Source organism: Gordonia neofelifaecis NRRL B-59395, assembly GCF_000192435.1.
Classification (GTDB): Bacteria; Actinomycetota; Actinomycetes; order Mycobacteriales; family Mycobacteriaceae; genus Gordonia; species Gordonia neofelifaecis.
Genome location: NZ_AEUD01000014.1, coordinates 1 through 115,343 on the forward strand (window position 1 = coordinate 1; position 115,343 = coordinate 115,343).

General features: G+C 68.2%; 101 protein-coding genes and 1 pseudogene (1 of these 102 running past the window's edge). 44 read left to right on the forward strand and 58 right to left on the reverse strand.

Annotated features, from left to right (window positions below; genetic code table 11):
• Positions 1 to 120: 120 nt before the first annotated feature.
• A complete protein-coding gene (locus SCNU_RS14925; protein ID WP_009680224.1) occupies positions 121 to 999 on the forward strand; it encodes a TIGR03619 family F420-dependent LLM class oxidoreductase in 879 nt (292 codons plus the stop codon).
• A gap of 87 nt (positions 1,000 to 1,086) precedes the next feature.
• Positions 1,087 to 2,109: a fused (3R)-hydroxyacyl-ACP dehydratase subunits HadA/HadB gene (locus SCNU_RS14930; protein WP_009680225.1), complete on the forward strand. Its 1,023-nt coding sequence runs from the start codon at positions 1,087 to 1,089 to the stop codon at positions 2,107 to 2,109.
• Between the two features lie 83 nt (positions 2,110 to 2,192).
• Here SCNU_RS14930 and SCNU_RS14935 read toward each other — a convergent pair whose 3' ends face one another.
• Positions 2,193 to 2,711 carry a GtrA family protein gene (locus tag SCNU_RS14935; RefSeq protein ID WP_420795025.1) on the reverse strand — a complete coding sequence of 173 codons (519 nt, stop codon included), beginning with the start codon at positions 2,709 to 2,711 and terminating at the stop codon, positions 2,193 to 2,195.
• Between the two features lie 117 nt (positions 2,712 to 2,828).
• On the opposite strand from SCNU_RS14935, the gene SCNU_RS14940 reads away from it, so the two are divergent.
• On the forward strand, positions 2,829 to 4,049 hold the full coding sequence (locus tag SCNU_RS14940; RefSeq protein WP_009680227.1) for a lipase family protein: 1,221 nt from the start codon (positions 2,829 to 2,831) through the stop codon (positions 4,047 to 4,049).
• Positions 4,050 to 4,101: 52 nt separating this feature from the next.
• Here SCNU_RS14940 and SCNU_RS14945 read toward each other — a convergent pair whose 3' ends face one another.
• The gene (locus SCNU_RS14945) at positions 4,102 to 4,494 is read right to left on the reverse strand and encodes a universal stress protein (RefSeq protein ID WP_009680228.1); all 393 of its coding nucleotides are present in this window, start codon (positions 4,492 to 4,494) and stop codon (positions 4,102 to 4,104) included.
• A gap of 206 nt (positions 4,495 to 4,700) precedes the next feature.
• Between SCNU_RS14945 and SCNU_RS14950 the strand changes: the two genes are divergently transcribed.
• The 4 genes from SCNU_RS14950 to SCNU_RS14965 are packed head-to-tail and all read left to right on the forward strand — an operon-like array spanning position 4,701 to position 9,650.
• Positions 4,701 to 6,119, forward strand: a complete 1,419-nt coding sequence (locus SCNU_RS14950) for a decaprenylphosphoryl-beta-D-ribose oxidase (RefSeq protein WP_009680229.1) — start codon at positions 4,701 to 4,703, stop codon at positions 6,117 to 6,119.
• 50 nt (positions 6,120 to 6,169) lie between these two features.
• Positions 6,170 to 6,931: a decaprenylphospho-beta-D-erythro-pentofuranosid-2-ulose 2-reductase gene (locus tag SCNU_RS14955; protein WP_009680230.1), complete on the forward strand. Its 762-nt coding sequence runs from the start codon at positions 6,170 to 6,172 to the stop codon at positions 6,929 to 6,931.
• Positions 6,932 to 6,937: 6 nt separating this feature from the next.
• Positions 6,938 to 8,893: an arabinofuranosyltransferase gene (locus SCNU_RS14960; protein WP_009680231.1), complete on the forward strand. Its 1,956-nt coding sequence runs from the start codon at positions 6,938 to 6,940 to the stop codon at positions 8,891 to 8,893.
• Positions 8,894 to 8,897: 4 nt separating this feature from the next.
• Positions 8,898 to 9,650, forward strand: coding sequence for an MBL fold metallo-hydrolase (locus SCNU_RS14965; RefSeq protein ID WP_009680232.1), 753 nt, complete (start codon positions 8,898 to 8,900; stop codon positions 9,648 to 9,650).
• Between the two features lie 88 nt (positions 9,651 to 9,738).
• Here the strand turns inward: SCNU_RS14965 and SCNU_RS14970 are convergent, their stop codons facing one another.
• The 3 genes from SCNU_RS14970 to SCNU_RS14980 all read right to left on the reverse strand — a co-directional run bounded on the left by SCNU_RS14970 (position 9,739) and on the right by SCNU_RS14980 (position 12,392).
• On the reverse strand, positions 9,739 to 11,238 hold the full coding sequence (locus SCNU_RS14970) for a DEAD/DEAH box helicase (RefSeq protein ID WP_009680233.1): 1,500 nt from the start codon (positions 11,236 to 11,238) through the stop codon (positions 9,739 to 9,741).
• Positions 11,239 to 11,495: 257 nt separating this feature from the next.
• Positions 11,496 to 11,948, reverse strand: a complete 453-nt coding sequence (gene aroQ, locus SCNU_RS14975) for a type II 3-dehydroquinate dehydratase (protein WP_009680234.1) — start codon at positions 11,946 to 11,948, stop codon at positions 11,496 to 11,498.
• Between the two features lie 9 nt (positions 11,949 to 11,957).
• Positions 11,958 to 12,392, reverse strand: coding sequence for an acyl-CoA thioesterase (locus tag SCNU_RS14980; RefSeq protein ID WP_009680235.1), 435 nt, complete (start codon positions 12,390 to 12,392; stop codon positions 11,958 to 11,960).
• Positions 12,393 to 12,528: 136 nt separating this feature from the next.
• On the opposite strand from SCNU_RS14980, the gene thpD reads away from it, so the two are divergent.
• From thpD to SCNU_RS15000, 4 genes are all read left to right on the forward strand, one after another.
• Positions 12,529 to 13,470 carry an ectoine hydroxylase gene (gene thpD, locus SCNU_RS14985; RefSeq protein ID WP_009680236.1) on the forward strand — a complete coding sequence of 314 codons (942 nt, stop codon included), beginning with the start codon at positions 12,529 to 12,531 and terminating at the stop codon, positions 13,468 to 13,470.
• A 143-nt stretch (positions 13,471 to 13,613) separates the two neighbouring features.
• Positions 13,614 to 16,943, forward strand: coding sequence for an arabinosyltransferase domain-containing protein (locus SCNU_RS14990; protein ID WP_009680237.1), 3,330 nt, complete (start codon positions 13,614 to 13,616; stop codon positions 16,941 to 16,943).
• 75 nt (positions 16,944 to 17,018) lie between these two features.
• A complete protein-coding gene (locus SCNU_RS14995; RefSeq protein WP_139026043.1) occupies positions 17,019 to 20,351 on the forward strand; it encodes an arabinosyltransferase domain-containing protein in 3,333 nt (1,110 codons plus the stop codon).
• Positions 20,348 to 23,728, forward strand: coding sequence for an arabinosyltransferase domain-containing protein (locus SCNU_RS15000; protein WP_009680239.1), 3,381 nt, complete (start codon positions 20,348 to 20,350; stop codon positions 23,726 to 23,728). Before SCNU_RS14995 ends, SCNU_RS15000 begins: the two co-directional genes overlap by 4 nt.
• 78 nt (positions 23,729 to 23,806) lie before the next feature.
• Here SCNU_RS15000 and SCNU_RS15005 read toward each other — a convergent pair whose 3' ends face one another.
• The gene (locus SCNU_RS15005; RefSeq protein ID WP_009680240.1) at positions 23,807 to 24,127 is read right to left on the reverse strand and encodes a putative quinol monooxygenase; all 321 of its coding nucleotides are present in this window, start codon (positions 24,125 to 24,127) and stop codon (positions 23,807 to 23,809) included.
• Positions 24,128 to 24,163: 36 nt separating this feature from the next.
• Complete coding sequence (locus tag SCNU_RS15010) at positions 24,164 to 24,898, reverse strand: VIT1/CCC1 transporter family protein (RefSeq protein ID WP_009680241.1); 735 nt, start codon at positions 24,896 to 24,898, stop codon at positions 24,164 to 24,166.
• Between the two features lie 123 nt (positions 24,899 to 25,021).
• Between SCNU_RS15010 and SCNU_RS15015 the strand changes: the two genes are divergently transcribed.
• Positions 25,022 to 25,489, forward strand: a complete 468-nt coding sequence (locus SCNU_RS15015; RefSeq protein ID WP_009680242.1) for a DUF2231 domain-containing protein — start codon at positions 25,022 to 25,024, stop codon at positions 25,487 to 25,489.
• A gap of 18 nt (positions 25,490 to 25,507) precedes the next feature.
• Here SCNU_RS15015 and SCNU_RS15020 read toward each other — a convergent pair whose 3' ends face one another.
• The 19 genes from SCNU_RS15020 to SCNU_RS15110 all read right to left on the reverse strand — a co-directional run bounded on the left by SCNU_RS15020 (position 25,508) and on the right by SCNU_RS15110 (position 54,227).
• Positions 25,508 to 26,839: a hypothetical protein gene (locus SCNU_RS15020; RefSeq protein WP_009680243.1), complete on the reverse strand. Its 1,332-nt coding sequence runs from the start codon at positions 26,837 to 26,839 to the stop codon at positions 25,508 to 25,510.
• 225 nt (positions 26,840 to 27,064) lie between these two features.
• Positions 27,065 to 28,615, reverse strand: coding sequence for an acyl-CoA carboxylase subunit beta (locus SCNU_RS15025; protein ID WP_009680244.1), 1,551 nt, complete (start codon positions 28,613 to 28,615; stop codon positions 27,065 to 27,067).
• 17 nt (positions 28,616 to 28,632) lie between these two features.
• Entirely contained in the window at positions 28,633 to 33,969 is a 5,337-nt protein-coding gene (gene pks13 / locus SCNU_RS15030; RefSeq protein ID WP_040518592.1) for a polyketide synthase Pks13, read from the reverse strand.
• A gap of 97 nt (positions 33,970 to 34,066) precedes the next feature.
• The gene (gene fadD32 / locus SCNU_RS15035; RefSeq protein ID WP_009680246.1) at positions 34,067 to 35,968 is read right to left on the reverse strand and encodes a long-chain-fatty-acid--AMP ligase FadD32; all 1,902 of its coding nucleotides are present in this window, start codon (positions 35,966 to 35,968) and stop codon (positions 34,067 to 34,069) included.
• A 115-nt stretch (positions 35,969 to 36,083) separates the two neighbouring features.
• Positions 36,084 to 37,094, reverse strand: coding sequence for an LLM class F420-dependent oxidoreductase (locus SCNU_RS15040; protein ID WP_009680247.1), 1,011 nt, complete (start codon positions 37,092 to 37,094; stop codon positions 36,084 to 36,086).
• A gap of 130 nt (positions 37,095 to 37,224) precedes the next feature.
• Complete coding sequence (locus SCNU_RS15045; protein ID WP_009680248.1) at positions 37,225 to 38,208, reverse strand: cutinase family protein; 984 nt, start codon at positions 38,206 to 38,208, stop codon at positions 37,225 to 37,227.
• Positions 38,202 to 38,750, reverse strand: a complete 549-nt coding sequence (locus SCNU_RS15050) for a DUF732 domain-containing protein (RefSeq protein ID WP_009680249.1) — start codon at positions 38,748 to 38,750, stop codon at positions 38,202 to 38,204. The genes SCNU_RS15045 and SCNU_RS15050 overlap by 7 nt, the downstream gene beginning before the upstream one ends.
• 117 nt (positions 38,751 to 38,867) lie before the next feature.
• On the reverse strand, positions 38,868 to 40,292 hold the full coding sequence (locus SCNU_RS15055; RefSeq protein WP_009680250.1) for an alpha/beta hydrolase-fold protein: 1,425 nt from the start codon (positions 40,290 to 40,292) through the stop codon (positions 38,868 to 38,870).
• A gap of 248 nt (positions 40,293 to 40,540) precedes the next feature.
• Positions 40,541 to 41,539 carry an alpha/beta hydrolase gene (locus tag SCNU_RS15060; RefSeq protein WP_009680251.1) on the reverse strand — a complete coding sequence of 333 codons (999 nt, stop codon included), beginning with the start codon at positions 41,537 to 41,539 and terminating at the stop codon, positions 40,541 to 40,543.
• A gap of 347 nt (positions 41,540 to 41,886) precedes the next feature.
• Positions 41,887 to 43,971 carry an arabinofuranosyltransferase AftB family protein gene (locus SCNU_RS15065; protein WP_238526457.1) on the reverse strand — a complete coding sequence of 695 codons (2,085 nt, stop codon included), beginning with the start codon at positions 43,969 to 43,971 and terminating at the stop codon, positions 41,887 to 41,889.
• On the reverse strand, positions 43,958 to 44,875 hold the full coding sequence (locus SCNU_RS15070; RefSeq protein WP_009680253.1) for a decaprenyl-phosphate phosphoribosyltransferase: 918 nt from the start codon (positions 44,873 to 44,875) through the stop codon (positions 43,958 to 43,960). The genes SCNU_RS15065 and SCNU_RS15070 overlap by 14 nt, the downstream gene beginning before the upstream one ends.
• Before the next feature lie 10 nt (positions 44,876 to 44,885).
• Positions 44,886 to 45,479, reverse strand: a complete 594-nt coding sequence (locus tag SCNU_RS15075) for a phosphatase PAP2 family protein (RefSeq protein ID WP_040518567.1) — start codon at positions 45,477 to 45,479, stop codon at positions 44,886 to 44,888.
• Positions 45,460 to 47,385: a glycosyltransferase gene (locus tag SCNU_RS15080; RefSeq protein WP_009680255.1), complete on the reverse strand. Its 1,926-nt coding sequence runs from the start codon at positions 47,383 to 47,385 to the stop codon at positions 45,460 to 45,462. Before SCNU_RS15080 ends, SCNU_RS15075 begins: the two co-directional genes overlap by 20 nt.
• Positions 47,382 to 48,584 carry a UDP-galactopyranose mutase gene (gene glf / locus SCNU_RS15085; RefSeq protein WP_009680256.1) on the reverse strand — a complete coding sequence of 401 codons (1,203 nt, stop codon included), beginning with the start codon at positions 48,582 to 48,584 and terminating at the stop codon, positions 47,382 to 47,384. Before glf ends, SCNU_RS15080 begins: the two co-directional genes overlap by 4 nt.
• 179 nt (positions 48,585 to 48,763) lie before the next feature.
• Positions 48,764 to 50,371, reverse strand: coding sequence for a SpoIID/LytB domain-containing protein (locus tag SCNU_RS15090; RefSeq protein ID WP_009680257.1), 1,608 nt, complete (start codon positions 50,369 to 50,371; stop codon positions 48,764 to 48,766).
• Positions 50,372 to 50,495: 124 nt separating this feature from the next.
• Positions 50,496 to 51,332 (reverse strand): HAD family hydrolase, encoded by an 837-nt coding sequence (locus SCNU_RS15095; RefSeq protein WP_009680258.1) that lies wholly within the window; start codon positions 51,330 to 51,332, stop codon positions 50,496 to 50,498.
• Entirely contained in the window at positions 51,329 to 52,099 is a 771-nt protein-coding gene (locus tag SCNU_RS15100) for a lysophospholipid acyltransferase family protein (protein WP_009680259.1), read from the reverse strand. The genes SCNU_RS15095 and SCNU_RS15100 overlap by 4 nt, the downstream gene beginning before the upstream one ends.
• A gap of 2 nt (positions 52,100 to 52,101) precedes the next feature.
• Entirely contained in the window at positions 52,102 to 52,875 is a 774-nt protein-coding gene (locus tag SCNU_RS15105) for a lysophospholipid acyltransferase family protein (RefSeq protein ID WP_040518569.1), read from the reverse strand.
• 215 nt (positions 52,876 to 53,090) lie between these two features.
• The gene (locus SCNU_RS15110) at positions 53,091 to 54,227 is read right to left on the reverse strand and encodes an acyl-CoA dehydrogenase family protein (protein ID WP_009680261.1); all 1,137 of its coding nucleotides are present in this window, start codon (positions 54,225 to 54,227) and stop codon (positions 53,091 to 53,093) included.
• 130 nt (positions 54,228 to 54,357) lie between these two features.
• On the opposite strand from SCNU_RS15110, the gene SCNU_RS15115 reads away from it, so the two are divergent.
• Entirely contained in the window at positions 54,358 to 54,942 is a 585-nt protein-coding gene (locus SCNU_RS15115) for a TetR/AcrR family transcriptional regulator (protein WP_040518571.1), read from the forward strand.
• 33 nt (positions 54,943 to 54,975) lie between these two features.
• On the opposite strand, the gene SCNU_RS15120 is transcribed toward SCNU_RS15115, so the two are convergent.
• On the reverse strand, positions 54,976 to 55,824 hold the full coding sequence (locus SCNU_RS15120) for an SDR family oxidoreductase (protein ID WP_009680263.1): 849 nt from the start codon (positions 55,822 to 55,824) through the stop codon (positions 54,976 to 54,978).
• A gap of 170 nt (positions 55,825 to 55,994) precedes the next feature.
• Between SCNU_RS15120 and SCNU_RS15125 the strand changes: the two genes are divergently transcribed.
• The 3 genes from SCNU_RS15125 to SCNU_RS15135 all read left to right on the forward strand — a co-directional run bounded on the left by SCNU_RS15125 (position 55,995) and on the right by SCNU_RS15135 (position 59,198).
• Complete coding sequence (locus SCNU_RS15125) at positions 55,995 to 56,870, forward strand: TetR-type transcription factor C-terminal domain-containing protein (protein ID WP_009680264.1); 876 nt, start codon at positions 55,995 to 55,997, stop codon at positions 56,868 to 56,870.
• 92 nt (positions 56,871 to 56,962) lie between these two features.
• Positions 56,963 to 58,540, forward strand: a complete 1,578-nt coding sequence (locus SCNU_RS15130) for a Rieske 2Fe-2S domain-containing protein (protein ID WP_009680265.1) — start codon at positions 56,963 to 56,965, stop codon at positions 58,538 to 58,540.
• Positions 58,527 to 59,198 (forward strand): TetR/AcrR family transcriptional regulator, encoded by a 672-nt coding sequence (locus SCNU_RS15135; RefSeq protein WP_009680266.1) that lies wholly within the window; start codon positions 58,527 to 58,529, stop codon positions 59,196 to 59,198. Before SCNU_RS15130 ends, SCNU_RS15135 begins: the two co-directional genes overlap by 14 nt.
• Before the next feature lie 194 nt (positions 59,199 to 59,392).
• On the opposite strand, the gene SCNU_RS15140 is transcribed toward SCNU_RS15135, so the two are convergent.
• Positions 59,393 to 60,220 carry a CPBP family intramembrane glutamic endopeptidase gene (locus SCNU_RS15140; RefSeq protein ID WP_009680267.1) on the reverse strand — a complete coding sequence of 276 codons (828 nt, stop codon included), beginning with the start codon at positions 60,218 to 60,220 and terminating at the stop codon, positions 59,393 to 59,395.
• Positions 60,221 to 60,259: 39 nt separating this feature from the next.
• A complete protein-coding gene (locus SCNU_RS15145) occupies positions 60,260 to 61,024 on the reverse strand; it encodes a DUF2470 domain-containing protein (RefSeq protein WP_009680268.1) in 765 nt (254 codons plus the stop codon).
• Positions 61,025 to 61,168: 144 nt separating this feature from the next.
• On the opposite strand from SCNU_RS15145, the gene pheA reads away from it, so the two are divergent.
• Together pheA and SCNU_RS15155 are read left to right on the forward strand one after the other, a co-directional pair.
• Complete coding sequence (gene pheA, locus SCNU_RS15150) at positions 61,169 to 62,122, forward strand: prephenate dehydratase (RefSeq protein ID WP_009680269.1); 954 nt, start codon at positions 61,169 to 61,171, stop codon at positions 62,120 to 62,122.
• Between the two features lies 1 nt (position 62,123).
• Positions 62,124 to 62,789 carry a histidine phosphatase family protein gene (locus SCNU_RS15155; RefSeq protein ID WP_009680270.1) on the forward strand — a complete coding sequence of 222 codons (666 nt, stop codon included), beginning with the start codon at positions 62,124 to 62,126 and terminating at the stop codon, positions 62,787 to 62,789.
• Between the two features lie 24 nt (positions 62,790 to 62,813).
• Here SCNU_RS15155 and SCNU_RS15160 read toward each other — a convergent pair whose 3' ends face one another.
• The gene (locus SCNU_RS15160; protein WP_040518573.1) at positions 62,814 to 63,164 is read right to left on the reverse strand and encodes a metallopeptidase family protein; all 351 of its coding nucleotides are present in this window, start codon (positions 63,162 to 63,164) and stop codon (positions 62,814 to 62,816) included.
• 1 nt (position 63,165) lies between these two features.
• Positions 63,166 to 64,587 carry a septum formation family protein gene (locus SCNU_RS15165; protein WP_009680272.1) on the reverse strand — a complete coding sequence of 474 codons (1,422 nt, stop codon included), beginning with the start codon at positions 64,585 to 64,587 and terminating at the stop codon, positions 63,166 to 63,168.
• A 56-nt stretch (positions 64,588 to 64,643) separates the two neighbouring features.
• On the opposite strand from SCNU_RS15165, the gene serS reads away from it, so the two are divergent.
• The 6 genes from serS (at position 64,644) to SCNU_RS15195 (ending at position 70,449) form a co-directional block, all read left to right on the forward strand.
• Positions 64,644 to 65,897 (forward strand): serine--tRNA ligase, encoded by a 1,254-nt coding sequence (gene serS, locus SCNU_RS15170; protein WP_009680273.1) that lies wholly within the window; start codon positions 64,644 to 64,646, stop codon positions 65,895 to 65,897.
• 141 nt (positions 65,898 to 66,038) lie between these two features.
• The gene (locus SCNU_RS15175; RefSeq protein ID WP_040518575.1) at positions 66,039 to 67,526 is read left to right on the forward strand and encodes an HNH endonuclease signature motif containing protein; all 1,488 of its coding nucleotides are present in this window, start codon (positions 66,039 to 66,041) and stop codon (positions 67,524 to 67,526) included.
• Positions 67,527 to 67,650: 124 nt separating this feature from the next.
• Positions 67,651 to 68,115: a MerR family transcriptional regulator gene (locus tag SCNU_RS15180; RefSeq protein ID WP_009680275.1), complete on the forward strand. Its 465-nt coding sequence runs from the start codon at positions 67,651 to 67,653 to the stop codon at positions 68,113 to 68,115.
• Positions 68,116 to 68,128: 13 nt separating this feature from the next.
• Positions 68,129 to 69,136 (forward strand): aldo/keto reductase, encoded by a 1,008-nt coding sequence (locus SCNU_RS15185; RefSeq protein WP_009680276.1) that lies wholly within the window; start codon positions 68,129 to 68,131, stop codon positions 69,134 to 69,136.
• Between the two features lie 33 nt (positions 69,137 to 69,169).
• Complete coding sequence (locus SCNU_RS15190) at positions 69,170 to 69,559, forward strand: PPOX class F420-dependent oxidoreductase (protein ID WP_009680277.1); 390 nt, start codon at positions 69,170 to 69,172, stop codon at positions 69,557 to 69,559.
• A 62-nt stretch (positions 69,560 to 69,621) separates the two neighbouring features.
• Entirely contained in the window at positions 69,622 to 70,449 is an 828-nt protein-coding gene (locus SCNU_RS15195; RefSeq protein ID WP_009680278.1) for a hypothetical protein, read from the forward strand.
• Between the two features lie 119 nt (positions 70,450 to 70,568).
• On the opposite strand, the gene SCNU_RS15200 is transcribed toward SCNU_RS15195, so the two are convergent.
• The 3 genes and pseudogenes from SCNU_RS15200 to SCNU_RS15210 all read right to left on the reverse strand — a co-directional run bounded on the left by SCNU_RS15200 (position 70,569) and on the right by SCNU_RS15210 (position 72,319).
• Entirely contained in the window at positions 70,569 to 70,931 is a 363-nt protein-coding gene (locus tag SCNU_RS15200; RefSeq protein WP_009680279.1) for a VOC family protein, read from the reverse strand.
• A 120-nt stretch (positions 70,932 to 71,051) separates the two neighbouring features.
• Positions 71,052 to 71,381 (reverse strand): ectoine synthase, encoded by a 330-nt coding sequence (locus SCNU_RS15205; protein ID WP_420795026.1) that lies wholly within the window; start codon positions 71,379 to 71,381, stop codon positions 71,052 to 71,054.
• Positions 71,278 to 72,319, reverse strand: a pseudogene (locus SCNU_RS15210) (alpha/beta hydrolase fold domain-containing protein). Before SCNU_RS15210 ends, SCNU_RS15205 begins: the two are co-directional and overlap by 104 nt.
• 381 nt (positions 72,320 to 72,700) lie before the next feature.
• Between SCNU_RS15210 and SCNU_RS15215 the strand changes: the two are divergent.
• The 4 genes from SCNU_RS15215 to SCNU_RS15230 all read left to right on the forward strand — a co-directional run bounded on the left by SCNU_RS15215 (position 72,701) and on the right by SCNU_RS15230 (position 75,884).
• Positions 72,701 to 73,570, forward strand: a complete 870-nt coding sequence (locus SCNU_RS15215; protein ID WP_040518577.1) for an SDR family oxidoreductase — start codon at positions 72,701 to 72,703, stop codon at positions 73,568 to 73,570.
• 22 nt (positions 73,571 to 73,592) lie between these two features.
• Complete coding sequence (locus tag SCNU_RS15220) at positions 73,593 to 74,021, forward strand: ChaB family protein (protein WP_009680283.1); 429 nt, start codon at positions 73,593 to 73,595, stop codon at positions 74,019 to 74,021.
• Positions 74,022 to 74,111: 90 nt separating this feature from the next.
• Positions 74,112 to 74,969 carry a SigB/SigF/SigG family RNA polymerase sigma factor gene (locus tag SCNU_RS15225; RefSeq protein ID WP_238526462.1) on the forward strand — a complete coding sequence of 286 codons (858 nt, stop codon included), beginning with the start codon at positions 74,112 to 74,114 and terminating at the stop codon, positions 74,967 to 74,969.
• 291 nt (positions 74,970 to 75,260) lie between these two features.
• Positions 75,261 to 75,884, forward strand: a complete 624-nt coding sequence (locus tag SCNU_RS15230; protein ID WP_009680285.1) for a PAS and ANTAR domain-containing protein — start codon at positions 75,261 to 75,263, stop codon at positions 75,882 to 75,884.
• Positions 75,885 to 75,982: 98 nt separating this feature from the next.
• Here SCNU_RS15230 and SCNU_RS15235 read toward each other — a convergent pair whose 3' ends face one another.
• Both SCNU_RS15235 and SCNU_RS15240 read right to left on the reverse strand, forming a co-directional pair.
• A complete protein-coding gene (locus SCNU_RS15235) occupies positions 75,983 to 76,240 on the reverse strand; it encodes a hypothetical protein (RefSeq protein ID WP_009680286.1) in 258 nt (85 codons plus the stop codon).
• Positions 76,241 to 76,339: 99 nt separating this feature from the next.
• Positions 76,340 to 76,552, reverse strand: a complete 213-nt coding sequence (locus SCNU_RS15240; protein WP_009680287.1) for a hypothetical protein — start codon at positions 76,550 to 76,552, stop codon at positions 76,340 to 76,342.
• A gap of 229 nt (positions 76,553 to 76,781) precedes the next feature.
• Between SCNU_RS15240 and SCNU_RS15245 the strand changes: the two genes are divergently transcribed.
• Complete coding sequence (locus tag SCNU_RS15245) at positions 76,782 to 77,012, forward strand: hypothetical protein (protein WP_009680288.1); 231 nt, start codon at positions 76,782 to 76,784, stop codon at positions 77,010 to 77,012.
• A 100-nt stretch (positions 77,013 to 77,112) separates the two neighbouring features.
• Here the strand turns inward: SCNU_RS15245 and dps are convergent, their stop codons facing one another.
• From dps to SCNU_RS15260, 3 genes are read right to left on the reverse strand one after another with little or no spacing between them, the layout of a single operon-like run.
• Positions 77,113 to 77,667 carry a DNA starvation/stationary phase protection protein Dps gene (dps, locus tag SCNU_RS15250; protein ID WP_009680289.1) on the reverse strand — a complete coding sequence of 185 codons (555 nt, stop codon included), beginning with the start codon at positions 77,665 to 77,667 and terminating at the stop codon, positions 77,113 to 77,115.
• Positions 77,668 to 77,708: 41 nt separating this feature from the next.
• On the reverse strand, positions 77,709 to 78,035 hold the full coding sequence (locus SCNU_RS15255; RefSeq protein WP_009680290.1) for a hypothetical protein: 327 nt from the start codon (positions 78,033 to 78,035) through the stop codon (positions 77,709 to 77,711).
• A 60-nt stretch (positions 78,036 to 78,095) separates the two neighbouring features.
• Complete coding sequence (locus SCNU_RS15260) at positions 78,096 to 78,740, reverse strand: type 1 glutamine amidotransferase domain-containing protein (protein WP_009680291.1); 645 nt, start codon at positions 78,738 to 78,740, stop codon at positions 78,096 to 78,098.
• 677 nt (positions 78,741 to 79,417) lie between these two features.
• Between SCNU_RS15260 and SCNU_RS15265 the strand changes: the two genes are divergently transcribed.
• The gene (locus SCNU_RS15265; protein WP_238526459.1) at positions 79,418 to 79,804 is read left to right on the forward strand and encodes a hypothetical protein; all 387 of its coding nucleotides are present in this window, start codon (positions 79,418 to 79,420) and stop codon (positions 79,802 to 79,804) included.
• 1 nt (position 79,805) lies between these two features.
• On the opposite strand, the gene SCNU_RS15270 is transcribed toward SCNU_RS15265, so the two are convergent.
• Entirely contained in the window at positions 79,806 to 81,458 is a 1,653-nt protein-coding gene (locus SCNU_RS15270) for an MFS transporter (RefSeq protein WP_009680293.1), read from the reverse strand.
• A gap of 433 nt (positions 81,459 to 81,891) precedes the next feature.
• Here SCNU_RS15270 and SCNU_RS15275 point away from each other — a divergent pair, with 433 nt between their 5' ends.
• A complete protein-coding gene (locus SCNU_RS15275) occupies positions 81,892 to 82,995 on the forward strand; it encodes an LCP family protein (protein ID WP_238526460.1) in 1,104 nt (367 codons plus the stop codon).
• Positions 82,996 to 83,016: 21 nt separating this feature from the next.
• Positions 83,017 to 83,562 (forward strand): ferritin, encoded by a 546-nt coding sequence (locus tag SCNU_RS15280; RefSeq protein ID WP_009680295.1) that lies wholly within the window; start codon positions 83,017 to 83,019, stop codon positions 83,560 to 83,562.
• Positions 83,563 to 83,586: 24 nt separating this feature from the next.
• On the opposite strand, the gene SCNU_RS15285 is transcribed toward SCNU_RS15280, so the two are convergent.
• From SCNU_RS15285 to SCNU_RS15300, 4 genes are read right to left on the reverse strand one after another with little or no spacing between them, the layout of a single operon-like run.
• Positions 83,587 to 84,552 carry a DUF5926 family protein gene (locus SCNU_RS15285; protein ID WP_009680296.1) on the reverse strand — a complete coding sequence of 322 codons (966 nt, stop codon included), beginning with the start codon at positions 84,550 to 84,552 and terminating at the stop codon, positions 83,587 to 83,589.
• A 60-nt stretch (positions 84,553 to 84,612) separates the two neighbouring features.
• Positions 84,613 to 85,401 (reverse strand): glycerophosphodiester phosphodiesterase family protein, encoded by a 789-nt coding sequence (locus SCNU_RS15290; RefSeq protein ID WP_009680297.1) that lies wholly within the window; start codon positions 85,399 to 85,401, stop codon positions 84,613 to 84,615.
• Positions 85,398 to 86,351 (reverse strand): DUF4328 domain-containing protein, encoded by a 954-nt coding sequence (locus tag SCNU_RS15295; RefSeq protein WP_040518582.1) that lies wholly within the window; start codon positions 86,349 to 86,351, stop codon positions 85,398 to 85,400. Before SCNU_RS15295 ends, SCNU_RS15290 begins: the two co-directional genes overlap by 4 nt.
• A complete protein-coding gene (locus tag SCNU_RS15300; RefSeq protein WP_009680299.1) occupies positions 86,351 to 86,701 on the reverse strand; it encodes a rhodanese-like domain-containing protein in 351 nt (116 codons plus the stop codon). The genes SCNU_RS15295 and SCNU_RS15300 overlap by 1 nt, the downstream gene beginning before the upstream one ends.
• Positions 86,702 to 87,146: 445 nt before the next feature.
• On the opposite strand from SCNU_RS15300, the gene SCNU_RS15305 reads away from it, so the two are divergent.
• Positions 87,147 to 87,881 carry a VOC family protein gene (locus tag SCNU_RS15305; protein WP_009680300.1) on the forward strand — a complete coding sequence of 245 codons (735 nt, stop codon included), beginning with the start codon at positions 87,147 to 87,149 and terminating at the stop codon, positions 87,879 to 87,881.
• Here SCNU_RS15305 and SCNU_RS15310 read toward each other — a convergent pair.
• Together SCNU_RS15310 and msrA are read right to left on the reverse strand one after the other, a co-directional pair.
• Positions 87,876 to 88,943: a winged helix DNA-binding domain-containing protein gene (locus tag SCNU_RS15310; RefSeq protein WP_009680301.1), complete on the reverse strand. Its 1,068-nt coding sequence runs from the start codon at positions 88,941 to 88,943 to the stop codon at positions 87,876 to 87,878. The genes SCNU_RS15305 and SCNU_RS15310 overlap by 6 nt on opposite strands.
• Before the next feature lie 13 nt (positions 88,944 to 88,956).
• Positions 88,957 to 89,676: a peptide-methionine (S)-S-oxide reductase MsrA gene (gene msrA / locus SCNU_RS15315; protein ID WP_040518598.1), complete on the reverse strand. Its 720-nt coding sequence runs from the start codon at positions 89,674 to 89,676 to the stop codon at positions 88,957 to 88,959.
• 386 nt (positions 89,677 to 90,062) lie between these two features.
• Here msrA and SCNU_RS15320 point away from each other — a divergent pair, with 386 nt between their 5' ends.
• Positions 90,063 to 90,692 (forward strand): superoxide dismutase, encoded by a 630-nt coding sequence (locus tag SCNU_RS15320; protein WP_009680304.1) that lies wholly within the window; start codon positions 90,063 to 90,065, stop codon positions 90,690 to 90,692.
• Positions 90,693 to 90,797: 105 nt separating this feature from the next.
• Here SCNU_RS15320 and SCNU_RS15325 read toward each other — a convergent pair whose 3' ends face one another.
• From SCNU_RS15325 to SCNU_RS15345, 5 genes are all read right to left on the reverse strand, one after another.
• Positions 90,798 to 91,337, reverse strand: coding sequence for a dihydrofolate reductase family protein (locus tag SCNU_RS15325; RefSeq protein ID WP_009680305.1), 540 nt, complete (start codon positions 91,335 to 91,337; stop codon positions 90,798 to 90,800).
• Positions 91,334 to 92,320 carry a helix-turn-helix domain-containing protein gene (locus tag SCNU_RS15330; RefSeq protein WP_009680306.1) on the reverse strand — a complete coding sequence of 329 codons (987 nt, stop codon included), beginning with the start codon at positions 92,318 to 92,320 and terminating at the stop codon, positions 91,334 to 91,336. Before SCNU_RS15330 ends, SCNU_RS15325 begins: the two co-directional genes overlap by 4 nt.
• Before the next feature lie 61 nt (positions 92,321 to 92,381).
• Complete coding sequence (locus SCNU_RS15335; protein WP_009680307.1) at positions 92,382 to 93,185, reverse strand: CPBP family intramembrane glutamic endopeptidase; 804 nt, start codon at positions 93,183 to 93,185, stop codon at positions 92,382 to 92,384.
• Positions 93,186 to 93,262: 77 nt separating this feature from the next.
• Positions 93,263 to 94,012, reverse strand: a complete 750-nt coding sequence (locus tag SCNU_RS15340) for an energy-coupling factor transporter transmembrane component T family protein (RefSeq protein ID WP_009680308.1) — start codon at positions 94,010 to 94,012, stop codon at positions 93,263 to 93,265.
• Entirely contained in the window at positions 94,012 to 96,039 is a 2,028-nt protein-coding gene (locus SCNU_RS15345) for an ABC transporter ATP-binding protein (RefSeq protein ID WP_009680309.1), read from the reverse strand. Before SCNU_RS15345 ends, SCNU_RS15340 begins: the two co-directional genes overlap by 1 nt.
• A 160-nt stretch (positions 96,040 to 96,199) precedes the next feature.
• Here SCNU_RS15345 and SCNU_RS15350 point away from each other — a divergent pair, with 160 nt between their 5' ends.
• Both SCNU_RS15350 and SCNU_RS15355 read left to right on the forward strand, forming a co-directional pair.
• On the forward strand, positions 96,200 to 96,919 hold the full coding sequence (locus SCNU_RS15350; protein ID WP_009680310.1) for a TMEM165/GDT1 family protein: 720 nt from the start codon (positions 96,200 to 96,202) through the stop codon (positions 96,917 to 96,919).
• Between the two features lie 86 nt (positions 96,920 to 97,005).
• A complete protein-coding gene (locus SCNU_RS15355; protein ID WP_009680311.1) occupies positions 97,006 to 97,767 on the forward strand; it encodes an SDR family oxidoreductase in 762 nt (253 codons plus the stop codon).
• 78 nt (positions 97,768 to 97,845) lie between these two features.
• Here the strand turns inward: SCNU_RS15355 and SCNU_RS15360 are convergent, their stop codons facing one another.
• A complete protein-coding gene (locus SCNU_RS15360; RefSeq protein ID WP_009680312.1) occupies positions 97,846 to 99,483 on the reverse strand; it encodes a TM0106 family RecB-like putative nuclease in 1,638 nt (545 codons plus the stop codon).
• Positions 99,484 to 99,614: 131 nt separating this feature from the next.
• On the opposite strand from SCNU_RS15360, the gene SCNU_RS15365 reads away from it, so the two are divergent.
• A complete protein-coding gene (locus SCNU_RS15365) occupies positions 99,615 to 100,340 on the forward strand; it encodes a DUF6474 family protein (RefSeq protein WP_009680313.1) in 726 nt (241 codons plus the stop codon).
• Positions 100,341 to 100,343: 3 nt separating this feature from the next.
• Positions 100,344 to 101,069, forward strand: coding sequence for a cutinase family protein (locus SCNU_RS15370; RefSeq protein WP_040518584.1), 726 nt, complete (start codon positions 100,344 to 100,346; stop codon positions 101,067 to 101,069).
• 11 nt (positions 101,070 to 101,080) lie between these two features.
• Here the strand turns inward: SCNU_RS15370 and SCNU_RS15375 are convergent, their stop codons facing one another.
• Genes SCNU_RS15375 through pdhA form a run of 3 tightly spaced genes read right to left on the reverse strand, consistent with a single transcriptional unit; the run spans position 101,081 to position 104,505 of the window.
• On the reverse strand, positions 101,081 to 102,409 hold the full coding sequence (locus SCNU_RS15375; protein ID WP_009680315.1) for a dihydrolipoamide acetyltransferase family protein: 1,329 nt from the start codon (positions 102,407 to 102,409) through the stop codon (positions 101,081 to 101,083).
• Positions 102,410 to 102,430: 21 nt separating this feature from the next.
• On the reverse strand, positions 102,431 to 103,429 hold the full coding sequence (locus SCNU_RS15380; RefSeq protein WP_009680316.1) for an alpha-ketoacid dehydrogenase subunit beta: 999 nt from the start codon (positions 103,427 to 103,429) through the stop codon (positions 102,431 to 102,433).
• Entirely contained in the window at positions 103,429 to 104,505 is a 1,077-nt protein-coding gene (pdhA, locus tag SCNU_RS15385; protein ID WP_009680317.1) for a pyruvate dehydrogenase (acetyl-transferring) E1 component subunit alpha, read from the reverse strand. The genes SCNU_RS15380 and pdhA overlap by 1 nt, the downstream gene beginning before the upstream one ends.
• Positions 104,506 to 104,655: 150 nt before the next feature.
• Between pdhA and SCNU_RS15390 the strand changes: the two genes are divergently transcribed.
• Together SCNU_RS15390 and SCNU_RS15395 are read left to right on the forward strand one after the other, a co-directional pair.
• Positions 104,656 to 105,180 carry an Lrp/AsnC family transcriptional regulator gene (locus SCNU_RS15390; protein ID WP_009680318.1) on the forward strand — a complete coding sequence of 175 codons (525 nt, stop codon included), beginning with the start codon at positions 104,656 to 104,658 and terminating at the stop codon, positions 105,178 to 105,180.
• 78 nt (positions 105,181 to 105,258) lie between these two features.
• Positions 105,259 to 106,455, forward strand: a complete 1,197-nt coding sequence (locus SCNU_RS15395) for an NAD(P)/FAD-dependent oxidoreductase (RefSeq protein WP_009680319.1) — start codon at positions 105,259 to 105,261, stop codon at positions 106,453 to 106,455.
• 599 nt (positions 106,456 to 107,054) lie between these two features.
• Here the strand turns inward: SCNU_RS15395 and SCNU_RS15400 are convergent.
• Positions 107,055 to 108,608, reverse strand: coding sequence for a succinic semialdehyde dehydrogenase (locus SCNU_RS15400; RefSeq protein ID WP_009680320.1), 1,554 nt, complete (start codon positions 108,606 to 108,608; stop codon positions 107,055 to 107,057).
• A gap of 71 nt (positions 108,609 to 108,679) precedes the next feature.
• Complete coding sequence (gene rraA / locus SCNU_RS15405) at positions 108,680 to 109,168, reverse strand: ribonuclease E activity regulator RraA (RefSeq protein ID WP_009680321.1); 489 nt, start codon at positions 109,166 to 109,168, stop codon at positions 108,680 to 108,682.
• A 172-nt stretch (positions 109,169 to 109,340) separates the two neighbouring features.
• Between rraA and SCNU_RS15410 the strand changes: the two genes are divergently transcribed.
• The 3 genes from SCNU_RS15410 to SCNU_RS15420 all read left to right on the forward strand — a co-directional run bounded on the left by SCNU_RS15410 (position 109,341) and on the right by SCNU_RS15420 (position 111,732).
• Positions 109,341 to 109,919, forward strand: coding sequence for a TetR/AcrR family transcriptional regulator (locus SCNU_RS15410; RefSeq protein WP_009680322.1), 579 nt, complete (start codon positions 109,341 to 109,343; stop codon positions 109,917 to 109,919).
• A 74-nt stretch (positions 109,920 to 109,993) separates the two neighbouring features.
• The gene (locus tag SCNU_RS15415; RefSeq protein WP_009680323.1) at positions 109,994 to 111,079 is read left to right on the forward strand and encodes an FtsX-like permease family protein; all 1,086 of its coding nucleotides are present in this window, start codon (positions 109,994 to 109,996) and stop codon (positions 111,077 to 111,079) included.
• Positions 111,076 to 111,732 carry an ABC transporter ATP-binding protein gene (locus SCNU_RS15420; RefSeq protein WP_009680324.1) on the forward strand — a complete coding sequence of 219 codons (657 nt, stop codon included), beginning with the start codon at positions 111,076 to 111,078 and terminating at the stop codon, positions 111,730 to 111,732. Before SCNU_RS15415 ends, SCNU_RS15420 begins: the two co-directional genes overlap by 4 nt.
• Positions 111,733 to 111,768: 36 nt before the next feature.
• On the opposite strand, the gene lysX is transcribed toward SCNU_RS15420, so the two are convergent.
• Positions 111,769 to 115,164: a bifunctional lysylphosphatidylglycerol synthetase/lysine--tRNA ligase LysX gene (gene lysX / locus SCNU_RS15425; RefSeq protein WP_009680325.1), complete on the reverse strand. Its 3,396-nt coding sequence runs from the start codon at positions 115,162 to 115,164 to the stop codon at positions 111,769 to 111,771.
• A gap of 59 nt (positions 115,165 to 115,223) precedes the next feature.
• Here lysX and SCNU_RS15430 point away from each other — a divergent pair, with 59 nt between their 5' ends.
• Positions 115,224 to 115,343: the 5' portion of an RNA-binding S4 domain-containing protein gene (locus SCNU_RS15430; RefSeq protein WP_139026047.1), read on the forward strand. It continues 93 nt past the right edge of the window; 120 of the gene's 213 nt are visible here — the first part of the coding sequence; the start codon lies at positions 115,224 to 115,226; its stop codon lies off the right edge, out of view.

Genomic DNA, 115,343 nt, shown 5'->3' on the forward strand with positions numbered 1-115,343 from the left:
AGGCCAACCACCCCAAACACTCACAGCGGAGCGAGTCGAAACCCCGCAGGACCTATTAGAAAGACAGCGGTCACGACCATCTCGCAGACAGGCACCTAGAACGTGTTCTAGTCTGTCGCCATGCGATTCACGTTCGCCGAAGCGATGACCGACTACACCTACTACCCGGCGCTCGCCCAGGCCGCCGAAGGCGCGGGATTCTCGGGGATGACGATCCCCGACTCCCTCGCGTACCCGAAGGAATCGGACTCGGTGTACCCGTACACCCCCGACGGCAAGCGGGAGTTCCTGGAGGACAAGGACTTCATCGAGACGTTCATCCAGGCCGCCGCGCTCGGCGCCGTCACCAGCACCCTGCGATTCCTGCCCTTCGTCCTGAAGCTCCCGGTACGACCGCCCGCTCTGGTCGCGAAGCAGGCGTCGTCGGTCGCCTGCCTGACCGGGAACCGCCTCGCCCTCGGCGTCGGCACCAGCCCCTGGCGTGAGGACTACGACCTCATGGGCGTCGATTACGCGCGCCGGGGCAAGCGGATGGACGAGTGCATGGACATCATCCGCGGCCTCACCTCGCCCGGGTACTTCGAGTTCCACGGCGAGTTCTACGACATCCCCGAGATCAAGATGAGCCCGGTGCCGTCGGAACCGATCCCGCTGCTGGTGGGCGGCCACGCGGACGTCGCCCTCAAGCGCGCGGTCATCCGCGGCGACGGCTGGATGCACGGCGGCGGCGCCCCCGAGGAACTCGATGCGCTGATCGACAAGCTGACCGCGATCCGCAAGGCCGAGGGCAAGGATAACGATCCGTTCGAGATCCATGTGATCTCGGTGGACGCCTACACGGTCGACGGCTGCAAGCGCCTCGAGGACAAGGGCGTGACCGACGTGATCGTCGGCTTCCGACTCCCGTACATCATCGGCCGCGACACCGAACCGCTGGAGACCAAGGTCGCGAACCTGGAGCGCTTCGGCGAGTCCGTGATCGCCAAGGTCAACGGGTGAGACGGTGATCCAGATGGCGCGAGGGAGCGGAGCCGTCCGAGAACCGGGCATTTTTCTGCTCCCTCGCACGTCAGGTACGTTGACTGAATGACCAGCGGTGAACTGACCCGTGCTGAGGCCATCGATCAGGCGATCGGAAAGGTCTACACGACAGCCGATTACTACGAGGTGGGTCGCGAGAAGATTCGCGAGTTCGCTCGCGCTCTGCACGACGACAACCCGATCCACTGGGACGACGCGAAGGCACGCGAAGGCGGACACGGCGGACTGCTCGCGCCGCTGACCATCGTCGCGATCATGGGTGCGAAAGCCCAGGCCCAGCTGCTCGAGAAGGCCGTTCCCGGCGATCTCCTCAAGTCCGGCGTGCTGCAGATCGACCAGCGCTTCGCCTTCCACCGGCCGATCGAAGCGGGCGACCAGCTGTACTGCGACGTCTCGCTGGAGTCGTACCGGACCGTCGCGGGTGCCGACCTGTTCACGGTGAAGACTCTGGTCCGGGACGTCGTGAAGGGTGTCCTGCAGGAGTCGTGGACGTCGCTCGCCGGCCCCGGCGAGGACGCAGACCGGCTGCCGGAGGACTTCGAGGACTTCGTCAACGAGGTGATGTTCACCGGCGGCGACTCCCACGTGCAGCCGCTCAGCCCGGCCGAGCCGCAGGCGATCCCGCCGGAGTCCGACCAGCGGTGGTCCACCGTGCCGTTCGAGTCGCTCAGCGAGGGCATGGACCTGCCGGTCCGCGCGCAGCGCTTCACCCGCGGCGATGTCATCAACTACATCGGAGTCTCGGGCGACCCGAACCCGATCCATCACAGCGCCAAGGTCGCGCAGGCCGCGGGCCTCGAGACCGTCGTCGCGCAGGCGATGCTGACGCTCGGCACCGCAGCCGGTTACCTGACCTCGTATGTCGGCGATCCGGCCGCGTTCCGCGACATGAGCGCGCGGTTCACCAGCCCGGTCTACGTCCCGGCCCACGAGCCGGCCATCGTCGAATACACCGCCAAGGTGAAGTCGCTGGACCCCGAGACCCGGCGCGGCCTCATCGTGTTCGGTGCGACGGTCAACGGCAAGCGTGTCTTCGGCCGCTGCACCGCCAACGTCCAGTTCGCCTGACTCTCCCCGTAAACGCTTATGCCGTTGTTCGTGACCACCTGGTGGTCACGAACAACGGCATAACTGCTTTCTGCGCGCGTCCGCTACCTGATCTTGAAGATCACTGCGCGCTGCACGACGAAGTTGATGACGGTCGCGACGCCCTGCGCGATGCAGAACGCGAGTGCGACGGCGAACAACTCGGTGCCCCATCGGTGCATCAGCCAGTTGTAGAGGCCGATGTTGACGAAGAAGGTCACGAAGTAGAGGGCGACCACCGCGATGAACCTGGCCGTGCTCGGCTCGGCGCGGAACGTCCACCGACGGTTGATCAGATAGGCGATCGTCGTGCCGAGGATGAAGCCGCAGCCCTTGGCCAGCCAGAACGGCGCGCCGAAGGCCTCCTGCAGCAGGTACGTGAGGCTGAAGTCGAAGACTGCCGAGAGGGCACCTGTCGCGATGAACCGGATGATCTGGGTCTTGATGTCGACGTCGGTCGAGGCTTCCTCGTCGTCGAACGGCAGCTCGATCGGCATCGGTGCGTGACGGGTGTGGAAGTCCTCGTGCTCCGGATGCTGTCCGGGCTGCGCGGGGTCCTCGTTCACTGGCGACGTATCTGACACCGTGCCAGCGTAGCCGCTGCCGGGATCGCATCCGATGAGCGAAAGCTGAGAGCCGACGCCCGTCGGGCGGGCGCCCGACTTCCCAACTGTGAGGCAGCTGGCTTAATGTCGTCCACTATGAGCAGTCCCTCCCTCCTCCGTTTCAAGCGATCGATCGTCGCCGTCGCGGTCGCCGCGACCGCGGCGACCGGAATGATCACCGCCGCCTCCCCGGCCCACGCCGACGACTCCGCCACCGGCGCACCCGTGTGGTCCGGACTCGACGCCCGCGCCTACAACGGCCCGATCGGCGCGCCCGGCACCCTGATTCAGAAGACCCCGCTGGATCCGTCGGTCAGCCTCACCGCGGCGTCCACCGCCTACCGGATCCTCTATGCGACGACCGACGTGCACGGCAAGCCCGCCGTCAGCACCGGCGCGGTCTTCCTCCCCAAGCGCCCGGCACCGAAGGGCGGCTACAAGGTCATCGCCTGGGCGCACGGCACCACCGGCCTCGGCGACGACTGCACGCCGTCTGCGCAGCCGCGCAGCGACCGCGATCAGGAGTACCTGAACCACTGGCTCGACCAGGGTTACGCGGTCGTCGCCACCGACTACGCGGGTCTCGGAACGCCGGGCCTGATGAACTACCTGAGCAGCAGGGTGCAGGCGCACTCGATCGTCGACTCGGTGAAGGCCGCGTCGAAGTCCGGACTGCCGCTGTCGAAGACGTGGGCGATCGTCGGGCAGTCGCAGGGCGCGAGCGCCGCACTGAACGGCGCGCGTCGCGCCACCGAGTACTCCCGCGGGTCGGGCCTGGACTACCGCGGCGTGGTCGCCACCGGCACCCCGGCCAACATCGAGCACATCGTCTGGCAGGCCGGCCCGGGCTTCCCGCCCGTCGCACTCCCGACCGGTCTGAACGTCTACGCCGCCTACATCTGGGCGGGCTTCGCCGACGCTCGTCCCGACCTGAAGCCCCTCTCGATCCTGACCCCCGAGGGCCGCCGGATCGTGAATGAGGCACGCACCCGCTGCTACCCCGAGATGCGCACCGTCGTCGAGGGCGCCAAGATCCGTGACTGGTTCAGCAAGCCCGTCTCGTCCATCCCCGGCGTGCAGGGCGCACTCGTCGACTACATGAGCACGCCGTACCGCGGCTACGACCGCCCGATCTTCCTCGGCCAGGGCCTCAAGGACATGGACGTCCCGGCACCGTCGGCACTGTCGCTGTACGCGCAGATGACCGCCGCGGGCCAGCCCGTGGAACTGCACGTGTACCCGACGCAGGACCACTCCGGCACGGTGCTCGCCTCCATGAAGGACTCGACGCCGTTCGTCGCGCGAATCATGCGCTGACTGCCCTCCACCCGTCGATCGAGCGACCACTCGACCGGCGGGTGGAGGCGGCTCAGCCGGCCACCTGTGACGGCTTCACGACCAGCACCGGCTTGCGGCATTCGACGAGCAGATACTGCGACGTGCTGCCGAGGAGCAGCTTGCCGACCTGCGTCCGACGACGCATGCCGATGATGAGCAGTTCCGCCTCCGGGTCGTCCATGGCGTTCAGCAGTTCCTCGGCCGGGGTGGCGCCGATCGGCTGCGTGATGCGGAACTTGACTCCGGACTCCGACAGCCGGTTCTCGATCTCCACGATCTCGTCCGCCTCTGCGTAGCGCTGTCCCCGGGCCTCCGACACCGCGTTGATCACCAGCAGTTCGGTCTCTCGCCGTCGCGCCTCGTCGATGCCGTGTTCCAGGCAGGCGCGGCCGAACGATCCTGCCGAATAGCCGACGACGATCACGGTGCGCTCCCTCCCCGGGCGGCGGCGCGCGTCCGACGAGCGCACCCGGTGAGAATCGGCCCGGTCTCGAAGAGAAATGTAGTCCACCCGGCCGACCACCACCGCTCGTACACCGCCCGGCACTCTCCTCGACGAAGAGTGCCGACCGACACAAGGCCGTCCGCAAGGATCCGTAACCAGCTGACCGACGAGTAGTCTCTACACCGATGACGAACACAGCAGTACTCCCGATCGAGACCCGCAAGCTCATGGGCTGGGGCCGGACCATGCCGACCGAAGGCCACGTCCTGTCGACGCCTTACCCGGAGCTCATCGCCGAGGCGGTGGCGCGCGTGGCCGACGACAACGCCGACAAGCCGAGCTACCTGCGCCGCGGGGTCATCGCGCGCGGACTGGGTCGTTCGTACGGTGAGAACGCCCAGAACTCCGGCGGTCTGACCATCGATATGACCCAGTTGACGCGGATCCACGAGATCGACGACGAGACCGGGATCATCGACCTCGACGCCGGCGTCGACCTCGACACCCTGATGCGCATCGCCCTACCGCACGGCCTGTGGGTTCCGGTGCTTCCGGGCACCCGCCAGGTCACCGTCGGCGGCGCCATCGGCTGCGACATCCACGGCAAGAACCACCACAGCGCGGGCAGCTTCGGCAATCACGTCGTCGAGATCCAATTGCTCACCGCGTCCGGCGAGATCCTGACCCTCACACCGACCGGCAGCACCGACGACCCCGACGCCTCGATCTTCTGGGCCACCGTCGGCGGCATCGGCCTCACCGGCATCATCCTGCGCGCCAAGATCCAGATGACCCGTACCGAGACGGCGTACTTCATCGCCGACGGCAGCGTCACCCGGAGCCTCGATGAGACCATCGCGCTGCACATGGACGGCTCGGAGGAGAACTACACGTACAGCTCGGGCTGGTTCGACGCGATCAGCAAGCCGCCGCGCCTCGGTCGCGGCACCTTCTCCCGCGGCAGCCTGGCCACGCTGGATCAGCTGCCCGACAAGCTGGCCAAGGACCCGCTGAAGTTCGACGCGCCCACGCTGGTCAACTTCCCCGACATCTTCCCGAACGGGCTGGCCAACAAGCTGAACTTCTCGATGGTCGGCGAGGCCTATTACCGAATGGGCGGCAACTACCAGGGCAAGATCCAGAATCTGACGCAGTTCTACCACCCGCTCGACCTGTTCGGGAACTGGAACCGCGCCTACGGTTCGAAGGGCTTCCTGCAGTACCAGTTCATCGTTCCGCCCGAGGCCGTCGAAGAGTTCAAGGGCATCATCTACGACATTCAGGCCTCCGGACACGTCAGCTTCCTCAACGTCTTCAAGCTCTTCGGCGAGGGCAACCAGGCGCCGCTGAGCTTCCCGATGCCCGGCTGGAACATCTGCGTCGACTTCCCGATCAAGCGCGGTCTCCACGAGTTCGTCTCCGAGCTCGACCGCCGCGTCATGTCGATCGGCGGCCGCCTGTACACCGCGAAGGACTCGCGCACCAGCGCGGAGACCTTCCACGCGATGTACCCGGAGATCGACAAGTGGATCGCCACGCGCAGGCGCATCGACCCGAACCACGTCTTCATGTCCGACATGGGCCGCAGGCTCGAACTCGTCTGACCGCACAGACCGCCCAGTGCACCGAACGCACCGTTAGAAAGCAGATACGCATGTTCAACGCCGTCGGCGTTCCCAAGTCCATCCTGATCCTGGGCGGCAGCTCGGAGATCGGCCTCGCCATCGCGTCCGAGTTCCTCACTCAGGGACCGATGCGCGTGGTGCTCGCGACCGTCCCGAACGATCCGGCCGCCGCAGCCGCCGCCGAGCAGATGACCGCCGCAGGCGCGTCGTCGGTGGAGCAGATCGATTTCGACGCGCTCGCCACCGACACCCATCGCGGTGTGCTCGACGCCGCGTTCGCGAACGGCGACATCGACGTCGCGATCGTCGCGTTCGGCATCCAGGGTGACGACGAGCAGGCCTGGCAGGACCAGAAGCTCGCCGTCCTGGAGGCGAACATCAACTACACCGCCGCCGTCTCCGTCGGCGTGCTGCTCGGCGAGAAGATGCGCGAGCAGGGCCACGGTCAGATCATCGCCATGAGCTCGGTGGCCGGCGAGCGCGTCCGTCGCTCCAACTTCGTGTACGGCTCCACTAAGGCCGGTCTCGACGGCTTCTACCTCGGATTGGGCGACGCGCTGCGCCCCGAGGGCATCCGCGTGCTGGTCATCCGACCCGGCCAGGTCCGCACTCGCCTGTCGGCGCACGTCGCCGAGGCGCCGCTGACGGTGAACAAGGAGGACGTCGCCCGGATGGCCGTCGCCGCGGTCGGCAAGGGCAAGGAAGTCATCTGGGTTCCGGGTCCGTTCCGCTACATCATGATGGTGTTGCGGCACATCCCGCGCCCGGTGTTCCGCAAGCTCCCCATCTGATCGCCGGTGGAGACCACCGCGGCCGCCGCGCCCCGACTCTCCGGTCGTGCCCGTGACGTCGTCGAGCTCGGCGGCGCCGTCGTCGGCGCGGCGGTCATCGCCTTCGCCGGACTCAAGATCATCGGGGCCGTGGGCTGGCCCGCGTTCAACACGTCGAACGTCGTCCGGTCGCTGACCACGCTCGGTCAGGCGGGGCTCCTGCTGGTGGCCGCGATCGCCGTCGTGTGGGCGCGCTACGGCCGGTCCCGCACGCTGCCGTCGCTGCTGTCGTCGTTCGTGTCGGCGGGCCTGGTCACGGTGACTCTCGGATTGCCCCTCGGCGCGACCAAGCTCTACCTGTTCGGCCTGAGCGTCGACCAGCAGTTCCGCACCGAGTACCTGACCCGGCTCACGTCGAGCCCGCACCTGGCGGACATGACGTACCCGGACCTGCCGCCGTATTACCCGGCGACGTGGTTCTGGCTCGGCGGACGCTACGCGCACACCCTCGGGCTGCCCGGCTGGGAGGCGTACAAGCCGTGGGCCATCCTCTCCCTCGCGGTGGCCGCGGCGCTCGGCGCGGCCCTGTGGAACCGGATGATCGGCGTCACGGCGGGGACCGCGGTCTCGGTCGCCGTCACGCTGGTGACCCTGCAGTACGCGTCACCGGAGCCGTACTCCGCGACGCTGATCCTGGTCGGCGTCCCGATGCTGGTGGTGATCGCGTACGCACTCCGCGGACGATCGCGACTGGCCGACGGCCCCACCCCGCTGAAACGGACCAGTTGGCTCGCGGTGTTCGCGGGCGGCGTGTTCATCGGTCTGTCGGCCACGGTGTACACGCTCTTCACCGCGCTGTTCGCAGGGACCGCCGTGCTCATCGCACTCGTCTACCTCGGGCAGTCGTGGTTGCTGCCCCGCAACGCGGCGGTCCGTGACGACGCGGTCAGCGCCGAGCGTCGCCCCCGCATGCTCGCCGTCCTGGTCCGGCTCGTCGTGATGGGAGTGCTGGCCGGCGCCATCGCCCTGGTCTCCTGGGGTCCGTATCTGCTCGAACGCTTCCGGACCGACGCCGCCGTCAGTGGCAGCGCCGAGCACTACCTGCCCGAGTCCGGCTCCATCATCGCACTGCCGATGTTCCAGCTCAGTCTGATCGGACTGCTCTGCCTCATCGGTTTCGTCTGGGTGCTGCTCCGCTTCCGGCAGCGCACCATCGCCATGGCGATGGCGTGCGCACTGGTCGGCGTCGTCGGGCTGACCCTGCTGTCGCTGGCGTTGACCGCGAAGGGGACGACGCTGCTGTCGTTCCGCCTGGAACCGATCAGCACCGCTGTGCTCGCCGCTGCGGGCGCGCTCGGCGTGGTCGCCCTCAGTCGCGTCGCGATCGCCCGGTACGGCGACGTCCGGCTCATCGTCGGGGTGGCGGCCGCCGCCGCGGCACTCGCCGTCGCCCAGCACATCCCGGCGGTCCTGTCGGCCGAGATCACCACCGCGTACACCGACACCGACGGCTACGGCGTCCGCGCCGACCAGCACGCACCGGGCGCCGAGTCGTACTACCCGAAGATCGACGAGGCCATCCGCGCACAGACCGGCAGGCCCGCCACCGACAACGTGGTGCTGACCGCTGATTTCGGTTTCCTGTCGCTGTACCCGTACTGGGGTTTCCAGGGTCTGACCTCGCACTACGCGAACCCGCTCGCCGAGTTCACCGAGCGTGCCACGACGATCGAGCGATGGTCGGAGGCCCAGACGCCGGAGCAGATGAAGGAGAACCTGCGGACCAGCCCGTGGCGGCCGCCCAACGTCTTCCTCTTCCGCTACAGTCCGGACGGTTACACACTGCGACTCGCGGAGGACGTCTATCCCAACGATCCGAACGTGAAGCGGTATACCGTCACGTTCAACCCGACGGCTTTCGACGACCCCGCGTTCACCGTCACCGAGGTCGGGCCGTTCGTACTCGTCGTGAAGAAGAGCTGAGCTGATGGCAGACCTCGACATCACCACCATCGACCACGGATCCACCAGGACCCACCTCGTGCACACCAGGTACGTGAACTGGGTGATCCTGCAATCCGACGACGGCGTCACCCTGGTGGACGGCGGCTATCCCGGCCACGCCGACGCCGTCGCCGAATCGCTGCGTCGCGTGGGCAGTGATCTGTCAGAGGTCCAGGCCGCGCTCCTCACGCATGCCCACGTCGACCACCTGGGCGGCCTCGCACAGATCGGCCGCACGCGGTCGTTCCCGGTGTACGCCGACCCGGCCGAGGTTGCGCATGCCCGACGAGACTTCCTCGAACAGGCCGACGCGTCGACCATCGCGCCGATCGCGTACCGGCCGCGCGTGATGCGCTGGCTGCCGGGGGTGGTCCGGCTCGGCGCCCTCGACAAGGCCGGCATCGGCGACACCCAGCCGCTGGGCGACCTGTCGTTCCTGCCCGGCGCACCCAAGGCGGTCCCGACGCCCGGACACACCCGCGGTCACAGCGCCTTCCTCGCGGGCGACGGGGAGGTCGTCATCACCGGCGATGCGCTGATCAGCGCCCATCCGACGACGAAGCGCCGCGGCCCGCAGTGTCTGGACCACGTCTTCACCCACGACGTCGCCGCCAATGAAGCCGCGGTCGCCTCACTCCGCGACCTCGACGCCGTCGTCGTGATGCCCGGCCACGGCCCGATGCTGTGCGGCCGTGTCGGCGCGTTCGTCGACCAGGCGCTGAGCCGCCGGGACTGAACGAGCAGAATCCGCGTAGCTCGCCGGTAGAAGCTGTGTTCTGGACACAGCTTCTACCGGCGGACTACGCGGATTCTCCAGGCGCGGATCAGCCGCGCGGTGCTCCTGCCGGACGACTGGCCCGACGGCGCCGACGCGGAGCCGCCGCACCGGTGTCGGCCTTGGCGCTCGACGAGCTGTAGACGGGCTTCGCCGCCGGACGCGAGGTCTGCTGCTCGCTCTGGCCCGACGCGGCCGCGGACCGACCGCGGCCCGAACCGGACCGTCCCGAGCCGGAGCCGCCGCGACGACCACCCGAACGACCGCCGGCCGAATGCCCGGCACTCGACCGCGCGCCGCCCTGCGACGACCGCCTGCGGCCCTGGCCGCCCTGCTTCTTGGCCTGCTGCTGCGGAGCGGCGACCACCGGAGCCTCTCGGTACGGTGCGCGCTCGCCGACCAGCTCGTCGACGACGTCGGACTGCGCGGTGACCTGCTGGCCCGGCACCTTGATCGCGGCCTTCTGCAGCAGCTTGCGCAGATCGCCCCACTGCTCGGGCAGACAGATCGTCACCACGTCGCCCGCCGAACCCGCGCGAGCGGTCCGGCCGGAACGGTGCAGGTAGGCCTTGTGCTCGGCGGGCGGATCCACGTGCACGACCAGCTCGACGCCGTCGACGTGGACGCCGCGCGCGGCCACGTCGGTCGCGACCAGAACCTTGGCGCCGTCGGGTGCCGCGAAGGAGGCGAGGTTACGGTCGCGCTGGGCCTGGGACAGATTGCCGTGGAGGTCGACGGCGGGGATGCCCTCGGCCGTCAGCTTCTTGGCGAGCTTCTTGGCCTGGTGCTTGGTCCGCGTGAACAGGATGCGACGTCCGGTGCCGGAGGCGAGCTCCTTGACCAGCGCAGTCTTCTCGGTGGTCGAGGCCACGCGGAAGACGTGATGGGTCATCTGCGCGACCGGTGAGGTCGCGTCCTCCAGCGAATGGGTGACCGGCTTGGTGAGGAAGCGCTTCACCAGCTTGTCGACGCCGTTGTCGAGCGTCGCCGAGAACAGCAGCCGCTGGCCGCCCGCCGGGGTGGCCGCGAGGATGCGGGTGACGACAGGGAGGAAACCGAGGTCGGCCATGTGGTCGGCCTCGTCGAGCACGGTGATCTGCACGTCGTCGAGGCTGACGATGCGCTGACGCATCAGATCCTCGAGTCGTCCCGGGCAGGCGACGACGATGTCTGCGCCCGCGCGCAGGGCGGATTCCTGACGGGTCTGCTTGACGCCGCCGAAGACGGTGGTCACACGCAGGCCGACGGCCGCGGCGAGCGGCTCCATCGCGGTCGCGATCTGAGTCGCGAGCTCGCGGGTCGGCGACAGCACCAGAGCAGTCGGGCGGCCCGGCTTGCGGCGGACGCAGGCCTGCGCGAGACGGGTAACGAGCGGGACCGAGAAGGCCAGGGTCTTGCCCGAGCCGGTCTTGCCGCGGCCGAGGACGTCGCGGCCGGAGAGGGTGTCGGGGAGGGTCTTCTCCTGAATCGGGAACGGCGACGCCTTGCCCTCTGCGGTCAGGGCGTCGGCGATGGGAGTGGGCACGCCGAGATCGGCGAACGTGGTCATGAGGAAGAGCAGCCTTTACATGCGGGCATCCGCGCATGACACAGCAGTGCCACAGGCGGATTCAGGTGGCGAACACGCGCGTTTCGCGTGCCGGTTCGCCGTATGAAAGATTCGACGCACCCGCGAGCTTTCCGGGGTCTGCGTGAAGGCGTTCTACGACGCACGGCGCATTTGCGCCGAATGGACGAGCATGCGTGCTGCACGCTCCGACCAGATCATCCTACGGCATGCGCCGAGAGAAGACGTGAACGTGCAGGTCAGCGCGCTGCCAGTGCGACGATCCGCCGTACCGCGAACTCGTATCCGGCGATTCCGCAGCCCGCGATCACGCCGGAGGCGATCGGTGAGACGTACGAGTGATGCCGGAACGGCTCGCGCGCGTGGACATTGCTGATGTGGACTTCGACGATCGGCACCTCAGGCACCACGAGGGCGTCGGCCAGCGCGACCGAAGTATGCGTCCAGCCGCCCGGGTTGATGACGATCCCGCTGATCTCCCCGCGCGCGGCTTGGATCGCGTCGATCATCTCGCCCTCGTGATTGGTCTGCATCGCCCGCACCGCGAGGCCGTAGTCGGCGGCCGTGCGGGTGGCGAGATCGACGACGTCGTCGAGGGTGTCGGCGCCGTAGACCTCCGGCTGCCGGACACCGAGCATGTTCAGGTTCGGGCCGTTGAGCAGCAGGATCGGGAGCGCGGCGGTCTCGGGCATGCCTGAACTCTACTTGCCGGAGTCGGCGGCGGACGGCTCCGACGCGGGCTTCGCCAGGCCACGGAGCGCCGCGCCGATCGACTCCGGCAGGGGCCGTGACTTCTCGGCGTCGGTGTCGACGTTCACGTACACGAGCAGTACCTCGTTGATCGGCTCGCCGTCGCGACTCATCGCGAACCGCAGGGTGAAGCTGCTGCGGCCGACGGAGACGCAGGTGACGTCGACGTCGAGGAGATCGTCGAACCTGGCCGGCCGCGAGAAGGTGATCTCGGCTTTGACCACCGACGGGTCGAGTCCTTCGTCGAGCAGGTCGGGATAGGGATGTCCGATCGCCCGGAAGTACTCGGTCATCGCCACATCGGCCATCTCGAGGTACCGCGCGTTGAACATGAACGCCTGGGTGTCGGTCTCGTGATACCGGACTCGATGCTGATAGACGATCACGTGCGCTCCTGACATCTGCGGGCCGATTCGTACCACCCGATACTGCCGGACGGGCCCGCGGTTTCCGATTCTGGTAGGGGTGGAGGCGGTCCAACACGCGGGCCGTCCGGCCCGCCGAAATCGGAGGGAGGATTCCTTGACCACCGCGCGGAGTACCTACGAGGCCGTCGACGATCGCTACCCATCGCGACTCGACGCCCGTCTCACCGACGCCAGTTCGACTGTGCCGCGACCCGATCCGACGGTGTGGGGACACAGATCGGGGCCGTTCTCGGCAGCGGACCTCACCGCATACGAGAAGAACGGATTCCATATAGAGGACGGCCTGCTGTCCTCTTCCCAGGTTCGCGAGTGCTGGTCCGAGTTCGATCGGATGGCCACCGATCCCGCGCTCGGAGACAGTGAGCTGTTGGTCCGCGAGCGGGGTTCGGGCGCCATCCGCTCCATCTTCCGGGTGCACCGGGTGAGCCCGCTGTTCGACGCACTGGCGCGGACCCCGCGGATCCTCGACCGCGCCCGCCAGATCCTCGGGTCGGAGGTCTACATCCATCAGTCCCGGATCAACGCGATGCCGGGCATGGCGGGCACCGGATTCTACTGGCATTCGGATTTCGAGACGTGGCACGCGGAGGACGGACTGCCTGCACCGAGGACGGTCAGCCTGTCGATCGCGCTCACCGACAACTATCCGTTCAACGGCGGCCTGATGCTCATGCCGGGTGCCCACCGCACGTTCGTGCCGTGCGTCGGCGCCACTCCCGACGGCAACTTCCGCGAGTCGCTGCAGGAGCAGCGGGTCGGAGTCCCGGCGGTCGATGTGATCACCGATCTCGGCTACGAGTTCGGCATCGATCAGTTCACCGGAGACGCGGGCGCCGGACTGTTCTTCGACGCGAACTCGATGCACGCCTCCGGGAACAACATCTCGCCGTTCCCGCGCGCGAATGTGTTCCTCGTGTTCAACAGTGTCGAGAACGCGCCGCGCGCCCCGTTCGGGGGAACTGCGCCTCGACCGGCCCACCTCGCGGAACCGGAGCCCGTCCCGTTGACACCGCTTCCCGACTCCCCGTTCGCCTGACACCGACCACATCGGACCCGTCCGACGTCGACGGGTCCGGTGTCCGTCGAGCCATCTGGGGCCCGCCGGGAGCCTGCGACGCACGAATCATGCGCCCGGCTGACCCCCGGTCACCACCGACCGCCCGGCTAGGATGACGACCTGTGCCAGCTTTCACCGTCCGCCGAGCTCAGATAATCGCAATCGTCACCGGCGTTCTGGGCGTCCTGCTGGCCCTGGCCACCCCGTTGCTGCCGGTGAAGCAGACCGTCGCGCAGGTGAGCTGGCCGCAGAACGGCACGGTCGAGTCCGTCGCGGTCCCGCTGTTCTCGTACTCCCCCGTCGAGCTGAGCGTCGATATCCCGTGCTCCGCGGTGAACTCGCTGCCCGCAGGCAAGTCCGTCCTGCTGTCGACCACGTCGCCGTCCGCCCCCAAGGCAGCCGACCGTGGACTGTTCGTCCGGGTGACGGGCACCGAGAAGCCCAGCGTCGAGGTCGTGACGCGCAACATCCCGATCCTGTCCGCACCGCTGAGCGACGTCCGGTCCGGTGCCTGCGATGAGATCCAGGTGCGCGCGGCGTCCGACGAGGTCAGCGCCGAGTTCACCGGCCTCACCAATGCGTCCGGCAAGCCGCTGAAGGGTGCCACCGGATCCGACGGCGTGCCCGGCGGCGACCAGCGCCCGCAGGTCACTGGACTGTTCACGCAGCTCACCGGCCCCGCGTCGGCCATGCCCGGCCTCGACGCCCACATGGTGATCGACTCGCGCTACAGCACCGCGCCGACCCTGACGAAGTGGCTGGCGATCGTGATCGGCGTGCTGTGCACCCTGATCTCCCTGATCGCGCTCGGCCGGCTCGACGCGACCGACCGGCGCGGGCACCGGCGGATCTTCCCGGCTCGCTGGTGGCGGCTGAACCCGCGCGACTACACGGTGATCGGACTGCTGATCGTGTGGCACATGATCGGCCCCAACACCTCCGACGACGGCTACCTGATGACGATGTCGCGGGTGGCGCAGAACAGCGACTACACCGCGAACTACTTCCGGTGGTTCGGCGCGCCCGAGTCACCGTTCGGCTGGTACTACGAGGTCTTCGGCCTACTCAGCCACGTCACCGTCGCCAGCCCGTGGATGCGATTGCCCGCTCTGGCCTGCGGAATCATCAGCTGGCTGATCATCAGCCACGAGGTGATCCCGCGGTTGGGCCGCGCCGCCCGGATCCGGCCCGCCGTTCCGTGGACGGCGGCCGCGGTCTTCCTGGTCGCCTGGTTCCCCTTCAACAACGGTCTTCGGCCCGAACCGATCATCTGTCTCGGCGCACTGCTGACCTGGTGCTCGGTGGAACGCGCCATCGCGACCGGGCGACTGCTGCCCGCCGCCGTGGCCTGCGCGGCCGGTGCCTTCAGCATCGCCGCCGGCCCGACCGGCGTGCTGGCGATCGCCGCGCTCGTGGCGGGCGCGCGACCGATGTTCCTGGCCCTGCGCAGGCGAGCCATCGACGTCGACGGGATCACCGGCCGCGGTCGCCTCCAGGCATATGCGAGCCTGCTCGCGCCGATCGCCGCGGCGGGCACCTTCGTGGTCTTCGTCGTCTTCTCGAACCTCACGCTGCGCTCCTTCAGCGAGGCGTCGACCATGAAGACGGCTCTCGGACCATCTCTGAACTGGTACAACGAGATCGATCGTTACTCATCGCTGTTCGCGTTCTCGGCCGACGGCAGCATCGCCCGCCGCTTCGCGGTGCTCGCCATGGTCCTCGGCATGACGGTCGCCGGGGCCGTGCTGATCCGGAAGTCGCGAATCCCGGGCACCGCGCTCGGCCCGGCTCGGCGCATCGTCGGCATCACCTTCGGCTCGCTGCTGTTCCTGATGTTCACCCCGACCAAGTGGACGCATCACTTCGGGGTGTTCGCCGGACTCGCCGCCGCCCTCGCCGCACTCGCCACGATCGCCGCGAGCGCCCAGGCCACCCACTCCCGTCGCAACCGGACGATCTTCGGCGCGCTGGTGCTGTTCGTCGCAGCGTTGGCGATGACCGCGCCCAACTCCTACTACTACGCATCGGCCTGGGGCATGCCCTGGGGCACCGCACAGGTGACGATAGGCAGCGTGCCGCTCGGGGACGCGCTTCTGTACGCCGCGCTGGCGCTGCTCTGCCTCGCGCTGTGGTTCCACTTCCGCGAGCCGTTCACCGGCACCGATCCCCATCCGGCGCCGCCCGCGCATCCGTCGCGGCTGCGACGGTCTGCCACCGGGACCACCCGTTTCATCGCGGCCGCACCGCTCGGGATCGTCGCGGGCGTGCTCGTCGTGTTCCTGATCGGGACCGCGGCGATGGCCGGCGTGCACCAGAGCGACTCCTTCTCGGTGCCGCGGTCCAACTTCGCCGCGCTGGCGGGCAAGCCCTGTGCGATGGCAGACAAGGTCCTGGTGGAGACCGATCCGAGCCGATTCCAGCTCAGCGCGGTCGACGCCACCCTCACCGACCCGCTGGCCGGATCGCCGACGCACTCGCGACCGGACTCCGACCGCGGCCCGACCAGCGGCTTCACTCCCGACGGCATCCCCGACGAGGTCGAGACCAAGGCCTCGTCCGGATCGCTGGGCGTCCTCGCCCGCGACGCCGCCTACGATCCCGACCTGCTGATCGCGAACAGCGGCGGCACCGGCGGCGGCACCACCGACACGGCAGGCGTCAACGGCAGCCACGCCCAGCTCCCGTTCGAGCTCGATCCGGCGCGGACACCGGTGATGGGCAGCTACAACGCGGACGAGCAGACGCCGTCGTCCCTGACGTCCGGCTGGTATCGCCTGCCCGCGGACTACAAGGACCATCCGCTGATCACCCTGTCGGCCGCAGGGATCTACGCGCCGCAGAATCTGAAGCTGGAATACACCGACCAGGTACTGACGCCGGGGGTCGAGGACGACGACATCGCCTCCAGCGGCTCGATCGGCCTGATCGACCCGGGACCGCGCCCGTCGTGGCGGAATGTGCGGATCGACACGGCGTCACTGCCGGATGATCTGACGGCGGTCCGCATCGCGGCGACCGACAACGACCTGGCGAAGGACCACTTCATCGTGGTCACTCCGCCACGACTGCCCGAGATGACGACCCTGCAGCAGACGGTCGGCAGCTCCGATCCGACGCATGTCGACTGGACCTCCGGTCTCGTGGCGCCGTGCCAGCGCCCGTTCAACTTCCACGCGGGCGTCGCTGAGATCCCGAAGTGGCGCGTACGCCCGGGCGCCGATCTGGCCGCCGCGGTGAGCGCGTGGCAGGGGTCGCTCGGCGGCGGGCCGCTCGGCTGGCTCGAAGTCTCCCAGCGTGCCGACACGATCGCGACTTATCTCAGCGACGACATCGGCCGCGACTGGGGCGCGCTCGAGCGGTACACCCCGTACGACGAGACGGTGCCCGCCCAGATCGACTACAGCGAGGTGGTCCGCAGCGGACTGTGGAGCCCGGCGCCGATCAGGTACTGACCGTATCGGCCGAATCCGGCATACCGCACTCTCCGTTTGGGTCGTTCCGCGCCGGGTCGACTAACGTCATAGGGCGTGCCAGACCCGACACCCACTCCGCCTGACGACGTGCCCGACCGCGCCTCGAGCCCGCTCAACGCTTCGACGGCCCGCGTCGTCGCGATGGTCGCCGGACTGATCGCGGTCCTGGCCGCGATCGCCACTCCGCTGCTGCCGGTGGCGACTACGTCCGCGACCATCACGTGGCCGCAGGGCCAGTCGCTGAACTCGGAGAACCCGTCGATCGTCGCGCCGCTGATCGCGCAGACCGCGCGGGACGTCGACATCACCGTCGACTGCCGGGTGCTGGCCGATCTGCCCGCCAAGGGCACGGTCCTCTCGACGATGCCGCCGGGCGCGAAGTCCGCGGCGAACAAGGCGCTGACGGTCACCGCCACCGACGCGAATGTGACGGTCCTGTTCCGCAGCAACGTGGCGGCCGTCGCCGCTCGCGCCGACATCGCGTCGGGCAAGTGCTCGGCGCTGCACATCTTCTCGTCCGCGGCGTCGACCGGCGCACAGTTCGTCGGGCTCGGACCGGCCAAGATCCTCGACGCCGACAAGCGCCCGCAGATCGACGGGCTCTTCACCCCGCTGACCGGGGACCAGATCAAGGCGGCAGGCGACGGCATCCGGGCGCGGGTCGTCATCGACGACCGCTACGAGAGCCATGCGTCGATCGTCAAGATCATCGCCATGGTGATCGCCGTGCTGGCCACCTTGATCGCCCTGTTCGCCCTCTGGTGCCTGGACCGCATCCACGGTCACACCGGTGCCCTGCTGGTGCGGGGCGGATCGTGGGCGTCGCGCCTTCGGCTGAAGGTCTCCGACCTCGCGGTCGGCGGCGTGCTGCTGCTCTGGACGTTCCTCGGTGCCGGAGCCCCCGACGACGGCTACATCCTGAACATGGGGCGGACCGCGGGCGAGGCCGGCTACATGTCGAACTACTACCGGTTCTACGGCATCGCCGAGGCCCCGTTCGACTGGTACTACAGCTTCCTGGCCCTGTGGGCGAAGGTCTCGCCGAGCATCCTGTGGATGCACATTCCGCAGCTCATCGCGGGCGTCGCCTCCTGGTTGATCCTCTCGCGCGTGGTCCTCCCCCACTTCGGGAAGGCCGTCGCGAAGAACGCGTGGGCCACCTGGACCGCGGGCGCGGTGTTCCTCGCCTTCTGGCTGCCGTTCTGCTCCGGACTGCGCGGTGAGGCGATCATCGTCCTCGGTTCGCTGCTGACCTGGTGGGCGACGGAACTCGCGATCACCCGACGGCGGATGCTGCCCGCCGCACTCGCCGCGACCACCGCGGCTCTGACGCTGGCGCTCGCGCCGCAGGGCGTCGTCGGGGTCGCCATCCTGCTCGTGGCGGCACGCCCGATGCTGCACATTCTCATCGACCGCCGCCGCGAGTCCGGACTGCTGCCCCTGCTGGCTCCGCTCGCCGCCGCGGCCACCGTCGGCGCCGTCGTGGTGTTCCGCGATCAGACGCTGATGACCGTGCTCGAAGCCATGAAGGTGCGGTATCAGACCGGGCCGATCGTGCCCTGGCACCAGGAGTTCCTCCGCTACTACTTCCTCTCCGTCGGCACGCCGGACGGTGCCCTGGCCCGTCGTATCCCGGTGCTGCTGACGTTCGTCGCCGGATTCCTGGTCGCGGCCGTGTTGCTGCGCCGCGGCGGTATCAAGGGCGTCTCGACGTCGCCGGCATGGCGGATGATCGGCGCCTTCGGCGTCACCCTCCTGCTGCTGTTCGCCACGCCGACGAAGTGGACCATCCAGTTCGGCGTCCTGGCCGGCCTCGGCTCGGCCCTCGCCGCCCTGGCCGCGATCGCGATCGCGCAGAGCGGTGCGCGGTCGCTCCGGAACCTTGCAGCACTGACCGCGGGCCTGCTCTTCGCGCTCGCCGCGGCGGCCGCGGGCACCAATGCCTGGCCCTACGCGTACAACTTCGGCATCCCCTGGTTCAACATCGCACCGGTGGTCGCGGGCTTCGAGGTCTCGTCGATCCTCCTCGCACTGGCGGTCGTGGCCGTGGCGCTGACCCTGTGGCTGCACCTGCGCGCCGACTACGTGACCAACAAGGGCCTGGCGCACCACGCCGAAGGCGTCGAGGACAGCCCCGGCGACCGCCGTCGCATCGCGGTCGCGTCGACTCCGCTGCTGGTGATCGCCGCGCTGATGGTCGTGGCGACGATCCTCGCGTTCGGCCGGGCGGTGGTCGTACGGGATCCGGCGATGACCGTCGCGAGCACCAACTTCGACGCCCTCCGCGGCAAGCCCTGCGGGATGGCCGACCAGGTGCTCGCGGAACCCGACCCGAACGCGAACCTGCTGACGCCGGCCGACGGGAAGTCCGCGACCGCCGCCCTCACCGGCAGCGACCCCGTCGGTTTCACCCCGGACGGCATCCCCGACGACCTGACCCCCGACGCCCGGAGCGCACGCGCCGGACAGATGCACGTCGGCGGATCGACCTCCAAGCCGTTCGCGATCATCGGCGGACTCGGTGCGGGCACCACCGGCGGCGTCGGCCCGGAGACCGTCAACGGCTCCACCGCGCTGCTCCCGTTCGGCCTGAACCCGAAGACGACGCCCGTGCTGGGCAGCTACGGGTACAACGCGAACGCGTACCTCACCACCGGCTGGTACCAGCTCCCGAACCGCGACGCGTCGCCGCTGATCGTGTTCGCGACCGCGGGCGCCGTCTCGACCATCGACGCCGACGGGCTGCCGACGTTCGGGCAGAAGCTGGTCGTCCAGTTCGGCAGGAAGGGCCCCGGCGGGGCGTTCACCCAGCTCGGCCCCGAGGTGATCCCGATCGATCCCGGACCCGTGATCCCGAACCGGCCATGGCGCAACCTTCGGGTGCCGATGACGCAGGTGCCGCCGCAGGCCGACGTGATGCGTCTGGTCCTGGCCGACACCAACCTCGGGCCGATGCAGTTCATCGGCATCACCCCGCCGCGGGCGCCGAAGCTGCAGACGCTGCAGGAGCTCGTCGGGTCGCAGGCGCCGGTGCTGATCGACTTCCCGGTGGCCGCGCACTTCCCGTGCCAGCGGCCGCTGGCCATCCGGCACGGCGTCGCCGAGGTGCCGCAGTGGCGGATCCTGCCCGACTACGTCACCGCCAACTCGCAGTCGAAGACCTGGATGGCCGCCAACTCCGGCGGTCTGCTGGCCGTGACCGAGGGGACCACCTCCCAGGTCACCGTCCCGACGTATCTGCGCGACGACTGGCACCGGGACTGGGGATCGCTCGAGCAGCAGTTCCCGCTCAGCCCGGGCGCGACGCCCGCCGCCGTCGCGACGGAGCCGGTGCGTACCTGGGGCTGGACCCGCACCCCGTCGATCCGGGTGGAGCCGAGTAAATGACCGACCGTGACGGGAATGAAGAACCGGTGACCGTGAACGAATCTCCGCATGTCGAGGGGTCGGCGGCCGCCGGCCGCTGGGGCTTTCTGAAGTCGAACGACTACCGGAACGCGAAGCTGATGGCGGCGGTCGCCGGTCTGCTCGGCTTCATCCTCGCCGTGCTGACGCCGATCCTTCCGATCAATCAGAAGACGTCGGAACTGCACTGGCCGCAGAACGACACGGTCGGCAACGTCACCGCGCCCATGGTCTCGTTCGTGCCGACGTCGATGGACGTCTCCGTACCGTGCTCGCTGGCCCGGAGTCTGCCCGCCGACGGCGGCGTGCTCATGTCGACCGTGCCGAAGGAGGGCAAGCAGGCCACCGCGCGCGGGCTGTTCGTCCGCGCCACCGACAAGTCGATCAGCATGATCGTCCGCGACGTCGTACTGCTCTCGACCGATCGCGCTGCCGCCCAGAGCAATCCGAACTGCCGTTTCGTGATGACCGGAGACGGCGGCGGGGTCACCGCGTCGATCGACGGCGTCGATCCCGGTGACAGCACGTCGTACAGCACTCCCGACCCGGACATGCGCCCGCAGATCATCGGCGTCTTCTCCGACCTGCCCGCCGACGTCTCGCGCGACGGGCTGTCGCTCAACGCGACCGTCGACACCCGCTTCATCAACTCGCCCACCCCGCTGAAGCTCGCCGCGATCATCGTCGGCATCATCGCGACCCTGCTGTCCCTGCTGGCCCTGGGCCTGTTGGACTCGCGCGACGGCCGCGGGAACAAGCGGTTCCTGCCCGCGGGCTGGTTCACCATCCGAGGCCCGGACGTGGCCGTGTTCGCCGTGCTCGCCGCGTGGTGGCTCATCGGCGGCAACACCTCCGACGACGGCTACAACATCACGGTCGCCCGCATCACCGATGAGGCGGGTTACGCCGACAACTACTTCCGGTACTTCGGGGTGCCGCAGGATCCGTTCGGCTGGCACTTCCAGGTGCTCTCGTGGATGACACACATCTCGGTCGCCACACCGTGGCTGCGTCTGCCCAGCTTCCTGCTCGGACTCCTCGGCTGGTGGCTGATCAGCCGCGAGGTGCTTCCGCGACTCGGCCGATCGGTCCGCAACAGCTCGGCCGCGGTGTGGACCGGTGCCATGGTGTTCCTCACCATCTGGATGCCGTACAACAACGGCATCCGCCCCGAGCCCGCCGAAGCGGTCGGCGCCCTGCTGACCTGGTGCTGCGTCGAGCGCGCCATCGCGACCAGACGCCTGCTGCCGTATGCGATCGCCGCGATCACCGCCGCCTTCACCCTCGCCCTCGCCCCCGGCGGGCTGATGGCCGCGGCCGCCCTGGTCGCGGGTCTGCGCGGAGTGGTCAAGGGCATCGTCGACCGTCGCGGGCGCGACGGTCTGCTGCCGATGATCGCGCCGCTGATGGCCGCAGGCACGGCGGTGCTGTACATGATCTTCTACTCGCAGGCCCTCGCTCCGCTGTTGGAGGGCAACAAGGTCGCCACCGAGGTCGGGCCCACCGAGCAGTGGTGGCAGGAGCCGGTCCGGTACTACTACCTGATCCTGCAGACGGGTGACGGCACGTTCCCCCGCCGCTTCGGCATCCTGATGATGATCCTCGCACTGGTGATCGCGATCTTCCGACTCGCGTCACGGCGGTCGCCGCAGGGCATCGCCCGGGCGCCGATGTGGCGGCTGATCGCCGTCATCATCGGCACGATGTTCTTCACCTCGTTCACCCCGACCAAGTGGACGCACCACTTCGGCATCTACGCGGGGATCGGCGCGGCTCTCTGCGCGGGTGTCGCCGCGATGATGGCGCCCGCGCTGCTGCGGTCGCGCCGCAACCGAGCATTCTTCGCCTCCGCGGTACTGCTCGTGACCGCGGTGTCGGCGGCGGGCACCAACATGTGGTGGTACGTCGGCAGTTATGGCGTGCCCTGGTGGGACCGTCCCGTCTCGCTCGGCGGCGTGAAGCTGAGCTGGATCGTGCTCTTCTTCGCCCTGCTCACCGCCGCGGTCGGACTCTGGTACCACTTCCGCGACGACTACGTCGACGAGGAGACCCGCACCGGCAGCACACGCACGGGCCTGTCACGACTCAAGTTCTCGCCGCTGCCGGTGATCGCCGGACTGCTCGTCGTGTTCATGCTCGCCTCCTTCGCCAAGGGCGCGTGGGTCCAGCGAGACAGTTGGTCGTGGACCAAGTCGAACTTCCGGGCCCTCACCGGCGACGAGTGCGGACTCGCCAACGACGTTCTCGTCGAAGATGATCCGAACGCCGCACTGCTCCGGCCCGCGGCGGTCGACGGCAAGCCCGCGCCGAGTCCGCGCGCCGCGCTCGCCGGCCAGAACGTCGGGTTCACCCGCGACGGGATCCCCGCGGGCACCTTCATCGATCCGCTGGAGGAGAAGAACGGCGCCGACGAGGACACCGATCCCGCGAGCGCGCCGCCCACCGCGGGCGGCGGCTCCGCGACACCCGGCACCGCCGACAACGGCACCGACGAGACCGAGCAGAACCCGACCGGCGCCGAGCCCACCGCACCGGCGAGCACCGTCCGCCTCCCGTACGGGCTCGATCCGTCGACCACGCCCGTGCTCGGCAGTTACGGTGCGGCAGGCGTCAATTCAGTGACCACCGACTGGTACGACCTCGGCTTCGAGGCGGGGAAGGCGCCGGCCGACAAGCCGCTCCTCACGGTCGCCGCCGCGGGCTCCATCGAGGCGGTCAACGGGCTGGGCGCGGTGACGCCCGGACGGCAGCTGACCGCCGAGTTCGGACGCCGCGAGGCCGATGGGCGGGTGACCCCGCTCGGCAGGCAGCTGATGCCGGTGGACGCCATGGAGCAGCAGTACTGGCGGAACCTGCGGTTCGCGTTCAAGGACGCACCGCCGCGCGCGAACACGGTGCGGCTCAACGTCGTCGACGACGCGGCCGCCGTCAACGAGTGGGTGGCGTTCACCCCGCCGCGGGTGCCGGCTCTGCGGACGCTGAACGACGTCGTCGGCACCACCGACCCGGTCTTCATCGACTGGATGCCCGGCCTGGTGTTCCCGTGCCAGCGGCCGATGGCTGTCAGTTACGGCATCCTCGAGATCCCGGACTGGCGCATCATGCCCGATGCGGACGCCACCAAGCGCAACAGCCAGACGTGGTCGGACGGCGTCAACGGCGGTCCGCTCGGCATCACCGACGGCCTGCTGCGCGGCACTCTGGTCCCGACCTACCTGCGGAACAACTGGGGTCGCGACTGGGGCGGTCTGGAGCGGTACACGATGGTGGTCGACGCGCAGCCTGCCGACATGGTCCACGGAACCCACCGCGTCAGCGGCATGTACAACCCCGCACCGATGCGCTCGAAGGGCTACTGACCGCCGGCAAACGCGCTTGTGCCGTTGATCGTGACCCGCTCGTGGTCACGATCAACGGCACAAGGTGTTTCCGGGGCCTCAGCCGATCTGCAGTTCGCCCATCGCATCCCAGCCGTCGCCGTCGACCTGCCGCGAGATGATCTTCGGTGTCGACACCAGGTGCGGACGCATCGACTCCAGGCCCTCGGCGAAGTGCGCACTGGAGACATGCGGTCCGGCACCGTCATCAGTGAAGGCTTCGACGAGGACGTACTCAGCCGGGTCCTCGAGGCTGCGCGACCACTCGAACCACAGGTTGCCGGGCTCGGCGCGGGTCGCCGCGGTGAACTCCGCGACGATGTCCGGGAACTGGTCGACGCTGTCGGGCTTCACTTGGAATTTGACGACGATGAAGTACATGCCGCCATTCTGCCCGACCTCCGTCGCACGGAGCGGTCAGCCGATCGCTGTACCCATCAGCGAGCCGATCCCGTAGGTGACCGCCATCGCGAGACCGCCACCGATTACCATCCGCAGGGTCGGCCGCCACGGCGACGACTGCCCGAGGTAGGCGCCCAACACTCCGGTCGCGGCGAGCGCGACGAGCACCGCGACCACTGCGACCGGAATGCGCCATGGCGCCGACGGCAACAGGATCGCGATGAGCGGCAGCAGCGCTCCGGCGGTGAACGCCACCGCTGACGAGGCGGCTGCCGCCCAGGGATTGGCGAGCTCGTGCGGGTCGATGCCGAGCTCGGCCTCCGCGTGCGCGCCGAAAGCGTCGTGCTCGGTCGCCTCGATCGCCGCCTGGCGCGCCGTCTCGGCCGACATCCCCTTCGCCACGTAGAGGCCCGTCAACTCGTCGAGCTCCTCTTCGGGCTGATGCTTGAGTTCCCACTTCTCCTTTGCGAGCAGAGCCGCCTCGGTGTCTCGCTGAGTGCTGACCGAGACGTACTCGCCGAGCGCCATCGACACGGCACCGGCCGCCAGTCCCGCGACACCCGCGGTGAAGATCGGCCCGCGCTCCGCGGTCGCCGCCGCGACGCCGACGACGATGCCCGCGGTGGAGACGATTCCGTCGTTGGCGCCGAGCACCCCGGCCCGCAGCCAGTTCAGCTTGCCGGCCAGCGCCCCGATGTGCGGCTCGTCCGGATGTCCGCCCAACGTCTCAGATGCGCTGTCACTGGTCATCTGTCCATCATCGTCACAGGTCAGCGATGCGGCAAGCAAGGTTTGGCGTAGCTGCCTTCACCGATCCTGTGAGCGTGGCCGACCGGGCTGCCCATGCCGTTCCCAGCCCGTACATTCTCTCCCATGGACACAATCAACGGATTGCCCGCGCACCCCCTCCTGGTGCATTTCGTGGTCGTCGCCGTTCCGGTCACCGCTCTGGTGGCCATCGCCATCGCGGTCTGGCCGAAGGCCCGCACCGCTCTCGGCGTCTTTCCCGCGATCCTCGCGCTGGTCACCCTGATCGCGGTGCCGATCACCACGACGGCGGGCGAATCCCTGGAGAAGAAGGTCGGTTCCACGCCGCAGCTCGAACATCACACCGAGTTGGGCGACGAGCTGATCTTGACCGTCGGACCGCTGTTCGGCCTGATGGCACTGCTCTACCTGCTTCAGCTGCCAGTCGTGACCGATCGACTTCCGTTGTCGGAAAAGGTGATCGGATGGATCGACATCGCCGCGCGAGTGGCGACGGTCGCCGCCGCGATCGCCGCGATCGTCATGGTGTTCCTCGTCGGTGAGAGCGGTGCTCGGGCGGTGTGGGGCGGCTGAGCCCCGACAGTCCGGCGATCAGTAGTTGCGCACATACATGGGCGCCAGGTACCAGCCCTGGTCACCATAGGCGGTGATCATGTAGGCGTAAGGCCGGATGTGGTCACCGCTGTACAAGGGCACTCGCCACCAGGTCACGGCCTGCGCGGGGACCCCCGCCTCCTTGCCGTGCACCACCCGACGCACCAGCTGTTCCAGGTCACGTCCGGTTCCGCTGTTGATCACGGCGAGCTCGGGCGACAGGAACTGCGGGAGATTTCCCGGGCACCCGACCGTCTTCGGGCAGAGATGTCCGCGGACGTACGCGGGTCGGCCGGGCTGACTCGACGTTCCGGGGAGCGGTTTGCCGCTGACCGTCGGACCGCCGAGCGCATCTCCGTCCTCGGTCAGGTGCGCCACCAGTGCGGTCTGCCTGCCGAGCGAGTCGAGCGGTCCGGCGAAGATTCGCGTGCTCCCGTGCACGACGACCACCGGAGCGCTGTTTCCGATCGCGTCGCCGAGTCCGGGCGTGTAGAGCTCGAAGCTCAGGCCCTGCGAGTTCGCCGCGGCGATGTCGGTCAGGGCCGGGCTCGTGATGGCCGACCACGCGTACGACAGTGCGGTCATCTGTTCCGGGCTCATACCCGGGCCGATCGCATTGGTCGGCGCCGGCGTCCAACGGAATGCGTTGGGACCGCTGGTGATCGAGTTCGGCAGCGTCGCGGGCTGCAGATTGCTCGGACCGTAGCTCTGCGCCGGGCTGTACGACTGCGCGCCGATCTCCTTCCCGAGCTGCGTGATCACCTGCGCCATCGGGGAGAGATCGACCGTCGGCTGTGCGGGTTTGGACACCGACGCGGTCGGCCCCGCCTGGGCGGCGGGTGGCGGTGCGGGCAACGTCGGTTTCGGCGCGGAGGGCGGAGTCGGAACTCTCGGGGCCGGGACCTGAGGTGCTGGAGCTTGAGGTGCTGGAGCTTGAGGTCCTGGAACCTGGGGTGCGGGGGCTTGAGGAGCCGGCGCCGAGGGCGCCTTCGGCGCCGGTCCGGATCCCTTGATGTCAGGGATCCTGACCGAGATGCCGCAGCTCACACCCTGCGCTTCGAGCGCGGCGATGGCCGCCATCAACGCTGACTTCTCCGCAGCGAGCTCCGCGGCATTCAGGTTGTACGCGATCTGAGCGGCCGTCCCGCCCGCCGCAGCGGCGGGCGCGGCCGCGTTGTGCGCGAGGATCCGGGCGTTGAGCTGTGTCACCTGTGCGGCGATCGCGGCCGCCTCGGCGTTCACGGCGGCGCACGTCACCGGATCCGCCGCAGCGACCGGCACCGCGCTGTGCACCAGTCCCGCAGCACTGAGGGTCACGGCGGCAGCCATGGCTGCCAGACGAATAGATTTGGGCCGCAAGGTGTTCCCCTTAGATCAACAGTCCGATATCGAATCGCAGCCATACTCCCAGCGCACCGGCGGACACGCCATCTGCCGTCCGCCGACCGAATGACCCGTCCGCCGCGACGCGCAGTCAGCGAAAAGACTTGTGCCGTATTCCGTTACCCGAATCGGGTAACGGAATACGGCACGAGTCGGTGCGGAGCCGGACTACTAGATCGGCATCAGGTAGTGCTTGCGCGGGTTCCGCAGCACCTGCTTGTCACGGAGCTGTGCGAGCGCCTTGCGGAGCTGCAGGCGGGTCTGCGCGGGTTCGATCACCGCGTCGACGTAGCCCTTCTCCGCCGCGAGGTACGGCGTGGCCATCATCGCGTTGTAGAACGAGATGAAGTCCTGGCGCACCTTGTCGGCGTCGTTGGCCGACAGGCCCTCGGTCTGTCGACGGGTGAGAATCGCCGCCGCAGACTCCGCGCCCATGACGGCGATCTTGGCCGTCGGCCACGCGAAGTTGATGTCGGCGCCGAGCTGCTTGGAGCCCATCACCGCGTACGCGCCACCGTAGGCCTTGCGCAGCACCACGGTGATCTTGGGGACGTCCGCCTCCACGTACGCGTACAGGAACTTGCCCGACCGCCGGATGGTGCCCTTCTGCTCCTCGACGAGTCCGGGCAGGATGCCCGGGGTGTCGACGAGGAAGATCAGCGGGATGTTGTACGCATTGCAGATGCGCACGAAGCGGGTCGCCTTCTCGGACGAGTCGGTGTCGATGGTGCCCGCCATCACGCTCGGCTGGTTGGCGACGATGCCGACGCTGCGACCGTCCACGCGGGCGAAACCGGTCAGGATGTTCGGCGCGAAGAGCTCGCCGACCTCGTGGAAGGCACCGTCGTCGAACAGACGGATGATGATGTCCCGCATGTCGTAGCCGGCGTTGTCATTGTCGGGCATGAACTCGTTGAGGCTCAGATCCGACTCGGTGATCTCCGGCTCGAGGCCCGGGTTGATGACCGGCGGCTGCTCGTGCGCGCTCGACGGCATGTACTGCAGGTACTCGCGCACCCACTCGAAGGCGGCGGCCTCGTCGGGGGCGATGTGGTGGATGTTGCCCCACCGTGCCTGATTGTGGGCGCTGCCGAGGTCCTCCGCCGAGATCTCCTCGCCGGTCGTCTGCTTGATGACGTCCGGACCGGTGACGAACATGTAGCTCTTGTCCTCGACCGCCACCAGGATGTCGGTGTTGGCCGGCGTGTAGACGGCACCGCCCGCGCACTTGCCCAGGATCACCGAGATCTGCGGCGCCAGACCCGAGAGCAGGTCGTTGCGGCGGCCCATCTCGGCGTACCAGGCGAGCGAGGTGACGGCGTCCTGGATGCGCGCACCCGCGGAGTCGTTGATGCCGACCATCGGGCAGCCGAGCTTGCCCGCCCATTCCATCAGCGCCGACACCTTGCGACCGAACATCTCGCCGACGGTGCCGCCCATCACGGTCTGGTCGTGGCTGAACGCCGCGACCGGACGACCGTGCACCAGGCCGTGGCCGGTGACCACACCGTCGCCGTAACCGGTCTCGCCGGCGCCCGGCATCTTGGCGAGCGCTCCGACCTCGACGAAGGTGCCGGGATCGAACAGCAGTTCCAGCCGGGCACGTGGCGAGAGGATGCCCTTCTTGGCGCGCTTGGCGATCGCCTTCTCGCCGCCGGGCTCCTTCGCCAGTTCCAGCTTCTCGCGCAGGTCGGCGAGCTTGGCAGCAGTCGTGTCACTCACTCCGTGCGCCCTTTCCGTCACTTCTCGGTCTTGAGGTCGGCCATGCGGCGAGTCAGGTCTGCTCCGACCTTCGCGACGTAGGGCTCATCGACGATAGCCAGATGGTCGCCGCCGATGTGGATGATCTCGAGATCGTCGACCACCTCGCCCCAGCGACCGTCCTCATCGATCTCGGCCCACTGCGGCTCCAGTTCGATCGCGCCGTCGTGCATCTTGTCGGCGCGGTAGAGGACCACCTTGCCGTCGTACTTCGACGGATTGATCTCGGTCAGCGCGCGGTTGTCGAGGAACGACGTCCGCTGATGCTCGATGATGCCGCCGGGGATCTTGGTGCCCGACATCGACATCATCTCGGTGATGATCGCGAACTGCTCGTTGTCGTCGGCGGCGACCAGCCGGTCCATCGGGATCGGCACGTCCTCGTCGAGTCCGTAGGTCTTGATCGCGAACGCCTTCCACCGCTCCAGACGCGCCCGCTTGTTCTCCGGCGTGTCGGGAACGTCCTGGCTCGGACGCACGACGTCGATCAGTCCGACGAACGCGATCTCCTCGCCCTGCTCGCGGAGCAGCTGCGCGGCGCCGTACGCCAGCGCACCGCCGAGGGACCAGCCGACCAGCACGTACGGACCGTGCGGCTGCACCTCGCGCAGGCGCGGCATGTACTCCCGGACCCGCTCCTCGATGGTGCCCTCGACGCGGTCGAAGCCGATCACCGGCTGATCCTCCGGCAGTCGCTTGAGCAGCGCCTCGTACGCCGAGGTGTTGCCGCCCGCCGGGTGGAACACGAGCATCGGCGTCGGGTCGCCCGCGGTGGTTTCGAAGGTGTGCTTCGACTTGCCGTCGGCGTCCTTCGGCACCTGCAGGAACCGGAGGAAGCCGTCGATGTCGGCCGAGGCCTCCATGTGCTGACGGACGTAGTTCGACAGCTCCTCGATGGTCTCCGAATCGAGCACGTCCTCGACGTCGATCTCGCCGCCGGTCCGCTCGTTCAGCCGTTCGGTGAGCTTCTCCGCAGTGTCCTCGTCGAGCACCGGGAGCTTGTTGAACACGCCGCCCGCCGACTTGCCCGTGACGACCGCGTAGACGCCGTACGCCAGGCGCTCGGCCGCATCACGCGGCGGGACGTCCGTCCCCGCGGCCTCCGCCACCGACGCCTGGTCGGTGATGGTGGGGGCCGGGGTGGCTGGGGTGATGTCGGCGTCTGGGGCTGGGGATCTCGATGCGCTCGGTCGCTCCGCTCCCTCGCTTACTCGATCAGCCTGAGGAAGGTCAGCATCCGCAGCCTGAGGAAGGTCAGCGTCCGCAGCCTGAGGAGTCTCAGCGACCTCAACCTGCTTTGAAGGCTCCGGCGCCTGGGGCGCCTCCGCTTTCAAAGCATCCTTCGCCAGTTCTTCGTCGATGTAGGCGTTCAGCGCGGCGGTGTCGAGCTCGCCGCCGTCGGCCGAGTTGTTCAACTCGTCGAGCTGATCGCGGTGCGTGACCGCGAAGGCGACGAACTTCTCGACGTCGGAGAGGTTGGCCTGACGCATCGCCTGCAGCTGGAGCTGCGGGATCTCGAACTCGTACTCGACGCGGTTCTTGATGCGGACCGCCATCAGCGAGTCCAGCCCCAGCTCGATCAGCGGGATCTCGCGCGGCAGGTCCTCCGGGTCGTAACCCATGGACTCACCGACGATCACTGCCAGACGGTCGCCGACGCTCTCACCCGAGTCCGGACTCCAGCGATTGCCGATGTCCTCGACCACCTCGTCCTCGACCACCAGCTTCTCGTCGACGAAGCCTGAGGCCTTCGCGGCATCCGCGGCGGTCTGTGTCCCCGCAGCATCGACCGCGGGCGCACCCGCGACCGGCGCACCGGTGACCGCCGCCTGGTAGACCAGCGCGAAACCACCCTGCGGTCCGGCGTGGACACTGATCGCGGCGCCGCCCGGATGGCGGGTGAGCGTGGTGGTCACGGTGCCGTCGGCGGGGAACTCACCGCTCGCCTCCACCGCGGCGATCGCCGCGTCGGAGCCGAGCACCTGCTTCGCCGCGGCGAGTACCAGCTCCCGCGGATCGACGACCGCGGACGAGTTGACCTCCCACGCGTGCCTGCCGTCGGGGAGTGCGACGTGCGCACCGGGAATCGAGCCCGCGCCCGAGCCGGAGGCGATCGTCGCGTCGATCCAGTACGGCTTGCGCTCGAAGCGCGTGCGCGGAATGTTCGCGAAACGCTGGTCCGGTCCGCTGCCGAACAGTGAGGCGACGTCGACCGGGTGGCCGTGCACGTAGAGCTTCATCAGCGCGTTGACCAGGCCGTAGCTCTCGTCCTCCTTGCGCCGGAGGGTCTCGATGAGCTCGGCGTCGTGAACGCCCGCGCCGAAGGTGGTCGCGGCGACCGAGATCAGCACCGCCGGGTTCGGCGACAGCTCGACGAACGTACGGTGACCGGCCTCCACGGACTTCGCGATGGCCTGGGCGAACCAGACGCTGTGCCGCAGTCCCTTCAGGTAGTACTCGATCGTGAAGACGTCGGGCGTGCCCGGGCGGTAGAAGGTCTCGCGATCCACCGAGCTGTAGACGCCGTACTTCAGTCGCTGCGGCTCGATGCCGGTGATCTCGTACGACAGCTCGCCGAGCAGCGGGTCCATCTGCGACGTGTGGCTGGCGCCCTTGGTCTGCAGCTTGCGGCCCAGCTTGCCCTCGGCCTCGGCGCGCGCGACGATCGCATCCACCTGCGGGCCCGGCCCACCGATGACGGTGTGCGTCGGGGCCGCATAGACGCAGATCTCCAGATCGGGGTAGTCGACCAGGACGTCGTTGATGTCGTCGGCGCTGTATTCGACCAGCGCCATGAACCGCACGGCGTCGCCGGTCAGCATCGCCTCGCCCTCGCCCATCAGGCGCGAGCGCTGGCAGATCACGCGGGTCGCGTCCTCCAACGACAGCCCGCCGCTGATGTACGCGGCCGAGGCCTCACCCATCGAGTGCGGCACCAGCACGCCGGGCTCGGCGCCATAATGACGCATGGTGTCGGCGAGCGCCACCTGGATGGTGTAGATGCCGATCTGCGCGGTCTCGATCTCGTAGGTCCGGGCGTCGTCGAGGAAGATCTCGACCATCGAGTAGCCCAGCTCGCGCTGGATGTACTCGTCGACGCGATCGGCGTACTTCGCGAACACCGGGTTCTCCGTGTACAGCTGCTTGGCCATCTTGCGGTGCTGCGAACCGAAGCCCGACAGCAGCCAGACGGCCGACGCCGCATCCGGCGAGTCGCAGGTGTAGACGAACGGGAGCGCCTTGCCGTCGGCGACGGCACGCATGCCCTTGACCGCGTCCTCGTGGGTCCGCGCCATCACGACGGATCGGGTACGACCGTGGTTGCGATGGGCCAGCGCGCGACCGATCTGGACCAGCGGCGTCTGCTTGCCCTCGTCCGACTCCAGCCATTCGACGAGGTCGGCCGCGGCCTTGCGCCGGCGCGAGGCCAGGAAGCCGGAGATCACCAGCGGCACCACGGCGCCCTCGACGGCGGCGGGCGCGAAACCGTCCGCCGGATCCACCGGAGGGGCCTCCGCGACGACCGGTGCCTTCTTCGCCTGCGCCGCGAGCACGGCCCGCTCGGCCTCGGTCAGGTAGTCGTCGTCATCGTCGAATTCATCGACGACAGGGGCCTGCGCCGCCACCTCGACCGGCGCCTGCGCGGCGTCGTCGTAGTCGGACGGCAGCACCTCGCGGACGACGATGTGCGCATTGGTTCCGCCGAAGCCGAAACCCGAGACACCGGAGATCGCGTGGCCGGAGTAGCGCGGCCAGTCGGTCGGTTCGGTGATCACGCGCAGGTTCGTGGCCTCGAACTGAATGTACGGGTTGGGTCCGACATAGTTCAGCGACGCGGGCAGCCGGTCGTTCTGCAACGACAGCACGACCTTCGCGAGCGCGCCCGCGCCGGCGGCCGACTCCATGTGGCCGAAGTTGGTCTTGGCCGAGCCGAGCAGCATCGGCGCGTCGCCGGTGCGGCCGCGGCCGACCACGCGGCCGAGGGCGTCGGCCTCGATCGGGTCGCCGAGCACGGTGCCCGTACCGTGCGCCTCGACGTAGTCGACGGTGCGCGGATCGATCGCGGCGTCGGTGTACGCCGAACGCAGCACCTCCACCTGCGCCTCCGGGTTGGGCGCGAAGATGCCGTTGGACCGGCCGTCGGAGTTCACCGCGGAACCGGCCACCACCGCGAGCACGGTGTCGCCGTCGCGGCGGGCGTCGGCCATGCGCTTGAGGACGAACACGCCGCCGCCCTCGGCGCGGATCATGCCGTTCGCGTCCGACGAGAAGGCCTTGATCCGGCCGTCCTCGGCCTGTGCGCCGATCTGGTCGAAGCCGAGCGTGGCGGCCGGTGTGATCAGCATGTTGACGCCGCCGGCGACGACGACGTCGGAGTCGCCGTTCCGCAGGCTCCGCACGCCCTCATGCACGGCCACCAGGGATGACGAGCACGCGGTGTCGATCGCGAGCGACGGTCCGTGGAAGTCGAAGAAGTACGACACCCGGTTGGCGATGATCGACGTCGCCGTGCCGGTGAGGGCGTACGCCGCCGTCTCCGACGCACCTTCGCCGAGGCCGAGTGTCGCCAGCATCTGGTAGTCGTTGGTGGAGGTGCCCATGAAGACGCCCACCTGTCCGCCGCGCAGGTCGCTCGGCGGGATGTGTGCGTGCTCGAGCGCCTCCCACGTCAGTTCCAGAGCGAGGCGCTGCTGCGGGTCGACGTTCTCGACCTCGCGGGGGCTCATCTGGAAGAAGTCGGCGTCGAAGCCCTTGACGTCGTCCAGATAGCCGCCGTGGACGTTGCCGTTCTCGATGGCCTCGGCCAACCGCGGATCGGCCTTGAACTCCAGCCAGCGGTCGTCGGGCAGATCGCTGATGCCGTCGGAACCGCCGATCAGCGCCTCCCACGTGGACTCCGGGGTGTTCCCCGCCTTCGGGAAGCGGGTCGCGAGACCCACGATCGCGATGTCGTCGTCGGCGGACCGTTCGCGTTCCCAGAACCGGTCGGCCTCGACGTCGAGACCGGCGTCCGGGTCGCCCTCGATCACGCGCTTGGCGAGCGACGCGATCGTCGGATGGGTGTAGACGACCGTCGCGGTGAGCACGACACCCGTCTTGTCCTCGACGTCCGCGGCCAGCGCCACGGCGTCGCGGGACGACAGTCCGAACTCCTCCATGGGCCGATCGACGGAGATGTTGTCCGCGGGCTGCCCGGTCGCCTCGGCGACCCAGGCTCGCAGCCAGTCGCGCAGATCTTCGACGGTCAGATCGCCGACGGTCTCGCCGTTCGAGCCGGCGTTCTCCGTCGATGCAGTGTTTTCAGTTTCAGACATCAGGTCCAGCCTACCGATCACGTTAATCGTTATAAGAGCGTGTCATAGCAAACAGGCCCGGTACGTCACGTCGTGACATACCGGGCCTGCCGCTGTCTCATGCGTCCGCGTCGGGGAATGCCGTCTGCTGGTAGCCACCGCGGAGGGTTCCGTCGATGTATGCCGCCTTGGTGGCGCGCCGGGCGATCTTGCCGCTCGACGTACGCGGGATCGACCCCGCGGGCACCAGGAGCAGGTCGCGGACCATCACTCCGTGCCGACCGGCGACCGCGGCGCGGACGATGTCCGCGATCTCCTGCGGATCGCTCCGGCGGCCCGGACCGCGCTCGGCGACGACCACCAGCTGCTCGGACGCGTCGTCGGCGTCGTATGTGAGACCGCTGTGACCGTTCTCGAAGACCTCACGCGGGAGTTGGTTCGACGGCACCGCGAATGCGGCGACGAAGCCCGGGCGCAGCGCGGGGCTGGCCTCCTGCGCGCTGAACTCGAGATCCTGCGGGTAGTGGTTGCGGCCGTCGACGATCACCAGGTCCTTGACGCGGCCGGTGATGTACAGCTCGCCGTCGTACCAGACGCCGAAGTCGCCGGTCCGCATCCAGCGGTTGTCGTCGGGTGCACCCTCGGCGTGGCTGCCGGTCGGGAGCATCTTGGCGACGGAGTTGTGGAACGTGGCGACGGTCTCCTCGTCCTTGTTCCAGTAGCCCTCGCCGATGTTCATGCCATTGAGCCAGATCTCGCCGACACGGCCGTCGGGCTGCTCCTCACCGGTCTCCGGGTCGACGATCACGGCCCACTGACTCAGCGCCACCTGACCGCACGAGACCTGCGCGACGGCGCCCTCGGCGTCGGCGTCGACGGGCACGAACTCACCCTGGTTCAGCTTGTCGCGGTCGACGTAGTTGATCAGCGCCTCGTTGTCGCGCTGGGTGGCCGACACGAACAGCGTGGCCTCGGCCATGCCGTAGCAGGGCTTGATCGCCTTCGGCGACAGTCCGTAGGGCGCGAACGCCTCGTTGAACTTGCGCATCGAACTGACGGTGACCGGCTCGGAGCCGTTGATCAGACCGATCACGTTCGACAGGTCGAGCGACTCGCCCTCGTGCGGCAGTCCGCGGGCGGCGGCGTGCTCGTAGGCGAAGTTGGGTGCCGCCGCGTAAGTCGGGGCGTGATCGTCGACCGCCGCGAGCTCACGGATCCATCGCCCGGGCCGGCGCACGAACGCCTGCGGGCTCATGATCGTCACGTACCGTCCGCCGAGCGCCGGGAGGATGACCGTCAGCAGGCCCATGTCGTGGAACATCGGCAGCCAGGTGACGCCGCGCGCGTTCCGGTCGATCTCGATGGTGTCGTAGATCTGCAGGCAGTTCGCGGCGACGGCCTCGTACGTGATCTCGACGCCCGCGGGCACGCGAGTGGAGCCCGAGGTGTACTGCAGGTACGCGACGGAGTCGAGGCTGTTGCGGTCGGCGACCGGCGGAACCCAGGTCGCCCCCACCGAGTCCGGCACTGCGTCGACGGCGATGACGCGCGGACGATCCTTGGCCGGGCGGTCGGAGAAGAAGTCGCGGACGGCCTCGGCCGACTTCGTCGAGGTCAGGATCGCCGACGGCTGACAGTCCGCGAGGACCGCGACCAGACGATCGGTGTGTCCCGGCTCGTCGGGGCTGAACAGCGGCACCGCGATGTTGCTCGCGTAGAGCGAGGCGAAGAAGCCGATCACGTACTCCAGCGACTGCGGAGCGAGGATCGCCACGCGATCGCCCGGCTGCGTCACCTGCTGCAGTCGTGCGGCGACGGCGCGCAGCCGCTTGCCGAACTGCGCCCAGGTGAGGTCGATCCGCTCACCGTCGCGCTCGCGGCTGAAATCGAGGAACCGGTAGGCCAGGGTGTCGGCCTGTTCCCGCACGTTGCGCTCGACGTAGTCGACCAGCGTCACGTCATCTTCGAAATGAAGGTTGCCGGTCTCGTCGAGGAACTGCTCGAACTCGGTATTCAGCATCCAATAACTCCTGTACCCGCGCTGTTATGCGCGGTCTCCATCACTTGATCCGCACGCGTCCACCCTCGGCACACCCCTGCCGCGTCCCCCCGAACGTACGAAAACCTCGGTTAGTTTACTCTCCCCGCAGAAGCGGGATGACGGGCGCGAAGGCGTCCATCTGCGTCGGGAATACTCCCACGTAACTCATCGTGGTCCGGCGTCGGACCTCGCGAATCTGCTCGGCGATCTCCTCGAAGCTGCCGAAGGCCAGGTACGGCGACGACAGGATGTCGTCGACGGACAGCTCCACGTCCCGCTCGATGTTCGGCGGGTACCCCTGCTCCAGGGCCTTGAGCGCCATCTCCGCGGTGGCCACGCGGTCGTCGGTGACGACGATGGTCGCGATGGTCCAGTTCAGCTCGATCTGGTCGAACCTCTCGCCCGCGGCCTGCCGGATCCGGTCGACGCGCTCGATCGTCTTCTCGATCGTCATGTCCGACAACCGGAGCTTGCCCTCGCGGGTGGTGCCGGTCGCCACCGAGATGATGTCGGCGTGCTTGGCCGCCAGCGCCAGCATCTTCGGCCCACCGCCGCCGACCGCGATCGGCGGTCGTGGCCCCTGACGCGGCCGCGGCGAGCCTTCGAGTCCCTTGATCTGGTAGAACTCGCCGTCGAAGTCGACTGTCTCGCCGCGCATCAGCCGGTCGAGGATCGTCAGCGCCTCGTCGAGCTTGCGGATGCGCTCACCGGGCGTGCCGAACTCGATGCCCGCCTTGTCGAACTCCTCCTTCATCCAGCCCGAGCCGATGCCCAGTTCCAGGCGGCCCTTCGACAGCACGTCGATGGTGGTGGCCTCCTTGGCCAGCACCGCCGGGTGACGGAAGCCGTTGGCCAGGACGGATGTCGCGAGCCGGATGGTGCTGGTGGCCTGGGAGAGTGCCCCGAGCGCCGCGAGCGGACCCACCTGGTTGCCCATGTGATCCGGGATCGCGAAAGTGTCGTACCCATACTCTTCGGCAGTCTGGGCGAGCTTGACGAACTTGCGGGCGCCGCCCTCGTCCTTGTTGCCCTCGCCACCCGCGCCGAACCGGAACTTCCGAAGTCCGTCGGCGTCATGCGTCGACGAGTCTTTGGCAGTCGTCACGAAGCGTTCTCCTCATAGGTCTGCGGTCCGCCACACGGACCCCAACCCGAGAAGGTTAACGCAGGCAGGCCCGTGACCCAAGCTGACCGGCACCGATACCGACCAAGGTCTGTGGCCGCCGTCTCGTCATTCACTCGTGGGACGGGTGCGGAGCACCCTCGATCAGCTTCGACGACCACGCGTACATCCACTGCGTCGCACTCTGTCCGCTGTCGGACTTCCAATAGCGAGTCGTCGCGTACATGGCGTGTACCGGGTTGTTCGCCGCGTTCGCCAGCTGGCTGATGGCGTTGAGCGGGTTGGTGACCGTCGGCGAGTCGCAGATGAGGTCGCCAGGGGCGCAGATCGAGTACGTCCGGTCGGTGAGGTCGCCGAACCCGCCGCTGCGGGCCCCCGACATCTCGATGCCCGGAACCAGGCTGCCGAAGCCGCCCAGGGCGACTTCTGCTCCGACGCCGGGCGGACTCGGCGGGACGTCGTGCTGGCCTCCCGGCTGACGACGGCCGTCGGCGATCAGACCGACGCCCAGAACCAGATCCTGGTCGGCTGCGGGGATCGGCCCGCGTCCGTTGCCGATATCGCCCGCGATGTCGCCCGCGATGACGGCACCCTGAGAGAAGCCCATCAGGACGTAACGCGTGAGCGGGCAGTGCTCATGGGTCTTCTGCAGCTTCGCGTTCGCCCGGCGAGTGCCCTGCGCACGCGAATCGTTGTACGTGGCTTGGCGATCGGCGAGATTCGTCGGATTGCGGAACTGCGCCTTGTACGGAACCGTGTAGACCTCGGTGCGGGCCGTCGGAAACTCGTTCTCGAGCTGCGAGGACACCTTCAGCATCAGCGACTTCGGGTTCGCGGTGGGGTTGTACGGATCGTCTTTCGCGCTCGACTCCCACGTCCCCGGGATGACCAGGGTCAGCACGTCCGGACAGTCGGCGGGCTGCGCCTGCGGCCGGTTCTCCGGCTGCGTCGTGGTGGCGGGTCCGGTGCCCGGACCGGGCGGCGGGGGCGGCGGCTTGAGCGACTGATAGATCAGGAATCCGATCAGCAGCGCAGCGATCAGCGCCAGCACCAGAACGATCAACAGCAGCCGCCCGATTCGGCGGCGCTTCAGCACAGGTTCTTCTCTGCCGCGGCGATGACCTTGTCGGACTTGGTATTGGCCTCGGCGTCACTCTTGGTCATCGGACCGATCGCGGCCCGCACATAGGCCTTCACCAGCATCGGGTCGGCCTTCTGCGTCTTGGCGTCGCACACGTAGTGCCCCATGGTCAACGCGACGTTGTTGTCGTCGTCGCCCATGAACGAGACGTTCTGCTTCTTCAGGTCCGAGAGGTAGGCCTTGTCCTTGTCGCTCAGCTTGATCCCGCTGGGCGGCGGCGAGCCGCCGGGGAAGTTGGCCGGAGGCGTGGTGGTGGCGTTCGGCTTGGTGTCCGGCGGCGACACCGCGGCCTTGGACGCGCCGTCCGCGGCCTGCTTGGAGGCTTCCGACGAGACCGACGCCTTGCTCGAGTCGGTACCGGGCATCGTGGTGGTCGTGACTGGCTCGGTGCCGATCGGAGCGCTGGCAGTCGACGAATCGCTGCACGCGGTGAGCGCTCCCACCGCTACGGCGAGGGCGCCCGCCGCGGCGGCGATCCGGATGTACTTGGCAGTCATGACGGCCAGCCTACCGCCGCCATTGCGGGCTTCCCGCCACGCAAAGGGGTTTACCTGCGAAGACATGGCAATTCCTCAGACGAAACTCAGACAGCGGCACTGGGACGGTCGGGCAGGTCACTCGACCCGCGCGCCGCCCTGCGGGGTCCAGGTGATCTTGCCGCGTTCGAAGGTGTTGAATTTGACCCCGTCGCGACCGGTCATCTCATCGCTGGTCGGCAGGCCGAGGCGGTCGGCGGCCGGAACGTAGGCGCCGCCGATGGCACCGCCGACGACCTTCGGTCCCTGCGGTCCGGTGAAGATCCGTCCGTTGCGGAAGTCCTGCGCCGCGCCGCCCGGAACCGGGTACTGCGGGGTGAGGCAACCGCCGAGGTCCTTGATCTGGGGCGCCTTCTTGAAGGCGTCACCGACCTGGCAGGCCACCTTGTCGCTGCCGAGGCCGAGGGCGCCGGCGGCCTGCGGCCACGCCTGAGCCATCTCGAACTCCCAGTACGGCCAGGTGTGGGTTCCGGACGGCCGGTACACGGCCTGCCCCGGGATGCCGAGCTTGTTCAGCCGGGCGGCGAACTGCTGACTGGTGATCCGGGAGAGCACCTCGAGGCCGACGCCGGAGTAGTTGGTGGCCAGCAGCGGGATGTCGGACGGCTTGTCGTGCGGGCCGACGACGCCGTTGCCCGACGAGACGTAGAGGCTGGTGCCGCGGAGCTTGTCGGCCAGCACGTACGGATCGTGTTCCTTCCACGCCGGGTCGGTCGGCGGTCCGAACATCTTCATCGAGTCGTAGCCGCCGCCGTCGCGCAGCGCGAACTGGACTGCCTGCGGCATTCCGTAGGACGACATCTGCAGGATGCCCGAGAACGACGCGGCGAACTTGTAGAAGCCGGGGTTCCGTGCGGCGAGCATCATCGCCGCGGAGCCACCCATCGACAGCCCCTCGATCCCGCGCACATCCGTCGAGCGCCACTGGCCCTCGAGAATCGGCGGCAACTCGTGGATGAGGAACGTCTCCCACTGGTAGTTCTTGCCGCGGTCGGGCTCCTTCCAGTCCGTGTAGAAGCTCGACTCACCGCCGACCGGCAGCGCCACGTTGACGTTCTTGTCCTGGTAGAACTGCTCGGCGTTCGTGTTGATCAGCCAGCCGTTCTGATCGTCCTGCGCGCGCAGGCCGTCGAGCATGGTCAATTGCGGGAACTTGGCTCCCGGGTTCGAGAACCAGTCGCGGGCCAGCAGCAACTGCACCTGGATGTCGGTGTTCATCGCGGGCGAATGCACCCACAGCGCCACGCGGTGCGCGCTGTACCAGTACGTCTTGGTCACGGTCGCCGGCGGAGCGGGCTTGGCCGGCGGCGTCTTGGCCGCAGGCTTCGCCGGTGCGGGCTTGTCGGTCTTCGGCTTGGGTGCGGGCTTGGCCGGCGCCTGCTGGGTCGGCTTGGGCGCAGGGTCGGCCAGCGCCGGGCCGGCTCCGGCCGCGACCAGGGAAACGGCCACCGCGACACTCGCCGCGCCACGCCTCGCGGCGGTCGTCTTGGTCCAGATCTTCACTGCGTGCTCCTCCACAAGTCCCGGCTGTAGCCGCTGGCTCCGCGGGTAGAAAACACGGAGCGCCTCCCGTGCTTTCTACACGGGAACCGCACCGAGTTGTGCGCGCCACGCTGTGACGCGTGTGAATTTTGTGACTGGAGTTTCTCATTGGAACCTGAGAAAAGACTGAGCCGCGACATCGTCGAAACGATGTCGCGGCTCAGATGTCGCGGCTCTGCAGGACGGCCTCGAGGAGGCCGGCCGTCAGATCAGTTGAAGAACCCGCGGGCCTTCGCGTTCCAGAGCATGTCGCTCCAGTAGCCCCAGGCATGGGTGCCGTTCGCGGAGTAGGACATCACCGGGACGCCCTGGACGAATGCGGCAGCCTCGAACGCCTTGGCCTGGGCGAACGCCAGAAGCTCCAGCGGGGTGCCCTTGAACAGGTCGTCGAAGGTGTTCTGCGGGTAGTTGTAGCGACCGAAGAATCCGTTACCCGAGCCGACGAAGACCTTCAGGCCATGCATGCGGTTGATGAGCATGAACGGATCGTTGGCCGTCCAGCGCGGGCTCCACGGCGGGCCCCACATCGCATCGACGTTCCACGGTGCGGGCTCGACGTCGAGCATCGCCAGACGCAGCGCGGTGCGCATGCCGGGCGCCGACAGGGTCAGGTAACCCGAGAGCGAGCCGGCCGCGTAGTAGAGATCACGTCGCTGAGCCGCGTGGGTCAGAGCGGCGCCGCCGCCCATCGACAGGCCCATGATCGCGTACTTGCCGCCCTTGCTGGCGAAGCCCTTGCTGCGCAGCGCGGGAACCAGACGCTTGTCGAGCACGCAGCCCCACTTGTAGGCCTTGCGCTGACCGTTGAAGTTCGACGGCGCGTCCCAGTCGGTGTAGAAGCTCGCCGGACCACCGACGGGCATGACGACGTTGACGCCGCGGTCGGCCATCGCGCGAGCGTTGGTCTCGATGTCCCAGCCGCTGCGGTCGTAGCGCGCACGCATACCGTCCAGCAGGATCACGGTGCGGGTGTTGCCCGGCTTGCGCCAAGCCTGAACCTTCACCTGACCGGGGGCCATCGACTTGTTGCCGAAGGCACCGTTGGTCGGCATGCCGCAGGCGTCGATCCAGAACCCCGCGTACGACGCGGCACTGGCCTGTCCGGCGCCGATCGCGGTGCCCATCAGGCCCATGGCAGTGAGCACTGCGACGAGGACCGCGGTGAACCGGCGATGGCCGGCCTGCGGTTTGCTCTTAGCTACGCGCATTGACTGCATTCTCCCTAACTCTGCTTCTGCGTTCACATACAACCCTCAGGCTGTGTGCGAACCTCTGCGGCACGCATGGGTGCCGTCCGTTGACGTCACATAAGTCACATCTGCAACCAGATAGAGCGAGCCTATTAGACTCACCTACCCTCACCAAACCCTGTGACCGCAATCACAAGCAGGTGCTGGCGCACCGTGCACGGCCTCCGCAAGAGCTCTCACCTTTGCTTCGACCACGACGTGTCTATCGTGCAACCGAAGCTGGACGTTACCGTTTCGATACCTGTGATGCCACTCGGTGAGACCGAACTGACACGTCGCCGTCTCAGGATTGCCCGAACAGAACCTCAGCCCTCACTCAGGCCCGGCGGCATCTGCAGTCCGCAGCGCTGAATCTCGTACTTGGGCTCACGAGCGATCCGGTAGCTGTTGAACTCAGCGGCCTCTCGGAGGTTGTGCCGGAACCGAGCGAACGACCACGTGCCCTTGTACGAGGCGAACCGCGCCTGTGTCATCGGACAGGTCAGTGCGACCTTCGCCATCTTCACGTCGTCGCGATCGATGAACGCCGGGAAGCCCGAGACACTGCCGCTCTCGGCGACCACCCACTCGGTCGGCAGATGCTTGTCGTGGCCGATGCGTCCATCGGTCAGTCGCGGCGTATGCGCGGCCAGCGGGTACGCGAGGCCCATCTGATCGACCACGCGGACGTTCAGAGGCGCGTTCATGCTCGTCATGCCCAGATTGAGGAAGTAGACCGTCGTCTCACGCGGAATGCCCGGCGCCAGATGCTTCGGCAACGGCGCGACGTACCACTCGTCGAAGTTCGCCGACGGCAGGATCACCCCGCCGCCTTCGGCCTCCGTCTCGTGGATCTTCTCGACCATCGCCCGCATGCGCGGGTACTCGAGGTAGTCCTCCGCGGTGACGGGATTCTCATTGCCCATGTTCGTGACGTAGAACCGCCGCTCGTCGACGATGCCGTCACGCCCGATGTCCATGCCGGCGTTCGGCAACACCGTCTGATTGACGGCCACTCCCCACCACACGGTGGTGATGAACCCACCGAGCAGGAGCAGACCGGCCACCAGCTGGTAGCGCGAGCGTCTGGTCGACAGCGTGGCCGGAACGGTCACCGGAATCACCATCACCGGAAGCAGCAGGATGAACAGCGGAGCCAGCAGCACGCGGCCGTGCATGAAGTCGCCGCCCTGACGGAGCCAGTAGAGGCCGAGAATCAGGCCGGCCACCACGACGGTGGCGACGACGGCGTTCTGCGACTGCACCCGGTCGACCATCGTCGACCACGCCCGGCGCGCGCGCGAGGAGAAGGAGTGCGGATCCGCGTCGATCACGTCGTGCGTTGCGGTCGACGCACCGGACTCGGTCCGGCGGTCGCGTCGGGTCAGGTACGAGCCGACGGCGAGCACGACCCCGATCACCACGGCGACGATCACCGGCAGCAGCAGGGTGTACGGGCTGAAGAGATTGTCGAGGTACGCGAAGCCCTGCTGCCACTTGGAGCCGCTCGCGTCCTTGGCGATCGCCGGGTTCGGGACCAGCACCGCGTAGTAACCCATCCGGAAGATCTGGTAGCCGACGGGCACTGCGCCCGCGACGACGACCATGGCCACGCGCATGCGCCAGCCGATCCGCGAGACGAACAGCACGAGCAGCACCAGGGCACCGAGGATGGTGATCTCGGGCCGGATCAGCGGTGCGATTCCCGCGGTGAAGGTCAGTGCGAGGAACGCGGCCCGAGACCGCGCGCTGCGATCGCCCGGATCACGACGGCCCCAGGCCAGGAACTGACACCACAGGGCAGCGATCCAGAAGATCACCATGCCGTTCTCGAGCCCGGAGGTGGCGAAGTCGCGCGCGGGCGGGATGACGATGTAGATGATCGAGCCCAGCGGCAGCAGCAGGGTGATACCGGGGCCGAGCACGCGGCGGCCGTACAGGCGGGCGGTGCCGTACATGGCCAGCGGCAGCGCGGCCACCGACAGCACCAGCGCGACCCACAGGGCGACGTACTCGGTGTGTTCCGCGCCGGTCACCCAGCTCCAGAACCAGATCAGGTAGGTCCACGCGGTCGAGGTGTTCGCCTCCACGCGCTCGCCCGCGTTGAAGACCGGTCCGTTGCCCGCGAGCAGGTTCCGCACGGTGCGCAGCACGATCAGGCCGTCGTCGGCGATCCAGCGGCGCTGCCAGGCGCCGATCGCGAACAGCACGGTGACCGCGATCGCGCCGATCGAGAAGCTCGCGATCGGCGCGATGAGGTGGCGGCGGCCTGGCCGCGAATCGGCGGGAGCCGGGTCCTCGGCCGGCGGTTCGGCGACGTGATCGTCGTCCGACTCGTCCGAGACGATCGGGATCAGCGCCGTCACATCGTCGGGGTGGGAGGTCGAAGAGCTCTCGTCAGACCGGGACATAGACCGCAACACCCACCAGGACGACCCACGCCACCGCCAGGAACTGCAGGACCCGATCGCCCAGGGCGATGTCCTCCGGCTCGCCCGCCTGGCCACCGTCGACGTCGACGGCGTAGCGGAGGATCGCGACGGTGAACGGCACCATCGAGATCGCGTAGTAGACGTTCTGCGAGTGAATGCCGTCGAAGGCCCACAGGCCGTAGCAGAGCACCACGGCGGTGGCCGAGAGCGTCCACACGAACCTCAGGTAGGTGGTGGTGTAGTACTCGAGAGACTTGCGGATCTTGGCGCCCGTGCGCTCGGCGAGCTGCAGTTCGGCGTACCGCTTGCCCGCCGCCATGAACAGCGAACCGAAGGCCATGACCAGCAGGAACCACTTCGACAGGTCGATCTCGGCGGCCACGCCACCGGCGATCGCGCGCAGCAGGAAGCCCGAGGAGACGATGCAGATGTCGACGACGGCCTGATGCTTCAGGCCGAAGCAGTAACCCAGCTGGACGGCCAGATACACGGCGATGGTGACGGCCGTCTGCCAGTTCGCGATGAACGAGACCCCGATCGATCCCGCGGCGAGGATCACCGCGAGCACGAATGCGAGGTTGCGCGGGACCACGCCCGCGGCGATCGGGCGGAAGCGCTTGGTCGGGTGCTGACGATCGGCCTCGACGTCGAGGGCGTCGTTGATCAGATAGATCGACGACGCGACCATGCAGAACGCGACGAAGGCGACGCCGACGTTGAGCATCCGCTCGGAGTCCTTGAGGACTTCGGTTCCGGCGGCCAGCGGTGCAGCCAGCACCAGGACGTTCTTCACCCACTGACGCGGGCGGAGCGCCTTGATCAGACCTGTCGCCAAGTTCTTCGGCGGACCGGGGACGCCGTGCTCGATCGGCTCCTCACTCATCGGTGGTTCCTCACTTGCTCGAGTCTCGTTTGCGGGCGTTTGCATCGGCGGCGATCACCGCTCCGGCGGTCACTGCACCGACGAGCGCGCCGGCGGCCACATCGGAAGGGTAGTGGACACCCAGGACGAGACGCGAAAGCAGCATCGGCGGCACGACCGCCGCGGGCACCAGAACCTGCGCCGCCGGGCTGCCCGTGGCACGCCCGAGCAGGATCGCGGCGGCGGTGGTCGACGTCGCGTGGCTCGATGGGAAGCTCAGCTTGCTGGGCGTTCCGACGCCGACGCGGATGTCCGGGTGACTCGGGCGCTTGCGACGGATCACGCGCTTGATCACCACGGACGCGGCGTGCGCGACGAAGGCGCCCGCACCGGCTTCGAGGTACCGGCGGCGCGCGGTCACGTCACCGCGACGATGCGCGGCGTAGGCGCCTGCGCCGGCGAGCGCGAGCCAGCCGAGCGAGTGCTCACCGAAGTGGGACAGTCCGCGGGCGCCTTCGAGCACGCCCGGGCGGTCCGCGATCGCGGACTGCACGGCGACCAGCACCGCGGCCTCGCCGGTCGCGGGTTCCGCCACCGCGGTCTGATCAATCGATTCCGAAGACACGGGCCCAGCTCTCCTTGCTCACCAGATCGTCATGCGCGGCGCGGTACTCGCGGCGCTTGGCGTCGAACTCGTCGCGCAGCTGCTTGAGAAGCGCCGCGGACTCGGCGCCGAGCGCCAGCATCTTGTCGCGGTCACGCTGGCGGTACACCACGCCACGACCGTCGGCGGTGGTCACCGTGACACCGTCGACCCGGCCCAGCGAGAACCAGCGGGCCTCGATCGGCGGGTAGTTCGCCTGCGGCACGCTGTGGTGACGGGGATCGGCCGGGCGGGCGTTGTTGACGACCGCGGCGGCGAGCGCCTTGACCTTGGCGATCGGCCCCTTCGGCGCGTTGACGCCGAGAGCGGTGGCCTCCCCCGTAGTGGTCGGCAGATCGGTGGCCGACGGCAGCACGACCGCGTCGGGGAATCCCTTGCGGATCTGCGCGACCTTCCCCAGCGCCGTCGGCAGCAGGGAGCGGATGTGGTCCGGGCCCGCGAGGAAGTCCCGGATCGCCTCGTTCTGGATCGCGACCGTGGAGTACTCCAGGCACAGCAGGTGCTTTGCGGTGGCCTTCGCCATCGACTTCAGGATGCCGTCGATGGAGCCGTCGGTGTAGATCGACGCGACTACCAGACGATTGCGCAGGTGGAAGTACGCCTGCCAGTCGATCGCGTCGTCCTTGTCGCTCCAGGCCATGTGCCAGATCGCGATGCCCGGGATGGTCGCGGTCGGGTAGCCCGCCCGCGCGGCGCGCAGGGCGTACTCCCAGTCGTCCCACTTGATGAACAGCGGCATCGGCAGGCCGATGGTCTCCGCGGCCTCGCGCGGGATCATGCACATCCACCAGCCGTTGCCCTCGACGTCGATGCGCCGGTGCAGGTTCTTGGAGTTCTCGCGGTCGCTGAGCGGGTACTCGGCGAAGTTGTGGTCGTACTCGACGAACGGGGCCGCGGTCCACATGAAGCGGTTGCGGTCGATGACCTCGCCCATGCAGTGCAGATGGCTGCGGTCCTGCAGATTCAGCATCTGGCCGCCGACGAGCATCGGCGTCTTCGCGAACCGCGACATCGCCAGCGCGCGCAGGATCGAGTCGGGCTCGATCATGATGTCGTCGTCCATGTACAGGACGTACGGGCTGTCGGTCAGGCGCAACGCCTCGTACATGATCCGGGCGTACCCGCCCGATCCGCCCAGGTTGCCCTGGTCGAAGATGTGCAGCCGGTCGCCGAGTCGCTCGGCGGCGAGGTCGTAGCCGTCCTCGTCGACGACCTTGCGGTTGCCCTGATCGGGCATCAGCACGGCGTCGATCACCGCGTCGACCATCGGGTCCGAGGTGAGCGCGGTCAGTGCGGCGACCGCGTCGCCCGGCCGGTTGAACGTCGGGATGCCGACGGTGACGTTGGCGCTCCCCCGCGTCGGCTCGATCGGCGCGTACCAGCCCGCCGACAGGACCTCGGTCTCGGTGTCGGTGGTGATGTCGAACCAGATCCAGCCGCCGTCCTCGAACGGCCCGAGGTCGGTCTCGTACTCGAACACGCGGACGTCGTTCGACTCACTCCCGGCAGCGAGACCCTCGACCAGACCGCCGCCGATCGCGATGCGCGCACCGTCGATCTTGGAGCGGTACAGGTCCACGCGGGCGGTGCCGCGCACCTCCACCCGCAGGACCACCGAGTCGAGCACGCTCCAGCGGCGCCAGTACGACGCGGCGAAGGCGTTGAAGTAGGTGGCGAAGCTGACCTCGGACTCGGCGCCGAGCTTCACACTGGTCCGCTCGGGCGCGTGGGCGCGCGAGGAGTTGCTCTCCGACTCGACGAGGTACAGCGACCGCACGTCGAGGGGCTCGCCCGGGCGCGGAAAGATCACGCGCTGCAGCAGGCTGACGGCCTTGGTCGGTGCGGCTTCTGCTGACGCAGCGGTCATTCAGTCTCTCCCTCGGCCAGCGGCGCACCGTCGCTCAGGTGCGGCGCCAGCGTGTTGTCGAACATGGTCAGCGCACTGGCGATGGCCATGTGCATGTCCAGGTACTGGTAGGTCCCGAGGCGACCGCCGAAGAGCACCTTCGACGACGCCGTCTCCGCCTTCGCGAGGTCGCGGTAGGTGGCGAGCATGTCGCGGTCGTCGGGGGTGTTGATCGGGTAGTAGGGCTCGTCGTCGTCCTTGGCGAACCGGCCGAACTCCCGCATGATGACGGTCTTGTCCGTCGGGTACGACTTCCGCTCCGGGTGGAAGTGGCGGAACTCGTGGATGCGCGTGAACGGCACGTCCGCGTCGTTGTAGTTCATCACCGGGGTGCCCTGGAAGTCGCCGGTCGGGAGCACCTCCACCTCGAAGTCGAGCGTGCGCCAGCCGAGCCGGCCCGCCGAGTAGTCGAAGTAGCGGTCGAGCGGGCCGGTGTACACCACCGGCGCATCGGGGTTCGCCGCACGCAGCTCGTCGCGGACGTCGAACCAGTCCGTGGACAGTCGGACCTCGATCTTCTCGTCGGCCGCCATCTTCTCGAGCCACGCAGTGTAGCCGTCCACCGGCAGACCCTCGTGAGTGTCGCTGAAGTACCGGTTGTCGAAGTTGTAGCGGACCGGCAGACGGGTGATGTTGCCCGCAGGCAGATTCTTCGGGTCCGTCTCCCACTGCTTGGCGGTGTAGTGCTTGATGAACGCCTCGTAGAGCGGCCGGCCGATCAGGCTGATGGCCTTCTCCTCGAAGTTCGCGGCCTCCCCGGTCTCGACCTCGGATGCCTGCTCCGCGATCAGCGCGCGCGCCTCGTCGGGGGTGAAGTACCGGCCGAAGAACTGCGAGACCAGGCCGAGTCCCATCGGGAACTGATAGGCCTGGCCGTCGTGCATCGCGAAGACGCGGTGCTGGTAACCGGTGAAGTCGGTGAACTGGTTGACGTACTCCCACACCCGCTCGTTGGAGGTGTGGAAGAGGTGGGCGCCGTACTTGTGGACCTCGATCCCGGTCTCCGGCTCCGCTTCCGAGTACGCGTTGCCACCGATGTGGTCACGGCGCTCGACGACGAGCACTCGCTTTCCCAGCTGCGTCGCTGCTCGTTCGGCAACGGTCAGGCCGTAGAAGCCCGAGCCGACCACGATCAAGTCGAAGGTGCTGTTGTTCGTCACGGCTGCCCAGCCTATCGGACGGTTCCTGAGTATTCCCGCATCGAGCAGGCCCGGCGGCACAGGTCACGCTGTGAGATTCGTCCGGACGGACGGACGTCCGCCGACGACTCGTGCCGTTCTGCGGAGCCCGATTCGGGGCCCGCAGAACGGCACAGGTCGTCAGATCTCCGGCAGACGGCTCAGCCGAGTCCGTCCTGGGTCGGGAAGCCCAGCTTCGCCAGTCCGCCTGCGTTCAAGAAGTCCGTGAGCGCCTGGCCCATCAGGGCGTGCGCGCCGGTCGCGGGGCTGAAGTAGAGGACGCCGTTCTCCAGCACCTGCACCAGACCCGGCATCCCCTTGCCATCGGTGAGCAGTTCGGGTTTCGCCACCGTTCCGGTGGAGCCCTGCGAGTTGTCGCTTCGCTCCATGCTCACCTGCTTGGTGCCGAGTTCCTTCATCCCCTCCGCGATCATCTGCTCGACGACGGGCGTCACCTGACCGATCAGGCCGGTCACGTCGGGCAACCCGACCACCGCCAGGCCCGGAGCCACCTGGCTGAGCAGAGCATTCAGCGGGCTCAGGTCGAGCAGTCCGCCGCCACCCGGTGCATCGGGACCCACCGGCGGCTTCACGATCTTGGGCATCGACTTCTGGCCCTTCACGGAGAACCAGTCCGACTTCAGCTGGAGCTTCACCCGCGCGTCGTTGCCGCTGGCCTCGACGGTGCCGCCGGTGCCGACGACCCGCACCTTGATGACGCGACCGCTGCCCTGACCCAGACCGTTGGCCTCGATGACCTCGAAGCTCTTGAGCGAGCCGACTCCGAAGGCCGACGCCACGCTCGACGCGCTGACCGTCGCGGTCCACGAGTGTGCGGGCGCGATCGCGTCGCCGTCGTCCCGGACCGCCGGGAAGAGCCCGCCCGCGGTGTAGCCGCCGGTCGACGCGGAGAACTCGGTCAGCGCGGGCTTGCCGTTGAGCATCCTGATCTGTCCGGCCGTCGCGTCGGCGGCGCGGTTGGTGCGCGGATCCTCCCCGGAGGCTCCGTGGTACATCTGAGACGCCTGAGTGTTGTCCATCTTGCGGCCCGCGGCCAGCCCCGCGAGCACGTACGAGCGCGCGGCGACTGCCTGTGCCTTGAGCGCCTCGAACCCGCCGGAGTCGCCCCACGACGGCATCGATTCCTTGGGGATGACGCCCTTGACGTAGTCGTCGACGTGCAACTTGTTGTAGACGCCGCCGGGGCCGACGCCGATGGAGCCGCGATACTTGTCGCCGCCGTTGCAGAAAGTCAGAAGTTCCTGGTCCGGCCGATTGGTGCCCGGAGTGATCGGGTCCACCTGGGTGGCCGGGACGGTGCTGACGACCGAGCCGCCGCAGCCGTTGGTGATGGTGGCCGTGCCCCCGGACAGGCTGACCGCCTGTCCGGGCGCGACCATCTGCGTGCCTACGCGCATTCCGGCAGCCGCATGAACACCGACCGACGCCTTCTCGCTGAGCGAGACGGTGACGTCGGGGGTGCTCACCTTCCCCGCGGCTGTATTGCCGTAATAGTGCTGCAGGATCCGGTCGGCCGACCATCCCTGCTTCGCGTAGCCGTACGCACCCCATTGGCCGAGGCCACGCCCGTGTCCGTGTCCATGCCCGTCCAGGACGATCGGCGTGTCCGCCGACAGGGACACCCGGTCGGCGGAGAACACGTCGGTGCCGCCGACGACCAGACCACCCGCGAGCAGCGCGGGCGCCAGCCCCAGTGCGGCGAAGGTCAGAGTTCGCTTCTTGGCTCGGCTCGGTCGAACATTCGGCACTGCATAACCCCTTATGGCATGACCACTGAACACATGTGGCCCGTGTGACTAATGGGACTTCTGTGACAGTAGTGACTCGATCGAGGGCACGACAAGTTCACACGGTCACAACCGAGTCACGCTTTTAGAACCAGCGTTCGAGGACGGCAGCGACGCCGTCGTCCAGATTCGACGTCGTCACCTCGTCGGCGGCGTCGATCGCCGCGCGGTCGCCGTGGCCCATCGCGACCCCGTGGGCGGCCCAGCGCAGCATCTCGCCGTCGTTGGGCATGTCGCCGAACGCGATCGGCGCCCGGCCATCGACATCGGTGTGCTCGACGAGCCAGGCCAGTCCCGCCGCCTTATGCGTTCCGGGGACGGAGAACTCGACCAGCCCGGTATCGATCGAGAAGGTGATCTCGGCCAGGTCGCCCACATGCGCGGAGACCGCATCGGCCATCGCCCGCGACGACATGCCCGGCATCCGGGCGAGCAGCTTCACCGCGGGCTCGGACGCCACCTCCGCCTGGCTGACGTACACGTGGTCGGGGTTGAGCCACGCATGCTGGTAGCCCGGAGTCGCGACGAACGGCGCGGTCGCGGCGTCGTAGGCCGACGCTCCGGCGCGCTCGGCGGCGAGCCCGCACCCCGGAAGCACCTCACCGCAGATATCGGCGAGCCGGGCGAGCGTCTCCGGGGCCAGCGCCGCGACGTGCAGCACCCGATCGGCCCGGACGTCGTAGACGATCGCGCCATTCGCGCACACCGCGTAGCGGATCGCCGCGGGGCCGTCCGCCAGCTGGTCGGTGATCTCGGGGATCCAGCGCGGCGGACGGCCCGTCGCCAGCACCAGTTCGACGCCGCGGCGGCGGGCCCGCTCGAGGACGGCCGTCGTGCGCGGCGTGATCCGGTCGCGGTCGTCGATCAACGTGCCGTCGACGTCGGACGCGATCATCGACGGCGGTCCGAACTGGGGCGTCATCCGGCCTTCTTCCGTTGCTTCTCCGCCCGTCGCCGGGCCTTCTCCGCCGCCTCGGCGTCCTCGATCACCAGCGCCTGCGCCGGTGTCGGCGCACTTCCGCCGAGTCGGGCGGGCAGCCAGTCGGCCCCCGCGGGCGCCTCCGGATAGCGATCCTGCACACGGTGGAGCAGATCCGTCATCACCGCTCTGAGCTGCTCGGTGCCGATCTCCGCATCGCCCGCCGGGGGAAACGTCATCGGCCGGCCGAACTCGATGTCGATCGGCACGCGATGCCTGCCGATCCGGCGCTTCGCGCCCTTGGTCCATTGCCGCTGCGCACCCCAGACGATCGTCGGGATCACCGGCACGCCGGCCTCCGCGGCCATCCGGACCGCGCCGGACTTGAACTCCTTGAGCTCGAAGCTCCGGCTGATGGTCGACTCCGGGTAGACGACGATCAACTCCCCGGCGCGCAGGGCCTGGACGGCGGCGCGGTAGGCCTCGCCTCCCGCGGAGCGGTCCACCGGAACGGCCTTCGCGTGGTGCACCAGGAATCGCATGATGCCGATGTCCATCACCTCGGACTTGATGAGATATCGACCGCGACGCCCCCGCCGATGCAGACCCAACCCGGCCGGAATGAAGTCGGCGTACCCGGTGTGGTTGACGACGACCACCCCGCCGCCCGACGTCGGCACGTGGTCGAGACCGAAGTAGCGACGTCGGACGCCCTGCGCCAGCATGATCGACCCGGCGATCGTCTCGAGGGTCCGATACACCGGCTCCATGGTCAGTCCGCGTCCCCGGACTGCTCGCGCTCGGCGCGCTTGGCGGCCTTCGCCGCGGCGTCGGCCACATCCATCGCGTTCGCCTCATCCAGCGTCGGCGCACCGCCGCCGCGGGCCGCGGGCACCCAGAACTCACCCGCCGGGTACTCGCCGTACGCATCCTGGAGTTCGGTCAGCTTGGCCCGCATCGAGTCGAAGAGCTGCTGGGTCAGCTGCTCGGGCGTGCCCTCGGGCGCGATCGGCTCGGCCACTCCGACCATGATCTTGTAGCCGGTGCGTCCGAGTGCTCGCGGATGTCCCTTGGTCCAGATCCGCTGGGCGCCCCAGATGATGGTCGGAAGCAGCGGCGCACCCGACTCGAGCGCCATCCGCGCGGCACCCGACTTGAACTCCTTGAGCTCGAAGCTGCGACTGATCGTCGCCTCCGGGTAGACGCCGACCAGTTCTCCGCGCTTCAGGTAGTCGACGGCGTCCTGGTAGCTCTGCGCCCCGTTCGCGCGATCGACCGGAATGTGCTTGAGCGAACGCATGATCGGTCCACCGATCGCATTGTCGAAGACCTCCTTCTTCGCCATGAAGCGGACGTAGCGCTTCGGCTTGTGAAGGAAAGCCGGGATGCCCGCGAAGGTGAAGTCGAGGTACCCGGTGTGGTTGATGGCGACCACGCCTGGACCGTCGGTCGGCATGTTCTCCACGCCGGAGATCTCGAACTTCAAGCCCTGGGCGAGCCAGAGCATACGGGCGGTGGACACGACTCCGGCGTACACGGGTTCCATGTCAGAAGAGCTTAGGCCGTGTTGGGAAAGTCCACTGCCTTGGATCGGTGGATCCGATGGACGGCTGGCAAGGCGGAGGAGGGAGGCATAGCGGCAGCTATGTCGACCGACGACAACGCTGCCAGGCGTTCATCGGGCCGCCGAGACAGGCAAAGGGACTTTCGCAACACGGCCCAGTCATCGGCCGTGACATCGCAGGACTCCGTCGACCCGCGTCAGGCGAGCGAGCGGCTGATCACCAGACGCTGGATCTGGTTGGTCCCCTCGAAGATCTGCGTGATCTTGGCTTCGCGCATGAAGCGCTCCACGCGGAAGTCGCGGGTGTACCCGTTGCCGCCGAACACCTGGACGGCGTCGGTGGTGACCTTCATCGCGGCGTCGGTCGCGACCAGCTTCGCGACGGACGCGTTCCGCGAGTACGGCAGGCCGGCGTCGCGCCGACGGGCGGCGTCCAGGTAGGTGGCGCGCGCCGAGTCGACCGCCGCGGCCATGTCGGCGAGCAGGAAGCCGAGCCCCTGGTGGTCGATGATCTTGCGGCCGAACGTCTCCCGTTCCTTTGCATAGGCGACGGCCTCGTCGAGGGCCGCCTGGGCGATGCCGGTCGCGACCGCCGCGATGCCCAGTCGTCCGGAGTCCAGGGCGCTGAACGCGATCTGCAGCCCCTGTCCCTCGGCGCCGATCCGCCGCTCGGCGGGCACCAGCGCGCCGTCGTAGCGCGCAGACGTCGTCGGGACGGCGGCCAGGCCCATCTTCTCCTCGGGCCGGCCGAAGCTGAGTCCTTCGGTGCCGTCCGGCACCAGGAAGCAGGAGATGCCCTTGGAGCCGTCACCGGTCCGGGCGAACAGGTTGTAGAAGTCGGCGATGCCGCCGTGGGTGATCCACGCCTTCTCCCCGGTGATCCGGTAGTCGTCGCCGACGGCCTCGGCCCGGCAGGCCAGTGCGGCGGCGTCCGATCCCGCCTGCGGCTCGGAAAGGCTGTAGGCGCCGACGGTCGCGCCGCCGAGCATCTCGGGCAGCCACTTCTCCTGCTGCTCACGCGTGCCGAACGCGAACAGCGGGTGACAGGCCAGACTATGCACGCTGACCGCGACGCCGACGGCCGCCCACCGGGCCGCGATCTCCTCGAGGACCTGCAGGTACACCTCGTACGGCTGACCGCCGCCGCCCCACTCCTCCGGATACGGGAGGCTGAGGAGCCCGGCCTCCCCCAACTTCGCGAAGACACCCTCTGGGTACTTCTCCGCCTTCTCATGCTCGTCGACGATGGGCGCCAGCACCTTGTCGGCGATGTCGCGGGTCAGGTCGATCAGATCGCGGGCTTCTTCGGTCGGCAGCAGGCGGTCAACGGGCACCGGGGTCTCCATCGTCGGATCGGTCATCGGGTCGGGCGCAGTCGTCGTATCGACGAGCAGTACTGGAATCAATGCCAGAGTACTGTCGACGGAGCAGTACTACAAGGGATCGACCAGTACTATGCGAGTCATGTCCGCGCCGACCGACTCCGACTTCGCCACCCGGCGCCGCTCGCAGCTCTTCGACGAACTCCTGGCGATGTTCTTGGCCGAGGGCTTCGCCCACTTCACGCTCGACGCCATCGCCGCGCGGCTGCGCTGCTCCAAGTCCACCCTGTACACCCTCGCCTCCAGCAAGGGCGAGCTCGTCCGTGCCACCACCATCCACTTCTTCCGCCGCGCCGCCGACGACGTCGAGGCCGCCGTCGCCGAAGCCGGAACCTCGCGCGCGAAGATCACCGCATACCTGGCCGCCGTCGGCGACACGCTCGCGAACGCATCACCCCGGTTCCTCTCCGACCTCGCGGCCTTCGCCCCGGCACGCGAGGCCTACGAACAGAACACCCGGATCGCGGCGGGCCGCGTGAAAGAGCTGATCGACGAGGGCGTCGCCGCCGGCGAGTTCCGCGACGTTCACGCCGCGTTCGCCGCCGACCTCGCCGCGACCACCATGGTCCGGATACAGCAGGGCGCGGTGCGCGGCGCCACCGGTCTCGACGACGCGGGCGCCTATCGCGAGCTGGCAGCGATCCTCACTCGCGGGATCAGCGCCTGACGCCGCTCGACCCGACCACTGTTTCGAACGAGATCAACGCTGCGGCCAGGTCATCCAGAAGTCGAGTTCCAGCGGGCCCTCGCCGGATGCGGCGCGATACTTCGCGAAGTCGGTGACGCCCTCCGCGGCGAGCACATCGTCGTCGATCAGGCTCTGGCCGGTGAAGTCACCGGCGGGCTTGGTCAGGATCGAGTACGCGGCGTCGGCCATGATCTCCGCCGTCCGCGCACCTTTGAGCATCTCGGCGCTGAGCAGATTCCGGACCGCCGCGGTCGCGATCGACGTCCGCGGCCACAGGGTGTTGGCGGCGACCCCGTCACCGCGGAGCTCACGTGCCAGACCCAGCGTCAAGATCGTCATGCCGAACTTCGACAGCGTGTAAGCGGCTCCCGTCCGATCGAACCATTCGGGCGCCAGATCGACCGGCGGCGAGAACGTGAGGATGTGCGGGTTCGCGGACTTCTTCAGGTGCGGAATCGCGGTCTTGGACAGCGCGAAGGTGCCACGCGAGTTGATGTCCTGCATCAGGTCGTACTTCTTCATCGAGATCTCGGCGGTGGGCGCCAGATCGATCGCGGACGCGTTGTTCACGACGATGTCGACGCCGCCGAACCGCTCGAGGGTCTGCGCGACCGCATCGGCGACAGCCACCTCATCCCGCACGTCTCCGACGATCGGCAGCGCGTGCCCGCCCGCCTGCTCGATCGCCGCGGCAGCCGTGTAGACCGTTCCGGGCAGCTTGGGATGCGGCTCGGCGGTCTTCGCCAGGAGTGCGACGTTCGCGCCGTCGCGAGCCGCGCGGACCGCGACGGCCTCGCCGATGCCCCGGCCGCCGCCGGAGATGATGAGCGTCTTGCCCTGCAATGAATTCGAGTTCGTCATTCCCAAACCTCTCTTTAGATCAATCGTTCGTTCCCCGTGAGCCGAACCTAGAAGACCTCGCGACATGCGTCAACCACCAGTTATACGAGGTCAACGCCAGTTTTAGAAGCTCTTAAATTCGACCGGTAATCGCCTGGAATCATCCTCTCGGTTCCAATATTCTTAAACTCATGGATGCAGTTCCGACTCCCGTCACCGACACCGATCTGGGCAGGCGAATCCGCGCCGCGCGGACGGCTCGGGGCCGGACCCTGCGTGAGATCGCCGCGGCGATCGGCGTCAGCACCGCGACGCTGAGCCTGATCGAGAACGGCCGGACCGGGCTGCGTGTCGCACGACTCGCCGAGATCGCCGACGCACTGGGACTGGAGATCACCGATCTGCTGACCGACGAGACTCCCACGCCGAAGCCACACCCGAGACCGGTCGCCGTCGGCATCCTCCCCGAGGACGGCGACTGGCGCAGGTACGACCCGCTCGTCCTCGACCCGGTGCTCGCCGCCGCACTCGATGAGATCGTCGAGGTCGGCTATCACGGCGCGACCATCCGGAGCATCGCTCGCCGGTGCGGAAGCACCGCCTCCGCGCTGTACGTGCGTTTCGACGGCAAGCAGCAGATTCTGATGACCCTGCAGGAGCTCGCCGTCGCTGCCGCAACCGATCGCGGCGCGATGGCCCGGGCCGACGGCCGAACCCCCGTCGAACGGTTCCGATTCCTCGTCGAGCACCTCGCTCTGCTCCACACCTACCGCCGGGACCTGGCGTTCATCGGGACCAGCGAGCTGCGCAGTCTGGAACCGGAGAACCGCCGCCGGATCGCCGGTCGCCGCACTGATCTGCAGCACATGGTCGACGACGAGGTCGCCGCCGCCGTGCGTGACGGCGTCTTCCGTCCCGATCATCCGCATGAGGCGTCGCGCGCCGTCGTGACGATGTGCACCGCCATCTCCGGCTGGTGGCGCCCCGGAGGGCAGCTCTCGCCCGAACAGGTGGCCCAGTTGTACGTCGGCTTCGCTCTCGACCTCATGCGCTCCGAACTGCGATAGCGACGACCGTCACGGACCATCTGCTCTCACCGGCGCCCCCGGTCGGCGATACCCTGAAACGACAGCTCCTGCGCTACCCGAAAGGCAGCACCGTGCAGATCACCAGCATCGGCCACGCCGGATTCCACATCCAGACCGCAGCCGGATCCATCCTCTGCGACCCCTGGGTCAACCCCGCGTACTTCGCGTCGTGGGTGCCGTTCCCGGACAACTCCGAACTGGACTGGAAGACACTCGGCGACTGCGACTACCTCTATGTCTCACATCTGCACCGCGACCACTACGACGAGCAGAATCTGCTCGACAACGTGAACAAGGACGCCACGGTGCTGCTGCCCGACTACCCGGTGCCGGACCTGCGCCGTGAGCTCGAACGACTCGGCTTCAGCAAGTTCGTCGAGACCGACGACTCGAAGAAGCACACCGTCTCCGGGCCCAAGGGCGACCTCGATGTCATGATCATCGCGCTGCGCGCCCCGGCCGACGGCCCCATCGGCGACTCCGGGCTCATCGTCGACGACGGCGAGACGGTCTGCTTCAACATGAACGACGCCCGCCCGATCGACCTCGACGTGGTCACCGAGGAGTTCGGCCGCGTGGACGTGCATCTGCTGCAGTACTCGGGCGCCATCTGGTACCCGATGGTCTACGACATCCCGCGCAAGTCGAAGGCGAACTTCGCGATGCAGAAGCGCCAGCGCGGCATGGACCGGGCGCGCTCGTACATCGAGCAGGTCGGCGCGACCTGGGTGGTGCCGTCGGCCGGACCGCCGATGTTCCTGGACGACGACCTGTTCGTTCTCAACGACTTCAACACCGGCAGCGACGCGGACAAGGCGAGCATCTTCCCCGACCAGGCCGAGTTCCTGGAGCAGATGCGCGTGCACGGCACCGACGACGGCGTGAAGCACCGCGGCCTGATGATGGTCTCCGGATCGGTGGCGGACTTCGCCGGCGCGGAGCTCCGCGAGATCGGGCACCCGTACCCGCCGGAGACCGTGTTCGGCGAGAACAAGAAGGCGTACCTGGAGTCGATGAAGGAGAAGTTCGCTCCGGTCATCGCCGCCCAGAAAGCCACGTGGGCGGCGCCGGACGGCCCGTCGCTGCTCGAGCCGCTCCGGGGGAAGTTCGAGCCGATCATGAAGCAGTCGGACCTGATCTGCGACGGCATCGGCTACCCGGTCGGGCTGGTGGTCGGAGACGACACCTACGTGCTCGACTTCCCGAAGCGGACCGTCCGGATGCGCGAAGAGGGCGACGGCAAGTACCGCTACGGCTTCCGCATCGCGCCGGAGCTGGTGCGGACGGTGCTGCGCGACGACGAGCCCGACTGGGTCAACACGATCTTCCTGTCGACCCGATTCACCACCTGGCGCATCGGCGGCTACAACGAGTACCTCTACACCTTCTTCAAATGCCTCACCGACGAGCGCATCGCGTACGCCGACGGCTGGTTCTCCGAGGCCCACGACGACTCGGCCTCGATCGAGCTGGACGGCTGGGAGATCCAGCGGCGGTGCCCGCACCTGAAGGCCGACCTGAGCAAGTTCGGCGTGATCGAGGGACAGAAACTCACCTGCAACCTGCACGGCTGGCAGTGGGACCTGGAGAGCGGGCGCTGCCTGACGTCGAAGGGCCACGAGCTGCGAGCACAGCGTGCCGAGCCCTAGCCTGAGCGCGGCGGGTACCGGCACCGCGGGTACCGGGGCCGGCGCCGGCGGCAGCAAACGGTCGTATGCCGGCCGCACCGTCGCCGAACGTCGAGCAGAGCGTCGCGAGCGATTCCGCACCGCCGGCCTCGAGCTGTTCGGCACGCTCGGTTTCTCGTCGGTGACGGTGACCGCCCTCTGCGCCGAAGCCGGCCTCTCGCGCAGGCAGTTCTACGAGGAGTACAGCGGCCGCGAAGAGCTCCTCACCGAGATCTACGACGAGATCCAGAACCGGGCGCGGACCACCGTCGTCGAAGCCGTCCTGGCGCTCGACTCCCCCACGCCGCGCGAGGCGGCGCGTGCGGCGGTCGACGCCTACATCGAGGCGATCGCGACCGATCCGAGGGCGATCCGATGCTCCTTCATCGAGGTCGGCGGCGTCTCCGCGGCGGTCGAGGCGCACCGGCTCGCCGGTCGTGTGACATGGGCCAAGTTCATCGCCGACACGATTTCGTTGGTCCCCGGGACCACCGGCCGCGACGTCGATTACGCCGCAACGGCATTCATCGGGGCTCTGACCTCGGTTGTTCATCGCTGGGGGACCTCGGATCCGCGTCCGGACCGCTCCGAGATCGCGGATCTGCTCTCTGACATCCTCATTCGGATAGCTATCGACTGATCGCATCCGTGCGGGGTTCGCACACCCGTGATAAATTCGTCTTAGGTTTTGAGACGCTGGCGTCTCACACCGCAACCTCGGTCCGGGTGGAATCGGGGCTCTTGGGAGGGAGCTGCTCGGATCGCTGGGGCGCGGCGCGGATTTGAGTTCTACATCCCCCCTCAAACCTGCGCCGCGCTTTCTCTAACGCCGCGTCAGGCGACCCCGATCAGTCCGGCCCTCACCAATACCGCGTAGCCGACGAAGGCGACCGTGTCGATCAGCGTATGCGCGAAGACGAGCGGCCAGATCCGGTTCGTCGCCTGGTACCACCGGCCGTACACCAGACCCATGATCAGGTTTCCGGCTCCCGCGCCCGCGCCCTGATACAGGTGGTATCCACCGCGCAAGAACGCCGACCACGCCAGCGCACCAGTCGGTCCGGACCCGAGCTGCCGCAGCCGCGTCATGAAGTAGCCGACGACGACCACTTCCTCGGCGAACCCGTTGCCGAACGACTTCAGAACGAGCACCGGGATTCGCCACCAGAGGTCGTCGGCCGGCGCGACCGCCAGGCCCGAGTTCCACCCCATCGCCTGCGACACGGCGACCAGCGCCAGTCCGGGCAGCCCGATCACGGCGGCCAGCCCGACGGACGGCGGCAGATCTGCCCGCGAAGGTCGGCCCAGTCCGATCCGCCGCAGACCGATTCCACTGCGCCACAACAGATAGGCACCCAATCCGCCGATCGCGAGCAGGCGGACCACACTCATCACCTGTCGGATCAGGTCGATCACCGCGACCGTCGACGCGGCCGGATTCAGCGCGACCGTGGTGCCGCTGACCCCCGTCGTCATGGCGTGTTCGAGCAACGACAGCGCCGCGTAGACGGCGGAGAAGCCGAAGGTCAGGACACCGACCAGCACCAGCTCGACGACGATCGCCCGTCGTTCCCGCGGGTCGTCGACCCGCGACACCGGCGCCGGCGGTGGATGGACGAACGCGCGGATCAGTCCGCGAACGCCGCCGGTCTCAGTGGTCACCGCCCCAACGGTAGCGGCAGCCGACTCCGGCGCGGGGGCTCAGTCCCGACCGAGGCAGGGGTGCAGCGCCAGCGAGTGGATCGCCGCCGACAGTTCCGGAATGCGCGAGACCGGACGCGCGAACGGCATCCGCACGTCCTCGTCCCGGTTCCCGATCTCCACGCGGAAGGTGATGCCGAAGCGGTCGAGCCCCAGAGGCCGCGCGCGGCCGCCGCGGACATGCTCGGGCAGCCGTTGTGCCAACTGATGGATCAAGTCCTGATGGTCGCAGTCCAGATGCACCAGCCAGTCGGTCTCGTACTCCCAGAACAGGTCCGGCTCGGCGGCGGCGATCGCGTCCACTTCCACTCCACCGGCGCCGGTCGAGGTCGCGATGACCGCCGATTCGAGCGCCAGGCGGATCAGCGTCCGACCGTGGCCGACGTCGAGGAGTTGTTCGTCGGGATGATCGCCCGCGATCTCGACCGCCAGCTCGCGCTCCAGCCGCGCGGGAACCTCGTGGAGGGTCCCCGACAGCCAGATCAAGGAGCGGACTCGCTCGCGCATCTGCACCGGCGCCACATCGATGACCTCGACCATCGCCGTCAGATCCGGCGCCTGTCGACGTAGCGTCTGAAGCGCAGGCGACTCGTCCGAGACCAGGAGGAAGGCGTCGTTGTCGAACAGATGAACCATCGCGACCGTGTCGCATCCGTGCGGCTCGGCCGCCGCGTCCAGCGCGCTGACCGACAGGGTGCCGGAGTGGGCGCGACGGCACGCCGTCTGAATCATCTCGGCGTCGCACGGTGCGAGGATCGTGTTCACAGCCACCTCCGGAAGCAATCTATTAGTGGACCCTAACTTAGACTCCCCTAACCTAACTTGGCGGTCGGTTTCCGTCAACGACTCGGGGCGCATGCCGCGGTCGTGCCGACGCCGACGCACGTCTGATCTCTCGTCTACTGTGAAATGGTGTCCGTCTACGCGTACTTCGGCCCGGCAGGCACGTTCACCGAGATGGCGCTCGACACTCTCTTGCGCCGCCGCGGCGCGGAGGCCGCGGCTACCAAACTCCCGGTGAGCAATCCGCCGGCCGTCATCGAATCGATTCGCTGCGGGGACGCCGACTTCGGCTGCGTCCCGATCGAGAGCTCCCTCGAGGGCGCAGTTCCCGCGACGATGGACGCGCTGGTGCCGCGCGGCGACCAGACCCGCGTCCAGGCCTACGCCGAGGTGGCGCTCGACATCGCCTTCACCGTCGCTGCGGCCGCCCCGCTCGACCCCGCCGACGTGCGGACCGTCGCGGCCTACCCGGTCGCCGCCGGGCAGGTGCGCCGCAGCATCGAAGAACGTTTCCCGAACGCCGAGATCGTCGTGTCCACCTCCAATTCCGGTGCCGCGCGGGATGTCTCGCAAGGCAACGCGGATGCCGCCGTGACCACGGCGGCCGCGGCCCGAATGTACGGACTCACCGCCCTCGCCGAGGGCGTGGCGGACTCCGACGACGCCGTCACCCGATTCCTGCTGCTCGGCCGTCCCGGAGTGCCGCCGGAACCCACCGGCGCCGACCGCACCTCGGTGGTGCTCGATCTGCCCAACGCTCCCGGCAGCCTGGTCGCGGCGATGAACGAGTTCGCGATGCGCGGCATCGACCTGACTCGGATCGAATCCCGTCCGCGCGCCGCGGATCCGGCGCACGGCGACCGCGGATCGGGCCAGTACCGCTTCTACCTCGACGCCCGGGGCCACGTCCGCGACGCCGCGGTCGGCGAGGCACTGCGCGCGCTGCACCGCACCGCGGAGCGCGTGGTGTTCCTCGGGTCGTGGGCGATCGACCCGCGCCTCACCGTCACCGCCGCGGCGACGCCCGACCACGAGTCGTCGCGTGAATGGTTCGAACACCTTCTGCTTGGAGACATCTGACATGGCACGGCTTCACCTGGTCCGGCACGGCGAGACGACGTCGAACGTGCTCAAGCGGCTCGACACCGCACTGCCCGGTGCCTCGCTGACCGATTTCGGCGCCCGCCAGGGCGTTCGTTTCGGGCTCGAGCATCCGCTCGACCGGTCGGCAGTGCTGGTGAACTCGGTCGCCAACCGCGCCCAGCAGACCGCTGAGCTGATCGGTTCGGTGTGGGACGCGTCCACCGAGACCGTCGAAGGCGTGCACGAGATCCAGGTGGGCGACCTCGAGGGTCGCAGTGATCGCGAGGCGCACGAGCAGTTCCACGACGTCGTGGTGCGCTGGCACCGGGGCGACCTCGACGCCCGACTGCCCGGTGGCGAGTCCCTCGAGATGCTGCACGACCGGTACCTGCCGATCGTCGACGAGCTCGCGGCGAAATACCTCACAGGCGAGCACGCGCAGGACGTTTACCTGGTGTCCCACGGTGCGGCGATCCGCCTGATCGCCGCGCATCTGACCCGGCTCGACCCCGAGTTCGCGATGAAGAACTACCTCAGCAACACCGGGTCCGTCGAGCTGGAGTTCGAGGGCGGACTCTGGGTGCTGCGCCGTTGGGGCGACGCCGCACTGCCGACCGAAGAGGGCACCGAGACGGCACCCGGCTACGAGGACCCGATGGGCTGAGCCGACCCCGCCCGGCGCCCACGCTCAGCCCCAGCCGTTGGCGTGCAGCCACTCGTCGCTGATGCCGAAGTGATGACCCACCTCGTGCAGCACGGTGACCGCGACCTCGCGGCGCAGCTGCGGAATCGAATCGCACATCGCGAGCAGGGGCTCGCGGTAGATCTCGATGGTGTCGGGCAGGAAGCCGCTGTACTCGGTGGTCCGCTCGGTGAGCGCGACGCCCGAATACAGGCCGAGGATCGTCGGGTCGTCGTCGTTGTGCGGTCGCACCAGAATCACCACGTTCGACATCGCGTGCATCAACTCCTCCGGAAGGAGGTCGAGCGCGTCGCCGACGAGGTTCTCGAATGCCCGCTCCGACATCCGCAGCGCCACGTCAGCCGCCCGCCGGTGCGGGCAGCTGTGCGTCGTTCGGTGTGTAACCCGGAGGCAACGGCACCGGCTCGCCGACCGAGCGCCCCGGCGGACCGTCGTCGGGAGGCGTGGGGATCTTGCCGTTGATGAGAAGCGAGTCGGTGCGCGCGTCGCCGACGAGCGTGGCGAATCCGCCGCGGTCCGGCAACGCCGCGTAGCAGACCACGCGTCGGCTGCCGGTCAGCCAGCTCACCTCCGAGATCACCGACCACTGCACGTTCAGCGTCGTCGCCTTGAACTTCTGGGCCCCGCCGAAGAACTTGTTGGTCTGGGTCGGGCAGATCCCGCGGAGGTACTCGTTCTGATCGTCGACGGTGGGCCACGGCTTGCCGGAGTTACGGCCGCCGAACCGCTGCGAGAGATCCACCCCGCCCGTCACCTGGAAGGCATGCGGCTCAGCGCAGTTGACCACGCCGCTGGTGGCCTTGCGGGTGGCCGGATCGATTCCGATGCAGGTGCCGTCCGGCCAGGTGAACGACTGATCGACGTCGCGGACGCGCCCGACGAACTCCTCCTGGACGCCCTTGGCGCCCGGCTGCTCGATGCCGCACCGCAGGCTGCGCACGCCCTTCTCCCACTCCACCTTCGAGGGGAACATCAGCCCGGGCGAGAACCGGCCCTGCGGGTCCAGTCCGCCGCCGAGGTAGCGATCGACGATCACCGAGCAGTTCTCGTCGCGGATCTCGGCGAAGCGCTCCACCCCGGGCCACGGAGCCGCGGACGAGAACTCGGTGGTGGGAAAGTTCGAGGTGTCCAGGACGCCCGCGACCTCGAATCGGTGCGGCGTATCGCACGTGACCGCCGTCGGCTCGCCCGGCGAGTCCGCATTCCAGGTGAGGCAGTCGCCCGCCTCGGACCGCGTGAAGTCGTTCTGCTGAACCGACGATCCCTCGCCGATCACCGACGAGCCGACGTCACCGACGTCCTTGTAGACACCGGTCGCGAGCATCACGCCGCCCGCCACCAGGGCACCGACCAGAATCGCGCCGAGGACGATTCGCATCGACCGTTTCGGGACGCGGGTGGCCGCGGTCTCGTCGGCGGATCCGTCAGCCCCTTCGTGGTCGAGACCGTGATCGAGATCATCGCGATGGTCGTCGTCACGGTACGGAGCGTCGTCGTAAGCGGACTCGGGCTCCACGCCCCACTCCTCGACGTCGTCCTCCACGTCGTCCGGCGCGTCGGCATCGGAACCGTCGCGGACGGCCCCGAGCTCCGCGGTCTGCCCCGCGGTCCCGTCGACCTCGGAAAGCTCCCCCGTGACCTGCGCATCCTCTTCGACGTCGCCGACCGGCGCCCAGACGTCAGTATCGTCGGCGACGTCGGGCCGGGCCTCGTCGTCGCCGCGACCGTCATCCATCGGTTGATCGCTCTTCGAAGTCATCGCGTTCCATCATGCCTGCTCGCCGCTCCAGACGGCACGCTAGTAGGGTTCAGTATGTGATCGACCTGAAGATCGTGCGTGAGAACCCCGACCTCGTCCGTGCCTCCCAGCGTGCCCGCGGCGAGGACCCCGGCCTCGTCGACCAGCTCCTCGACGCGGACGCCGCGCGTCGCTCGGCGATCTCCGAGGCCGACGCGCTCCGCACCGAGCAGAAGTCGCTCGGCAAGCTCGTCGGGAAGGCATCGGGCGACGAGAAGGCCGCCCTGCTCGCCAAGGGCAAGGATCTGGCCGACCAGGTCAAGGCCGCCGTCGCGAAGCAGAACAAAGCCGACGCCGCGTCACAGGCCGCTCATCGCGCGATCTCGAACATCATCACCGAGGCGCCGGCGGGCGGCGAGGACGACTACATCGTGCTCGAGCACGTCGGCGAGCCCACCGCCATCGACGACCCGAAGGATCATCTCGAGCTCGGCGAGAGCCTCGGCCTCATCGACATGGCCCGGGGCGTCAAGGTGTCGGGCTCGCGGTTCTACTTCCTGACCGGCCTCGGCGCGATGCTGCAGCTCGGCCTGCTCAACATGGCCGCCGCCAAGGCCACCGCGAACGGCTTCACGCTGATGATTCCGCCTGTGCTGGTGAAGCCGGAGATCATGGGCGGCACCGGATTCCTGGGCGCGCACAGCGACGAGATCTACCACCTCGACGACGATGACCTGTACCTCGTCGGAACCTCCGAGGTCCCCCTGGCCGGCTACCACAAGGATGAGATCCTCGATCTCTCGAACGGACCGAAGCGATACGCGGGCTGGTCCACCTGCTTCCGCCGCGAGGCCGGTTCGTACGGCAAGGACACCCGCGGCATCATCCGCGTCCATCAGTTCGACAAGGTGGAGGGCTTCATCTACTGCAAGCCCGAGGACGCCGAGGCCGAGCACCAGCGCATCCTCGGCTGGGAGAAGGACATGCTCGCGGCCATCGACGTGCCGTACCGCGTCATCGACGTCGCCGGCGGCGACCTCGGCAGCTCCGCGGCCCGCAAGTTCGACTGCGAGGCCTGGGTCCCGACGCAGGGCACCTACCGCGAGCTGACGTCGACCTCGAACTGCACGACCTTCCAGGCGCGACGGCTCTCGGTCCGCTACCGCGACGAGAACGGCAAACCGCAGACCGCCGCCACCCTCAACGGCACCCTCGCCACCACTCGCTGGCTGGTCGCGATCCTCGAGAACCACCAGCAGCCCGACGGGTCGGTCGTGCTTCCTCCCGAGCTGGCTCGGTTCGTCGGCGTCGAGCGGATCACGGCGCCGTAGGTCTGCTGCGTTCGTTCCCCGTCCGAGTAGCGCCTGAACGCGGGCCACGGTTTTGTCGTACCTGCGCGATAGTGTTCACCCATAACGACGATCAGAGACATGATCGATCACGCGGGTCGGTCCGGAGGGGCGGGGAGCAGCATGGATGCACAGTCCGCGATGGTGCTGCCGGACGACCCGGCCGCCTTGGCCGCCGTGATCGAGCAGGCGACTGTCAAACTCGCCGCTGCCGGGTTCGCGGCCGCGACCGAAGGCGAGTTGCTCGAGACCGCCGAGACCGTTGAGCGGGTGCACCGCCGGTTCGACGGGGTGGATGCGGCGTTGTTGGTGGAGGTCTCCGACCGGGGCGCCTACCGCAGGGACGGCTACCTGTCGCTGCATCAGTTCCTGTCCTCCGGTCTGCGACTGGGAGACGGGGAAGCCCGGCGGCGCCGAACCAGTGTGGCAGCGATCGGCCAGTTCACCGGCATGCAAGGACAGACACTCCCGCCGGTGTGTCCGGCCACCGCGGCCGCGGTCGCCGACGGTGCGATCGGTGTCGGGCATGTGCGGGAGATCGACGCGATCATGGACAAGATTCCCGCCGCCGTCGGCACCGAGACCCGTGAACGTGCAGAGGCCCATCTGGCGGTCGTGGCGCGGGAGTTGACTCCGGAGGGGGTCCGGATCGCCGGGCACCGGCTCCTGGCCCACCTGGACCCGGACGGATCGGTGACCGATGAGCGGGACCGCCAACGCCGCCGCAAGTTCACGTTGATGCCGCAGGACCGGCAGTTGATGAGCAAGGTCACCGCGTCGCTGACTCCGGCGTTGCGGGCCCGGTTGGAGGTCATGCTCGAGTCCTGGGCGGCGCCGGGCATGAACGATCCCGATGACCCGGACTCACCACGCGGAGCACGAGAAGCGGCCGACCCGGCTGTGTTGGCCGCGGCCGCTGAGCGGGATGATCGCACCGCCGGGCAACGCGGGCATGATGCGCTCGTCGCGCTGCTGGATGCCGAGCGGGCGATGACCGCCGCCGGAACCAGCACCAGTGGTGGTCGGTTGTCGTCGCAGCTGGTCATCACCGTCACCGACAAAGAACTGCGCGAGCACGCCGGAGTCGCGCTGACAGCGACCGGAACACGGCTGCCGGTGGCGGAGTTGGTCGAGGTGGCAGCCGCAGCGACCCCGCACCTGGCGGTGTTCTCCCACCACACCGGTCAGCCGTTGTATCTCGGGCGGGGACGACGCCTGGCCTCCAAGGCCCAGCGTCTGATGTTGTTCGCCCGCGACCGCGGCTGCACCGCCCCCGGCTGTACCGCACCGTGCGCGCGCACCGAAGCCCACCATTTCCCGGACTACGCCGACGGCGGCCCGACCGACATCGATCACCTCGGAGCCGCCTGCGGTCGGCACAATCGGTCCGTCGGCAAGACGCTCGGCGACTGGGAGACCATGATCCTCATCGACGGGCCGCACGCCGGACGCGTCGCCTGGCGACCGATCACCGGCGGCCGAGGTCGGAAAGCATGGCGAGTCAACCAGATTCACCACGCGGAACTGCTACCCGATCAAGGGCCACATGCCCCACCGGCACCGGAGGACTCCCGCGCGGAGGCCCACCTCACCGCCCTCACCGCCGCCTGACCGGCACACCCTGCCCGTCAGAGACTCGCGGCCGCCCGAATCGTCCGGGGGTACCGAGGTCGCGACGCCGGTCCATCCGTCTCACCCTTGCGCTGGAGTGCACTCCAGGTCATAGCGTGACTGCATGCCCACAGACGACAGCCTCTCCATCGCCGAAGTCTCCGCCCGTACCGGACTCACCCGCGACACCCTGCGCTGGTACGAGGCGGAGGGCCTGATCCCCGCGGTGCCGCGGACCTCGGCGGGCGTCCGCCGGTACGACGACGCGACCGTCCGAATGATCGACCTCCTCGTCCGCCTCCGCCGCACCGGGATGCCGGTGGCGCACATGCGCGACTTCGTGACGATGGTCGCCCAGGGTGCCCGCACCCACGGCCGCCGAATGCGACTGCTCGAGGACCACCGCGAGGAGATCGAATCCCGTATCCGGGAACTCGTCGACGACCTGGGCGCCGTCGACGCCAAGATCGCCCACTATCGACGGCTCATCGACGCCGGTCTGGACTGCACCGAGCAGCAGATCACCGATCCCGACGAACTCGCCGACCAGTCTCGCACCGGCGATTCGCCCACCGACGACTCTCACTGAACAGGAGACCGATATGCACACCACCACCCTCGGCGACGGCCTCGTCACCTCCGCCCTCGGCTTCGGCGCCATGGCGGTCACCCACGTCTACGGCGGGACCGACGACGCCGCCGCCCTCGCCGTACTGAACGCGGCCGTCGACGACGGCGTCACCCTGATCGACACGGCCGACGTCTACGGCGAGCCCGAGCCGGGAGCACCGGGCCCGGCGGGCACCAACGAACGGCTGGTCGCACGACTGCTCGCCGACCGGCGCGCCGAGGTCACCCTGGCGACCAAGTTCGGCATCACCGGCGACCCCGATCGGCCCACCCGAGGCGACGCCGCGTATGTCCGCCAGGCGTGCGACGCATCGCTGCGGCGACTGGGTACCGACGTCATCGACCTGTGGTACCTGCACCGGCGCGATCCGTCGGTGCCCGTCGAGGAGACGGTCGGCGCGATGGCCGAGTTGGTCGCCGCCGGAAAGGTCCGGCACCTCGGGTTGTCGGAGGTCACGGCGCCGGAGTTGCGCGCCGCCGTCGCCGTCCATCCGATCGCCGCGGTGCAGAGCGAGTGGAGCCTGTGGTCGCGGGACGTCGAAGCGCATGTCGTACCGGCGTGCGCCGAACTCGGTGTCGGCTTCGTCCCCTACTCGCCACTCGGCCGCGGCTTCCTGACGGGCACCCTGACCCGCGAACAGGTCGCGTCCGACGTTCGCGGCGGCACCGCGCGCATGGGCGACAACTGGGATGCCAACCAGCGCGCCCTCGACGTGGTGTCGAGCGTCGCGGACCGACTCGGTGCGACCAACGCGCAGGTCGCGCTGGCCTGGCTGTTCGCGGCGGGCGGTCGTGCCGGAGTCGCCACGGTGCCGATCCCGGGTACGCGGTCCGTCACCCGGCTGGCCGAGAACGCCGCATCCGTCGACCTCGTCCTCGACACGGACGCCGTCACCGCTCTCGACTCGGTCGCCGGACTCGTCTCCGGTACCCGCAACATCGTGTCCGATCCCGCGTGGATCTCCTCCGGACGCGAGTGACTCCCCGACCTCCCCGACAGAAAGGCGGCCGTCGTGTCAGTCATCCCGGAGACCCACCGAGATCTCCTCGACCGTCCCCTGTACGCCCATCTCGCGACGATCCGCCCCGACGGAACACCGCAGGTCAACCCGATGTGGTTCTCCTGGGACGGCGAGTTCGTCTACTTCACCAACACCACCGTCCGGCAGAAGTACCGCAACGTGACAGCCCATCCGGACGTCGCCCTCTCGATCAACGACCCGGATCAGCCGTACCGCTACCTCGAGGTTCGCGGAACCGTCGATCGCATCGACGATGACTCGTCGGGCGCCGTGTTCGCCGCGCTCGCCGACCGTTACGGGCTGCCGATGGACGGTCCGCCCGGCGACGTCGAACACCGGATCGTCTACGTCGTGCGCCCGACTAGGGTGAGCCGCCAGTAGGCTGAGAGCCCTGCGCTTCCGGCATTGATCAGGCCGGGCACGACAAGACGGCGGCCACTGCCATGACGATCGGACTCCTCGCGGCCGTGGTCGCGGCCCTCGCCTTCGGCACCGCATCGGTGCTGCAGGCGCATGCCGCGTCGTCGACGGACACCGCGCTGTCGGCGATGCTGCGGCCGCTTTTCCTCACCGGAATGGCATTGGACGGCATCGGCTTCGTCGCCACCGCGGTCGCCTCCCGGAACATTCCGCTGTTCCTGTCGCAGCCGATCATCAGCGCGAACCTGGTGGTCACCGCGGTCCTCGCCGCAGCGATCCTGAAGGTCTCGCTGACCCGACGCGACATCGCGGGCATCGCCGTCGTGATGCTCTCCCTTCTCACCCTCGGACTCACCGCCGGCGCCGAGGGTCACGACGACCCCGGCGCCGCCCTCCACTGGGGTCTGCTCGCGATCGGCCTGGTGCTGCTCGCGTGCGGGCTGGTCGGCGTCGTGATCCGACCCGGCGAAGGTGCCCGCTGGCTCGCTCTCACCGCCGCGATGTCGTCGGGCGTCCTGTTCGGTCTGATGGCGGTCGGCGTGCGGATCGTCGACGGAATCACGCCGTTCGATCTCCCCGCGCTGCTGACCGACCCCGCCGCGTACGCGGTCCTGGTCTGCGGACCGGGCGGCTTCTACCTGTTCACCGTCGCGCTGCAGGCCGGGAGCGTTGCATCGGCGGCCGCCGCACTCGCCGTCGGGGAGACGGTCGTGCCCGGGATCGTCGGAGCGGCTCTGCTCGGCGACACGACGCAACCGGGTTGGGGTGCGGTCACCGTCGTCGCGTTCGCCGCCGCCGTCGCCGGTGCGGTGACGGTCGCCATGTCCGACGGGGTTCGGGCGGCGACTTGACTCGGTACGACACGTCTCGCGCATGAGCAGCCGCCGCTGCAACTGAGGTGCGGCGGCTCGGTTCACATCATTGTGGGGCGGCTCGATGACCCGACGGGGCGACTCTTGGCGCGCTGATATCAGGTTTGCGGCATGTTCGTGGTGGTGATCTCAATGATGTTGCCGTGTGGATCGGTCACCGTGGCGCGCCCAGCAGTGGAGTAGGGCCCCTTCTGGGTGGACGCTCCGAGTCTGACCAGACGCTCAACTGCAGCGCCGACATCTCGTGCGTCAAAGGCAGTCAGCCTGATGCGGACCCGCGGTCGTGGAGGCATGACACGTCGGATGACCATGAGTACCCGTTGGCCATCGTTGACCAGTTCGACCTGGTTATCGCGTTGTCGACCGAGAGACAGGTGCAGTGCTCTCTGCCAGAACTGCGCCAACTGTTCGACATCTCCCGCGAACAGCACGCAGGGCCAGTCAGTCTTCAGAACCAGCATTGCTGTTCTCCTCTCGATGCCGGAGAGTTCCCCACGACGGACGCCGTCAAACCTCGGCTGAACCGGTGCAGGTAAGCCTGCGCAGAAACTCCTGGAAAGACGCCTCAGTGGACTGTGGCTCTACTCGGCGGCGCGGGGTGGCACGGCAGGCGCGAATACGCAATACATCCGGAGCGTCGTCTTCGCGATGATCGAATGACGCTCGTGCCCGTCGAGGAGGTACATCGTTCCCGGCTCGAGTCGATAGGTACGGTGATTGTCACGGTCGACGAGGGTCCCGCGACCATCGATCAGCCAGACGGCCTCGATGTAGTCGGGATAGTGGAGCGGCGTCTCGGTGTTCGGCTCAACTGTGGTCTCGTGATGGGAGAATCCGACACCGTCGTCGGCGAGGATGATTCGCTTGGACACCCACGTCTCGCCGTGAACCTCCCTGTCGGTGCCGGAGATCTCGCCAGTGCTTCGGACGATCATGAGATGGTTCTCCTCTGGTGGATGTCGATGAATGTGAGCAACTGATCGATGGCTCTGCGGCCTTCGGGAATCGGTTGCATGATCCAGTTGTGAAACATGCCCGAGTACTCATACAGGTCGACTTCGACTCCCGCCGCATCGCCGAGTCGCTTGATGCGTCGAGCATCCGGCAGCAAGATGTCACGGTCGCCGACGAACACGACGACCGGTGCCGAGCCGTCGAGGGCACCGAACGCCGGGCTCACCTCCGGGTCGTCGAGGTCTCGGGTTCCGGCGAACCACCGGCCGGCTTGGCGGAGCCCGGTCACCCCCAGCTCGGGGTCGACCGGATCGATCACTCTAGACATCGGATCGTCGGTCGCCAGGTCTATCCACGGGGACAACAACACGACCCCGGACGGTTGCTCCATGTCACGCTCGCGCAGATGCCGAGTCAGGAGCAGCGCGAGCGTTCCGCCTGCGGAGTCGCCGACGACCACGCGGTGGGCAGCCGATGATCCTGCCACCGAACGGTGATAGGCGTTCTCGACCATGGGCACAATCGTCGAATGGTCATGCTCCGGCGCCAGTGGGTACATCGGCAGGGTGTACCGGCATCCGAGACAGTCGACCAATCTCGCAGCGAAACGCCAGTGATGGGGCTCAGGCGATTCGACGAATCCGCCTCCGTGCATATGGAAGATGTGGATCGGCGATCGGATGCCCTGCCCGGGTGACAGCGTGAAACAGGCGTGGTCGTCGATCCTCGACTCCGTGATCCGATAGCGTCGGCGCATCCAGTTCGGAGGCTGCGCCCGCTGTCGGGACTGGTGTGAGGACAGATTCCGTCGCATCGTCACGGCGCTGGAATAGAAGCGTTTCCTCCGTTGCAGCCGCAGGCGGAGAATGATCAGCCTGGCGCGAAGTGAAACCATCAGCGCTATCTCCTCACTGCTGAAAGCCAGTGGGGCCACAGCGGCACTGGTCAGCCGGGTAGGCGGTGCCTCCGTCGGGGTTGCAGGGCAAAATGCTGTGGTCTGGCACGCGGTTCATCTCCTCACGCTTGGTAGGGGTGCCCGATCAACTCGGCAGTGAAACATTCGCAGCCATCAAACGTCCCGTAGTGCTTCTCGGGGGCGAGGTGCGGTGAGGCGGACTCAGCCGTCGTAGTCGTCGAACATGAGTCGGCGCTGGTGCCATCGCCGGCTGTAGGTCGCCTCTCGGACGACGTGCTCGTCGTCGAAGTCGCTGGGAGAGCCGTGGACGGGGATCGCTGATCGAGGTTTGAATGCGGGCGGACCGGGAACCTGTCGTCTATGAACGCAAGCAACGATGACTTCCGAGGGGCGCCGCGACAGACCATGCGCTACCCGGGTGAGACGTCGGGAATGACCCCGCAGCCCAGGGACGAGATGCGAGACTACGTCGGCCGGGGGCTCCTCGGCGGTCGTCGAGCGTTGATCACCGGCGGCGACTCGGGTATCGGTCGAGCTGTCGCGGTCGCCTTCGCCAAAGAGGGGGCCGACGTCGCCGTGGTCTACCTATCCGAGGACGCCGACGCCGAACACACCGTCCATCTGGTCGAGGCGGCCGGAGCGCATGGTTGTGCATTGCGCGCGGATCTCGCGGACGCAGAGCAATGCCGCCGCGTCGTGGATCTCACCGTCGAAGAACTCGGAGGACTCGACCTGTTGGTGAACAACGCCGCCACTCAGGAGGTCGTCGAGGATTTCGCCGAGTTGACGACCGAGCAATGGGACCGCACGTTCGCCGTCGACATCGCAGCGATCTTTCACCTCACGCAGGCCGCACTCGATCATCTGACACCAGGCGGAACCGTGATCAACACGGGATCGGTCAACGGGCTCCGCGGCAACAGCCGACTCATCGACTACTCAGCCGCCAAGGGCGCGGTCCACGCCTTGACGTTCTCGCTCGCGCAAGCCCTGATGGACCGCGAAATCCGGGTCAACTGCGTCGCTCCCGGCCCCGTCTGGACCCCGTTGATCCCTGCCACAATGCCTCCCGACCAGGTCGAAGGCTTCGGAAGCCAGGCCCCATACGGCCGTGCCGCCGAACCGGACGAGATCGCGCCCTCCTACGTGTTCTTCGCCGCCGACCAATCGTCCTCGTACTACACGGGAGAGGTTCTTGCCCCCACCGGCGGCGAGACCCTGCCCGGCTGATTCGAAAGAAAGGTGAGATGCGATGCCGAAAACCGATGAGAAGGGTGCGCCGGTCAAGTCGGAGCTGCCCGACACGATCAAACGATCGTCGGCGAAAGCCCAGCGAACCTTCGCTGAAGCCCACGACGCGGCGCTGCGCGAGTACGGCTCCGAGCAACGCGCTCACCGAGTCGCTTACAGCGCTTTGAAGCACTCCTACGAGAAGGTGGGCGACCACTGGGAGACGAAGAGTCAGCGGGGGCCGTCGGATTCCCGCGACGAGAGCGGCGGTCCAAACCCGTCGGGCACGAGTGCGGGTGGCGTCGACGCGAACGCAAGCAAGAGCCACCTGATGGACGTCGCACGCCGGCTGGAGATCCGCGGGCGCTCGCGGATGCGGAAGGCCGAACTGGTGGACGCCATCGAGGACGCTAATCGGCGCGCCACACGTAAAGCCCGCAAGACGAGCTGACAATCGCTTGTTCGCGGCATGAGGAGTCAGTAGAGTCGGAGCCACTCGGTTGAACGCACAGCTGAGTTCCCACAGAGACGATTGAGCGGCATGGTGTTTTGCTCTCGTCGAAGTTTCTTTCATCGGCGAGGCCTGGTCAGGGCCATAAGGGTCCGACGCAGGGGCCGCCGCCGCAAGGCGATTCAGGAGCTCTGCAGAATGACGAACGACCAGTATACGCATGTCCGGGAACTGCTTCAGGAACGACTGAGGTGTTCCCCGACAGACCCCCGGCGTGACCGGCTTCGGAACGACGCAATCGTGGCGTGCCTGCCGTTGGCCAAGCACATCGCCCAACGTTATCGTGAACGCGGTGAGGCCTTCGACGACCTCGAACAGGTGGCCCGGCTGGGTCTGGTGCACGCTGTCGACCGATTCGATCCCACGCAAGGAACCGATTTTCTATCGTTCGCGATTCCGACGGTCATGGGCGAAGTCAAGCGTCATTTCCGGGATCATTCCGCGTCGATTCGGATGCCCCGCAGCGCCGGTGAACTCCGTAGCCGGATTCGGCTCGCGGAGGAACAGTTCGAACAGAAGCACGGCCGCAGTCCAGACGACACGGAGGTTGCCAAGATCCTCGGTGAGACGCCGACCGCGGTGTCCCGCGCACGAGCTGCGGCAATCGCGCAGGCCAGTGTCTCGCTCGATGGTTCCGGGAGCGACGACGAGCGTGCGTTGCTCGATGTTCTGGGATCCGACGACCCCGGATACGCGCATGTGGACCGAGCTCTCGCACTCCGGCCGGCGGTGCGTCGATTGCCCGAACGCGATCGCAAGATTCTCGGTATGCGGTTCTTCGAGCAACGCACACAGAGTGACATCGCTCGCCGGATGGGCATCTCGCAGATGCACGTCTCACGCCTGCTGACGGCCTCTCTGGGCCAGCTGTACGCCCAGATCGCGTGAGGGTCCTCGACTGCGAGGGAGTTCTCCGACGCTATCCGCGAAATCAGCGTACGGGCGCCCCTCTCTCATCGCCCGCGTCCTTCGGTGGCGAGAACGCGGCTCGCAATCGGTGCCCTGGTGTGCCGTGATCTCAGTCTCCGCGGGTGCAGTGACGGTCGGCGACGGCACCCGGTCCCTGTGAACTTCTCCCACCCCTGCGGTCCCGTGGTAGATGTTGGTCATTGTCAAACCCTCACGCCGGACAGGTCCTTGCTCGGCGCATCGTGACCGATCTCGAGAAGAGGTTTGCACATGACCGATGCTGTGGACTCGCCCCACGACGACTCGCGTGTGGGCAGTTTCCGCTATCTGTTCGCCAGTGACGAGTGGCTGTGGTCTGACGAGGTGGCACGCATGCACGGGTACGAGCCCGGCAGCGTAGTTCCCACAACCGAACTCATCGTCAGTCACAAGCATCCCGACGACCGCGGTGCGTTCGAGGAGAAGCTCACCCGGGCGAACCGAGAGCACACTCACTTGTCCAGTCGGCACCGCATCATCGACATCCAGGGCCGGGAACACGACGTGACCGTGATCGGCCGAACATTCGGCGACGACTCAGACACGCCCATCGGAACCGAGGGCTACTACGTCGACCTCACCCCCGCCGACGATGCCGTGCGTGACCAAGTCGCAGCTCACATCGAGGACTTCCGGCAGTCGCACGCGACGATCGAGCAGGCGAAAGGAATGCTCATGGTGATATACGGCGTCTCCGCAGGGCACGCGTTCGACGTCCTCCGATGGCGGTCGCAACAGGAGAACATCAAGTTGAAGGACCTGTGCGCCCTGATCGTCGAATCAGCGGTCCGCAATGCCGATGTGCCTCAGGAGACGCGAAGCGACTTCGACCTCATCGTGCTCGGTCGACGGTAACCTCCCAGCTCTGCGCCGGCCTTCCGGAGCCGATGAATGCGGGCTCCTGTCAGGAAGCCATGTGCGGTGCGCCAGTCGACGTCCGGCTGTGTCGCCGATCAGTCGAATGTCGCGGTTCCGACCCGATCGATGAGTTGCCTGTCGCCTGCCTGCTGCGCGCAATGCACGCAGCAGTACACCCTGCCGTCCGACTGCACACCGTGCCCGATGATCGCGGTGTCGCAGATTGTGCATCGGGGCGCATGGCCCGCGATGGCGCATTCGAAGCTGTCGTAGACGCCGCGTCCCTCGCGGCCTTCGACTGAGATCAGCAGCGCGTGCTTGTAGTCGTTCCCGCAGATGTCGCAGATCGCCATGACCGTTCTCCTTCAAGAGTCGCTGATGTGGGGATTGCCGGTGGAGTAGAAGGCGGCGGACGGAGCGCTGACTCCGCCCGCCGACGACAGTCAGGAGAATCAGTCCTGACCGCCACCGCCGCCGTGGCTGTGCTCGCCGCCGCGGACCTTTGCCTCGTGAGGCTCGTTCTCTGCGCCCTTTCGGCCCGCCTCCTGCGGGTCGGCGCCTTCAGACGAACCGAACTGGCCGGGGCTGGACTCACCGCCCTTGCGCGCCTGTTCCTCTGTGTCAGACCGGTTGCCGAACTGGCCGGGGTTGTTCGGATCTGCCATGAGAACTCTCCTTCCCTAAGGTGGGGCGTTCTCCCCACGATCTTTGGGTACCCGGGTCGTTCGCGCCGAAACCCGGACTGCGGGCCCTGTTCTGGGGAGGCGGTGGGCGATGTCGACGACGATCCATCGCCCAGGAGGCGTCACGGGGTTTGCTCCCGGGGGTCGTTGGGAACCCAGCAGACCAGAGGCCTTCAGGCTTCTGGAGAACGACTGACGTGAGGAGGAGAGCATGACTGCATCGACTGAATCCGGAGAAGTCACCGGAACGCGAGACAAGACCTACAACTTGGTCTGGTATGTGGAGAAGTGTCTGTCCAACGCGCTCCGGATGGACACCTTCATCGCTGACGCCGAACGCGACGGAGATCACGAGACCGTGGAACTGTTCACGAAGGCTCGCAGTGACAGCCTCAAGGGCGCGGAGATGGGCAAGAAGCTACTGAGGTCGCGCCTCACCTGAGTCGCGCAAAGTCCGCAGTAGGCGACATAGGTCGGCGGCACCGTGGTCACACGGTGCCGCCGCTTCGTGTCGCTCAGTCGAATGTGTGGTTGAAACCAGCTCAGCGAGCCGCGTCAGCGGCCCCGATTTCGGTGTGTGCGCCCGAGTGCGCGAGGTTGCCGGAGCTGTCCTCCAGATGTGCGCGAATGAACCACTGGAACTGTTCGAGTTCGCGAGTCTGCCCGATCAGCACGTCTTCGGTGACGGGGTCGATCCTTCCGGTCTCCGCGATCGCGTCGCGGTGCGATCCGATCACGCCTGTGTAAACGAGGTCGAGCGCCGCCAGATGCGCCTGGACGGTATCCCTGCCGACGTCGTAGTCGTCCCAGTTCCGGTTCTGCGCGATGCCGCGCGACGTCCCATCGGGCGAGTTGCCGAGCGTCGCGATGCGCTCGGCCAGCACGTCGGCGAACTCTCGAATCGTCGCGGTCTGCGGGTCGAGCATCTCGTGCACACCGATGAAGTTCGGCCCGACTACATTCCAATGGACGTGCTTCAGGGTCAGGTGAAGGTCGATGAGAGAACTGAGCCGGTGCTGCAGAATGTCTGCCAGAGTGCCGGATTCGGTTCGCGAGAGACCTCCGACCTCGGGCTGTTCAGTGCTGGTGAGCGACATGCTTTCTCCTCAATATTCAGTCGAACTGGGGGTAGTGGCGGCTACCGGCGACGCCGGCGTCGTGGATGATGAATCTCCTCGTACTCAGCGACCTCTTCAGCTGTCGTCTCCGGGATCAACGGATCGTGCTGTGGGCGATCGCGGGCGTAATGGGTCTGCAGCCGGGTCCGCGACCATCCCAGGCACGCAACGGTGATAGCCGCGCAGATCACTGTCGCGACGATCCAGGCGGTGAGTGCGGTGTCGGCGGCTGCCGCCGCAATTGTGGCGCCGATGAGCGCCACCGTGATCAGTGCGAAGGCGTATCCGACGAGTCCGAGCGCCTTCAGCGGCCGCACTGTGGCAACGCTGAGATGGTCTCCCGCCATCGGAGGTCCTCCGCCTGGAGTGTGTTCGGTGTGTCGCATTGATCCTCCATCAGCGCCGAGTCAGGACGTCCGTCCAGGGCCAGAGACTGCGAACCGGTGTATGAGCGCCTCGTCGAATGCCGGCAGGTCTTCGGGTTTGCGGCTGGTGATCAGCGGCCCCGGGCCCGAATCGCACACGACGACCGGACCGTCCTCCCAGGTAGCGCCTGCATTGAGGAGATCAGTGCGAAGGCTCGGCCACGATGTCAGCCGTCGACCCCCGATCAATCCGGTCTCGATGAGGATCCACGGCGCGTGGCAGATCGCGGCGACCGGCCGCCCGGTCTCCAAGAACCGTGCGACGAAGGCGACTGCCGGGCCGACTGTTCGCAGAAAGTCCGGATTCGCCACTCCGCCCGGCAGAACCAACGCATCGAACTCGGCGCCATCCACGTTGTCGAGCACTTCGTCGACCGGATGGGACGCGGCTCTGTCCAGGTGATGGAAGGTCTGCACGTTGCCGCCGACCGTCGAGACCAGCATCGGTGTTCCGCCGGCCTCGCGCACGGTCCGCCACGGAGTGGTCAGCTCGCGTTCCTCGGCGCCCTCCGGAGCCACGAGGAACGCGACGACGAGGCCGCTCAAGTCGGGGTCGGCTTCGGCGTCGAGCGGTGTACGCGAGGCGGTCTCGGAGGCCAAGCCGGAATCGTGGTCACGGACTGTCATGGCGATCTCCTTCCAGGTTGACAGTTGGTCCGGGTAGGACATGACTACCCCGAGCCAGGGGAGACCAAACACGCGGCGAACTACCCATCGCACCTGTCCAGCGGCGTCAGGGCCGAAACCGACAGGACGACACCGGGAGATGATCCCGCGGACGTGAAGGACGAAGGGTCCGTGCGATGTGTCGTCGAATCAGCCCACCGCCCGTTCGCAATCCCGTCGTTCCGGTTCGTCGGCTTCTTGGTTACCCCGATGCCGACGACCCGAATCACCATCGCCTGCAGTTTGGAAACCACCCGATCCGGGTAGCCGACCCCACGACGACCGCAACGTCGAAGAGAAGGAGCATCCGATGCCGAATACGGGATACCTGCCCGGAAGCCATGTGCGGTGCCGATTGGCATCGGGCCATGTCGCTGAGTGCGTCGTAGTCGCCGTTCGCCACTTTCCGGTTGATTTTCTCGAGGTGCAGTTCGTACGTGACAGCCGACGTATGGCGTTCACCGGCTCATCGATAAGGAACGCGATCACGCCGGCTTGACTCCACCGATTGCTTCTTCGGTCCCAGAAACACTGGGCAGCAGCAGTCCGGGACCGCAACACGTCACAGCTGTCACTGTGCGACGCCAGTCACCGTCGGCTTCTCCGCCGCCCATTCGACTGTCTTCAACCGTTGGCCCATGTTTGACACGAGCACCATCCGGTCACCCCATCTACACGACGAAACGCCTAGGACCGCCCCAGGAGCCGACATACCCGTAGTGATCGCGGCATACGAATGGACTAGCGTCTTCATGGCATACATCGATTCGAGCGAGATCACGATCGCCCAGTCCCGAATGACTGTCCTACTCGCCGGTGGCGAGATCCTCTCTGCACCGCTGACAGCCCGCGTCGACACCGACACGGGAGAGGTCACGTTCCACACCGATCCGGACGGTCTGGCCGCTGCAGTCCGCACCGACCAGACGCGACGAGAGCCGAAGGATTCCAGCACCGCCGACGGTCCGTCCCACGGGGTCGTCGTCGCCCCATCTCCATCGTCTCTCCCGCACCGCGACCTCTGATTCAGTCGCGGAATCGGGTGGACGAGCGGGCGGCCCGACGCAGGCGGGCGGCACCGACCAGGCCGAGGCCGAGGAAGAGGACCGCGACGACCATCGCCCACCGAGTCGCATCGGCGAACCCGTCGGACAGGGCATGGACAGCGGCGTCGGTGTGGTCGCCGAGCGGACTGCGCGCGCCCTGCTCGCGCAGGACGGAGATGGTGGTGCCGGCGGATTCGCGGGTCGCATCGGCCACCTGGTCGGCGTGCGGACCGCTGAATCCGGAGTCGCTGAGCGACGCGGGCAGGGTCGTCGCGAGTGCCACCGACAGGGCGGCGCCGGCGAAGGCGGTGCCCAGCGCCGAGCCGATCTGCCGGACGGTGCTCTGCGTGGCCGAGGCCTGTCCCGAGTCCGCGACCGGCACGTCGCGCAGAACCGTGCCGGTGAGCTGGGCCGAGGCGAGCCCGAGGCCGAGGCCGTACACGATGAGCGGAAGCGCGATCACCCAGCCGGAGGCCGCCCCGCCGATGATGAGCACCAGGACGAGGACGCCGGCCACCTCCAGCCCGAGGCCGATGAGCACAGTCGTGGTGGCGCCGAAACGGGCGGCGAGATGTCGCGCCATCGCGCCGGAGGCGAACGCGCCGATCGCCATCGCGGCGAGGACGAGTCCCGCCTCCATCACGTCGAGACCGAGCGCATTCATCAGATAGAGCGGCAGCGCGAAGATGATGCCGAACTCGCCGACCGCCACCGTCGCCGCGGTGAGGTTCCCCCACGAGAACGTGGGGAGGGTGAACAACTGAAGGTTGAGCAGCGCAGACCTGCCGTTCTTCCGGCGGTGACCCTCCCAGAGGATGAAGAGGGCCAGGGCACAGGCGGCGACCGCGAAGGCGACCGGGACCGCGGAGACCGGCGCACCCGGCGGCCAGGTCCACCCGAACACCGTCAGCTCCCCGATCGGGGCCCACCAGCCTAGGTCCGGGCCTTCGATGACCCCGAAGACGAGTGCACCGAAACCGATCATGCTGAGCAGTGCCCCGTCGACGTCAGCGCCCGGACGGTTCGACGTGCCTCTGGACTCGGGCACCGTGAACAGCGCCGCGACTCCGACGAGAACGCCGAGCGGCAGGTTCACGAGGAAGATCCAGTGCCAGGACGCCCATTGCGTCAGCGCACCGCCGGCGAGCGGGCCGACTGCTGCGGCACCGGAGATCACCGCACCCCAGACACCGAAGGCCGCCGCTCGATACGGTCCGCGGAACACCGCGTTCACCGTCGACAGGGTCGACGGCATGATGAACGCGGCGCCCACGGCTTGAACGGCTCGCGCACCGATCAACGTGCCTGCTGATCCGGAGGCCGCGGCGAGCACGCTGCCGCCGACGAACACCGCCAAGCCGAACAGGAACAGGCGTTTGCGGCCCCATCGGTCGGCGAGACGCCCGGTGGACAGCAGGAGCGCGGCGAGCACCACAGCGTAGAGGCTGTTGACCCACTGCGCGTCGGTCAGATCGAGATTCAAGTCGCTGATGATCGTCGGCAGCGCGACACCGACGATCGTCCCATCGAGCACGATCAGTCCCAGACCGACGGAGAGCACCGCGAGTCCGAACCATTCACGCGGTGTCGGTGCGGCGACCTGAGTCGCGGAATCCGTCGAGGCGTCTGTCATGACTGGATTGAATCAGAGTTCTGGCGGCCCGACCGGACCCTCGCGCGAAGATCAAACTTAAGACTGACGCGAAGGTGTGTCCGTCGTTCGACCGACGCCGGCGAGTCGCACACGCCTCACCCTCAGCGTCAGGTCAGCATCCGCCGGTAGCGTGTCAGAGGTGAACTCGCAGCGACCTGAGCCGCCGCACCAGCGGCGACCGCACGGCGGCCCGGCCCCACAGGCGCCGACCCGTCGAGTGTCCGGGCCGCCGCAGCCCGGGTACCGACCCCCGCTGGCGTGGTCGCAGGAACCCGACCCTCGCGTTCAACGCCGCGCTCCAGTCCCCCCGCAGGCGCCCCCGCCCTCGCAGGCACCCCCGCGTCGACCACGCTCAGCCGCTCCGGCAGGCGCCGCACCCGCGGGATACGCGCCACGCCAGCAGCCCGAGCCCGTGCCAGCCGATCCACGCCGGAGCCCGCAGCCGCGCCCCGGCGGCAGGCCCCCTCCGCGTCGGCCCGACGACCGCGGTCGCAGCACCCCACCGCCCGCACCGCCGCGTCGGCGGGGCCGCGCCGCACCCGCCCCGAAGCCCCGCAAGCGGCGTCGTCTTCGGCTCGGCCGGATCCTGCTCGTAATCCTTCTCCTGCTGGTGATCACGCCGATCGCGATGCTCTTCTACTACGACGGCAAGCTGCACCGCGTCGATGCACTGTCCGCGTACGCCGGCCGGATCGGCGACACCCCGGGCACCAACTGGCTCATCGTCGGCACCGACTCCCGCGACGGTCTCACCAGCGAACAGAAGAAGAACCTGGCGACCGGCGACGCCGACGGCGCCCGGACGGACACGATCATGATGGCCCACCTCCCGCCATCCGGGAAGCCGATGCTCATCAGCATCCCCCGCGACATGTACGTGCCGATCCCCGGCATGGGCAGCCACAAGATCAACGCCGCGTTCAACAACGGCGGCCCCAACCTGTTGGTGCAGACCGTCGAGGAGTTCACCGGCGTCCACATCGACCACTACGCGGAGATCGGCTTCGGTGGATTCGACAGCCTCGTCGACTCAGTCGGCGGCGTCGAGATGTGCCTCGACCAGCCGCTGCACGATCCGAAGGCCGGCCTGAACCTCGAGGCCGGGTGCCAGACGCTGAACGGCACCCAGGCGCTCGGTCTCGTGCGGACCCGCGCCTTCCCCAACGCCGACCTGGAGCGCGTGGTCAACCAGCGCAAGTTCCTCGCCGCGCTGATGTCCAAGGCCACGAGCCCCGGCGTGCTGCTGAATCCGTTCCGGCTCTTCCCGTTCGTGAGCGGCGCGGTGGACGCGGTCACCGTCGACAACGGCGACCACATCTGGAATCTCGCCTGGCTCGCGTACAAGATCAGTGGCGACCCCGTCACGACGACAGCCCCCGCCGACGGCGACGAGTACACCGACGACGGCGACTCGCTGATCCCGGGCGACACCACGAAGCAGTTCTTCGATTACGTCGCCCGCGGCCAGGAGGTGCCTGCGAACCTCCTGACCTCGGGTGCCGGTGCCGTGTCGTGAGCAGCCTCTAGACTCGTCGGCATGACCGATACGCCGCGCACGTCGTTCCATCAACTACTGCACGACCAGATCAGCAACGAGTTCTCCGCCTCCCAGCAGTACATCGCGCTGGCGGTCTACTACGACAACCACGACATGCCGCAGCTCGCGAAGCACTTCTACGCGCAGTCCGTGGAAGAGCGCAATCACGCGATGATGATCATCCAGTACTTCCTGGACCGGGACATCGACGTGAAGGTCCCCGCGGCTGCCGCCCCGATCACCGAGTTCGACGACTACCAGGGCCCGATCGAGCTCGCGCTGCAGCAGGAGAAGGTCGTGACTCAGCAGATCGTGGATCTGGCGAAGACCGCCCGCGACAGCGGCGACTACCTCGGCGAACAGTTCATGCAGTGGTTCCTGAAGGAGCAGGTGGAGGAGGTCGCGACCATCACGACGCTCCAGACCATCGCCGACCGGGCCAACGGCAACATCTTCGACCTCGAGAACTTCGTGGAACGCGAAGTCAACAACGGTGGCGCGCCCGCCGATCCGGCCGAGCCGCCCGCCGCGGGCGGGAATCTGTAGAAGCGGTCACCGCCCGCCGCGGACCTATCGCAGAGTCACCTGCCTGCCGATGATCCCGGCGCGCGAGCTCCGCTCCGCGGCGGTCAGCTCCGACGAATCGGCGAGCGCTTCGGTGAGGCGCGCGTCGAACTCCTCGACACCCTGGTGCCACTCCTCGTGGTGTGCCTCGACGTCGAGGTCGAAGACGGGGACCACGAGGCCGTGGGTGCGGAACGATCCGGCGAATCGGGAGCCCTCGCCGAGAGTGAGGTGCCCGGCGGCGTGGACGCGCGCCAGCGCGTTCATGAGGGCGGTCTCGTCCTCCGGCCGCACCCACCGCAGATGTGCACGGTCGCCGGCGTCGACCCACCACGGTGCCCCGACGCCGCTGGCCGGATGCAGGCGCGCGGTCGGCAGGATCGTCTCGTTGGCCCGGTCCAGCATCATCGAGAGCTCGGTCGGGACCGCCGCGTCCTCTGCGAACCACCACCCGAAGTCCTCGTAGACCACGACTTCGAGGTCCGCCTCCGGGTCGATGATCTCGGTCAGCGGCCGATCCACCGTCGCGCCGGCGTAGGTGTCGCCGTCAGCTGCGGCCGCGGCCCAGGTCAGGGCGCCGGCCAGCGAGCCCGCCAGATCGGTCGGCTCGGGATTGGTCTGGAGCGCCGCCAGCCCCTGTGTCACCTTGCCGTCGGCATCGGCGGGCGCGGCACCGCGCTCCCCGAACACCGCCGCGTCGCGGAGCCGGACCTCCGCCGGGACCGCACCCGGAAGGATCGTCGCGAAGTCGACTTCGTGGGCGGCGCCGAACGAGTCGGCGAAGGGGACCCGCGCGGTGGCCGATGCGATGAAGGCGCGCAGCGCCACCAGGTCGCATTCGGCTTTCAGTCCCGCGAACGGCCGCGCCGGCGCGGCGAGTGCGGCCTCCTGCCGGGCCTTACGCGCGGCGACGCGCTCGGCACGGTTGCTTCCCGGGCGCGGGCCACTGCCGCGCTTGCTCTTCTTTCCCATGGTCCTAGCCTCTCATCTGAGCGGGCTCCGACGACGGTGCGGTACCGGATTCGACGGACGTCAGTCGACGGTGACCAGCCAGTCCCGGACTCGCGCCGGGTAGTTCGTCGCCAGCCACCGCACGCCGAGGTCGGCGCACAGTTGCACGTCGGCCTGTTCGTCGCACGTCCAGGCATAGGTGACGCGTCCGGCGGCCGCGGCCCGGTCCACCAGATCCGGATGCGTGCGCAGCGTGGCGATGGACGGCCCGACGCCGGTCGCACCGACCGCCGTCGCCGCGGTGCCGCCGATGATGCGGGCGGTGTCGCCGAGCAGGATCGTCGGGAGCATCGGCGCGGTCCGGCGGACCCGCCAGACCCCCGCGGCTGAAAAGGAGATCACCACCGCGCGACTGTGATCGGCGGACGGCGGCGCGCCGACGCCGAAATCGTGCAGCATCTCGAGCAATTTCAGTTCCACCAGGCTGCCGAACCGCACCGGGTGCTTGGTCTCGATGAACAGTCGCACCGGCCGATGCCAGTCGAGCGTCAGCGTGAGCAGCTCGCGGAGCGTGAGAACCGACGCCGGCGCGCCGCCCGAGTGCCACGACCCGAAGTCGAATTCGCGCAGCTGCGGAAGCGTCAGTTCACTGACCACTCCGCTCGCATCGGAGGTGCGGTCGACGGTCCGGTCGTGGATGCAGACTAGCTCTTCGTCCGCAGTCAGCCGGACATCGCACTCGAGGCCGTCGGCCCCCTGCGCCAGCGCCAGCTCGTACGCCGCCAGCGTGTGCTCGGCTAGCTCCCCGGAGGCGCCACGATGTGCGACGACCGCGGGTTTGCCTGAGCGGGAGATGCCGGACGCGTTCATGCGACCACCAGCCGCCGCTGAGACTCGCCGCGACCGATCGGACCGGTGAGCACGGTGATCAGGCGAGGACCGACCCAGTGTGCGAAGACCGCGGACACCGCGAGGGAGAACGTCACGACCGCGAGCGCGTCGGCGCTCACCTGTACCGAGTCGCTGGTCCACGCCGCGATCCGATAGCCGACGGCAACGAGCGCGGCCACGTTGACGAGGGCCCATGCGAGGCCGAGCCGTTTGATGCGGTCGACCGCGGACTCCGCGCGGTCACCCGACAGGGCCGCCTCGGTCAGCAGCAGCGGCGCGCCGACGACGTTGACCAACGGCAGCGCCGCCAGCAGGATCCGATTGCGCGTGGGCCGCGGATCGCGGCGGTCGGCCGCCCGATACATCTCGGCTCTCGTGGGGATCAGCCAGCGGACGAACGCCACGAGCGAGACCAGCATCGCGACGAAGGCGAACACCCCGAACACCAGCACCGCGGCCCCCGAGAGCAGGTCGAGCCACATCGGTATCGGCGTCGATCGATTCACGACCGCGATGAGATAGCGGATCAGGTGAGCGACGGCCGCAGCGGCGAGCATGTACGACGTCAACCGGAGCGTCCGCGAGAGCGTCTCGGAGACGTCCGGAGTCTCGCGCTCGAGACCTTCCTGCGCGGTGACCGGCGGGACGTCCGACAGCCCCCAGCGCGGAATGAATCGGTAGAACGGAGTCGGTCGCGCCTCGACGACTCGCACGGGCGCCGAAGTCGGCCGGGCCTCGACCGGACGATCCGCTACCCAGCGCAGCGGCACACGCTGCGGTCTCGGCGGCGTGGCGTTCCGCTGTTGCTGGGCGGGCACCACTCGGCCCTGCTCGTCGACGAGCATCAAGCGACCACCGCACCGCGGGCACATGCCGCGCCCCTCGCGATGCGGCGCCTGGATCCGACAGTTGGGACAGACGTCGAGCATCAGGCGTCTGCGCTCCCGTACATCCCCTCGGTACCGGTGTCGACCGGCTTCTCGGCCGCCTGCCAGGCGACCATTCCGCCCTCGACGCAGGTTCCGTCGATGCCACGCATCGCCAGGTACTGCAGCAACCGGAACGACCGCCCGCTGGTACGGCAGACGACGAGGAGCTCGGCGTTCAGGTCGATCTCGTCGATGCGGGCGGGTACGTCGTCGAGCGGGATGTGGACGGCGCCGCGCACATGGCCTTCCTCCCACTCATAGTTCTCACGAACATCGAGGAGGATCTTGTCTGTGACGCCGCTGAAGTCGTCCGGCAGGTCGGCGACGGCCACCGTCTCGATCTCGTCCATGCTCACCGTTCCCATGTTCCCACAAGTGCGACCGGCAGGGACTGCGAGCGGCCGACTCCCGCCGAGCCCCGGGCCCTTCAGCGCTATCACAGACATGCCGCCGCGCCCGGGATCTTCGGCCTATGCAGATATGCATAAATTCATCCACAGGCCCGTCGACGCGGTCCGATCCCCAGATACCCACAGCCACCCCGGACACTGTGGACAACGCTGTGGATTTGTGGATAAGGGGAGGTAGAACCGCGACTTTCTGTGGCGCACGTCTCATCGAGCCTGTCAGTTCGCTGAGTTTTCACAGGAAGTCTCGAATACCGCCCAGTAAATTTCACGAAATCCATCCCCAGTCCCACTGTGGATGAACTGTGGACAACCGGGGGATCAAAACCCTCAAGTAGAACTTGCGACTTGGCGATCGGCACCTTGCGTCCCACTACACTCGTGCGTTGTGCACGTGCGCTGGCTCACCGCCTTCTTCGACTTCCCCGCCGCCGAGTTCGGAGCGGAGGTGACCTTCTGGCGCGCCATCTCCGGCAGCACCGTGTCGCCTCCTCGCGGCGAGCACAAGGAGTTCGCGACGCTCGAACCGTTCCACGGCGATCCGTACCTCCGAGTCCAGCGCGTGGCCGACGGTCCGGGCGGAATGCACCTCGACCTGCACGTCGACGACCCGTCGGCAGGCGCCCGCGAAGCCGAGTCGCTCGGCGCGACCGTCGAGTCGACGACCGAGGAGTTCATCACGATGCGCTCGCCCGCCGGTGGCGTCTTCTGCCTCATTCCATCCGGCGACGAATCCGTCCGCGCCCGTCCGATCCGGTGGCCGGGCGGCGGGATCAGCATCATCGATCAGCTTCGCTTTCAGGTTCCGTCGACCGAGTTCGACGCCGAGGTGGCCTTCTGGGCAGACCTCACCGGCAAGGACGCCGGAGACACCACGGCGGTCGACGAGGTCGCCCTCAACAACAGCCCGCGACTGTCCCTCCAGGTGGTGATCCTGCGGACCGGCGAGGACGTCGCGAGCGCGCACACCGGCATCGCCGCCAGCAACCTCTCCGACGAGGTGGAACGGCACGAGGACTGGGGCGCCACCATCGTCGAGCGCTGCGACGACTCGGTGCGGATGGCCGACCCGAGCGGCCGACTGTATTGCATCACCGCCCGAAATCCGCGCACCGGGCTATAGCCCGAGTCCGTCGAGTCGCCGCGCCTCGATCTCGCACTCCCGGCGCTCGCGCGGTTGCAAGTCCACGAGTTCGGTGAGCTCGACCCGCCGATCGACGATCTTCCACGTGCCCGCGAGTCTGCCGTCCACCAGCACGAAGCCCGGAGACTGACCGTTGGGCGTCACCGTCCGCGCATAGACCTCCGGGTCCGCGATCCGGACCCGATCGGCGGCGGTGAACAAGACGTTGTCGAACGGTGCCACGAGCCGGACGGGAACGGCGGCCGAGCCGTCCGCCGGTCGTAGCCCCTCCAAGTCGTAGAGCTTCTCGCCGCCCGGACCGAGGAGTCGATACAGTTCCCAGTCCGCCTCCATCGCCTCCATCACCGGCCGCAGACCTCGCAGGCCCGACCACGTCTGCACCGCGGCGACAGTCGACGGCCCGAATCCGCGAAGGTAGAGGCGGATCAGCTCGCGGACGGCGTCGTCACCGGTGACCGCGGGCTCCCCGGCGCCGATCCATTCGTCGAGAAGCACGAATGCCGGGCCTCCGGAGCGCCGCCAGAGTCCGCGCGGGGGCGTCTGGACCAGCGGTGTGGATGCCCGAACCACCGCCGCCATCGCCTCTGCGGGTTCGCCTGGCCACCGCTCCGCGAGGGCGGCTCGCAACTCCGCGGCAGTCACCGGTGCCTGCGCTCCGCCGACGATCTCCGCGCCGGCCGCGGCGACTTCCGGCACGCTCACCCCGACCAGCCGGCGCGCATGATGCCGGGCGCCGCTGATCATCATCGGCGTGAGCGATGCCCGCATCCATCTGGCATCGAGGGCGTCCATGAGGAAGACCGTCCCGCGCTGCAACGCGATCCGCACCACGTCCCGGTTCTCCAGCAGGCCGTCGAGCTCCGCCGGATCGAAGTCCTCGATCCGTGAGGCGAGCCCGAAGAACGCCGCCTGCGGATCCTGCGACTGCAGGCCGACGCACCGGTCGATGACCTCGATGGCGTCCTCGTCGACGCGCTGCGTCAGATGCTGCCGCGTGAGCAGCGTGCGATTCCATTGGCGCAGGCTGATCGATTCGGTCACCGAGCGCGATCCGTCAGCCGGCCGCGGGGAACTTCAGACCGGTGGTCGCGTGGCAGCGGTATCCGTTCGGATTCGTGAACAGATACTGCTGGTGGTAGTCCTCGGCGTAATAGAACTGCCCGTCACCCGCTTCGGAGAGCAGGGAGATCTCGCTGGTCACCGGCCCGTAGCCCGCCTCGGCGAGCACCGGCTCGAACCGGCGCGCAGCTTCGGCGGCCTGGTCGGCCTCGGCCTCGTCGAAGGTGAACACGGCCGACCGGTACTGCGTTCCGATGTCGTTGCCCTGCCGCATCTCCTGCGTCGGGTCGTGTGCCGTGTAGAAGACCTCGAGGAGTCGCTCGAAGGTGAGGACGTCAGGGTCGTAGACCACCAGCACCGACTCGGTGTGGCCGGTCCGCGCGGTGCATACCTCTTCATAGGTGGGGTTCGGCGTGTACCCGCCCGCGTAGCCCACCGCGGTGGTGAAGACACCGGGCAACTGCCAGAAGATCTCCTCGAACCCCCAGAAGCATCCGCCCGCGAGGACCACCGCACGCAGCCCGTCGCCCCATTGCCCGATGCCCGCGGGAGTGAACTGTCCGGACCCGTCGATCTCACCGCGCAGCGGTCGATGCAGCACCCGGTGCTCCACCGGGATCGGCATCGGCGTCGAGCGTCCCGGAAGTGCCTCGCCGGGAGCCACCATCACCCGCTTGACGTCGGCAGCGGCCATGATCCGATCGAAGAGACTCATGGATCCAGCGTACGTCTCTTCGCCGACCACGGGGTGGGTCGAAAACACACGGGGTCCGCACCGAGGAACTAGGCTGTGAGTCACGTCACGTCGAGGGTGCGGGGAGGCTGTGCAGGTGCCTGGACAGTTGCGGCTGATCACGAGAGGGACCGCCGACGATCATCGGGGTCTCGATCTGCATATCGGCACCCAATGCCTGGTCACCGCCGCGTCGAGCGTGGCGATCATCGCCGCCATAGTACTCATCGCATTCCTCTGAATCGCCGGGCGCGACGCCTTTTGCGCACAGGCGGTGACGCCTGTTGCAAAGCGTGACGGTCTACGGAAATGTAGAAATAGGACCCGGGTACGGATCTTTCATTCTTCACACATACGAGAGGACCATCGTGGCTGAATACACCTTGCCTGAGCTGGACTACGACTATGGCGCCCTGGAGCCGCACATCTCCGGCAAGATCATGGAGCTCCACCACAGCAAGCACCACCAGACCTACGTGAACGGTGCCAACACCGCTCTGGAGAAGCTGGCCGAGGCCCGCGAAGACGGCACCATCGCGGGCAAGGTCTACGGACTGTCGGCGAACCTGTCGTTCCACCTCGGTGGCCACACCAACCACTCGATCTTCTGGAAGAACCTCTCGCCGAACGGCGGCGACAAGCCGGTGGGCGACCTCGCCGACGCCATCGCCAACGACTTCGGCAGCTTCGACAAGTTCCAGGCGCACTTCACCGCGGCCGCCACCACCCTGCAGGGGAGCGGCTGGGCCATCCTCGGCTGGGACACCATCGGCCAGCGCCTGGTCATCGAGCAGTTGACCGATCAGAGCGGCAATACCTCGGCCGCCCTGATCCCGGTCGTCATGCTCGACATGTGGGAGCACGCCTTCTACCTCGACTACCAGAACGTCAAGCCGGAGTACGTCAAGGCTTGGTGGAACGTCGTGAACTGGGCCGACGCCGGCGAGCGCTTCGACCGCGCCCGCACCCAGGGCAACGGCCTCATCGTCCCGGCCTGATCTCAGCGCCCGGCGTAGTTACCCGGCACCGCGGCCCGGCACCGAGAGGTGCCGGGCCGCTTTGCATTTCACGTCGGGGAAGACGCATCCGCGCCCTCGCACGCGTCAACTCCGCGGCCCCACCACCCGGTACCTCCCGATGAGAAACGCCTGGTTCCGCGCGGAATCGATCAGTTCGAAGTCGAACGGCTCACTGAACAACGGCCGACCCGAACCGAGCGCGACCGGCGCGTACGACACGAGCATCTCGTCGAGCATTCCCGCGGCCGCGAACTGAGCGGCGAGGTCTCCGCCGCCGACCACCCACACGCCCCGATCGCCCGCCGCGGCCTCCAGCCGTCCACGATGCTCCGTCGGCGTGCCGGCGAGCAGGCTGATCGTCGGATGCACCGGTTTCAGATCGCGATGGGTGAACACGAACGTCTGCTGATCCGGGTACGGCCACGGCTCGCCGGGCGTGTGAGCGACCACCCACTCGTACGTGGTCGCGCCCATGACGATCACTCCGGTCCTCGCCATCAGATCGGCGATCGAGAACGGCCCGTCCTCGTCGATCGGCTGCGAGAGCAGCCAGTCGAGCGAATCGTTCGGGTCGGCGAGGAAGCCGTCGAGCGTGGATGCGGTGTAGTAGGTGTATTCGGTCATGGAACTCCTCCTCCGGTGTGACGCCGGTGCCAGATGATCGGGTCGGGGTCGAGCGCGGGAACGTCGACGTCGACGCCCGCATCACGCAGCATCCATCGGACGAGCAGCCGCCGATGCGCGGAGAACGTCAGCTCGTGCGCCACGATCTGCCCGAGCAGGAACGACTCGGGCGGCTCACACAGCGCGTCGATCACTCGGTCCGACCACGCGTCGCGTCGCTCGATGTCCCGGATCGTCGCGAGCCAGCGCGCGGAGACGTCCGCATGTCGATCCCGGAGCACCGCGACGTCCTCCACCGGTGTCAGATCCGGCATCGTGTCCCCCGCGATCGTCGACAGCCAGGGTTCCCTGCTGACCACGAGGTGCCACATCACCTGCGAGATGGACTCGTCCGGACCGTCCCAGGCGCGAGGCGCGCTCCCCGGGAGACGCCTGCGCCGATACTCGCTGGGACCGAGCGAGGCGACGGCCTCGATCAGAACGCCGATGTCGGCGATGTCGTGCCGGGTCAGCAGCGCGACGACGTCGCCCGACGGCGCCGCGGCGCCGTCCGCGTCGGCGGTCGAGTCGACGTACAGCGCCGTCGGCGAGTGGAAGTGGATGCCGTTGGGCGCGGGCAGCCAATGGCCCACCCGTTCTGCGGGTGGCAGCGCGGTCGGCGGATGCCCGTAGGCGCGGGCGAAGGCCCGGCTGAACCCCTCCACCGAGGAGTACCCGCTGGCGAAGGCCGTGTCCGTCACCGACGCGCCCCGCTGCATCTGCCAGGCGGCGCGCTCCAGCAGTACCCTGCGCCGCAAGGCGATCGGCGGCTCACCGCTTCCCCGTCGCACCTGTCGCGCGAAATGGAACTGCGAGGTGAAGGCTCCGCCCGCCATCGCGCCGAGATCGTCGTTCGCTTCGTCGAGGACCGCGTCGAGCAGGCGACGGAGATGATCGGGTGGCGGCGGATCAGGCTGGGGTGGATCGGGCGGGCGGCCGGTCATGCCTCGAGTATCCCCGCCGCTCTGCCCTCTCCGCTTGACAGTTCTTGCTCTCCTGCGGGCGCTAGTTCATCACCGGCTGCGCACCGACCGGCTGCGGCAGTTCGATCTTCCGCCGCCCGATGAGCAGGATGACGGCGAGAATCACGTAGATGAGGATCGGGGCCATCGCACCGATGTAGAACTGCTGTCCCGCCGCGATCATCGAGCCGCTGATCAGAGCGAAGTCGAACAGCCCGTGCATGACGGAATTGAGCGCATTGCTGCCGGACACCCGGCGCGTCAGATAGAAGAAGTAGCCCGCCAGGCCGACGACGACGGCCTGCGCCACCGCCGACGATCCATGACTCACGACGTTCGACAGGTGAACGAGGCCGAATACCAGGCTCGACCACAGGGCGACCTGGCCTTCGCGGAGGCCGTGATCGCGCATCATCGTCACCGAGATGCCCCGGAACATGCCTTCCTCGCCCCACCCGACGAACTGCGTGACGATGAGCAGCAGGAGGATGTAGCCCCAGCCCTTCTCGCTGAGCGAGCTGTAATCGATGCCGATGAGAATCGCGATCGCGAAGATGATCGGGACCGCCCAGAGCCAGCGGCGCACCGGACGGTCGTCGGTCATCACGGGCTTCCACCAGCCCAGCCAGGCTACGACGCCGTAGGTGAAGATCAGTGCCAGGCCGAGCGGAATGAACATGGTGAAGACGAGCCCGCGGGTGGTGAAGATGTCGTCCTCGTCGGCCCAGCCGCCGATCAGCTTCCCACCCAGCTGGATGATGACGAGATAGACGATCACGACCGCGGCGAAGGCCACGTAGGAGAGGCGCCGACCGCGGTCGGTCGCGGGGAGATTCGTGCTGTTCACCAGCCGATCTTAGATGCCGCCGAACACGGATCCGACGGCTTCGTCACCAATTCGGGGTGACCGATTCGCGACGGTCGCTACAGGTAGATCACGCTGACCGTCACGGCGCCCGCGCAGGCGACGGCGAACACGGTCAGCACGACCGCATCGACGCGGCCCGGCCGCGACGGATACGCGGTCAGGCGGCCGGTCCCACCGCGCGCCGTGATGGCCTCCGCCATCTCCGAGCTCCGGCGCATCGCGGACGACATCGCGGCGACGATGATGTCGAGTACGGAGAGTTCTGCGGAGGGGTGGCCGGAGTCCGAACTCGACCGCGGCCGCAGTCGGTGCGCCGCCCACAGCAGCCGCATCTCCTCCACCAGCAGCGGGAGTCCGCGCAGTGCCAGCGCGATGGTGACGGCCCACTCGTCCACCGGCAGCCGCAGAATGCGCAGCGGCGACATCAGCCGCGCGAGTGCCGGAGCGAGCTCAGCCATCGGGGTCGTCCAGATCACGAGCACCGACATCGACACCACGAGTAGCCCGAGCAGCACGCCGCGGAGCGCGGTGATCCCGCCGTCGCTGCCGCGGGCGATCCACGACCACACGACGGTCAAGGCCATCAGCCCCCAGAACCACCAGGGCGGACGAGGGAGCGCGCCGAGCGGGATCTTCGCGACGAGGACGAACACCACCAGGCAGACCGCCACGAAGCCGAGACCCGGCCACGACGGCAGCACCCAGGTCATCAGACCGAGCACGAAGATGATGATCAGCTTGCTGCCCGCCCACAGGCGGTGGACGGGCGAGTCTCCGGGGATCTCGCGAAGCATCGGAATCTGCATCACAGACCTCCTTCCAGGACGCCGTCGACGAGTTCGATCCGGCGATTGCAGACGCGGTCGAGCGATTCGAGGTCGTGCGAGATGATGATGATGGTGGCGCCGTTCTCCCGCAAGGAGGCGAGCACGGCGAGCACTTCCTCGCGCGCCTGCGGATCGAGCCCGGCGAGCGGCTCGTCCAGCACCAGCAGATCGGGCTGGGATGCGATGAGCGAGGCGAGCACCACTCGGCGCATCTGGCCGCCGGACAGCGCGTCCACCCGGCGGGCCGCGATCTCCCGCGGGAGGGCGACGAGGTCAAGCACGTGCCCGACCTCCGCCGTGCCGACCTCGATGCCGCCGACGGCCATGATCTCGTCGGCCACCGTCGTCTTCTGCAACTGCAGTCGCGCGTGCTGGAAGCCGAGTCCGACGTCGCCGACACGGTCCGACGTCGGCTCGCCGCCCAGCAGCACCGACCCTCCGGTCGGCTTGACCAGTCCCGCCAGAATCCAGGCGAGGGTCGATTTGCCCGACCCGTTGCCGCCGACGATGAGCACCCCGTCCCCGGCGTTGACCTGGAAGTTCACCGACTTCAGCGCGGTCACCTCCCAGGGCGAACCGGGCAGGTAGGTGTGCGCCAGGTCGCGGACCACGAGCAATGCCTGCCCGTGCTCGTCGTGGCGCTGCGGCAGCGTCGGGCTGATGGCCTCCGGACGCATCCACTCGGGGTGGTGCTCGACGATCCGGCCTGCTTCGAGGTGGATGACGCGGTCGGCGGCACGGGCCTCCGAGTCCCGGTGAGTGATGAGGACGACGGCGATCGCGCGGCGCCGGGGCAGGTCGGCGAGGATCCTGATGAGTTCGGCGCGACCGGCGGGGTCGACCATCGACGTCACCTCGTCGGCGATCAGCAACTGCGGATCGCGGGCCAGCGCGGCGGCGACCGCGAGCCGTTGCTGCTGGCCGCCGGACAGATCCGTCGTCTCGCGATCACCGAGACCGGCGAGTCCCACCTCGGCGAGCAGTCCCTCGACGTCGACCTCCGTACCGACCGGGAGGCCCCAGACCAGATCGTCGGCCACCCGCGCGCCCAGCATCTGGGCCTCCGGCCGCTGCAGCACCAGCGCGGTGCCGCCCCTCCTGCCGAGTCCGGGGGCGCCGGGGCGGTCGACGATGCCGACGGTCGGATCGACGCCGGACAGCAGTTTCGACAGCGTTGACTTGCCGGAACCGTTGGCACCGACGATGGCGACGAACTCCCCGCTGATCAGCGAGAGGTCGATGCTGTGCAAGACCTGCCGACTCGACCCCGGATACGTGTAGCCGACCCCGGCCATCCGCAGCGGCAGCGGCGCGACTTCGCGATCGCCGTCGGCGACGCCCGCTGCCTCGAGCGTGTCCTCGAGCGGCACCTCGTCGAGCCGATCGAGGACCTTGCCGAGCAGCCATGCGGCGATCAGCAGGGTCACGAGGGTGCCGACGGTGCCGGGTATCCACATCCACAGCCACCAGTTCTCGACGACGTTCCGCGAGATCGCGTCCATCGCGCGCGCCACCGCGTCGAGGTGAATGGCCCGGGCCGTCTTGGCGATGCCCGTCAGGACGTTGTCGAGGACCTCGAGCGCCAGCTTCCGAAGCGGGACCAGTACCCACATCAGCGCCACCGACACACCCGCCAGGAGCGGTGCGGCGATCACCGACATCACGACCATCGCGCCTCCGCGACCACCGCGTCGATGGACCTCGCCGATCAGGCCGCCCATCACCGCCGACACGAGAACCGCGAACGCCGGGCCGAGTCCGGCGACCACGAAGGTCACCGCGACCGTCGTGACGATCGCGGCGAAGACCGCTCGCGGACGGGTCCGCGCGGCGAGCAGGGCGATGGGCACCGGCGTCATGAAGCCCAGCGCCGCCGCGAGCGGCACCACGGACACGATCACGGCCGGAACCACCGTCAGACCGCTGAAGATCGCGATGGCCGCGATCTCGCGGGCGCGCAGGTTCCCCCTCGGCGCATGCGATGCGTCGACTACTTTGCTGACCACCGGTCCATTGTGCCCGGTCGGGCGTCCGCACACCGATTCACCGGTCGTCCGGCCGACCCCGATACGGGTTCCCGAAAGTCTCCATAAGGGCTTCCGACCAGGGATTTTCACTCATCACAATGTGTTGCGTACGGCACATAGGCCGTCCTAACCTGGCACCATGTTCGCCGCCCTGATGCTGAGCCTCGGCATCATCTTCGTCGCCGAGCTGGGCGATAAGTCCCAGCTGATGGCCATGACCTACGCACTCCGCTATCGCTGGTGGGTGGTGCTGAGCGCCATCCTGACCGCGACCACGCTCGTGCACGCCGCCTCCGTGTTCTTCGGCCACTTCCTCGGGTTGTCGATCCCCGCAGACCTCATGTCGGTCCTCGCCGGGCTGTCGATGCTGGTCTTCGGTCTGTGGACTCTTCGGGGCGACGAGCTCGACGACGAGGAGTCTGCGCGCGCGGGACGAGTCGGTGCGTCGGTGTTCCTCGCCGTGATGAGTTCGTTCATGCTCGCCGAGTTGGGCGACAAGACCATGCTCGCGACCATCACACTGGCGACCAACCACGACTGGGTCGGCGTGTGGATCGGTTCGACAATCGGCATGGTCGCCGCCGACGCTCTCGCGATCGCCGTCGGACGTCTGCTCGGCAAGCACCTCCCCGAGCGATCCATCGCGATCGGGGCCGCCGTGCTGTTCTTCGCGTTCGCCGTGTGGCTGCTGATCGAGGGACTCTCGGACGCTTCGCCGGTCCTCGTCGCGACGACGGTCCCGGTCGCCGTGCTGATCACTGCCGCGGGCACGTTCTGGATCCGCGCCACCCACCGTCGGCGGGGGGAGGCCGCGCTCGACATCGGCGACGACGACCCGGCCGCCCGCGAACTGCACTGACTCGGCCTTTCCGGGTACGATCACTCCGGACTAACCGATCGATCGCTCGGTTAGTGGTTTCATCGCACCTCGAAAGGAAGTCCCTCATGGACGTCACCGGCTCAGCAGTCATCGTCACCGGCGCAGCATCCGGCCTCGGAGCGGCCACCGCCGCCCGGTTCGCCGAACAGGGCGCCACCGTGTTCGGCATCGATCTCCAGCAGTCCATCGACAAGGCGGCACCGGTCGGCGGCGTCGAACTGGTCGCCGCCGATGTGACGAGCGAGACCGAGGTACAGGCGGTGGTCGACCGGATCGTCGCCGCGGGACTCCCGCTGCGCGCCGCGGTGAACTGCGCGGGTGTCGGCTGGGCTTCGCGGATCCTCGGCAAGGAGGGACCGCACGACCTCGACCTCTTCCGGAAGGTGCTCGACATCAACGTGGTCGGCACGTTCAATGTCATGCGACTGGCCGCCAACCGTATGCAGCACGAGACGGCCGCCACCGACGACGGAGCCCGCGGCGTCATCATCAACACCGCCTCGGTCGCCGCCTTCGAAGGACAGATCGGTCAGATCGCCTACACCGCGAGCAAGGGAGCGGTACACGCGATGACCATCTCGGCCGCCCGTGACCTCGCCCGAGCGGGCGTCCGCGTCTGCACCATCGCTCCCGGGACGATCAACACCCCGATGCTCGCCGGCGTGACCGACGACTTCAAGAAGACGCTCGAGGCCGGCATCCCGTTCCCGCAGCGCCTGGGTGAGCCCGCCGAGTACGCCGATCTGGCGGCCTTCATCGTCGCGCACGACTACCTCAACGGCGAGACCATCCGGATGGACGGCGCCCTGCGCATGGCGCCGCGCTAGACCTCGACTCAGTGTTCGGTGCGATCACCGGCGGGTGGTCACACCGAACACTGCTGATCTTCAGGGCTCGACAGACGCTTACGCGTTCTCCGCCAGCAGGTCCGCGGAGAGAGGCAGGGCGAGCACGTCGTCGCCGGATATCCATTCCCGCAGGACCTTCGTCGCCCGCACGTCGTCTTCGTTGTACTGCAGCAGGCGGGCGCGCTGCGTCTCGTCCCGGAGGGTGCCGTCCAGTCCGACGGCGGCGGCGTACCACTCCATCGACGCCTCGCCACCGGCCTCGTCGTCGCGCCAGTTGAAGCCGGCGACGGGCGCGATCCGCTTGAGCCCCTTGCCCTTGGGACACACGAAGTTGTCGCCGACGGCCTCGAAGACGTCGACCCATTCGCGGGACGAGATGAAGGCGTCCACCGAGGCTCGCGACGGCACGCCCGGCATGTCGCCGAATCGGTCCGCGCTGCCGCGCAGCCAGCGGTTCTCCGCGTGCTGCGAATAGCAGTACGCGGCGAAGGTCTTGCCCGCGTCGCGCGCCGCGTTCCGCTCGGTCATCAGCCATGCCCAGAACGCCGCGAACGACCGCCCCTCGTCCCGACTCGGGAGCGGGTCCCAGGTCACGAACGGACGGTAGACCACCGGACGGGAGGCATCGGTGTTGTCGGTCAGCAGCGTGCCCCACATGTAGGCGCCGCGCTCGGAGTAGCTCTCCATGTCGACGTCCACCTCGATGTCGGCGCGCTGCACACGCGGACGGTGGCGTCTGCGGGCCAGCGGGATGTCGCGCACCCAGCACTTGGCGGAGACGACGGTGTCCTCGAACGGGATCGCGCCGGTCCAGTCGTCCGGCTGTGCGCCGCGATAGTCCGCGAGTTGGTCGATCGTCAGCACTCCGGCATCGCGCAGCACCTGGCCCTGGTTTCCGCCCACCACCAGCGATACATCGCGCCGGTCGGTCAGCTCGGCCTCGCAGCGCGGCCACCAGTGACAGCTCCGGCACTCGCTGACCCGGCGCGGCGCGGTGCGCACCTCACCGCCGGCGATGGCCCGGCGACGCGCGAACGTCGCGTCGTAGTCCGCGGCCGCGTCGCCGAGCGGCACGACGACGATGCAGTCGGCGTCGAGCCCGATGAGCCCGCCCACGGCTTCGTCACGGGGCACGTCGAGCCGCCCCAGCTCGTCGAGCATCGCGGCGAGCTGAGCCAGCCGCATCACATCGCGTCGCTGGCTGCGGAAGGCGCGCGTGGCGTCGGGTTCGGGATGCCAGCCGAACAACGGGCTGGTCAGCAACGACGGCGTCTCGCCCGCCCGGGGCTCGGCGACGACCGTCGTCACCCGGTGGTTGACGACGATGATCGGCAGGTACCCGTCCCCCCGCCGCAGGAGCGCCTCGGCGTGACCGCGCCGGCCGCGCTCGACGTCCGTGGGCAGAGAAGCCTGCAGGATCCACTCGGCGCCTGCATCCATCGCCGCCACGGTCGCCGCCGCCCGGGCGCGATGATCGGCCTCGTTCACCGCGACGACGGCGCCTTCCGGCCGTCCGCTCTGCAGGCCGGCGATCAAGTCGAGCACCGTCCGGCGGTGTGCTTGAGCGGCTTCGATCCGCCGGTTGGCCTCGGCCGTCTCCGGCTCGGTGACCACGTCGTCGCGCGGCGAGAAGTCGAGGGCCAGACGGTGTTCGCAGCCGGTCAGGTTCCGCGCTCCCAGAATCGCAGATCCCACGTGATCGGCCTCGACTTTCCTTTTCCGAACGGCAACACGACCCACGGGCCGAGTAGTTCATTACCCACTGAGACTATGCAAAGCTGGAGACAACCGATTGCAGGAGTCGGGTATCCGACGGGAAGGTCGTCATGGGGCTGTTCTCATCCATGGGTTCCAAACGGACCCAGCGCAAGGCCGACGCCAAGATCCGCAAGGCAGAGGAGAAGGCGATCCGCACCCGCGCGAAAGTGCAGGCGGAGGCCGAATCCCGCGAGGGCCGCAAGGCCGCGAAGCGCCAGTTGAAGGACGAGCACAAGTTCCACAAGCGCACTCAGAAGCAGGAGCGCAAGACCGCCAAGTCCCAGGGCAAGGTCCAGCAGAAGACCGCGGCCGCCGAAGCCAAGACGATCGCGGCGCAGGTGAAGGCCGACGCCGCGGCAGCTCACTTCACACCGGCGAAGATGAAGCGGTATCTGGCGGTGGCGAAGATGGTCTCGCCGGTGGTGGTGCCGATCGCGTACCGCGCGGCCATCGGCGCCCGCAGCCAGGTGACGGTCGTGCAGGCGCGCCGCGCGGGGGTGTCCCCCTCGCTGCTCACCCAGTACGGCGGACCGAGCGCCACGCTGCGCGCCCGGATCGCCGCGTCGCGCACCACCGCGGGCGAGGTCGGCGGACTCGAGAAGTCCGACGAGGGCCAGGCGTTCGTCGCAGCCATGACCACGCGACTCGACAACCTGCAGGTGGCCGCGGACGCCGCGGACACCATGCCGCCGCAGCAACGCAAGAACGCTCAGCGGGCGATCGACAACGAGCTGACCGCGATCGACAACGATCTGCTGGCCCGGCTCAACGTCCACCCGGTCCAGGCGGGCTGACCCATGACCCGCCGCGCGTTAGCCCTCGTGTCCTGCCTCATCGTCGCGGCCGCCGGGTTGGTCGCCGGCGGGTCGACCGCCGGACGCACCGATGCGGGCGCTGCGCCCGGGTGCGCCGACGTGCACGTACTCTTCGCCCGCGGCACCGTCGAAGACGCGCCGCCGTTGGGTCTGACCGGCATCGCCTTCGGCAACGCCGTCCGGAGTCGCCTGGCGAACAAATCCGTACGGGTCGAGGCCATCGACTACGCGGCGAGTGCCAACTTCACCAACAAGCTGGCGTTCGCACGGACCTTCGTCGACGGCATGAAGTCGGCCCAGCGTCGCGTGGAGTCGATCGCGACCACGTGCCCGCGGACTCGGATCGTCGTCGGCGGCTACTCGCAGGGCGCCGCGCTCGCGGGCTACACGATCAGCTCCGGGTATCAGATCCCGCAGAAGTACACGCAGTACAGCTCGTACGTGCCCGACCCGCTGCCCGCGGGCGTCGCACCGCACATCGCCGCCGTCGTCGAGTTCGCGCCGCCGTCGGCCCGCTTCATCCGTGAAGCCGGGGCCCCGCCGATCCAGCCGCAGCCGGTCTATGCGGGCCGCACGGTCAAGTACTGCATCCAGGGCGACACGATCTGCAACGGCGCGCCGCTCGGCGGGCCGAATGCACTGCACCTGCTGTACTCGGTGAACGGCATGGCCGACCAGGCGGCGGACTACGTCGCGAGGCACCTGTAGCGCGGGGAGGCTCAGCTCAGCGCGATCAGCGCCATCGGGTCTGCCAGCACGTCGGCGATCGTGGCGAGGAACGTCGAGCCCTGCTCGCCGTCGACGAGTCGGTGGTCGAAGGACAGGCTCAGGGTCGTCACCTGCCGTAGCGCCACTTCGCCCTGCCACTCCCACGGACGCCGGCGGACAGCGCCGAAGCACAGGATCCCTGCCTCGCCGGGATTGAGGATCGGCGTGCCCGCGTCCACACCGAACACGCCGACGTTGGTGATCGTGATGGTGCCGCCCACCAGGTCCGCGGGCGGCGTCTCACCCGCCTTCGCGACGGTGGTGAGCGCCTCGATCGCGACGGCGAGGTCGTGCAGGCTGAGACTCTGCGCGTCCTTGATGTTCGGCACCAGCAGACCGCGCGGAGTGGCCGCCGCGATGCCCAGGTTCACCCGGCGCTTGACGACGATCTCCTGCGCCTGCTCGTCCCACGACGAGTTCAGCGACGGGTGGGTGCGCAACGCCACCAGGAGCGCCTTCGCCACCAGGGTCAGCGGCGTCAGTCGCACTCCGGCGAACCGGCGGTGCGCGGCGAGCCGATCGAGCAGTTCCATCGACGGCGTCACGTCCACGTCGACGAACTCGGTGACATGCGGCGCGGTGAAGGCGCTGCGAACCATCGCCTCGGCCGTCCGCCGCCGGACTCCGCGGATCGGCGTGCGCTCCTCGTCGACCTCGCCGGCGTGCGCCACCGTCTCGTCGACGGGCATGTGGTCGTCGAGGTAGCGGTCGAGGTCCTCGCGGGTCACCTGTCCGGACGTCCCCGTCGCGGTCACCTCCGCCAGGTCGACACCGTGGTCGCGAGCCAGTCTGCGTACCGGCGGCGACGCCAGCGGCCGTGCCGGGGCGACGGCGTCCGCAGGCTCATCCGCAGGGGATGCGACCGGTCTCCGCCGTCGGCTCGTACCCTCCTCGGCGACGCCGTAGCCGACGAGAACCGGCGTGCGGGTGGCATTCTCCGCTGATCCGGGATCGGAGTCGGGGGCGGCCTGCGGGGATTCTGCTGGGTCGGCGGGCGGGACGGACTCGCCCGAACCGCCCGCCTGCACGGAGTCTCCCGCCACCTCCACATCGATCAGCGGACGGCCGACGTCGATCGTGTCGCCCTCGTTCGCGTGCAGTCGCACCACCGTGCCCTCGTACGGCGAAGGCAGCTCCACCGCGGCCTTGGCCGTCTCGACCTCGGCGAGCACCTGATTGAGCTCGACGGAGTCGCCGACCGCCACTTCCCAGCGAACGAGTTCCGCGTCGGCGAGACCCTCACCGAGGTCGGGGAGCATGAAGGTGGCGACGGCGGGCATGACATCTCCTTCGTGATCGAGTCAGTCGCGGAACGTGCGATCGACCGCGTCCAGGATCCGGTCCACGTCGGGCAGGAAGTGCTTCTCGAGTTTGGCCGGCGGATACGGCGTCGCGAATCCGCCGACTCGCTGGATCGGGGCCTCGAGGTGATAGAAGCACTCGGTCATGATGCGAGCGGTGATCTCGGCGCCGACCCCCATGAACACGGGCGCCTCGTGCGCGACGATCAGCCGTCCGGTCCGCCGCACCGATTCGGCGATCGTCTCGATGTCGAGCGGTGAGATGGACCGCAGGTCGACGACTTCGATCGAGCGCCCCTCCTGTCGGGCGAGGTCGGCGGCCTGCAGCCCGGTGGTGACGAGCGGCCCATAGACCACCAGGGTGACGTCTGCGCCGGGCCGGACGACGCGCGCCCGGTGGAGCGGATAAGTGTCCGCATCGAGTTCGTCGTAGTCGACGGGACCCTTCTCCCAGTACCGGCGCTTGGGCTCGAAGAAGAGCACCGGATCGTCCGAGGCGATCGCCTGCTGAATCATGGTGTACGCGTCCGCCGCATTGCTGCAGGTCACCACCCGGAGTCCGGCGGTCGCCGCGAAGTAGCCCTCGGGAGACTCCGAATGATGCTCCACCGCACCGATCCCACCGCCGTAGGGCACCCGGATGGTGATCGGCATCGTGACGTGGCCGCCGGTACGGTAGTGCAGCTTCGCCACCTGCGAGACGATCTGGTCGAAACCCGGATAGATGAAGCCGTCGAACTGGATCTCGCACACCGGCCGATAGCCGCGGAACGACAGCCCGACCGCCGTGCCGACGATGCCGGATTCGGCGAGCGGCGTGTCGATGACCCGCTGCGGACCGAACTCCTCCTGCAGTCCGTCGGTGATGCGGAAGACGCCGCCGAGCCGGCCGATGTCCTCCCCCATCAGCACCACCTTCGGGTCTTCGGTGAGCGCCTTGCGCAGGCCCGCGGTCACCGCCTTGCCCAGCGGGACCCGCTCGACTGCGGCCGCGGTCATCACGACTCCAGCGTGTCGAGGTATGCGGCGTACTCGCGGCGCTCCGCCTCGATCAGCGCGTGCGGCTCGGCGTAGACGTCGTCGAACATCGACAGAGCCGGCGGGTCGTCGAGTTCGAGGCAGCCGCGTCGCAGTTCGGCGGCTGCCGACGCGGCGTGGTCTTCGATCGTCTTGGCGTCCTCGTCGGACAGTGCGCCCGCGGCCTCTAGCAACAGCCGGATCCGCTCGATCGGATCCCGCCGAATCCATTCGGCGTCGTCCGCGGGCGCGCGATAGCGCGTCGGATCGTCGGAGGTCGTGTGCGGGCCGCGCCGGTAGGTCACGGCTTCGATCAGCGTCGGTCCACCGCCCTCTCGTGCGAGCTCCAACGCCGCCCTGGTGACGGCGAGCACCGCGAGGACGTCGTTGCCGTCCACGCGGACCGTCGGCATGCCGTAGCCCCGCCCGCGATGCGCGATGGGCGCCCTGGTCTGCAACGTCACCGGCTCGGAGATGGCCCACTGGTTGTTCTGGCAGAAGAAGACGACCGGCGCCGCGAAGCTGGCCGCGAAGCCCATCGCCTCCGAGACGTCGCCCTGGCTGGTGGCACCGTCTCCGAAGTACGTGATCACCGCGCTGTTGTCGCCGTCGAAGTCGATCCCCATGCCGTAGCCGGCCGCGTGCAGGGTCTGCGCACCGATGATGATCGCCGGGGTCGCGATGTTGTACCGGTGCGGATCCCAGCCCGATAGGGACGTGCCGCGCCAGAACGGCATCATCTCTTTCAGCTCGACGCCGCGACAGTAGGCGACGCCGTGTTCTCGATAGCTGGGGAACACGAAGTCGTCGGGCTCGAGCGCTCGGGCGGAGCCGATCTGCGCCGCCTCCTGTCCGAGCAGGGGCGCCCACAGTCCGAGCTGTCCCTGCCGCTGCAGCGCGGTGGCCTCGGCGTCGATCCGGCGCACGACGACCATGTCCTCGTACAGCTTGCGGATGTCGGCCAGGTCGATGTCGTCGACGTAGGTCGAGAAGTCGGGGTGGATGTGACGCTCGCCGGTGATGGTGACGAGCTGGACGATTTCGTCGATGTCAGACACGACTGCCTCCTTCGGAACTCACCGCGTGGATCGCACGCTGCCTGTCCTTGTGGCAACAGTCTCAGTGCACTACACATTGCGCAAGGTTGTCTTCCGATAATGATCAGAATGCCCAGTAATCGACCGGCGTGACGCGCGATACTGAGCTGTATGGCCAGACTCGATCGCACCGACGCCCGAATCCTGCGCGCGCTCTGCGAGTTCCCGCGCGCCACCGGTGTCCAACTCGCCGGACTCGTCGGTATGGCTCGGAACACCGTGCAGACCCGTCTCGGACGATGGGACGCCGAGGAGTTGCTCGGCCCGTTCGACCGTCGCGTCGAGCCGCGTGACCTCGGCTTTCCCCTGCGCGCCTACATCGCCGTGGTCGTCGACCAGCACCGCCTGGAGGAAGTGGTGGAATCGCTCGACGACATCCCCGAAGTCCTCGAAGCCGTCGGCATCTCCGGCATCGCCGACCTTCAACTCCTGGTCGTCGCCGCTGATGCCGACGATCTCTACCGAATCGCCGGATACGTTCTCGGAGTGCCCGGGGTGGAACGCACCACAGTGTCGGTGGTGATGCACGAGGCGATCCCGTATCGGACGCTTCCCCTCATCGATCGGCTCGCAGGCACCCGGAGCCGAGACCCCGAATCTGTTCGACCCCACGAATCGACGCCCGACTCTTCGTAGAAATCACCAGGACATAGATCACACCGACGCGCCTACCGTTGGTCAGAGAGCATCTCGCTACCCGTGAAGGACTCCTCGATGGACAACACCGCATCGATCACCGACATCGACTACGACACGATCGTCATCGGTGGCGGCATCGCCGGCGTCTCGATCGCCTACGAACTCGCCGAGCACCGATCGGTGGCCGTGCTCGAACGGGAGTCGACCCTGGCGTACCACACCACCGGCAGATCGGCCGCGACGTTTCTGGAGAGCTACGGCAACGCCGTCGTGCGCGCATTGACCAGATCGAGCCGCGAGTTCTTCACATCACCGCCGGAGTTCGTCGACGGCCCGCTGACCGCCGATCTCCCGCTGCTGGTGATTGCCGGCGAAGGCGAGCTCGACGCGCTTCACGCCCTGCACGACGCCGTCACCGCGACCTCGAACAAGCATGCCGGCACGGTCCGGCACACGTCTGTCGCCCTGATCGACGCACACGAGGCGGAGACGATCAATCCGATGTTGAGGCCGGGCTACACCGACTTGGCAATGGTCGACTACGGATCGCTCGAACTCGACGTGCACGGCCTGCATCAGGGCTTTCTGCGTGGATTGCGCCGTCGTGGCGGTGCGGTGATGAAGTCGGCGGGCCTGGTCTCCGCACGCCGTGAGCGCTCCGCCTGGCTGCTCGAGGACGCGGCAGGCAATCGGCTTCGGGCGCGGACGGTCGTGAATGCCGCCGGTGCCTGGTGCGACGATGTCGCGCGGATGTTCGGCGCCGCGCCGATCGGTATCCAGCCGATGCGCCGTACCGCATTCATGGTCCCCGGTCCCAAGACGATTCCGGCGGAATTCAGCGCTGCACCGCGCACCATGACGATGTCTGCCAGCGAGGACTTCTATTTCAAGCCGGACGGCGCGGGCTTCCTCTGCTCGCCCGCCGAGGAGACTCCACAGCCGCCGTCGGATGCCAACCCCGACGACCTGGAGATCGCCCGCGCCATCGAACGCCTCAACGAGGCGACCCGCCTGGAAGTCCGGAGCGTCTCGACCTCGTGGGCCGGTCTGCGCAACTTCACCGCCGACCGGACGCCGGTGGTCGGACCCGATCCGGTCGTCGACGGACTGTTCTGGTTCGCCGGCCAGGGCGGCTACGGCATTCAGATGGCGCCGGCCCTGGCCCGCGCCGGAGCCTCACTCGCAGATTCCGGCGGGCTGCCCGTCGACCTGCTCGAGGCAGGCGTCTCGGCCGCCGCGCTCGCTCCCGGCCGGACGGCCCTGGCCGCGTAGCCGGGCCTGCGGCGACCTCAGGCTTTCGAGAATCGAGCCTGGGGCTGCGCCCGATTCAGGCTGATCGAGCAGCCCCGGCGCGTCGGAGTTCACAACGTCCCAACAACTACAGCTAGCGCCGCGGCGTATCGAGGCTCGGCACACTGACAACGCAGGTGTCTCGACACGCTCGCCCACTTCGGTTCCCTTGAACTCCGTCGAAGCGTTCGCGGGCTAGTCGACCACCCTTCCCCACAGCCGGAGGCAGGTAACAGGACAATAATCAGGACGAGAACGACGCCGCCACCGGACAACACCGTCCTCCGCGTCCCCGTCATCACCTCTCGTGGACATATGGTCCACGAGCAGTCCTCACGGGGACGCGCAGCTGTGAGTCCCGCCCAGGGTAGTCGTCGAGCAGCCCGCGAACTCCAGTGAGCGAGCGTGTCGAGACCTGCGTCGTCAGCGTGCCGAGCCTCGATACACCGCGGCGCTTGCGCGCCGGGGCTACTCGACCAGCCTGAAGTGAGCTCGCGTCCAGCCCAGGGTGAGCTCACGACCAGCCTGAGGTGGTGTCGCGACCCGCCGGGAAGTCCGGGACGCCGGCGCGGGTGGGCCGCCTACCGGCCCGGCAGGTACTTCAGCGACTTGATCAGCTGCGGGGTCAGCTTCAGGTACAGGCTCTGCGGGATGCCGCGGATGCCGTCGAGGCCGATGAACCGCTGGGTCGCGATGGTCTGCGGCTCGGTGTACTTGAGCAGGCCCTCCTCGCCGTGACGGCGGCCGACTCCGGAGACGCCCATGCCGCCCATCGGCGCGCCCGTGGAGCCCCATGCGGCGGCGTAGCCCTCGTTGATGTTCACGGTTCCGGCGTGGATCTGCTCGGCGATCTTCTGGGCCTCATCGTTGCTGCCTGCGAAGACGCTGGCGTTGAGGCCGTAGTCGGTGTCGTTGGCGCGCTTGATCGCCTCATCGGTGGAGTCGACGGGGTAGATCGAGACCAGCGGACCGAACGTCTCGGCCGCGAAGCAGGTCATCTCTTCGGAGACGTCGCCGAGCACGGTCGGCTCGTAGAAGAACGGGCCGAGGTCCGCGCGCTTACGACCGCCGGCCAGCACCTTGGCGCCCTTGGCCACGGCGTCGGTCACGTGCTCGTCGACCGTCTCGACCTGCTGCGCCGAGGCGAGCGAGCCCATGTCGGCATTGAAGTCGTAGGTGCCTGCGAGAGTCATGTCCTTGACGTGCTGGGCGAACTTCTCGGTGAACTCGTCGGCGATCGCGCGGTCGACGTAGATCCGCTCGATCGAGATGCACAGCTGACCGGAGTTCGAGTAGCAGGCGCGAGCGGCGCCGGAGACAGCCCGATCGACGTCGGCGTTCTTGGTGATGATCAGCGGGTTCTTGCCGCCGAGCTCGGCCGAGAAACCGATGAGGCGCTTGCCGGCCTGAGCGGCGAGGGTGGCACCGGTGGCCGACGATCCGGTGAACATGACGTAGTCCGTGTGGGCGACGATGGCCTGTCCGACCACCGAGCCGGGACCGGGGACGACCGCGAACAGTTCGCGCGGCAGCCCCGCCTGGTACAGCAGTTCGGCCAGCGCCAGACAGCAGTACGGGGTGTTGCTGTCGGGCTTGATGACCACGCCGTTGCCGGCGATCAGCGCCGCCACAGCGTCCGACACCGCCAGCGTGAGTGGGTAGTTCCACGGGCTGATGACGCCGACGACGCCCTTCGGCTGGTAGCGGACACGGACGTCGGTCGCGCCCGGGAGCATGCCCTGCACCTTGCGGTCGGCCAGCATCTTGGGACCGTTCTGCGCGTAGAAGCGGGCGGTCAGTGCGACGTCGATGACCTCCTCCTGCGCGTAGATTCGCGCCTTGCCGGTCTCGGCCTGCGCGATGTCCATCAGCTCGTCCGCGTGGTCGTGCACGAGTTCGGAGAATCGACCGATCACCTTCGCACGATCGGCCGCAGACAGATCGCCCCACGCGGTCTGCGCGGCGCGGGCGCGGGCCACGGCCAGTTCGAGGTCCTCGGCGGTGCCGACCGGAATGGTCGCCATCTCCGCACCGCTGTAGGCCTCGAGGACCGGGCGGGTGGGGCGGTCAGCGGCGTTGTCGATGGCGGCGAGTGCCGCGAGACGCTGGAAGTAGGCGGGTGCGGGCTTCGGCATGAGTGCTCCTGATGTCTGCGGCGGTCGTGGGGCCGGGCGGTTCGGACAGTCGTCGGGTCTGGCGGCGCGCGTCAGGCCGACGGTGCGACGACGACGATGCCGTCATCGTCCGAGTAGGCGATGTCGCCCGGATTGAAGGTGATGCCGCCCAGTTCGATCGGGACGTCACGATCGCCGACCCCGCTCTTGGTCGACTTCCGCGGGTTGGTGCCGAGCGCCTTGACTCCGATGTCCATGCCACCGATCGTCTTCGCGTCACGGATGGCACCGTTGGCGATGATCCCGACCCAGCCGTTCGACCGCCCCAGCTCCGCGATGATGTCGCCGACCAGCGCGGTGTGCACCGACGCGGCACCGTCGATCACCAGCACGCCGCCGGGATTCGGCTCCGAGAGGATCGACTTGAGCAGGGCGTTGTCCTGGAAGCAGCGGACCGTCGTCACCGTGCCGACGAACTCGCGGTTGCCGCCGTACTGGGTGAACTGGGTGTCGCAGCTCCGGACGTCGGCGCCGATCTCATCGACGAGGTCCGCGGTCGGAGTGAAGTTCAGCGTGCTCATGGCCATCGATTCTAGGCGGGCACCGCTTATCTGTAACGCCCGGTTACGTCACAGTCGGCCGACGAACCGCCACGGACAGTCGGTCGGCAGCCGAGATCCGGCCGACTCCGAGCGGTACCGTATGAGGTCCGACCACCCGAGCCGCCCAGTTCCGGAAAGGCCGCCGACGACCGTGCCCAAGATCAGCGCCGACTCCCTCGCCGAGCACCGTGAGGCGGTGCTCTCCGCACTGATGGACGGCACCGTGCGGATCCTGCTCAGCGACGGCGAGCGCCGGCTCACCGCGGCGTCGGTCGCGGCGGAGGCCGGGATCGCCCGCAACAGCATCTACCGCTACGTCTCCTCGGTCGACGATCTCGTCGAGCTGGTCGTCGCCCGCGGCTTCCAGGAGTGGACGGCGCAGGTGCGGGCCGACGTCGACGCCGCTCGCGACCCTCGCGCCGCGGTGGTCGCCTATGTGCGCAGCAATCTCACCCTCGCGGCGTCCGGCGAGCACGCGCTGCAGAGCTCACTGGCCGGCGCGGGGCTCTCCGACTCCGCACGCGAGCGAATGGTCGACTTCCACCGACAGATCACCGCCGTGCTGACCGACGCGGTCGGCGCCCTCGGCGCCCGGCAGCCCGAGCTGATCGTCGTGGCGATTCAGTCGCTCGTCGACTCCGCCCTCGGCCTGGTGGGTCCCGGCGAGGATTCGGAGCAGGTCATCGACTTCATGGCGGATGCGACCAGGGCGATCCTCGAAACTCGCTGAACCGCTTTCGCGACACCCCGTCGCAATCATGTACCTTTCTTTGCGACATAGTGTCTCGAAGATTGGAATCAAGCGTGTTCATCGCATTGCGAGAACTGAGAGCGGCATGGGGCCGCTTCGTGATGATCGGAGTGGTGGTCGCGCTGGTCGCGGCGCTCGTCGGAATGGTGTCCGGCTTCACCATCGGTCTCGGCAACGACACGGTCTCGGCCCTGCGCGCCCTGAACGCCTCGTCCGTGGCCTTCGCCACCGGCACCTCCGACTTCAACCGAAGCGTGATCTCAGCCGAGGACGTCGCCGCCTGGCAGAACCGACCCGGGGTCGATGCGGCCCCGCTGGGCGTGTCCATGGCGCACGGCGAGAACGACCACGGCACCATGGTCGATCTGGCAGTCTTCGGCGTCGAGCCCGGCGGCCCGCTCAGCCCCGCGACCGAGGAAGGCGATCGACTCACCGACGGACTCGACGAGGTGGTCGTCTCCGAGCAACTGCTCGCGGACGGCATCCGTATCGGCGACGTACTCGCGATCGACAACAGCGACGTCCGGCTTCGCGTCGTCGGGTCCACCGACGACCGGTCCTACGGACACGTTTCCGCCGCCTACACTTCGCTCGACACCTGGCGGACGGTCCGGTACGGCACCACCGACCTCGGACCGCGCCAGCAGGGCACGGCCGCGGCCGTGGTGGTCCTGAGCGGGAATCCGCCCGACGTCCTCGGCGGCACGACCGTCCAGAGCGACGAGGTGCTGCTCGAAGCCGCGCCGGGCTACTCGGGCGAGCGTCTGACGATGAACTCGATCCTCGCCTTCCTGTACGTGATCGCCCCGCTGATCGTCGCCGCGTTCTTCGCGGTGTGGGTCCTGCAGCGACAGGGCGTCTACGCGCTGCAGCGCGCCCTCGGCGTGTCCCGCTGGTCGCTCGTCGGGTCTGCACTGGCCCAGGCCGCCGTCGTCGTGGCCCTCGCGACCGTCGCCGGATCGGCCGTGGCCTACCTGCTCGGTCTCGGCTTGGGCGATGCCGTTCCCTTCGACCTGCCCTTCTCCTCGCTCGCCACGACGACTCTGGCGGTGATCGCGGCCTCGCTGATCGGTTCCGCCGTCACCCTCCGCTGGGTGGTCTCCGCCGACCCCCTGACCATGCTGGGAGCCTCCCGATGAGCCTCGACCTCCGCAACGTCCACGTCGAGTACCGCTCCGGCGAGGAACGTCTGACCGTCCTCGACGAGTTCACCGCGACGTTCGAGCCCGGTACCGCGACGACGATCGTCGGACCGTCGGGCTCCGGCAAGTCGACCCTGCTCGGCGTCTGCGGCATCCTCCGCCGGCCCGATCGCGGCGCCGTCTGCCTGGACGGCACCGACGTCACCGGATTGTCGGTTCGTGACCGGGATAGGCTGCGGCGCACACAGATCGGCTATGTCTTCCAGTCGGGCAATCTACTGCCCGGACTCACCGTGCTGGACCAGGTCCTGGCGCAGGCCGTCATCTCCGGCGAGCGTCCGGCGCGCGCCCGAGCCCACGCTCGGGACCTGCTCGACGAGGTCGGCCTCGCCGGTCATGAGCGGCAGCGCCCCGACGAGCTCTCCGGCGGTCAGCGCCAGCGGGTGTCCATCGCCCGCGCGCTCATCCACCGACCCCGCCTGCTGCTGATCGACGAGCCGACCGCTGCGGTCGACCGCAGCCAGGCGGGTCGGATCACGGATCTGATCATGCAGGTGACCGAGGAGTCCGGCTGCATCACCGTCATCGCGACGCACGACCCGGAGGTGATGGCGGCGACCGACCGCACCGTCTCGCTCGCCGTGGTCTGAAACCCGCGGTCTGAAACCCCACGGTCTGACGTCCGGCTACTGCTGGGGCTTGGCCAGCGGGAAGGCCAGCGACTCGCGGATCGACTGCCCGGTGATCAGCATGACGATCCGGTCCACGCCGAGCCCCAGTCCCCCGGTCGGCGGCATCGCGTACTCGAGAGCGGTGAGGAAGTCCTCGTCGATCTCCATCGCCTCCGAGTCGCCGCCGGCCGCGAGGATCGACTGCTCGGTGAGCCTCTTCCGTTGCTCCACCGGATCGGTGAGCTCGGTGTAGGCGGTCCCGAGTTCGACGCCCCAGGCCACCAGGTCCCATCGTTCGGCGACGCCCTCGATGCTCCGGTGCCCGCGGGTCAGCGGCGAGGTGGACGTCGGGAAGTCCTTGTAGAAGGTCGGGAACGTGGTGCGGTCCTCCACCAGGTGCTCATACAGCTCCAGCACCAGGTGGCCGGCGTCCCAGTCCGGTCGGTACGCGATGCCGAGTCCACGGCAGATCTCGCGCAGTTCGTCCGCGCTCGACTCCGGTGACACGGCGGCACCCGCTGCCTCCGAGACCGCGGCGTGCACCGACTTCACCGGCCATTCGCCGGAGATGTCGACGACTTCGACCCCGCCCGCGTCGTCCGTCCGCTCGATCACCGCACGACCGTTGGCGGCGACGGCGGCCGCGATGATCATCTCGCGGGTGAGCGTCATCATCGACTCGTAATCGTGGTGCGCCGCATAGGCTTCCAGGCTGGTGAACTCGGGGTTGTGGGAGAAGTCGACACCCTCGTTCCGGAAGTTCCGGCCCATCTCGAAGACCTTCTCGATCCCGCCGACACACAGTCGCTTCAGATACAGCTCGGGGGCGATCCGCAGATAGAGGTCGAGGTTGTACGCATTGATGTGGGTGCGGAACGGCGTCGCATTGGCGCCGCCGTGAATCTGCTGCAGGATCGGCGTCTCGACCTCCAGAAAGCCCTGCGCGGCAAGGTGATCGCGCAGGGCGCGGACCACGGCGCTGCGGGTGATGAGCAGTTCCCGGCTGCGCGCGCTGACGGCCAGGTCCACGTAGCGCTGACGCACCCGCGCCTCGGGGTCGGTGAGGCCGCTCCACTTGTCTGGCAGCGGATGCAGGCACTTGCCGTTGAGCCGCCAGTCGGTCGCCAGGACGGACAGCTCTCCCGACCGGCTGGTCCCGACCGTTCCGGTGACCTCGACGAGGTCGCCGAGGTCGATGGTCGACGCGAAGTCCAAGGGCTGGGCGACGATCGCCTGCGACTCGACCAGGACCTGGATCTCGCCGCTCTGGTCGTGCAGGTCGGCGAAGGTGACCTTGCCGAAGTCGCGTTTCCGCGTCAGCCGACCAGCGATCCGGACCGTCTCGCCGGCCTCCGCCGCCGCGGCCTGCGCCACCGTGTGCGTCGGCGGCTGTGCCACCGGATAGGGGTCCACGCCCTCGTCGATCAGCCGGTCGAGCTTGTCGAGGCGCACCCGCACCTGCTCGGGGCGCCGCAGGGTGGTCACCACCCGGCTCTGCGCCTCGACCTCGAGCTCGGCCACCAGGGCGTCGACGTCGACGCCTTCCGGGATCGACGACGTGCCCGTCTTGTAATGCTTCGCTCGCCAATGCTTTCCCGGGAGTTGAACGAATCCCTCCGCGACCATCGCCGCCAGCGCGACGCGCGGGATCACCTTGCTGTCCTCGTAGCAGATGTACCGCGGCTTCCACATCGGCTGATACTTCGCGTTCGACTTGTACAGCGACTCCATCTGGAAGAACTTCGAGAAGAACTTCAGAACCGCGTAGACCAGCCGCATCACCGGCCGGGCCCCGACCTGCGGGCCGTACTCGAAGACGTCGCGGAAGGTCGCGAAGTTCAGCGAGATCCTCGTGACGCCGACCGATTCCGCATTCTGCGCCAGTTCCGAGACCATCGTCTCGACCACGCCGTTTGGCCCGCCTCGATCGCGGCGCATGAGGTCGAGCGAGACGCCGCTGCGGCCCCACGGGACGAACGACAGCATCCCGATCACGCGCTCGTCGTCGCCGCCCTCGTTCTCGACGGCCTCCACCAGGAGCGCGTCGCCGTCGGCCGGATCGCCGACGCGGCCCAGGGCCATGGCGAAGCCGCGCTCCTCCTTGGTGTCCCGCCAGTCGTCGGCGCGGCGGACCACGCCCTCCACCTCGTCCCACGACAGTTCACTCATGCGACGCATCCGCACCGAGACGCCGAGCCGTTTGACACGCGACACCGATCCGCGGACGCCCTTCATCGTCGGGCCCGACAGGCTGAAGTCCGCGGCGTTCATCAGCGCCTCGTCGCCGAGGTTGATCGCGTTGAACCCCGCCGCGTGCAGCACCTCGGCACCCCGGGTGCTGACGCCGAGCACCGCGGGATGCCAGCCGTAGGTCTCACAGAGGGCCACGAACTCGGCGATCGCCTCCGTCCACGAGTCCGGATCGCCGACCGGATCACCGCCCGCCACCGCCGTCGACATCTCGACGCGGTACGTGATCGCGGCCCGGCCGTCCGGAGAGAACACCACCGCCTTGTCCCGACGCGTGGAGAAGTAGCCGAGGGAGTCGTCGTCCCCGTACACCTCGAGCAGCGCGCGCACCAGCCGCTCGTCCTCCTCGGTCATCAGTGAACTGAGCCGCTGGGATCGGAACAAGACGATCGCCGCGAGGATCAGCGCCAGCGCACCGAACAGTCCGAGCACCCAGTTCACCATCCACGGCGCGTGGTGGGTGGCGAAGGACTTGACGTCGATGGTCGCGAAGGCGACGACGTGGTTGAACGCGTACGGCAGCCGTTCGTGCGGCTCCAGCGTGCCCGGCGCGACGCTGACCAGCGCCCATCCGGCGAGGGTGCCCGCGGCCAGACCGCCGACGAGCACCGCGAGCGCCGACAGCAGGGCGCCGCGCCGGACCCGCGTGTTGAACTGCCGGTAGCCGGCGATCAGCACCACGAGGAGGACGATGTTGAACGTCAGCCCGATCACCGACTCGCGCCACTCGTCGACCCAGCTCGGGTCGGACGCGGCGATCAGCACCACCAGCAGGTTCAGCACCATGTACAGCGACAGGTATGCGACGGTGATCCACCAGGCCACCCGCTTGCGCAGCGAGAGCGACACCGCCAGCAGGCCGAGGACGACGGTCCAGGCGAGGCTGGTGCTCGGCATCGGGAACAAGTAGTCGTCGACGAACATGCGCGGCACCCGGATGAGGTGCCGGAACGGCGGGATCAGCGTGGAGAGCAGCGACACCGTGGCGAGCAGGCCGACGATCGTGCCCGCGATCCGCGGAATGCGGCGGCCGAATCCGCTCGGGTTGGAGATGCGGCCGATGGTGGCCGACGACCGCCGATTCGCCGTCGCATGCCGACTCGCCTCCCGCGCCGCCGCGCTGGGCGCCGTGTCGCGGTGGCCGGTCTCCAGTTCTGTCATAGGAACAAAATACGACCGCCGGCGGTCAACGGCACCCGGTGACGCGGCACAATGCACTGGTGGACGAGATTGAGATCCGGGACGAGAACATCCGATTGGGACAGTTCCTGAAGCTGGCGAATCTGATCGAGTCGGGCGCCGACGCGAAGGCGGTGATCGCCGACGGCATGGTGTCGGTG

Coding starts and splice junctions, on each gene's coding strand:
- rraA (WP_009680321.1), bottom strand. CDS start 109,168: ATGAGCACGCTGAACTTCACTCCGACCGCGGACCTCGTCGATGAGATC.
- SCNU_RS15295 (WP_040518582.1), bottom strand. CDS start 86,351: ATGCTCGACGTCTGTCCCAACTGTCGGATCCAGGCGCCGCATCGCGAG.
- SCNU_RS15325 (WP_009680305.1), bottom strand. CDS start 91,337: ATGACCGAATACACCTACTACACCGCATCCACGCTCGACGGCTTCCTC.
- SCNU_RS15120 (WP_009680263.1), bottom strand. CDS start 55,824: ATGACGAACTCGAATTCATTGCAGGGCAAGACGCTCATCATCTCCGGC.
- pheA (WP_009680269.1), top strand. CDS start 61,169: ATGGTGTCCGTCTACGCGTACTTCGGCCCGGCAGGCACGTTCACCGAG.
- SCNU_RS15355 (WP_009680311.1), top strand. CDS start 97,006: ATGGACGTCACCGGCTCAGCAGTCATCGTCACCGGCGCAGCATCCGGC.
- SCNU_RS15165 (WP_009680272.1), bottom strand. CDS start 64,587: ATGACTTCGAAGAGCGATCAACCGATGGATGACGGTCGCGGCGACGAC.
- SCNU_RS15010 (WP_009680241.1), bottom strand. CDS start 24,898: ATGACCAGTGACAGCGCATCTGAGACGTTGGGCGGACATCCGGACGAG.
- SCNU_RS15395 (WP_009680319.1), top strand. CDS start 105,259: ATGGACAACACCGCATCGATCACCGACATCGACTACGACACGATCGTC.
- SCNU_RS15240 (WP_009680287.1), bottom strand. CDS start 76,552: ATGGCAGATCCGAACAACCCCGGCCAGTTCGGCAACCGGTCTGACACA.
- SCNU_RS15065 (WP_238526457.1), bottom strand. CDS start 43,971: ATGTCCCGGTCTGACGAGAGCTCTTCGACCTCCCACCCCGACGATGTG.
- SCNU_RS14955 (WP_009680230.1), top strand. CDS start 6,170: ATGTTCAACGCCGTCGGCGTTCCCAAGTCCATCCTGATCCTGGGCGGC.
- SCNU_RS15265 (WP_238526459.1), top strand. CDS start 79,418: ATGTTTGACACGAGCACCATCCGGTCACCCCATCTACACGACGAAACG.
- SCNU_RS15095 (WP_009680258.1), bottom strand. CDS start 51,332: ATGACGCCCCAGTTCGGACCGCCGTCGATGATCGCGTCCGACGTCGAC.
- dps (WP_009680289.1), bottom strand. CDS start 77,667: ATGTCGCTCACCAGCACTGAACAGCCCGAGGTCGGAGGTCTCTCGCGA.
- SCNU_RS15050 (WP_009680249.1), bottom strand. CDS start 38,750: ATGACTGCCAAGTACATCCGGATCGCCGCCGCGGCGGGCGCCCTCGCC.
- SCNU_RS15155 (WP_009680270.1), top strand. CDS start 62,124: ATGGCACGGCTTCACCTGGTCCGGCACGGCGAGACGACGTCGAACGTG.
- SCNU_RS14940 (WP_009680227.1), top strand. CDS start 2,829: ATGAGCAGTCCCTCCCTCCTCCGTTTCAAGCGATCGATCGTCGCCGTC.
- SCNU_RS15020 (WP_009680243.1), bottom strand. CDS start 26,839: ATGGCTGCCGCCGTGACCCTCAGTGCTGCGGGACTGGTGCACAGCGCG.
- SCNU_RS15380 (WP_009680316.1), bottom strand. CDS start 103,429: ATGACCGCGGCCGCAGTCGAGCGGGTCCCGCTGGGCAAGGCGGTGACC.
- SCNU_RS14965 (WP_009680232.1), top strand. CDS start 8,898: ATGGCAGACCTCGACATCACCACCATCGACCACGGATCCACCAGGACC.
- SCNU_RS15185 (WP_009680276.1), top strand. CDS start 68,129: ATGCACACCACCACCCTCGGCGACGGCCTCGTCACCTCCGCCCTCGGC.
- pks13 (WP_040518592.1), bottom strand. CDS start 33,969: ATGTCTGAAACTGAAAACACTGCATCGACGGAGAACGCCGGCTCGAAC.
- aroQ (WP_009680234.1), bottom strand. CDS start 11,948: ATGCCCGAGACCGCCGCGCTCCCGATCCTGCTGCTCAACGGCCCGAAC.
- SCNU_RS15105 (WP_040518569.1), bottom strand. CDS start 52,875: ATGGAACCCGTGTACGCCGGAGTCGTGTCCACCGCCCGTATGCTCTGG.
- SCNU_RS15235 (WP_009680286.1), bottom strand. CDS start 76,240: ATGGCGATCTGCGACATCTGCGGGAACGACTACAAGCACGCGCTGCTG.
- SCNU_RS15420 (WP_009680324.1), top strand. CDS start 111,076: ATGAGCCTCGACCTCCGCAACGTCCACGTCGAGTACCGCTCCGGCGAG.
- SCNU_RS15340 (WP_009680308.1), bottom strand. CDS start 94,012: ATGCAGATTCCGATGCTTCGCGAGATCCCCGGAGACTCGCCCGTCCAC.
- SCNU_RS15175 (WP_040518575.1), top strand. CDS start 66,039: ATGGATGCACAGTCCGCGATGGTGCTGCCGGACGACCCGGCCGCCTTG.
- SCNU_RS15330 (WP_009680306.1), bottom strand. CDS start 92,320: ATGACCGGCCGCCCGCCCGATCCACCCCAGCCTGATCCGCCGCCACCC.
- SCNU_RS15230 (WP_009680285.1), top strand. CDS start 75,261: ATGACCGATGCTGTGGACTCGCCCCACGACGACTCGCGTGTGGGCAGT.
- SCNU_RS15070 (WP_009680253.1), bottom strand. CDS start 44,875: ATGAGTGAGGAGCCGATCGAGCACGGCGTCCCCGGTCCGCCGAAGAAC.
- SCNU_RS14950 (WP_009680229.1), top strand. CDS start 4,701: ATGACGAACACAGCAGTACTCCCGATCGAGACCCGCAAGCTCATGGGC.
- SCNU_RS15270 (WP_009680293.1), bottom strand. CDS start 81,458: ATGACAGACGCCTCGACGGATTCCGCGACTCAGGTCGCCGCACCGACA.
- lysX (WP_009680325.1), bottom strand. CDS start 115,164: ATGACAGAACTGGAGACCGGCCACCGCGACACGGCGCCCAGCGCGGCG.
- SCNU_RS15290 (WP_009680297.1), bottom strand. CDS start 85,401: ATGAACGCGTCCGGCATCTCCCGCTCAGGCAAACCCGCGGTCGTCGCA.
- SCNU_RS15100 (WP_009680259.1), bottom strand. CDS start 52,099: ATGGAGCCGGTGTATCGGACCCTCGAGACGATCGCCGGGTCGATCATG.
- SCNU_RS15300 (WP_009680299.1), bottom strand. CDS start 86,701: ATGGACGAGATCGAGACGGTGGCCGTCGCCGACCTGCCGGACGACTTC.
- msrA (WP_040518598.1), bottom strand. CDS start 89,676: ATGAGTCTCTTCGATCGGATCATGGCCGCTGCCGACGTCAAGCGGGTG.
- SCNU_RS15400 (WP_009680320.1), bottom strand. CDS start 108,608: ATGCCGAAGCCCGCACCCGCCTACTTCCAGCGTCTCGCGGCACTCGCC.
- SCNU_RS14925 (WP_009680224.1), top strand. CDS start 121: ATGCGATTCACGTTCGCCGAAGCGATGACCGACTACACCTACTACCCG.
- SCNU_RS15115 (WP_040518571.1), top strand. CDS start 54,358: ATGTCCGCGCCGACCGACTCCGACTTCGCCACCCGGCGCCGCTCGCAG.
- SCNU_RS15225 (WP_238526462.1), top strand. CDS start 74,112: ATGGTGTTTTGCTCTCGTCGAAGTTTCTTTCATCGGCGAGGCCTGGTC.
- SCNU_RS15080 (WP_009680255.1), bottom strand. CDS start 47,385: ATGACCGCTGCGTCAGCAGAAGCCGCACCGACCAAGGCCGTCAGCCTG.
- SCNU_RS15180 (WP_009680275.1), top strand. CDS start 67,651: ATGCCCACAGACGACAGCCTCTCCATCGCCGAAGTCTCCGCCCGTACC.
- SCNU_RS15280 (WP_009680295.1), top strand. CDS start 83,017: ATGACCGATACGCCGCGCACGTCGTTCCATCAACTACTGCACGACCAG.
- SCNU_RS15370 (WP_040518584.1), top strand. CDS start 100,344: ATGACCCGCCGCGCGTTAGCCCTCGTGTCCTGCCTCATCGTCGCGGCC.
- SCNU_RS15005 (WP_009680240.1), bottom strand. CDS start 24,127: ATGTACTTCATCGTCGTCAAATTCCAAGTGAAGCCCGACAGCGTCGAC.
- SCNU_RS15015 (WP_009680242.1), top strand. CDS start 25,022: ATGGACACAATCAACGGATTGCCCGCGCACCCCCTCCTGGTGCATTTC.
- SCNU_RS15285 (WP_009680296.1), bottom strand. CDS start 84,552: ATGGGAAAGAAGAGCAAGCGCGGCAGTGGCCCGCGCCCGGGAAGCAAC.
- SCNU_RS15220 (WP_009680283.1), top strand. CDS start 73,593: ATGCCGAAAACCGATGAGAAGGGTGCGCCGGTCAAGTCGGAGCTGCCC.
- SCNU_RS15000 (WP_009680239.1), top strand. CDS start 20,348: ATGACCGACCGTGACGGGAATGAAGAACCGGTGACCGTGAACGAATCT.
- SCNU_RS15350 (WP_009680310.1), top strand. CDS start 96,200: ATGTTCGCCGCCCTGATGCTGAGCCTCGGCATCATCTTCGTCGCCGAG.
- SCNU_RS15255 (WP_009680290.1), bottom strand. CDS start 78,035: ATGGCGGGAGACCATCTCAGCGTTGCCACAGTGCGGCCGCTGAAGGCG.
- SCNU_RS15195 (WP_009680278.1), top strand. CDS start 69,622: ATGACGATCGGACTCCTCGCGGCCGTGGTCGCGGCCCTCGCCTTCGGC.
- SCNU_RS15060 (WP_009680251.1), bottom strand. CDS start 41,539: ATGCGCGTAGCTAAGAGCAAACCGCAGGCCGGCCATCGCCGGTTCACC.
- SCNU_RS15375 (WP_009680315.1), bottom strand. CDS start 102,409: ATGCCCGCCGTCGCCACCTTCATGCTCCCCGACCTCGGTGAGGGTCTC.
- SCNU_RS15390 (WP_009680318.1), top strand. CDS start 104,656: ATGGCCAGACTCGATCGCACCGACGCCCGAATCCTGCGCGCGCTCTGC.
- SCNU_RS15260 (WP_009680291.1), bottom strand. CDS start 78,740: ATGACAGTCCGTGACCACGATTCCGGCTTGGCCTCCGAGACCGCCTCG.
- SCNU_RS15200 (WP_009680279.1), bottom strand. CDS start 70,931: ATGCTGGTTCTGAAGACTGACTGGCCCTGCGTGCTGTTCGCGGGAGAT.
- SCNU_RS14930 (WP_009680225.1), top strand. CDS start 1,087: ATGACCAGCGGTGAACTGACCCGTGCTGAGGCCATCGATCAGGCGATC.
- fadD32 (WP_009680246.1), bottom strand. CDS start 35,968: ATGCTGAATACCGAGTTCGAGCAGTTCCTCGACGAGACCGGCAACCTT.
- SCNU_RS14970 (WP_009680233.1), bottom strand. CDS start 11,238: ATGACCACGTTCGCCGATCTCGGCGTGCCCACTCCCATCGCCGACGCC.
- SCNU_RS15215 (WP_040518577.1), top strand. CDS start 72,701: ATGAACGCAAGCAACGATGACTTCCGAGGGGCGCCGCGACAGACCATG.
- SCNU_RS15365 (WP_009680313.1), top strand. CDS start 99,615: ATGGGGCTGTTCTCATCCATGGGTTCCAAACGGACCCAGCGCAAGGCC.
- SCNU_RS15125 (WP_009680264.1), top strand. CDS start 55,995: ATGGATGCAGTTCCGACTCCCGTCACCGACACCGATCTGGGCAGGCGA.
- SCNU_RS15245 (WP_009680288.1), top strand. CDS start 76,782: ATGACTGCATCGACTGAATCCGGAGAAGTCACCGGAACGCGAGACAAG.